This is a genomic window from Rhodobacter sp. P2_H5, from assembly GCF_056403335.1.
Genome location: NZ_JBFUFS010000012.1, coordinates 1 through 113860 on the forward strand (window position 1 = coordinate 1; position 113860 = coordinate 113860).

107 protein-coding genes, 1 tRNA gene, 1 rRNA gene and 2 pseudogenes (1 of these 111 cut by a window edge) are annotated in these 113860 nt (G+C 62.9%); 49 read left to right on the forward strand and 62 right to left on the reverse strand.

Features of this window, described 5'->3' with window-relative positions; all coding sequences use genetic code 11:
- Positions 1-9 precede the first annotated feature (9 nt).
- From rrf to AC1DVR_RS15865, 3 genes are all read left to right on the forward strand, one after another.
- Positions 10-124: ribosomal RNA gene (rrf, locus tag AC1DVR_RS15855) — 5S ribosomal RNA — on the forward strand.
- A 44-nt stretch (positions 125-168) separates the two neighbouring features.
- A tRNA-Met gene (locus AC1DVR_RS15860) sits at positions 169-245 on the forward strand.
- Positions 246-742: 497 nt separating this feature from the next.
- Entirely contained in the window at positions 743-3412 is a 2670-nt protein-coding gene (locus tag AC1DVR_RS15865; protein ID WP_478001571.1) for an NB-ARC domain-containing protein, read from the forward strand.
- A gap of 94 nt (positions 3413-3506) precedes the next feature.
- On the opposite strand, the gene AC1DVR_RS15870 is transcribed toward AC1DVR_RS15865, so the two are convergent.
- The 23 genes and pseudogenes from AC1DVR_RS15870 to AC1DVR_RS15980 all read right to left on the reverse strand — a co-directional run bounded on the left by AC1DVR_RS15870 (position 3507) and on the right by AC1DVR_RS15980 (position 25388).
- Positions 3507-3677, reverse strand: coding sequence for a Pam3-gp28 family putative phage holin (locus AC1DVR_RS15870; protein WP_478001572.1), 171 nt, complete (start codon positions 3675-3677; stop codon positions 3507-3509).
- A gap of 13 nt (positions 3678-3690) precedes the next feature.
- Positions 3691-4344 (reverse strand): TIGR02594 family protein, encoded by a 654-nt coding sequence (locus AC1DVR_RS15875; protein WP_478001573.1) that lies wholly within the window; start codon positions 4342-4344, stop codon positions 3691-3693.
- A gap of 85 nt (positions 4345-4429) precedes the next feature.
- Positions 4430-4684, reverse strand: coding sequence for a hypothetical protein (locus tag AC1DVR_RS15880; protein WP_478001574.1), 255 nt, complete (start codon positions 4682-4684; stop codon positions 4430-4432).
- Positions 4685-4779: 95 nt separating this feature from the next.
- Positions 4780-5526 carry a hypothetical protein gene (locus AC1DVR_RS15885; RefSeq protein WP_478001575.1) on the reverse strand — a complete coding sequence of 249 codons (747 nt, stop codon included), beginning with the start codon at positions 5524-5526 and terminating at the stop codon, positions 4780-4782.
- Positions 5526-6965 (reverse strand): DUF2793 domain-containing protein, encoded by a 1440-nt coding sequence (locus tag AC1DVR_RS15890; RefSeq protein WP_478001576.1) that lies wholly within the window; start codon positions 6963-6965, stop codon positions 5526-5528. The genes AC1DVR_RS15885 and AC1DVR_RS15890 overlap by 1 nt, the downstream gene beginning before the upstream one ends.
- A 12-nt stretch (positions 6966-6977) precedes the next feature.
- Complete coding sequence (locus AC1DVR_RS15895) at positions 6978-10931, reverse strand: baseplate multidomain protein megatron (protein WP_478001578.1); 3954 nt, start codon at positions 10929-10931, stop codon at positions 6978-6980.
- Positions 10931-11368, reverse strand: a complete 438-nt coding sequence (locus AC1DVR_RS15900) for an NlpC/P60 family protein (RefSeq protein ID WP_478001579.1) — start codon at positions 11366-11368, stop codon at positions 10931-10933. Before AC1DVR_RS15900 ends, AC1DVR_RS15895 begins: the two co-directional genes overlap by 1 nt.
- A complete protein-coding gene (locus AC1DVR_RS15905) occupies positions 11365-12249 on the reverse strand; it encodes a DUF2163 domain-containing protein (protein ID WP_478001580.1) in 885 nt (294 codons plus the stop codon). Before AC1DVR_RS15905 ends, AC1DVR_RS15900 begins: the two co-directional genes overlap by 4 nt.
- Positions 12246-12437: pseudogene (locus tag AC1DVR_RS15910) on the reverse strand (DUF2460 domain-containing protein); the annotation flags it as partial. The gene AC1DVR_RS15905 and the pseudogene AC1DVR_RS15910, both read right to left, overlap by 4 nt.
- Positions 12438-12959: 522 nt before the next feature.
- Positions 12960-13358, reverse strand: a pseudogene (locus AC1DVR_RS15915) (phage distal tail protein, Rcc01695 family); the annotation flags it as partial.
- Positions 13358-15268: a phage tail tape measure C-terminal domain-containing protein gene (locus AC1DVR_RS15920; protein WP_478001581.1), complete on the reverse strand. Its 1911-nt coding sequence runs from the start codon at positions 15266-15268 to the stop codon at positions 13358-13360. The pseudogene AC1DVR_RS15915 and the gene AC1DVR_RS15920, both read right to left, overlap by 1 nt.
- Before the next feature lies 1 nt (position 15269).
- Positions 15270-15473 (reverse strand): DUF7697 family protein, encoded by a 204-nt coding sequence (locus AC1DVR_RS15925; protein WP_478001582.1) that lies wholly within the window; start codon positions 15471-15473, stop codon positions 15270-15272.
- Positions 15474-15523: 50 nt separating this feature from the next.
- Entirely contained in the window at positions 15524-15964 is a 441-nt protein-coding gene (locus AC1DVR_RS15930) for a hypothetical protein (protein ID WP_478001583.1), read from the reverse strand.
- A gap of 3 nt (positions 15965-15967) precedes the next feature.
- A complete protein-coding gene (locus tag AC1DVR_RS15935) occupies positions 15968-17236 on the reverse strand; it encodes a phage tail tube protein (RefSeq protein WP_478001584.1) in 1269 nt (422 codons plus the stop codon).
- A 13-nt stretch (positions 17237-17249) separates the two neighbouring features.
- Positions 17250-17669 carry an acyl-CoA transferase gene (locus tag AC1DVR_RS15940; protein WP_478001585.1) on the reverse strand — a complete coding sequence of 140 codons (420 nt, stop codon included), beginning with the start codon at positions 17667-17669 and terminating at the stop codon, positions 17250-17252.
- The gene (locus AC1DVR_RS15945) at positions 17666-18307 is read right to left on the reverse strand and encodes a DUF6441 family protein (RefSeq protein ID WP_478001586.1); all 642 of its coding nucleotides are present in this window, start codon (positions 18305-18307) and stop codon (positions 17666-17668) included. Before AC1DVR_RS15945 ends, AC1DVR_RS15940 begins: the two co-directional genes overlap by 4 nt.
- Positions 18304-18618 carry a head-tail joining protein gene (locus AC1DVR_RS15950; protein ID WP_478001587.1) on the reverse strand — a complete coding sequence of 105 codons (315 nt, stop codon included), beginning with the start codon at positions 18616-18618 and terminating at the stop codon, positions 18304-18306. Before AC1DVR_RS15950 ends, AC1DVR_RS15945 begins: the two co-directional genes overlap by 4 nt.
- Before the next feature lie 2 nt (positions 18619-18620).
- Positions 18621-18956 (reverse strand): DUF2190 family protein, encoded by a 336-nt coding sequence (locus AC1DVR_RS15955; RefSeq protein ID WP_478001588.1) that lies wholly within the window; start codon positions 18954-18956, stop codon positions 18621-18623.
- A gap of 84 nt (positions 18957-19040) precedes the next feature.
- The gene (locus tag AC1DVR_RS15960; RefSeq protein ID WP_478001589.1) at positions 19041-21038 is read right to left on the reverse strand and encodes a prohead protease/major capsid protein fusion protein; all 1998 of its coding nucleotides are present in this window, start codon (positions 21036-21038) and stop codon (positions 19041-19043) included.
- 5 nt (positions 21039-21043) lie between these two features.
- A complete protein-coding gene (locus AC1DVR_RS15965; RefSeq protein WP_478001590.1) occupies positions 21044-22573 on the reverse strand; it encodes a phage portal protein in 1530 nt (509 codons plus the stop codon).
- Positions 22573-22782 (reverse strand): phage head-tail joining protein, encoded by a 210-nt coding sequence (locus AC1DVR_RS15970; protein WP_478001591.1) that lies wholly within the window; start codon positions 22780-22782, stop codon positions 22573-22575. Before AC1DVR_RS15970 ends, AC1DVR_RS15965 begins: the two co-directional genes overlap by 1 nt.
- A 1-nt stretch (position 22783) precedes the next feature.
- Positions 22784-24739: a phage terminase large subunit family protein gene (locus AC1DVR_RS15975; protein WP_478001690.1), complete on the reverse strand. Its 1956-nt coding sequence runs from the start codon at positions 24737-24739 to the stop codon at positions 22784-22786.
- A gap of 37 nt (positions 24740-24776) precedes the next feature.
- Positions 24777-25388, reverse strand: a complete 612-nt coding sequence (locus tag AC1DVR_RS15980) for an elements of external origin (protein WP_478001592.1) — start codon at positions 25386-25388, stop codon at positions 24777-24779.
- Between the two features lie 94 nt (positions 25389-25482).
- On the opposite strand from AC1DVR_RS15980, the gene AC1DVR_RS15985 reads away from it, so the two are divergent.
- From AC1DVR_RS15985 to AC1DVR_RS15995, 3 genes are read left to right on the forward strand one after another with little or no spacing between them, the layout of a single operon-like run.
- Complete coding sequence (locus AC1DVR_RS15985) at positions 25483-25692, forward strand: hypothetical protein (protein ID WP_478001593.1); 210 nt, start codon at positions 25483-25485, stop codon at positions 25690-25692.
- Between the two features lie 12 nt (positions 25693-25704).
- On the forward strand, positions 25705-26253 hold the full coding sequence (locus tag AC1DVR_RS15990; protein ID WP_478001594.1) for a hypothetical protein: 549 nt from the start codon (positions 25705-25707) through the stop codon (positions 26251-26253).
- Positions 26250-26585 carry a hypothetical protein gene (locus AC1DVR_RS15995; RefSeq protein WP_478001595.1) on the forward strand — a complete coding sequence of 112 codons (336 nt, stop codon included), beginning with the start codon at positions 26250-26252 and terminating at the stop codon, positions 26583-26585. Before AC1DVR_RS15990 ends, AC1DVR_RS15995 begins: the two co-directional genes overlap by 4 nt.
- Positions 26586-26620: 35 nt before the next feature.
- On the opposite strand, the gene AC1DVR_RS16000 is transcribed toward AC1DVR_RS15995, so the two are convergent.
- The 8 genes from AC1DVR_RS16000 to AC1DVR_RS16035 all read right to left on the reverse strand — a co-directional run bounded on the left by AC1DVR_RS16000 (position 26621) and on the right by AC1DVR_RS16035 (position 32311).
- The gene (locus AC1DVR_RS16000) at positions 26621-27544 is read right to left on the reverse strand and encodes an HNH endonuclease (RefSeq protein WP_478001596.1); all 924 of its coding nucleotides are present in this window, start codon (positions 27542-27544) and stop codon (positions 26621-26623) included.
- A 164-nt stretch (positions 27545-27708) separates the two neighbouring features.
- The gene (locus tag AC1DVR_RS16005) at positions 27709-28413 is read right to left on the reverse strand and encodes a pyridoxal-phosphate dependent enzyme (protein ID WP_478001597.1); all 705 of its coding nucleotides are present in this window, start codon (positions 28411-28413) and stop codon (positions 27709-27711) included.
- On the reverse strand, positions 28410-29363 hold the full coding sequence (locus AC1DVR_RS16010) for a DNA methyltransferase (RefSeq protein WP_478001598.1): 954 nt from the start codon (positions 29361-29363) through the stop codon (positions 28410-28412). The genes AC1DVR_RS16005 and AC1DVR_RS16010 overlap by 4 nt, the downstream gene beginning before the upstream one ends.
- Positions 29356-30147: a ParB/Srx family N-terminal domain-containing protein gene (locus tag AC1DVR_RS16015; RefSeq protein ID WP_478001599.1), complete on the reverse strand. Its 792-nt coding sequence runs from the start codon at positions 30145-30147 to the stop codon at positions 29356-29358. Before AC1DVR_RS16015 ends, AC1DVR_RS16010 begins: the two co-directional genes overlap by 8 nt.
- Before the next feature lie 406 nt (positions 30148-30553).
- Positions 30554-30964, reverse strand: a complete 411-nt coding sequence (locus AC1DVR_RS16020) for a DUF6362 family protein (RefSeq protein ID WP_478001600.1) — start codon at positions 30962-30964, stop codon at positions 30554-30556.
- 18 nt (positions 30965-30982) lie between these two features.
- A complete protein-coding gene (locus tag AC1DVR_RS16025; protein ID WP_478001601.1) occupies positions 30983-31840 on the reverse strand; it encodes a helix-turn-helix domain-containing protein in 858 nt (285 codons plus the stop codon).
- On the reverse strand, positions 31837-32031 hold the full coding sequence (locus AC1DVR_RS16030) for a hypothetical protein (protein WP_478001602.1): 195 nt from the start codon (positions 32029-32031) through the stop codon (positions 31837-31839). Before AC1DVR_RS16030 ends, AC1DVR_RS16025 begins: the two co-directional genes overlap by 4 nt.
- Before the next feature lie 10 nt (positions 32032-32041).
- On the reverse strand, positions 32042-32311 hold the full coding sequence (locus tag AC1DVR_RS16035) for a helix-turn-helix transcriptional regulator (protein WP_478001603.1): 270 nt from the start codon (positions 32309-32311) through the stop codon (positions 32042-32044).
- Between the two features lie 310 nt (positions 32312-32621).
- Here AC1DVR_RS16035 and AC1DVR_RS16040 point away from each other — a divergent pair, with 310 nt between their 5' ends.
- From AC1DVR_RS16040 to AC1DVR_RS16055, 4 genes are all read left to right on the forward strand, one after another.
- A complete protein-coding gene (locus AC1DVR_RS16040; RefSeq protein ID WP_478001604.1) occupies positions 32622-33215 on the forward strand; it encodes a hypothetical protein in 594 nt (197 codons plus the stop codon).
- Between the two features lie 165 nt (positions 33216-33380).
- Positions 33381-34607 (forward strand): tyrosine-type recombinase/integrase, encoded by a 1227-nt coding sequence (locus tag AC1DVR_RS16045; RefSeq protein WP_478001605.1) that lies wholly within the window; start codon positions 33381-33383, stop codon positions 34605-34607.
- A 172-nt stretch (positions 34608-34779) separates the two neighbouring features.
- A complete protein-coding gene (locus AC1DVR_RS16050) occupies positions 34780-35862 on the forward strand; it encodes an HNH endonuclease (protein WP_478001606.1) in 1083 nt (360 codons plus the stop codon).
- Between the two features lie 137 nt (positions 35863-35999).
- Entirely contained in the window at positions 36000-38207 is a 2208-nt protein-coding gene (locus tag AC1DVR_RS16055; RefSeq protein ID WP_478001607.1) for a CHAT domain-containing protein, read from the forward strand.
- A 386-nt stretch (positions 38208-38593) separates the two neighbouring features.
- Here AC1DVR_RS16055 and AC1DVR_RS16060 read toward each other — a convergent pair whose 3' ends face one another.
- The 4 genes from AC1DVR_RS16060 to dcm form a co-directional block, all read right to left on the reverse strand.
- On the reverse strand, positions 38594-39745 hold the full coding sequence (locus AC1DVR_RS16060) for a hypothetical protein (RefSeq protein ID WP_478001608.1): 1152 nt from the start codon (positions 39743-39745) through the stop codon (positions 38594-38596).
- A 386-nt stretch (positions 39746-40131) separates the two neighbouring features.
- Positions 40132-41454: an MvaI/BcnI family restriction endonuclease gene (locus AC1DVR_RS16065; RefSeq protein ID WP_478001609.1), complete on the reverse strand. Its 1323-nt coding sequence runs from the start codon at positions 41452-41454 to the stop codon at positions 40132-40134.
- On the reverse strand, positions 41369-41908 hold the full coding sequence (locus AC1DVR_RS16070) for a very short patch repair endonuclease (RefSeq protein WP_478001610.1): 540 nt from the start codon (positions 41906-41908) through the stop codon (positions 41369-41371). Before AC1DVR_RS16070 ends, AC1DVR_RS16065 begins: the two co-directional genes overlap by 86 nt.
- On the reverse strand, positions 41901-43133 hold the full coding sequence (gene dcm / locus AC1DVR_RS16075; RefSeq protein ID WP_478001611.1) for a DNA (cytosine-5-)-methyltransferase: 1233 nt from the start codon (positions 43131-43133) through the stop codon (positions 41901-41903). Before dcm ends, AC1DVR_RS16070 begins: the two co-directional genes overlap by 8 nt.
- Positions 43134-43565: 432 nt before the next feature.
- Between dcm and AC1DVR_RS16080 the strand changes: the two genes are divergently transcribed.
- From AC1DVR_RS16080 to AC1DVR_RS16090, 3 genes are all read left to right on the forward strand, one after another.
- A complete protein-coding gene (locus tag AC1DVR_RS16080; RefSeq protein WP_478001612.1) occupies positions 43566-44078 on the forward strand; it encodes a hypothetical protein in 513 nt (170 codons plus the stop codon).
- Positions 44079-44092: 14 nt separating this feature from the next.
- Positions 44093-44860, forward strand: coding sequence for a neutral zinc metallopeptidase (locus AC1DVR_RS16085; RefSeq protein WP_478001613.1), 768 nt, complete (start codon positions 44093-44095; stop codon positions 44858-44860).
- Positions 44861-45745: 885 nt separating this feature from the next.
- Positions 45746-46909, forward strand: coding sequence for an HPP family protein (locus AC1DVR_RS16090; RefSeq protein WP_478001614.1), 1164 nt, complete (start codon positions 45746-45748; stop codon positions 46907-46909).
- Positions 46910-46940: 31 nt separating this feature from the next.
- On the opposite strand, the gene AC1DVR_RS16095 is transcribed toward AC1DVR_RS16090, so the two are convergent.
- The 8 genes from AC1DVR_RS16095 to AC1DVR_RS16130 form a co-directional block, all read right to left on the reverse strand.
- Positions 46941-47417, reverse strand: coding sequence for a universal stress protein (locus AC1DVR_RS16095; protein ID WP_478001615.1), 477 nt, complete (start codon positions 47415-47417; stop codon positions 46941-46943).
- Positions 47418-47632: 215 nt separating this feature from the next.
- Positions 47633-48478 (reverse strand): carbohydrate ABC transporter permease, encoded by an 846-nt coding sequence (locus AC1DVR_RS16100; RefSeq protein WP_478001616.1) that lies wholly within the window; start codon positions 48476-48478, stop codon positions 47633-47635.
- A 6-nt stretch (positions 48479-48484) separates the two neighbouring features.
- Positions 48485-49363, reverse strand: a complete 879-nt coding sequence (locus AC1DVR_RS16105; RefSeq protein WP_478001617.1) for a carbohydrate ABC transporter permease — start codon at positions 49361-49363, stop codon at positions 48485-48487.
- 156 nt (positions 49364-49519) lie between these two features.
- Positions 49520-50770: an ABC transporter substrate-binding protein gene (locus tag AC1DVR_RS16110; protein ID WP_478001618.1), complete on the reverse strand. Its 1251-nt coding sequence runs from the start codon at positions 50768-50770 to the stop codon at positions 49520-49522.
- Between the two features lie 495 nt (positions 50771-51265).
- A complete protein-coding gene (locus tag AC1DVR_RS16115) occupies positions 51266-52411 on the reverse strand; it encodes an ABC transporter ATP-binding protein (protein WP_478001619.1) in 1146 nt (381 codons plus the stop codon).
- A 265-nt stretch (positions 52412-52676) separates the two neighbouring features.
- Positions 52677-53618, reverse strand: a complete 942-nt coding sequence (locus tag AC1DVR_RS16120; RefSeq protein WP_478001620.1) for a PfkB family carbohydrate kinase — start codon at positions 53616-53618, stop codon at positions 52677-52679.
- A gap of 4 nt (positions 53619-53622) precedes the next feature.
- Positions 53623-54423, reverse strand: a complete 801-nt coding sequence (locus AC1DVR_RS16125) for a hypothetical protein (RefSeq protein ID WP_478001621.1) — start codon at positions 54421-54423, stop codon at positions 53623-53625.
- Between the two features lie 68 nt (positions 54424-54491).
- Positions 54492-54653: a hypothetical protein gene (locus AC1DVR_RS16130; RefSeq protein ID WP_478001622.1), complete on the reverse strand. Its 162-nt coding sequence runs from the start codon at positions 54651-54653 to the stop codon at positions 54492-54494.
- Between AC1DVR_RS16130 and AC1DVR_RS16135 the strand changes: the two genes are divergently transcribed.
- On the forward strand, positions 54630-55391 hold the full coding sequence (locus AC1DVR_RS16135) for a DeoR/GlpR family DNA-binding transcription regulator (protein WP_478001623.1): 762 nt from the start codon (positions 54630-54632) through the stop codon (positions 55389-55391). The two genes, AC1DVR_RS16130 and AC1DVR_RS16135, sit on opposite strands and share 24 nt — an antisense overlap.
- Here the strand turns inward: AC1DVR_RS16135 and AC1DVR_RS16140 are convergent.
- From AC1DVR_RS16140 to AC1DVR_RS16165, 6 genes are read right to left on the reverse strand one after another with little or no spacing between them, the layout of a single operon-like run.
- Positions 55382-56350, reverse strand: coding sequence for an ROK family protein (locus tag AC1DVR_RS16140; protein WP_478001624.1), 969 nt, complete (start codon positions 56348-56350; stop codon positions 55382-55384). The genes AC1DVR_RS16135 and AC1DVR_RS16140 overlap by 10 nt on opposite strands.
- Positions 56347-57060, reverse strand: a complete 714-nt coding sequence (locus AC1DVR_RS16145) for a ribulose-phosphate 3-epimerase (protein ID WP_478001625.1) — start codon at positions 57058-57060, stop codon at positions 56347-56349. The genes AC1DVR_RS16140 and AC1DVR_RS16145 overlap by 4 nt, the downstream gene beginning before the upstream one ends.
- On the reverse strand, positions 57057-57806 hold the full coding sequence (locus tag AC1DVR_RS16150) for an alpha/beta fold hydrolase (protein ID WP_478001626.1): 750 nt from the start codon (positions 57804-57806) through the stop codon (positions 57057-57059). Before AC1DVR_RS16150 ends, AC1DVR_RS16145 begins: the two co-directional genes overlap by 4 nt.
- On the reverse strand, positions 57806-58630 hold the full coding sequence (locus AC1DVR_RS16155) for a sugar phosphate isomerase/epimerase family protein (RefSeq protein ID WP_478001627.1): 825 nt from the start codon (positions 58628-58630) through the stop codon (positions 57806-57808). The genes AC1DVR_RS16150 and AC1DVR_RS16155 overlap by 1 nt, the downstream gene beginning before the upstream one ends.
- Entirely contained in the window at positions 58630-59706 is a 1077-nt protein-coding gene (locus AC1DVR_RS16160) for a Gfo/Idh/MocA family protein (RefSeq protein ID WP_478001628.1), read from the reverse strand. The genes AC1DVR_RS16155 and AC1DVR_RS16160 overlap by 1 nt, the downstream gene beginning before the upstream one ends.
- On the reverse strand, positions 59703-60536 hold the full coding sequence (locus tag AC1DVR_RS16165) for a sugar phosphate isomerase/epimerase family protein (RefSeq protein ID WP_478001629.1): 834 nt from the start codon (positions 60534-60536) through the stop codon (positions 59703-59705). Before AC1DVR_RS16165 ends, AC1DVR_RS16160 begins: the two co-directional genes overlap by 4 nt.
- A gap of 333 nt (positions 60537-60869) precedes the next feature.
- Between AC1DVR_RS16165 and AC1DVR_RS16170 the strand changes: the two genes are divergently transcribed.
- Both AC1DVR_RS16170 and AC1DVR_RS16175 read left to right on the forward strand, forming a co-directional pair.
- Positions 60870-62009: a Gfo/Idh/MocA family protein gene (locus tag AC1DVR_RS16170; RefSeq protein WP_478001630.1), complete on the forward strand. Its 1140-nt coding sequence runs from the start codon at positions 60870-60872 to the stop codon at positions 62007-62009.
- A complete protein-coding gene (locus AC1DVR_RS16175; RefSeq protein ID WP_478001631.1) occupies positions 62006-62953 on the forward strand; it encodes an alpha/beta hydrolase in 948 nt (315 codons plus the stop codon). The genes AC1DVR_RS16170 and AC1DVR_RS16175 overlap by 4 nt, the downstream gene beginning before the upstream one ends.
- Here AC1DVR_RS16175 and AC1DVR_RS16180 read toward each other — a convergent pair.
- From AC1DVR_RS16180 to AC1DVR_RS16205, 6 genes are all read right to left on the reverse strand, one after another.
- The gene (locus AC1DVR_RS16180) at positions 62950-63984 is read right to left on the reverse strand and encodes a LacI family DNA-binding transcriptional regulator (RefSeq protein WP_478001632.1); all 1035 of its coding nucleotides are present in this window, start codon (positions 63982-63984) and stop codon (positions 62950-62952) included. The two genes, AC1DVR_RS16175 and AC1DVR_RS16180, sit on opposite strands and share 4 nt — an antisense overlap.
- A 259-nt stretch (positions 63985-64243) precedes the next feature.
- Entirely contained in the window at positions 64244-65278 is a 1035-nt protein-coding gene (locus AC1DVR_RS16185; RefSeq protein ID WP_478001633.1) for an ABC transporter permease, read from the reverse strand.
- 5 nt (positions 65279-65283) lie between these two features.
- The gene (locus tag AC1DVR_RS16190; RefSeq protein ID WP_478001634.1) at positions 65284-67824 is read right to left on the reverse strand and encodes an ATP-binding cassette domain-containing protein; all 2541 of its coding nucleotides are present in this window, start codon (positions 67822-67824) and stop codon (positions 65284-65286) included.
- Between the two features lie 68 nt (positions 67825-67892).
- Positions 67893-69071 (reverse strand): substrate-binding domain-containing protein, encoded by a 1179-nt coding sequence (locus tag AC1DVR_RS16195; protein WP_478001635.1) that lies wholly within the window; start codon positions 69069-69071, stop codon positions 67893-67895.
- A gap of 325 nt (positions 69072-69396) precedes the next feature.
- Positions 69397-70500 (reverse strand): alkene reductase, encoded by a 1104-nt coding sequence (locus AC1DVR_RS16200; protein ID WP_478001636.1) that lies wholly within the window; start codon positions 70498-70500, stop codon positions 69397-69399.
- Between the two features lie 23 nt (positions 70501-70523).
- A complete protein-coding gene (locus AC1DVR_RS16205) occupies positions 70524-71240 on the reverse strand; it encodes an SDR family NAD(P)-dependent oxidoreductase (RefSeq protein ID WP_478001637.1) in 717 nt (238 codons plus the stop codon).
- A gap of 324 nt (positions 71241-71564) precedes the next feature.
- Here AC1DVR_RS16205 and AC1DVR_RS16210 point away from each other — a divergent pair, with 324 nt between their 5' ends.
- The 3 genes from AC1DVR_RS16210 (at position 71565) to AC1DVR_RS16220 (ending at position 74786) form a co-directional block, all read left to right on the forward strand.
- Positions 71565-73178 (forward strand): flavin-containing monooxygenase, encoded by a 1614-nt coding sequence (locus AC1DVR_RS16210; protein ID WP_478001638.1) that lies wholly within the window; start codon positions 71565-71567, stop codon positions 73176-73178.
- A 59-nt stretch (positions 73179-73237) separates the two neighbouring features.
- Entirely contained in the window at positions 73238-73951 is a 714-nt protein-coding gene (locus AC1DVR_RS16215) for an SDR family NAD(P)-dependent oxidoreductase (RefSeq protein ID WP_478001639.1), read from the forward strand.
- Between the two features lie 139 nt (positions 73952-74090).
- Positions 74091-74786 (forward strand): GntR family transcriptional regulator, encoded by a 696-nt coding sequence (locus AC1DVR_RS16220; RefSeq protein ID WP_478001640.1) that lies wholly within the window; start codon positions 74091-74093, stop codon positions 74784-74786.
- A 70-nt stretch (positions 74787-74856) separates the two neighbouring features.
- On the opposite strand, the gene AC1DVR_RS16225 is transcribed toward AC1DVR_RS16220, so the two are convergent.
- The 5 genes from AC1DVR_RS16225 to AC1DVR_RS16245 form a co-directional block, all read right to left on the reverse strand.
- Positions 74857-75759, reverse strand: a complete 903-nt coding sequence (locus AC1DVR_RS16225) for an MBL fold metallo-hydrolase (protein ID WP_478001641.1) — start codon at positions 75757-75759, stop codon at positions 74857-74859.
- Positions 75760-75926: 167 nt separating this feature from the next.
- A complete protein-coding gene (locus AC1DVR_RS16230) occupies positions 75927-77165 on the reverse strand; it encodes an iron-containing alcohol dehydrogenase (RefSeq protein ID WP_478001642.1) in 1239 nt (412 codons plus the stop codon).
- Positions 77162-78655, reverse strand: coding sequence for an NAD-dependent succinate-semialdehyde dehydrogenase (locus AC1DVR_RS16235; RefSeq protein ID WP_478001643.1), 1494 nt, complete (start codon positions 78653-78655; stop codon positions 77162-77164). The genes AC1DVR_RS16230 and AC1DVR_RS16235 overlap by 4 nt, the downstream gene beginning before the upstream one ends.
- Before the next feature lie 467 nt (positions 78656-79122).
- Positions 79123-79962 (reverse strand): glycosyltransferase family 61 protein, encoded by an 840-nt coding sequence (locus AC1DVR_RS16240; protein ID WP_478001644.1) that lies wholly within the window; start codon positions 79960-79962, stop codon positions 79123-79125.
- A gap of 709 nt (positions 79963-80671) precedes the next feature.
- A complete protein-coding gene (locus tag AC1DVR_RS16245) occupies positions 80672-81616 on the reverse strand; it encodes a LysR family transcriptional regulator (protein WP_478001645.1) in 945 nt (314 codons plus the stop codon).
- A 132-nt stretch (positions 81617-81748) separates the two neighbouring features.
- Here AC1DVR_RS16245 and AC1DVR_RS16250 point away from each other — a divergent pair, with 132 nt between their 5' ends.
- The 12 genes from AC1DVR_RS16250 to AC1DVR_RS16305 all read left to right on the forward strand — a co-directional run bounded on the left by AC1DVR_RS16250 (position 81749) and on the right by AC1DVR_RS16305 (position 93568).
- Complete coding sequence (locus AC1DVR_RS16250) at positions 81749-82753, forward strand: class 1 fructose-bisphosphatase (RefSeq protein ID WP_478001691.1); 1005 nt, start codon at positions 81749-81751, stop codon at positions 82751-82753.
- Entirely contained in the window at positions 82750-83622 is an 873-nt protein-coding gene (locus tag AC1DVR_RS16255; protein ID WP_478001646.1) for a phosphoribulokinase, read from the forward strand. The genes AC1DVR_RS16250 and AC1DVR_RS16255 overlap by 4 nt, the downstream gene beginning before the upstream one ends.
- 24 nt (positions 83623-83646) lie before the next feature.
- The gene (tkt, locus tag AC1DVR_RS16260; protein ID WP_478001647.1) at positions 83647-85617 is read left to right on the forward strand and encodes a transketolase; all 1971 of its coding nucleotides are present in this window, start codon (positions 83647-83649) and stop codon (positions 85615-85617) included.
- A 14-nt stretch (positions 85618-85631) separates the two neighbouring features.
- Entirely contained in the window at positions 85632-86633 is a 1002-nt protein-coding gene (gene gap, locus AC1DVR_RS16265; protein WP_478001648.1) for a type I glyceraldehyde-3-phosphate dehydrogenase, read from the forward strand.
- 43 nt (positions 86634-86676) lie between these two features.
- A complete protein-coding gene (gene fba, locus AC1DVR_RS16270; protein WP_478001649.1) occupies positions 86677-87756 on the forward strand; it encodes a class II fructose-bisphosphate aldolase in 1080 nt (359 codons plus the stop codon).
- A 17-nt stretch (positions 87757-87773) separates the two neighbouring features.
- Entirely contained in the window at positions 87774-89240 is a 1467-nt protein-coding gene (locus tag AC1DVR_RS16275) for a form I ribulose bisphosphate carboxylase large subunit (protein WP_478001650.1), read from the forward strand.
- Positions 89241-89249: 9 nt separating this feature from the next.
- Positions 89250-89636, forward strand: coding sequence for a ribulose bisphosphate carboxylase small subunit (locus AC1DVR_RS16280; protein WP_478001651.1), 387 nt, complete (start codon positions 89250-89252; stop codon positions 89634-89636).
- Positions 89633-90538, forward strand: a complete 906-nt coding sequence (gene cbbX, locus AC1DVR_RS16285; protein WP_478001652.1) for a CbbX protein — start codon at positions 89633-89635, stop codon at positions 90536-90538. The genes AC1DVR_RS16280 and cbbX overlap by 4 nt, the downstream gene beginning before the upstream one ends.
- Positions 90535-91227, forward strand: a complete 693-nt coding sequence (rpe, locus tag AC1DVR_RS16290) for a ribulose-phosphate 3-epimerase (protein WP_478001653.1) — start codon at positions 90535-90537, stop codon at positions 91225-91227. Before cbbX ends, rpe begins: the two co-directional genes overlap by 4 nt.
- Positions 91220-91912: an HAD-IA family hydrolase gene (locus AC1DVR_RS16295; RefSeq protein ID WP_478001654.1), complete on the forward strand. Its 693-nt coding sequence runs from the start codon at positions 91220-91222 to the stop codon at positions 91910-91912. Before rpe ends, AC1DVR_RS16295 begins: the two co-directional genes overlap by 8 nt.
- On the forward strand, positions 91909-92565 hold the full coding sequence (gene gph / locus AC1DVR_RS16300; RefSeq protein WP_478001655.1) for a phosphoglycolate phosphatase: 657 nt from the start codon (positions 91909-91911) through the stop codon (positions 92563-92565). Before AC1DVR_RS16295 ends, gph begins: the two co-directional genes overlap by 4 nt.
- Before the next feature lie 100 nt (positions 92566-92665).
- Entirely contained in the window at positions 92666-93568 is a 903-nt protein-coding gene (locus AC1DVR_RS16305) for a GntR family transcriptional regulator (RefSeq protein ID WP_478001656.1), read from the forward strand.
- On the opposite strand, the gene AC1DVR_RS16310 is transcribed toward AC1DVR_RS16305, so the two are convergent.
- Positions 93553-94461: a sugar kinase gene (locus AC1DVR_RS16310; protein WP_478001657.1), complete on the reverse strand. Its 909-nt coding sequence runs from the start codon at positions 94459-94461 to the stop codon at positions 93553-93555. The two genes, AC1DVR_RS16305 and AC1DVR_RS16310, sit on opposite strands and share 16 nt — an antisense overlap.
- Before the next feature lie 58 nt (positions 94462-94519).
- On the opposite strand from AC1DVR_RS16310, the gene AC1DVR_RS16315 reads away from it, so the two are divergent.
- The 11 genes from AC1DVR_RS16315 (at position 94520) to AC1DVR_RS16365 (ending at position 105081) form a co-directional block, all read left to right on the forward strand.
- A complete protein-coding gene (locus AC1DVR_RS16315; protein ID WP_478001658.1) occupies positions 94520-95605 on the forward strand; it encodes a mannitol dehydrogenase family protein in 1086 nt (361 codons plus the stop codon).
- A gap of 92 nt (positions 95606-95697) precedes the next feature.
- Entirely contained in the window at positions 95698-96711 is a 1014-nt protein-coding gene (locus tag AC1DVR_RS16320; protein WP_478001659.1) for a zinc-binding alcohol dehydrogenase family protein, read from the forward strand.
- Positions 96708-98228, forward strand: a complete 1521-nt coding sequence (locus AC1DVR_RS16325) for a sugar ABC transporter ATP-binding protein (protein WP_478001660.1) — start codon at positions 96708-96710, stop codon at positions 98226-98228. The genes AC1DVR_RS16320 and AC1DVR_RS16325 overlap by 4 nt, the downstream gene beginning before the upstream one ends.
- On the forward strand, positions 98225-99220 hold the full coding sequence (locus AC1DVR_RS16330) for an ABC transporter permease (RefSeq protein ID WP_478001661.1): 996 nt from the start codon (positions 98225-98227) through the stop codon (positions 99218-99220). The genes AC1DVR_RS16325 and AC1DVR_RS16330 overlap by 4 nt, the downstream gene beginning before the upstream one ends.
- A gap of 87 nt (positions 99221-99307) precedes the next feature.
- A complete protein-coding gene (locus tag AC1DVR_RS16335; protein WP_478001662.1) occupies positions 99308-100255 on the forward strand; it encodes a substrate-binding domain-containing protein in 948 nt (315 codons plus the stop codon).
- A 66-nt stretch (positions 100256-100321) separates the two neighbouring features.
- Positions 100322-101089 (forward strand): L-fucose dehydrogenase, encoded by a 768-nt coding sequence (locus tag AC1DVR_RS16340; RefSeq protein WP_478001663.1) that lies wholly within the window; start codon positions 100322-100324, stop codon positions 101087-101089.
- A gap of 3 nt (positions 101090-101092) precedes the next feature.
- Positions 101093-102601, forward strand: coding sequence for a UxaA family hydrolase (locus AC1DVR_RS16345; protein ID WP_478001664.1), 1509 nt, complete (start codon positions 101093-101095; stop codon positions 102599-102601).
- Between the two features lie 8 nt (positions 102602-102609).
- Positions 102610-102930, forward strand: coding sequence for an L-rhamnose mutarotase (locus AC1DVR_RS16350; protein WP_478001665.1), 321 nt, complete (start codon positions 102610-102612; stop codon positions 102928-102930).
- A 188-nt stretch (positions 102931-103118) separates the two neighbouring features.
- Complete coding sequence (locus tag AC1DVR_RS16355; protein WP_478001666.1) at positions 103119-103637, forward strand: VOC family protein; 519 nt, start codon at positions 103119-103121, stop codon at positions 103635-103637.
- 8 nt (positions 103638-103645) lie between these two features.
- A complete protein-coding gene (locus AC1DVR_RS16360) occupies positions 103646-104650 on the forward strand; it encodes an MDR/zinc-dependent alcohol dehydrogenase-like family protein (protein ID WP_478001667.1) in 1005 nt (334 codons plus the stop codon).
- 11 nt (positions 104651-104661) lie between these two features.
- Entirely contained in the window at positions 104662-105081 is a 420-nt protein-coding gene (locus AC1DVR_RS16365; RefSeq protein WP_478001668.1) for a GlcG/HbpS family heme-binding protein, read from the forward strand.
- 22 nt (positions 105082-105103) lie between these two features.
- On the opposite strand, the gene AC1DVR_RS16370 is transcribed toward AC1DVR_RS16365, so the two are convergent.
- Positions 105104-105760, reverse strand: a complete 657-nt coding sequence (locus tag AC1DVR_RS16370; RefSeq protein WP_478001669.1) for a TetR/AcrR family transcriptional regulator — start codon at positions 105758-105760, stop codon at positions 105104-105106.
- Between the two features lie 268 nt (positions 105761-106028).
- On the opposite strand from AC1DVR_RS16370, the gene AC1DVR_RS16375 reads away from it, so the two are divergent.
- The 7 genes from AC1DVR_RS16375 to AC1DVR_RS16405 all read left to right on the forward strand — a co-directional run.
- Positions 106029-107138 (forward strand): sugar ABC transporter substrate-binding protein, encoded by a 1110-nt coding sequence (locus AC1DVR_RS16375; protein WP_478001670.1) that lies wholly within the window; start codon positions 106029-106031, stop codon positions 107136-107138.
- 85 nt (positions 107139-107223) lie between these two features.
- The gene (locus tag AC1DVR_RS16380; RefSeq protein ID WP_478001671.1) at positions 107224-108189 is read left to right on the forward strand and encodes an ABC transporter permease; all 966 of its coding nucleotides are present in this window, start codon (positions 107224-107226) and stop codon (positions 108187-108189) included.
- A 10-nt stretch (positions 108190-108199) separates the two neighbouring features.
- Positions 108200-109705, forward strand: coding sequence for a sugar ABC transporter ATP-binding protein (locus tag AC1DVR_RS16385; RefSeq protein WP_478001672.1), 1506 nt, complete (start codon positions 108200-108202; stop codon positions 109703-109705).
- A 9-nt stretch (positions 109706-109714) separates the two neighbouring features.
- A complete protein-coding gene (locus tag AC1DVR_RS16390; RefSeq protein WP_478001673.1) occupies positions 109715-110656 on the forward strand; it encodes an ABC transporter permease in 942 nt (313 codons plus the stop codon).
- 9 nt (positions 110657-110665) lie between these two features.
- Positions 110666-111685 (forward strand): zinc-dependent alcohol dehydrogenase, encoded by a 1020-nt coding sequence (locus tag AC1DVR_RS16395; RefSeq protein WP_478001674.1) that lies wholly within the window; start codon positions 110666-110668, stop codon positions 111683-111685.
- Between the two features lie 16 nt (positions 111686-111701).
- A complete protein-coding gene (locus AC1DVR_RS16400; RefSeq protein WP_478001675.1) occupies positions 111702-113198 on the forward strand; it encodes an aldehyde dehydrogenase family protein in 1497 nt (498 codons plus the stop codon).
- Positions 113198-113860, forward strand: partial view of a GMC family oxidoreductase gene (locus AC1DVR_RS16405; protein WP_478001676.1) — the 5' portion only. The gene runs 936 nt beyond the window's last position; the window shows 663 of its 1599 coding nt (coding positions 1-663); it begins with the start codon at positions 113198-113200; the stop codon falls past the right edge of the window. Before AC1DVR_RS16400 ends, AC1DVR_RS16405 begins: the two co-directional genes overlap by 1 nt.

Genomic DNA, 113860 nt, shown 5'->3' on the forward strand with positions numbered 1-113860 from the left:
CTTCCTCGGATTGGTGGTCATAGCACGAGCAAAACACCCGATCCCATCCCGAACTCGGCCGTTAAGTGCCGTTGCGCCAATGGTACTCCGTCTTAAGACGTGGGAGAGTAGGTCACCGCCAATCCTAGAAAGAAGCGATATCTCTATACGACGACAAACCCTAACCGGCGCGGGGTGGAGCAGCCCGGTAGCTCGTCAGGCTCATAACCTGAAGGCCGCAGGTTCAAATCCTGCCCCCGCAACCAAAAACACAAAACATATCATGACGTTACAGGCCGCCCACAGGGCGGCTTCTTGCGTTGGCCCGAGCCAGGTCAACAATAGGTCAACAAAACCACCCAAACTGAATTGCGCGAAGTTCATAGACACACACTTTGCAAAAGGGCGGCCACCCGGAAATCCCCCCATTTCCAACGGGGTGCCTTCGTAGAACTTACGCGGCCATTTTCAGCCTCTGGGCGGGTGTGATGCCGCCGATGCCCATGTTCGGACGCGACGATTCGTGCCAGTTGCCAAGTTCAAATGGGCACCCCATGTAACCTGCCCATGACTTGGGTCGATCCGAACTGGCTTCGTGTCTCTTCGACCTTTGTAGACGAGGTGGCGCCCAAAAGATCAGTTGGGTTGGAGGGGGAATGCCTGGACAGCCTGAAGAAACCGATGAACCTGAACAGTGCATCCGAAACGCTGTTCAAAAAAATATGCTGCCAGCAGACAGCGCACCACACACCCGATTGACATCATGGTCGGCTTCGACCGAAGCTCAAACCTCCTCAAACGCGAGTATGCCATGACCTTTCGACCGCTTGAATTGATGCTGGACAGAGTGCGACGTCATGGAAACGATTCAGACTCCGTCCTTTTCACGGAATATTTGTACGCCGGAGAGTTGATTTCAAAAATTAACGTTGCTGTCGTCGTAGCCGCAATCCAAAATGACCGTCAGAACCTTCGATACGGAATACTCCACCAGTTAATCCGAGCAGACGGAATTGGGGAATGGTCGCGAGCTTTAGATGAGGCCGTAAGCGGGCCAACCTCTCAGAATTTTCTGTCTTCTCTCTTTGAAATAAGGCGCGAATTCAACGAACGGAATGGGAAGGGATCGTGGCAACACGAGTCGACAAAGCTAATACTGGAGATAATTGCCGATATAAAGGATGAACCCCCACAAATATTAGAGAAGATCGCGTTTAGGAGTTGGTTTTCTGCATTTGCAGAGCTTAGGAACAAAACGAGGGGACACGGAGCAACCACACCGGCAGCAGCATCACGGTATGCGGCTAGTATGGCCGAATCGATACGTCTTATTTGCGAAAATAGCTCAGTTTTTAAACTTCCGTGGGCATATCTGCATAGAAACCTATCGGGGAAATACCGTGTAATCCCGCTCGGAGGAGATTCGGAGAGTTTTTCATCGTTAAAGTCTGCTGCCGCGATCGACGGTGAGAACTATAGAAACGGAATCTATTTTTGGTCAGAGAAACCAATCTTTGTTGATTTGGTGCAGTCGGACGCAGATGCAACAGATTTCTTTGTGCCCAATGGGGGGTTTTCGCCTGGATCAATATCGTATGAACTGCTCTCACTAATAACCGACACGCGCCTTAAGGGCGACGCCAAACCCTACGTCCTCCCACCCGGTGAGAGACCTGCCAGCGAAACTGAAGGGAAGGGTGCGTTCTACATCTTGAACAATACGCTGACCAATGCCCCTTTCAATATTCCGGATTATATTAGCAGGCCAGCCTTAGAGGCAAAGGTCAAGGAAGTCGTTACCAACGATAGGCATCCAATTATTACCTTGGTCGGTCGCGGCGGAGTGGGAAAGACCTCGCTCGCTCTTGCGCTCCTGGGTGATGTCTCAAAATCTGATAGATTTGATGCTGTGATTTGGTTTAGTGCGCGAGACATTGATCTGACGGTGTCCGGCGCTAAACCGGTGCAGCCTCGTGTCTTGACGGAAGCGGATATCTCAAAGCAATACATTAGCTTGATCCGTGAGTTTGTGCCGATTAGCCCAGATCAAGCAAAGAATCCCGTAGCAACCATGGCGACTCACCTTGGAGACAGTCCATTGGGGAAGACGTTGTTTATATTCGACAACTTCGAAACCCTGAGTTCTCCGGTTGATTTGTTCAACTGGATTGACATGAACATACGCATCCCAAATAAGGTCGTTATTACCTCTCGATTTAGGGATTTCAAAGCGGATTACCCGGTAGAAATTCTGGGTATGGAGGAGTCTGAAGCAACCATCTTGATTAGGGGGGTGGCTTCCAAGCTTGGCATATCTGCGTTTATTGGAGAGAGTCAGGTAGCCGAAGTATACGAGGCATCAAATGGCCATCCATACATAATTAGGATCGTACTCGGTGAGCTTGCTGACCTGGGAAAGTATGCCAAACCTGCACATCTGATAGCTCGAAAGGATGACATACTTGATGCGCTCTTTGAGCGAACGTTCGCAAATTTATCCCCAGGAGCTTCAAGGATCTTCCTTACACTTAGTGGCTGGCGATCTCCCGTGCCCAGGCTTGCACTTGAGGCAGTTCTTTTGAGGCATGGTGCGGACATTTCAGATCCGGAAGCGAGTATTGATCAGCTTGTAAGGATGTCACTTGTCGAGTCGACCTTTGACGACCTTAACTATGAAATTCTCGAGGTCCCGTTGTCTGCAGCACTGTTCGGCAAACGGAAACTTCAGGTCAGCCCGATGCGCGGAATAATTGAGGCGGACACTAAATTTCTTCAGGAAATTGGAGCCGTTACATCTCGGAGTTCTAAGGTGAGCATTAGGCCTCAGATTGAGACGTTTTTCAAGAAGGCTGCGAGACGGATAAACGAGGGTTCCTTGCCGTTCGACGAAATTTCTCCGGTTCTTGAGTTCCTTTCTCGCGGTTTCCCAGACGCTTGGATACTATTGTCGGAGCTTGCATCTGAAGCCAATATTCCTGAAGGTAAGTCGCGGTCGGCCGAGTATTTGCGTCGTTACCTCGAACTCAATCCTGATGGTGAACATGCTGCCGCGGCTTGGGAGCAACTTTTGTATCATTACCGATCCGCTGGTGATGGGATCGCAGCCTTGGGTGCATTTATTCAGTTCGCCAGCTTAGTTCAGCCTCCTTTGGCGCAGATGAGTGAAATGGCTAATGCGATAAACAACAGTGTTGAGATGAAGTCAAATTTGGAATTGGTTGAGAGGCATTCTCTCCTACGTCCACTCATTTCAATGCTTGAAGACAATCTAAAATCACTCTCAGCAACTGATATGTCGCGGCTTGCATGGCTTCACCTTCACAGTGGGAATACCAGGCGAGCATCGGAGCTTGCGGAGCAGGGTGCCAAGCTTGATCCAGAAAGCACACACTGTCGGAGGCTGTTAGTTCGGCTTAGGGATGAGGCACAATAAAGCGGTTTCATCCTAAAGCGGACACCGATGCTCGTCGTCCATTCAGCCCTCGACCGTGTGTGTCCCTTAACTGGAGCAAGCGCCTTAAGTCCAGTCACTGACGTCGTCGTTTGTCAGCGACGGACCAGATCACCGAGCCGATTGTCAGCATCGCGCCGATCAGCGGTTCCACCTCGGTTGCCTGGACGTAGCCTTTGGCGACCAGCGCGGTGCCAGCGACGGTCAGAACTTGGCGGATCAGCGCAAGAATTGCAGGTTTCAGCATGATACTTTCCTTTTCAGATTTCATTGGTGGTGGTGAGGAATTCGCCCGGCTTCATGGTCGGCAGGCGTTGCAGTCGGGGTGGGTAGGTGAGGGGCCAGCGCGCGCCGAGCAGGCGCGACTTGGCGACGCGTGCGACGGTGACCGCGTCGGACTGGTTGCCGCCCAGAACGAAGAAATGCGTATCGTCCTGGCCAATGGCGAAGCCAACGTGGCCGCCCGACCCACGCTCAAAGATCAGCACCGCGCCGGTGACTGGCTTGGTATCGCTGCCGAAAAGCAGCCAGTTGCGCGCCCAGTAAGGATTGGTGCCAAGTGCCGCGAGCAAGGGCTCGTCGGGCAGTCCCATTCGGATGCAGGTTTCGACGAAATCTCCGCACCACGGCGTTTTGGAGGGATCGCCAATGGAGCGGCCATCGCGTTTCAGCCAATCCATCAGCCAGGTCCGGTCGCGGGCTTCATTTCGGCCGAGGGCCGTCTTGGCTTCGGTGATCCAGGGCAAGGGCCCGGGCGGTGCCAGTGACGCTGGCCGACCATTGGCGGCGACCAGTTGCTTTAGCGCGCGGACGGTTCGCACGCCACATTGGCCATCGATGGCACCGGGCGTGTGGCCGAGTTTGTCCAATCCGCTCTGGATCAGGCGGATGGCTTCAGTTGGGTCTGTGTTCATGGGGTGGCTCCTTTCGCCCGACTACGGGCATGAAAAAACCCGCCACGGGGCGGGTTACGGGTGGTTCGGTTCAATTTCGGGCAGGTCAGTGGGCTGAGCGCAGGAACTCCTCAATGTCGTCCAGCTTCTTGAGGATGCGGTCCTGCGCGGCCGCAAGCGAAGCATAGGAGGCGGCACTCGCTGCGGTCTGTGCATCCAGACGGGCTTTCATCACTTCGATTGCGGCCCGGTGTTCCATGTGTTTCAGATCCTGACCGTTGATTTTGCGATCCAGATGCCAGATTGCGGCCAGGAGCGGGGCCACTGCCCATTTCAGAGCAAAGTCAATGAAGTCCAGCATCGGGAAGTCCTTTCATGTCGCGGTTCGGTGGTCGGTCTCGTGCGCGGTTAGGCCAGGGCGAACCCTGGTTCGGCCTGGCCACGGGTGCCGCGGTATCAGGGGGCGATGTAGTAGGTGGCGGTCAATCGCCAAATCACACTGGTGACGGCGCCCGCGACGATGGTGGTGGCGGTGTTCTGGGCTGATGCCATCAGGGCACGGGCGGGCTCGAAGATCTTCTCATAGATGCCACCGGCCGCCCCGGCGTCGACCGGAATGGAGAAGGCCAACGCGCCGGGCAGGTTGGTAGTGGTGATCACCGTGGGCGTGGCCCCGGCGGTCAGGGCTGCTGCCGCGTGGCGTTCAAGATGCAGGCCGGTAATATAGTGCCGCAGACCGGCACCGGCAGCCGCAAGGGTCAAGGTCACGGCCGCGCCAGACACGCCGGTATTGGTGACGGTCTGGGACGAGACTTCGCCTAAAAGGCGGTCGTCCAACAAACCAGTCGCCGCCAGGAACACCGCCGTCGCTGCGCCCGACGTGTAGGCTGTCGCGCGGGCGCGAACCTTGGCAAACCCGGCGCAGGTGGCGACCCAGACACCGGCGGCGGTGCCCGCAATCGAGGCGGCATAGGAACCGCCAGTAACCGGGCGGACCGGCAGCAGGGTCCAATTCACCCCGTCAACCGAACCGGCAACTTCGACGGTCAAGCTAAAGGTGCCGCGCATATCGAGCGAGACCGTCGAGGCGCCGTCGGCGTTGATCACGATTTCGGCGTTCAGCGCGCCGAGGGTTCCGGAGCCCACGATGTTTTCGCGGGGATGCAGCGTGCCGGTGGAAAGGTCGCGAGAGAGTTTTGCCATCAGAGGGCACTCCAATTGATGTTGATTGAGCCAGAGGTCGGGGTGTCGAAGGTCGCGCCGACGGTGATTTGATCGGTGCCCGCAGCACCCCAAAGGGTGACAAGATCGAGAAGTTCGGGGGAATTTTCGTCGGAATCCAGCGCCGCGCCCAGAACGACGAGGATCACGCTGCCGGAGGTGACACCGGGTGCCGAAATCACCGTTGACGCCTCAAAGGCGTTGTCGACCACGGCCAGGACGCCGGTGCCAGCCAATTGACCCACTACCCGATCTACGCCGCCCGAGCGCGCCATGGTTCGCAAGGTCGTCGAATTATACCAAAGCCAGCCCTCGGCGCGGCCAGTCGGGTCGGCCGCCAGCGGCCCCAGAATTTCTCCCTGCGGAAAAGTTGGGCGGCCCGTGGTCCGATCACACACCAGCGCCGGAAAGTAAGTGCTGCCGTCGGGGCTGACCTTGATCGTCCAGTCATCCGATCCGGCAAGGCCCATTTCGGCCCGCCCGGAAAAGCCACTTTGAAACAGCAGGCTGGCAGTGTCGCCCGCCGCATTCTTGTTTACCTTGATCTGGTGCCCGGCCCCGGCGTGGTTGAAGAGCGAGGCAGGCGCATTCAGCGACAGCCGGTTGGTGGCATCTGCTGTCGCACCGCCGAGGCCCAGATAGAGCGCCGATACATTAGCCGCAGCCATCGCGATGCTGGAAACGGTGGTGCCAAAGACCACCGAGGGCGAGTTGATCGTCAGGGAGCCCAGCGCGCCAGCCACGGCCGATCCGACGGCGATGTTGGTGGTCGATCCGGACGCCCCGGCCGTGCCGATGTTGACGGCCTTGGTATTGCCGGTTGTCGTGGCCCCGGTGGCGATGTTGGCGGTCGAGGCACCCGTCGATGTGCCGAAGCTGTTCGTCCCGGCGCTGAAGGTCTGGGCAGCAGAGAAGGTCTGCGCCAGGCCCAGCGCCGCCAGCGTCGCATTGGCGTTCGGCAAGGTATAGACTCGTGTGGTGCCGGTCGTGATCGACGCCAGATCAAATTGCGCCTGCTTGGTCACATCGCTGTTGTCTTGCAGAAAGAAGGTCGCGTCGTTGAAGGTCGAACTGCCGCCACCCGCCGACAGGACAACCCAGGCCGATCCATTCCACGAGTAGAACCCGGTGTCGGCCACCGAATAGGCGATCCAGCCCACCCGCGGGATCAGGCGCATCCAGGCGCCGTCGACCCAGAACGCGACGTTCAAATCCCAGCCAACCCAAGCCCCGGTGGCACCGGCGGCGACGATATAACGCGAGCCATCGGTCGGCGATCCGGGCGGCGTGGCAATGGTGCGCGATAGAACGGAAAGCTGCACCATCCCATCTAGGAGGCGGATGGCTTCGTTGTGCGTGACGTGCTTTTGCGCCTGGCTGCCCGCGATATAGGGCAGCACAAGGTTCGGGGTGTCGGTCATGATATGTGTGCCTCAGAAGAAAAGGGTCTTGGTGAAGGCTGGTCCGCGCCCAAGGCGGGCCGACTTTTGATAGATGCGCAGGGTCAGACTGGACCCCAGTGTCAGCAACGCCCCGAGGTCGGCGGTCTGCATGGCGGCAGTGTAAAGGACCGAAGGCGTGGCGGCAGTCAATGTCCGCAGCACCGTGACGCCCGACATGATTTCCACGTCATAGGCTTCCGAGGCCTCAGAGAGGGGCGGCTCGTCGCTGTCCCAGCTGTCAGCGATCAGGGCGCGGTCGCGCCGCACCCATTCGATTAGGAAATCGCCAGCGGCGCGGGCCCTGCGATAGGGGTTTAGGTAGAGATCGGGCGCAAAACATTGCAGCCCCTCGCCCGAAGGCGTGAAGACATTCGCCGAATACGACGGATCGGTGATGGTGCGGATCGCAGGCCCTGTCAGCCAGTTGTAGGCGAGCCCGACATCGGCATCGGCTGTGGGGATCGGGAACACCGCCGCATCCAGCGCCACCACCCGCGCCCCGGCCAGAATCGGATTGCCCATGCGGAATTCCGTGCCGCGCTGCCCGCGCAACAGCCGCGCCAGCTTGTAGCGGCCGGGCGAGAGAAGCGTGATCACCCCGGCCTGAAATATCTCCCAATGCCCGGCCGAGGACTCAATCGCAAAGGCATTGGCTCCGACCCAAAGCTGATCGTCGGTCACGCTGAAGAGCGATCCGCTGGCCAGGTCGATGATCGCCACATTGCCCAGATCGAACCGCCCCGTCGGCCCGGCATAGAAGTCGAAGGCCAGAACCCCGGTGATGGCGCGGCGGTTCAGCGACGACAGCAGGGCATAACCGTTGGTCGTCGGGCTGCGATAGAGCGCCAGATTCCCCGGCCAGGGCGAGGCGTCCGCCGCGATGAAAGGTTGATAGGCCGGTGTGGCGTCGGCCAGTTGCGGAAGGTTCATGAAGAACGTCGCGGGCGGACCAAAGGTGGTGGGCGAAGCCAACGAAGCGGCGCGGCTCGATCCCGGCGGCAGATCGTAGGCAAAACGGTCCTGCCGCACGCCTTCGATCCGTCGCGCCACCTCATCGGCAATCTGGCCCAGCCGGAATTCATAGGTCCGCCCGTCATGGACGAGGCCGATCACATCGGTCGGGTCCAAGCGCAGCAGCGATGGCGGCAGCGTGGCTGCGAAAGCCTCGATCCCGACCCAAGCCTCGAACAGCGCGCGACGGCACCGACGTTCGGCTTCCTCCGGCGGCACCGCCAAGGGGAAGCTTTCCGACGCGGTGCGGGCTGAATCCACCGTGATCCGTCGGGCTTCGACGCCCACGGAATCGTAATCCTCATCCGACCGCACCACCGCCCATTTCAGAGCCTGCGGCAGGTCGGTGGTCTGCGACCGGGTCATCTCAAATGGCTCGGCCTTGGCATCTTTGCCTGCCACCAGCTGGTCCGGCGTCAGGGTGATTGCCGCCGCTCGGCCACGCGCGACAAAACGGATATTGCCGTCCGCCTCGACCGCATCAAAGCCGAAATGCCGCGCCAGGACTGCAATCGAATTGCGCGGCGATTCCAGCGCTGCGATCACATAGCCTTCGACGGCGCCATGCAGCCCGGACACGTCGATGCGGTTTGCTGGAAAGCCCGCCCGGAGGCACAAAGTCCTGACCAGCGCCGCCAGCGACACGGCGCCGAGGCGCCCCGTCAACCAATGGCCCAGCGTCCAGTTCGCGGAATCTGCCCAGATGTCGGTCAGTTCTGGGAAGAACGGATAGGGCCGGGCATCCCAGGTCCATACCGCGCATTCATCCACGGCAACCATCGGCTGGCCATAGACTGAGGAGGTCGGGTTGTTGGCCGCATCGCTCCAGAAGGTCAGCGAGGCCTCGATATAGGCCCGTTGGATCGCGTCGTCGCGGTATCCCCGCGAGAAATAGGGCACGAAGCTTTCCGACGATTTCGGATCATAGAACACGTTCGGCTGGTTGGTGCCGCGGTCAATCGCAGGGCAACCGAGTTCGGTGAAGCGGATCGGCTTCGATTGCGGCACCCAGAGGCTCGCGGCACCGGGCGTCCCACCGGGGCGGTGGCTATGGGTGTTCAGCCACCACGATTTGAAATCCTTGACCCTGAAAACCCAGGGGCTGCCGAAGCCGTCGGAGATGGGCGTGCGCGTCTGGTTCGTCCGGTCCGTGCTGTTGGCGTAGAACCAGTCGTAGCCTTCGCCGCCCAAGATGTTGGATTTGAGATAGGGCAGGTCGTAAATCGAGGGCGCGATCAGGGCGTCGGCATGGGAGAACCCGTCGCGCCAATCCGACAGCGGGACATAATTGTCGATGCCCACGAAATCGACATTCGTGTTCGCCCAGAACTTGTCGAGGTGGAAATAAACGTCCCCGGTGCCGTCGGCAGGCTGGTGGCCGAAATACTCGGTCCAATCCGCGCCGTAGCTGATCTTGGTCCCGGCCCCGAGGATGGCCCGCACATCCGCCGCCAGGGTGATCAGTGCATCGACGGCTGAATAGGCGTTGCCTGCCGCCCGGATCGTCGTCAGCCCACGCAGTTCCGAGCCGATTAGGAACGCATCAACCCCGCCCGCAGCAGCGCAGAGCTTGGCATAATGCAGAACCATCCGCCGGTAGCCCCATTCTGTGCCGGGGCCGGTATAGGTGACCGTGGTGCCGCTGATGCTGAATTGCGCGGCGGTGGCCGAGCCAAAGAACGCGGCCACCTGGGCGGCGGCCGTCGCGGTCTTGTCCACGGTTCCGGTATATCCCGCCGCTGGCGAGCAGGTGATCCGGCCGCGCCACGGATAGACCGGCTGGCCGGTAGTGGCCGCTCCGTTGGAATAGGGGTTGGGCAAGGTGTTGCCCGCCGCGATATCCATCATCACGAAAGGATAGAAGGTGATCCGCTGGCCGCGCGCCCGAAGTTCTTGGATGGCCTCGACGATCGAGCCATCGGACGGCGTTCCGCCAAACGCAGGCTTGCCGCTGATCTGACTGACCAGTTGCGCGGCAGAGCGCACAACGCCGTCCACAGACCACGCGGGCGTCGAATTCAAGGTGGCAATCTCGACCTTGGGCCGAATTTCACAGGAGGCGCAGCGCAGATCCGATCCGAACCATGACACCACCAACGACACGGCTTCGACCCCCGGGGCCAGCGCCTCCATCCGGTCGAGCGACACCAAGAGATCGGCGCGGTCGGCGATGGCATTCACATTCTCGGTCGTCGTCACCGACCCGTTGGTGACCCGCACGACGGAGGTGGCATAGGCGAACTCGCCCGAAGCCGGGATTAGGGTCACGGCCTTGACCAGCCCCTCGGCGGTATCGGCATCGGCCAGCGGTGCGAAAATCTCAAAGGTCAGTTGCGGGAGGCGGTTGCCGAAGGATTCCAGCGCCAGGCCGTCGAAGACCACATAGGCGGTGCCGCGAAAGGCCGGGGCGTTGGCAGCACCGGACAGTGAAAGGATCAAAGGATCGACGCCCTGCGTTTCGCTGCCGAAATACTCCCGCATGGCCACGCCGGTCATGTCCATCGGCTTGCCGTCGGCCCAGATGCGGCCAATCCCTGTGATCGGCCCTTCGCAGAGGGCGACGGCGAACGATGCGGAATAGAGCGCCGTGGTCGTGGTGACGCCACCACCGCCACCCTTGCCGCCGCCCTGGGTTGTGGTGCGGAAGGTCTCAATGAAATCAGTGGCCCAGATGATGTTCCCGGCCAGCTTCATCCGGCCAAAGAGGCGCGGCACATTGGCCCCTTCGCTGGCCGAGGTCACCCGCAGGGATTCCAGCCGAGCCCCTTCAACCCGCTGATTGGGCGTCATCGATCCGACGATCCAGGCGTCGGCGACCGACCCCACCGCCGAACCGATCATGCCGCCGATGGCAGCACCCGACAGGCCAAGGATCGTTCCGCCAAAGCCCGCACCCAGCGCGGACCCGGCGGCACCGAGAACCAGAGCAACCATTATTCAGCCCCCGGAAAATCAAAGGCAAAGGCCAAGCGCCGCCGCCATGCCCGCGTCATTTCCTCCTCAATCACGCCGATCCCCTGAAACGCATGGATGAACGTGGCGGCACCAGTCAGAATGCCGACATGCTTGGCGATGGCACTCGGCATCATCCGAAACAGCACGACCGATCCTGCCCCAGCCTCACCCAGCGGGATCGGTTGCAGCCAGCCCGCGGCACCTTCGGCCAGCACCTCGGTGGCCAGCGTCTCGCCCCAGTCGCGCGAATAGGGCGGCACCGACAGAGGTTCAGGTCCGACCACCTCGCGCCAGATGCCGCGGGCCAGCCCCAGACAATCGACACCTGCGCCCTTGACGCTGGCCTGATCGTGATAGGGCGTCCCAAGCCATGACCGCGCGGCGGCCACGATCAGGGTGGGGTCGGCGTGGGTCATAGGACAGTCCCGTCATTGGCATTGGAATCCGAGGCATAGCGCAGCACGGTGTCCTGCCCCGGAATGGTCGGGTAGCCGCGAAAATTGGGCACGTTGCCGAATTTGACCGAACAGGTCGCAACCGCCTTGTCGCAGCCCGCTCGCGCGAAAAACGTGTCGCCAAAGCCGATGGGTTTCACCGGCAGGTCCATCAACACGAACACCGCCACACCGGCCGACAGGTTATGGACTGCCACCTCGGTGGTGCGCCCTACGTTCGGCCCAGTGGCCCAGGTGGCTTTCCCAAAACTGAACCAGCCAGAGGCAAAGCCGCCAAGACCCGAGGCTTGAAACGTTCGGCCATCGGTCAACGAGGTGACGGTGCCTGTGCCTTTGTAGGTCGAGAATTCCAGATCCACGCCGCAGCGGGTATCGCCCAGCGCAGCATCGCAATTTGACTGGAACGTCCGCCCGACGGTCTGGCCCAGAATATGGGCGAGGCTGCGCACCTCAGCCACGAAGGACACCCGGCCACGCCTGATCTCGCCAAGCGAACCGCGCCGCCGCAGCGACCTTTGAGATGGATCGGCCCAGTTGACCCGGAACACCTCGACGGCGGCATTGTCCCAACGCCCGTCCAGAATATCAGTCTCGGTGATCCGGCCGGATGTCAGCACGCCGTCGGCATCCTGCGCATCCACCGCCATATCGGACGAGGCCCGGATTTCCGACGCGACGAGGCCGGTTTCTGCCTCGAAAGTGGTGCCATCAAAGACCAGAGCCACGTCATGATCGGTGAACCCCATCACGATGCCGTCTGTGCGGGTGATCCGCCACGCCCAGGACATGGTGGTGGTGCCCTCGGTCAGATGGGCCTGGAACGGCGCGGAAAGGATGCTCACTTGCGGACCTCGATCAAAGGGATGGACTGGATTGACCCCAGCCGTTCGAATTTCAGGGCGACGTCGATCATGTCGGTGTCGAACCTTACCGGCACATCGAATTCGAACCCGGCGGTCAGAGTCCCGCCTGCCACTGGCGGTGAGGCAAAAGTCACGAGGCCGTTGGTGGTATCGACGGACCAACCCGACGCCGGGCCGGATACCGCAGGCGTTCGCAGGCTGACGCCGAACATGATCACCGATTGTGCGCTGACCGGGTTGCCCGTGCCCACAAGCGCCCCGGTGAAGCCAGCGCCGATGATCACATCCATCGACCAAGTCCAGTTTCCACCGCCCAGATCGGTCGCCACGACGTTCGACACAGTGCCTGCGGCGGAGTTGGTGATGGCGGGTGCAGCATAGGGGCCGGAAATAACAGAATCGAGGTTGCCTGGCTGGCAGCGCAGGTTCAGCCGTGCTTGTGTCCCGGTTCCGGCCTTGAACCAGCCCTGCACCCGGTATTTCGTACCAGCCACCACCGCGGCCGCCGCCAATTTCTGCCGCAGGCCAGATCCGGTCTGTCCGACCTCATAGGCGCTCAGGAAGCCCGCCAAGGTCGCCCCATTGGCGGCACCGGTCTGGCCTATGTTCGACCAGGTCGTCTGAACCGGATTGTTCCAATCGACCACCAGTTCCGCACCCTGCGGCACCGTTGATGTCACCAGAACTGTGCCGACGACCGGCTTGCCGATCAGCCGCGAATAGAGGCCGACGCCCGAGACATAGGTCTTAACCAGTTGAAAGACCGCCGTGACCCCATCGGTTGTGCCGAGCGGCTGATCCGTCCCGGCAATCACCGACAGCGGCGAGCAGCTTTTGTAGTCCGACCAGTCCTTGAACCGGAATCCGTAAAGCATCCCATTGCGGGCCTCGAAGAACGCCACCACCGCCGCCAGCGCATCAGCATTCCGCACCCCGTAAGCCACGTCATATTCGCGGCGCGAGTTCAGCCAGCTGGCGTTGCGTTCCTCGTCGCCATTGGCCAGTGCCACGATTTGGGTCTTGCGGCGCGGCCCGCCTCTGGCGCCTTGGCTCACGTTGACCGGGAACTGGATCTCGTGAAACGCCATCAGCTTCCCCTCCGGCCCATCGCCAGCACTCGCGCGGCATCGGCCGCCAGTTGCGACCGCGACCGGCGCACCGACTCCGCATCCTTGACGTTGAAGATCACCGTCGGCCCGTTTTGGCCGTAACCACGGGTTTCCTGCTGGTTCAGCACCCGCTCGCCGCGGCGCAGGATCGCCGGGATTTCGTCCGGGGCCAGCCCCGCGATGCCGCCGCCATGCATCCGCCGCGCGCCGTGAAACAGCGCAGCTGGAACGGCCCGACCACGCCCGCCGCCCGCCATGCCGCCCTCATGGTGGATCGCTGCCGCAACCAGCCCGCTGCCGCCTAGCGCGCCCGACAGGACGCCTGCCAATGGCCCGAAGATATATTTCTGCGCCGAGAGCTTGGCGAAATTGGCGATCATATCGACCACCAGCCCGCGGATATCTGTCTTGCCAGTCTTGACGAATTCGCCGACCGCGTCCGATCCGGCCTCAAAGGCCGACACCAGCGCATCACCGATGCCGCCCCCGAGGTCTTTGGTTTTTTTGACGAAGTCCTCCAACTTGGAGGTCATCGCGGACACGGCGGATTCGTTCTGGTGATAGGTGTCCTGAAGCGCCTTCAACTGGCGGATATAGGTGTCGTCGGTGACAAGGCCCGCCTTCTTGACCGCTTCCAGCTTGGCCAGTTCCGACGCGTACTTTTCGGCCTCGGTGCGGGTGGCGTCGAACATCCGCTGCGCTTCTTTCTCCAAATTATTGGTGGCCGAACTGGCGCCAGCCCCGCCGCGCGCCGCCGCCGGAATGGCAGGTGGCGTCCAAGGGATGGAATATTTCGGCGCAACCGACCGACCGCCGGTGCCCGCCATCAGGGTTTCCATTGTCGTGCGCTGGCCGCTTGACGTGGTGATCGGGGTCGAAGCGCCGGGCTTTGCCCCGGCGATCGCTGCCGCTGCTGCGGCGCCTGACCAAAGCTGATCGGTCAAGCCCTTGGCCCAATCGATCGCGAGTTTCAGCCACCCCTGAACCCCGGCCCCTTGAGCATTCAACTGGCGCAGCGCGTCTTCCGCCGCGATGACCGTCCCGGCGAATTCGGTCCCCTTCAGCTTGGACAATTCCAGATATTTCGTGAGGTCAGCGGTCGCGTCGGCCATATCGCCCAGCGAATTGGATGCCTTCGCCCGGTCTAGGGCTGCGATCATGGCGTCGGCCTGATCAACGGTGAGCCCGAACTTGTCCGCCAATTCTTGCGCCGTGTCGCGCAGGTCCAGCGCCGACAAGGCAGCACCTCGAAGGGGTGCCGCAGCTTTGATGTCGGCAATTTTGGTCATGATATCGCGAATACCTTCGAGCCCGCCTTCCAGGCTGGCGGTCGCTGCGCGCGCGTCGTTCATGGCCTTGTCGACAGAAAACTGGCGCTGATGTTCGATCAGGGTCAGGATTTTGGCATCGAGAACGCCATACTTCTCAATCAGTTGCTCGATGCCCTTGGTCGAATAGACCTCATTCAGCCGTTTCAGGTCGGCGACGTCCCTTGCCAGATTTCCGACTGCTGTCGACGCGCCTTCGGCGCTCTCCTTCGTGGACCAAAGATAGCCGATCAGGGGGACGAGGATCGCAGTCGCCGTCCCAAGGAGAACGCCCCATAGACCGAACCCCGAAAGTAACTGCGGCAACTGCTGCGCTAACGCGCGTGTGGCCGAAGTGCCCCCCGCGACCTGCACCGCGAAATCCTGCACCTGATAGCCCACGTTCTGAAACTGGGCGCGCATGGCTCCACTGGATCGGCTGATCTGCGCGCCAGAGCGCTCGGCGGCATCGCCCAGCTTCTTCAGGCCAGCCGCACCCTTGGCGCCAAGGTTTTCGAAGGTGGCCTCGACTTCCTGGCCACCTACAATGCCCAGCCGGACCGACACCCGCTTTTCGGCCATGTCAGGCGTCTCCCTCAATAGAATTGCCGTCGCCGTTCTTGGCGATCTGCTCATTCAGCGTTCGAACGATTGCTGCCTCGGTGCCTGCGAACATTTCGACCAGGGCGAACTTGTTCACGCCGAGGGCGTCGGCCATTTGCAGTGCTGCACCGAGGTCAAGGCCGAAGACCAGCCCTGCGCCCGTCACACGAAGCTGGCCGGTCATCCGTTTCAGCAGATCCCAAACGGCCTCGCCTTCGACCGTTTGCAGGCGGTTTACCTCGTAGGGGCAGTCGGCGCAGGGCTCGTCGCACTCGCCGCAATAACCAGCGCCCCCGCCGAAATGCCATTCCGCAAGGGCGCAGACCCGTTTCCCTCAGCGACCAGGATCAGCGCCGGGCCGCAGTATTTGGCGTTGAAGGCATCGTAGAGGGGCCAGATATCCATCAGCTGGTCGATGCGATCGGGGTTGGGATTGATCGGGTTTCCCTCAGCATCGCCGACTCCATCCCAGTCCTTGATGACGCGACGAGCGACGGCTTTGATCGTCGCCAACGTGGCCTCCTCGGGCCCGGCACCTGCCGTCACTATGGCGATCACAGCTGGATCGTTCCGCGCGGCGGCAAACACTGCCGAGGTCAGGGGCGCGCAGGTCAATTCGACACCGCCGCCCAGGTCGATCACCCGGTCCTGCGCGGTTGGGTTCAATCTGATCATCGCTCAATACCCCGCCACGGAATTGGTGAGCACCGCCGTCGTCATTCGCGCCGGTGATGTCGCCAGCGCCGCCTGCCAGTCGAATGTGGCATCCACCCCGCTCGGCCCCTGAATCTCAGCGCGGGGACGTGGCAGATAGACGGCGTGGGCGGTGAAATCGAACCGCGCACTTGGGCTGATCACATGGCTGAACAGCAAGACGCAGGGTGTTCCGGCGATCGCTTGGTTGAACAGGGTCAGATCGGCGAAGCGCGCCACCAGCTGCCCCTTGCAGGCGGCGATCGACGGATCAGCGCTTTCGATCTTGCCGTCGCCCCGGATGCTGTCGATCTTTTCCAGATTGTTCATATAGGTGACGCGGGCTTGCGTGACGTTTGCCATCTGCACCCCGTCCTTCAGGATCACGCCGTTGAACTGCCCGAACCGGATATAGTTCTGCGCGGCCAGCGTGCCTGCCGCCGTGGTGGCCGCGATGTTCTCGCTTTGCCCGATCAGTTTGATCGTGCCTTGCAGATAGCCCTTCCGCTTCAATTCCCAGGACAATTGATCCACGACAAACCCCGGATACATCGCAAACCGCGGCACCTCTGGCATCTGGGTTTCCAGCGACAGGCTGGGCAGGGTCCAACTGCCACTGACAAAGGTGTGGGTGTTGGCGCCGCCGGTCATCGTGGCCCCCGAAACCACGCCGTTGGAGGCGGGCGCAATGGAGGTGGCAAGGGTGAAAGTGTTGCCCGCCAGGCCCAGCGTTTTGTAGGTCACAGCCAGCGTCGTGGCGGTGCCGACATAGCTGGAAAGCAGCACCCCGGCGATCACACTTGCGTTCAACACCACCGCCAGCGCCGTGAGCGTGGCTGCCAGGCTGGCCCCTATATTGCATTGGTTGCCCGTGGCGCCCGAAGCAACGAAAGTGAAGGCCGTGCCATTGATCGTGACCGTGCTGCTGACGGCAGGCTGCGCCGAAAAGGTGATCAGCCCGGTCGCGGCGACAGCCGGAGCTGTGGTCGGCGCCCCGAAACAGGCTTTTAGCCAAAAGCCGAGGTTTTCGACATCCAGCGGAATCACTACATCGCCATCGGCGTCAAAAGCATCGCGGGCCGGGGTGATCGGATCGCGGCCGAAGCCTAGCACTTCGTTGTCCAACAGCGGCTGTTCGCCGCCCAGCGTCGTGGAAATGAAGGGCATCTTGGTGAAGCCGGACACCGGCGGGGTGCCATAGGTGGATTCGAACGCCAGCGCCAATTGGGCTCTGGCGCCTTGTGCGCGGGCCATGAAGTGTCCTCTCTCAGATCGGGTTTGTGGTCGAATAGGTCAGGGTGATCGTGACGGCGGCGCCCTTCATCGGCTCGCCGCCTTCCGTGATGATCTCTGTCGGATCAGGCGCCGCCCCTTCCAGCCAGTCGCAGAGGCCGCCGAGGGTCCGGTTTGCGGCCAGCCGCACGCCGATGGCCACGCAGATCGCATCAAACTGCGCATCCTGCGTCGCCTCGCCCTGGACGATCACTTCGACCACCGCCTCGTGGTCATAGTGATAAGTAAGCGGCGACAAGCTGACCTCCGGCTCGCCGGGAGTGCCATCGCGCAGGATCACCAGTCCTGCAGTCGGGATACGCGTCGGCAGGGATGCGTTGCGGGCCACGGTCGCCCCGCCAACCCCGGCCAACTGGATGAACAGCGCCGCCAGAACGTCTTCGCGTTTGCTCATTTTGTGCCCCCATCGTCGCGCCATTGGCTCAAGATCAGACCCGCCAGCGCGCCTTGTGCCGCATCGGCCGCTGCCAAGAGCGACAGCTTCTTGGGCAGCTTGACCTGCGGCACCAACACAAAGATTGGGATCGACAGGTTCTTGCGGCCGCGCTTCTTGCGCATCCCAAAGGCCGGGGCGCGACCGCCTGGGATGACGCCTTGGTCAATCAGCAACGGATGGCGACCCTTGCGATAGACGAACACAAGCCGCCGCCCTGTGCGCTGTTCCCAGCCACCGGGCGTGATCCGCTTACCACCGACACCTTTGGCCCCGGCGGCGGGCAGCGGAATAGCCAGATAGAAGCCGGAGGATGACCGGATCAACACCCCGCGCTCGAAGGCATCGATGATCACCGGCGCCTTCGACCAGACCAGTGCGGCCGCATGAAGCGAGGTCGTCTGCGACGGATAGACGCTTTTGCGGACTGTCCGCGCGAGTTTGCCGCCGAGGCCAGCACTGGCAACTTGATTGCGCCAATTGCCTTGCAACTGCGCCCCTGCAATGCCCACCGCGCGCGTCACTGCGGCCTTCCCCTCTTTGATCGACGAGCCATAGATCGCGCGGATATCGCCCTCGACAGAAAAGGTCAGCTTCACAGTTCACGCGCCTCTGCGGTCCAGACAAGCCGGGTTGCGTCGCGAACTGGGGCCCCGAGGATGCGGTAGAGGCTGCCGTCGATTTCCAATGTGTCGCCGGGGGTTAGGCTTGGCGCATCGGCAATCTGAAGCGATATCAGCACGCTGTCCGAAACGATCCGGGTCTCCCCGAAATTGCCCGTGTGGTCCTCGGCCGAGAGGACGACCCGGCAGGGAAAGCCGGAGCCGGTCCCGCCAGGACGGTAAAGCGCATCGGCCGCGAGGTTGCGATCGCGGAAACTCGCGGCGACGGCGGTTGCAAAGGCGGGCATGTTCACGTCACCGAGGCGCCGTTGAGGCGAACCCGGCCGAGGACCTCGCCTGCACCGGCGCCGGTGATTTTCACGGCCGCACCGATGCGCTTCAGCGCACCCGCGACGTTCGTGCAGGCGGTGCCGTTCCAATAGACCGCATCGCCCAGCGCCCAGGCCTGGGTGCCAAGTTTCGGCAGATCGATCACGCCTTCGACGAGAAAGGGGCCATCCTCGCCTGAGGCCAGATCCTTTTGCGCCACGCCGAAGAGGCTGCCGAACAACACGCCCGAGCCGGAGGTGACCGCTGCGGGGGCGGTCAAGGTGCAGATGTCGCCCGCATAGACGAAGTTCTTCATTGGGGGTGCTCCAAATTCAAAAGGGTGGACGTTCGGCGCCGGGTGCCGCGCCGATTGGGTAAGTTGTTGAGCAGTTGGAGGGGGTTAGACGCCGACGTTCTGGAAGAGGCCGCGCCAGTCGATGGCCTTGTAGGCAAAGTCGTGCCGTGCCTTGATTTCGATGCCGTCGACCTCAAAGCCGTTGCGGGTCTCGGAATAGACGCCGTTGTTGCCTTCGAGATAGCCGAATTCCACCGTGTCGATCCGAGACGGATCGGCCGAGAGGAACCATGGTTTGGCACCGGCAGCAGGCAGCAAGCGCGCCTCCTCGATGATCTCAAGCCGGTTGGCAAAGGCATTCACACCGGCGACGGCCGCTGGCGTGGTCTGGGTGATGTTTTTGCGGGCCTCGACTGCCCGGGTGCCCGGCGGGACGATGATGTAGCGCGGTTGGATCGAGATCAGACGGCCCTCAAGGCCCTTCTGCTTGGCATAGAGTTCGTAGGCTTCGGTCAGCGAGGTTTCCGAAATCGCGCCCGCCGTGCCGAGGTTGCCGTGGGTGGCATGGAACAGTGCCAGCGTGTCGTTCATCACCGGGTTGCCGGTGAGGATCGAATAGACCAGATCGGATTCCAAGTCGGCGGCCGCCGCGCCAAAGGCGGTCGGGATGCGTGTGAAGGCGTTCAGATCGTCATTGATCAGGGTCTGGCGCGTGATGCCGATGATCCGGCCATAGGTCGAAAGGGCATAAACCTCCTTGCCTTCACCAACGGTCCCATAGGTGAATTCGCCGGATTCAGGCACCTTGACCAGATCGGGCGCGCCGCCCAGCTGGGTGCGCTGGACCTGTTTGAAGTCGGGCAAGGTCACTTGCCGGGCCCAGGCAATGAAGGTGCGGGGGGTGGATTCGTAACCCTGCCGCAGGGTCTTGCTGGCGATGTTGGCGAGGATCGAGGGGAAATCCGACGTCGAGTGATAACCGACCCCGGCCCGGCTCATCAGCGCCTCGCCGGACAGTTCCATTTTCGACATGCCGCGGGTGTTGATCCCCCTGCGCTCCAGGGCAAAACGGGCCATTTCCATCAGCGTCATGCCGCGGAATTCGCGGCCATTTGGACCGACCGCGTGCTGCGCCGGGGCATGTCGGTGCATCAGGGCCTCGGTGACGGCATCACGAAAACCGAGATCGGTGCTGGACGGACCACCAGCCTGGGCGGGCACAGTCTCGCCGCCGCGGGTGGTCGGGTTCTGAGCGGCCAACCGATCAAGGATGGCTCCCCGGGCGGCATCGAGGGTGACGCCACGGGCGATCAGATCACTGCTGAAATCGGCGGGCAGGCCATGGCGCTGGGAAAGGGTCAGGATATCGGCGGTCCGGCGACGTTCTTCGATGCGGACGGCTTCGATCTGATCACCGCTGGGATTGGCGTGCGGGGGTGCCGTCGGCTCAACGGGGGACGGGGTGGGCAGAGTTTCGGGGTCCATGAAAATTCCTTTCGGGTTTGACGCCGGTGCGGCGGGGGGATTGGTGTCGCGGCGGAGCAGGACGCATGGAGTGACGATGCCGGGGGAGGCAGAACGGATCATCGCCCCGGCATCGGCAGGCATGGCGACGGCGGAAACTTCCATCGGTTCCCAATCGATGGCCCGCCAAAGTTCGCGCTGGCCCTCGATCTTGGTGATCTCATAACGATGGACTCGGTAGCCGACCGAGACGAAGCGGACCGACTTTTCGAGGATGCGTTGCACCAGATCGGCCACGTCGGCCGCCGCGGTCAGCTGAATGGTGGCCGTGCCCTCGCCGCCTTCGATCCGGGCCGAGCCGGGCACGACTGAGCCCAGAACCGATCCCAGTGACCAGCCGTTGTGGCTATCCAGAAAGGGCGCACCGTCATTCATCCGTCCCATGCGAACTGCATTCGGTGAGACGACGAGTTCTTCGTCATATTCGACCACATCGGACCAGCCCTCCCAGCGTTGCCGCTGGACGGTGGCGCCGGTAGTCCAGACGATTTCGATGGTGCGGGTTTGTTGATTGACGCTTTCGGCGCGAACGGAGGCCGCCCGCCCGATCAGGGGCAGGGTAAGGATTTCGGGGTCCATCGGGGTCACTCCTGTTGCGGCGGCGGGGTTGCCTGGCCCGGATCGGCTGGCTGGACGTTGCCGCCCTTGCTGACTTTGCGCGGATCGGAATCGAAAATCAGGCCCAGCGCGTCGGTCTCGGCGGCATGGGCCGCCCAATCGTCGATCACAGCGCGGGGATCATAGCCGCGCTTGGCGATCATTTGCTGCGGCGAGGCGAACCCCGCCCGAGTTTCCAGAAGATCGGCCTGCACGTCCTGCAAGGGGTTGATCATCTCAAAGCGCGGCGGGGCCCATTCGGCGGGAACGAGTGCATCTACGGGGATCTGGCCCGCAAGCTGGCAGGCCTCGATGAACCAGCCCCAGACCGGATCGCAGAACATCGGGATGACTGTCTGCCATTGCAGCTGTTCGACCATCCGGCGGAATTCGTTCAATCCGACCCGGCTGGACGAAAAGTTGTTCTGGCTCAGATCGCCGGTCATCAGGGCATAGGGCACTCGGAATCCGGCCGCGATCATCTGCATCTGCACCCGGTTCCATTCGGCAATCCCGGCGGTGGAGGCGGGCTGGTTGAACTTGATGTCCTTGCCGCCCCGGGCATAGGCGATCAGGCCGGGCTCAAACTGTTCGACCTGATTGCCTGCGCCGTCTTGGACGATTGGCGCCACGGAATTCTGGGTCTCGTCATCGCCAAAGACGATACCGACAAGGCAGGCCTCGGTCTTCTTGCGCACCAGTTCGGCCTGCTGCCAGTCGCCCAGATCGCGCAGCGCGAGCATCGCGGGTGCTGACCATGGCACACCCCGGTTCTGCACCCGCTGGCGTTCGAACATGTGCAGGACTTGGCCCGCTCCGATCCTTTCAGATTGAAACCGCGCCCTAAACACCATCCGATTGCCGCCGGGATGCTCGGGGAACATCCAATATCCAGACCGGCGGCCGGAGGCGTCGTATTCGATGCCCTGGTCGATATAGCCGTTCGCTGCCACGACCTGCACCCGGGCGGCATCCAAATGGTCAATCTCGCGCAGTTGCAGTTTGAGGGGCACTGCTGCCGAACGGTCGGTGATCTTCAGGCCAAGGATATCCCCGGCCTCGATCATCTCGCGGACAGCGAGGTTTTGCAGGCCGTAGAAATCGGTCAGGCCATAGAAATCGCAGGACCGAGAAAACGCACTCCAAAGCTTGTCGATCTTTCGGTTCAGCGTCCGATTGCCCGAGGCGGCGCGGGGCCGAATGCCAGGACCCACGATATTGTTGACCAGCACCTGCACCGCTTGGGCTGCGAGGGCGTTGTTGCGCACGAGATCGCGCGATCGCGACCTGAGCGGGCCGGAGGCAGCGGCGATTTCGGCGTCGGCCGAGGAATTGACCGAGGTCCAGTTGGATGTCGCCCGGCCATTACTGCCGCCTTCATAGCCCCGCCGCAGATTAGCGATCGCCACTCGGGCCGCATAACGGCGGGCGGCGGTCGAGGGCGACACGATTGCCACCGCGCTGTCCATGAAGCCCCATGGCACGCCCGGCGCGGGTTGGCTTGCGCGCTCAACCATCATCCCCTCCGAAACGTCGCAAATCGCCCGACCGGCGTGGGTTGGCCAGCAACCGCCGCCGTCAGATCGGCTTCGACAATTCGGATGCGGCGCAAGAGATCATCGCCGCTCGGATAGCTTACCTCGCGCCCATCGGGCAGGCGCACGCGCAGCGTGCCGGTGGCGTAAGCCTCTTTCAGCGCGTCAAGATCAGCTTGCGTCCATGCCATTCTAGAACCACTTTCCGCGCCTTGGGCCCATCCATCCGGACGGCTTTGGCGCTTGTTGCGTTGTGCGCGGCAGGGGCGCGTTAGGGCGCCCTGCCACTTCCACTTCTTCCCGGCCCGGCTTTGGGGCCGGATCGAGTTGCAATTCCATCTGTTCCCAGCGCGGCTCGTCCCAGCGATCGAGGCCCATCAGCCAGGCGGCGGCCCGGGCATAAACCCGGTTGTCGAGGGCCTCGTTCCGATCCCGGATCTTCTGCCATTCCAGCTTTGGAAAGCCGTGCCGGGTCTTGATCGTCACCAGCTGCTCGGCCGTCAGCTGGCGCACCCATTCCGAAGTGATCCCGCGAGGGATGTGGACGAATCCGGACGGCCAGGCACCGCCTGCTGCCACCTCTTCGTCGGTCGGGGGCGCAAGGCGCAGGTAACGATAGGTTTCGGATTTGAAGACCGACACCGCGACTTTCCAAAGCTGCACGCCGCGACGGATTTTATGGCCGCGCTCGGTCACCTCGACAAAGGTCGGCCCGTCCACCGGGCTGGACCGGTCAAATCCACCGACGCCCTTGACCGCGATCACTTGGCCCCGACCTTGCGCCCGTACCCAAGAATACACCGCGTCGGTTGTGACACCGTCGCCGGTGTCGATGGCAAGACGCGCCAGGCCCATCCGCTGGCCGCCTGCATGTGGCCAAGTTTGGCTCAGGATCGCCGTCACCTGATCCCAGGTTGCAGGATTGGCGATTTCACCTTCGACGACGATATGATCGACGAGCCACGACCGCAGATTGCGACCCCAGCCCCAGACATCGACCTCGATCCGGCCTTCACGTTGGACGTCCGCCCCGGCGGTCAGCACCAGAACGCCGTCCGGGACCTGTCCCAGCTGCCAAGGCTCGCGCCGTTCATACACCCGCTGCCAGTCGGGGGCCTCGCCGCGCTCCTGCCAAGTCTCCCCCAGAACCGTGTTCTTCAGGGTCTTCAGGGCGGCGTCATTGCCCTGGGCGGCTTCCCAGCCCCTCGCGATTTCCTCCCAAGACAACCAGCCCAACGGCGAATAGAGCCCGGATATATGGAAGCCCACGATGCCCGCCGCTTTCGCCGCGGCCACTTGCTCGGGGGACGCTATCGGCATCCAGTCGGCACCATTGGCCTCCGCCATCATCCAAGGCTTGTGGCGTTCCTCGATCGCTTCCTCGCAGGCCTCGCAGACATAGTGGGTGCGATCGGGCAGGCCTTTCGGCCAGTGCAGCCGTTCGAATTTCAGCCATTGCAGGACTCCGCAATGCGGGCAGGGGACGTGATAACGCTGCTGGTCGGACGCCTCATATTCCCGTTCGATCCGACTCACTCCTTTGATCGTGGGGGTGGAGGCGAGGAACAGCTTTGAGCGATGCCCGAAGCTGATAGTCCGTGCTTCGGCCAAGGCAATCGGATCACCCTCGCCGTCGACATCACCCGGATAGGCATCAACCTCGTCCAGAAAGACCCAGCGCGCGGGCATCGACCGCAGGCCGACCGCGGAGTTGGCGCCGGTCAAGATCAACTGGCCGCCCGGAAAGCGCTTGCCCAGAACTGTGTTCCCGGCATCCCGCGACCGCGACGGCAAGACCAGCGCGCGCAGATCCGGGCTTTCCTCGATCAGCGGGTCGATCCGTTGCTGCGACAGACGCTTGGCCAGATCGACCGTGGGCTGCACCGCCAGAAACGGCCCCGGTGCGCGGTGCATGCAGAACCCGATCCAGTTGTTGCCCGCCTCAGTGGCGCCGACCTGCGCCGCCTTCATGAACACGACGCGCTGCGCCGGGTTGCGCGGCGACAGGGCGTCCATCACGGCTTTCATGTAGGGCGTCCGCGCCGTGCGGTAGGGCCCCGCCTCCGACGCCGCTCGCGACGACAAGACGCGGTGGCGGTCGGCCCATTGCGAGACGGTCAGCGAAGGATCGGGGGCGAGCCCTGCCATCCAGGCGCGTCGGACTTCCTCGGCGCCGTCGAAGGTTTCAACGGAGCTCAATCTTGACCTCCGCCATATCCGTCAGGTGTGCACGCAGATACATGTCCAGAACCTGCTCCATCCGATGGGCATCGACGCCCAGTTCCGCCGCCATGTTTGCCGCCACCCGCGGCGGCCAGTTCAGCCAGGCATCGCGCTCGCGCCGGGCCAGATCGAAAACCATCGCCGTCGCCCGGGCCCGATCGATGACCTCGGCCTTCATCTTTTCGAGCCGGACTTTGGCGGTCTGGGCTTTCAGAACTTCGTTGGCCATCCGGGCGCGCAGGAACGATACCTCGCCGCCGGTCGCCTCGCCTGGGGCCGGGTCGGTTCCGGCATCGCGCAAGGTGTCGGCGACCGCTTTCAGCGCCGCTTGCGGCACCGGCCTGGTGGCCGCCGCCGCCCTGGTCGTTCCGGCCGCCGTCTCAAGGGCCATCAGGCGGGCCTGTTGGCCACGTTGTTTTGCCGGATCGGTCTGGGCGCCCCATTCGGAATCCGCCCGGGCGGGGTCAATTGTACCGTCGGGCAGCGTCGTGATGCGCCCTGTGGCAATGGCTTTGCGCACCGCCGCCTCGGAGACGCCGCGCTGCGCGGCATAGCTTCGCCGGGACACTCCCATTCTGACCGAAACCTCATTTATTCAGTGACTTAGGAGTTGCTCTCTTTTGGTCTCGTGCGCTGTCTGCACCCATCGCAACGCAATGGAGACCACCATGAAACCCCTGACGACCCACGAAGAATTCTGCTTGAAGAACGCCGCCCACTTTGTCGCGGCCCGCGGCCGGACGCCCTCAACCCGCACCCGCCAGCAATTCGCCACGCTGCCCGAGGCACAAGCCTTCGGGGCCAGCATCGGCGACGGCCGCACCATGATCTACGCGGTAACCTCCCTCGGCCATTCCGCCCACATCATCAACGCCTAAAGGACAAAGACCATGAAAACCAAATCCCTCACCGCCGCCCAAATCGACACGCTTGCTCAGCACCTTTCCGAAGCGCCGATCGCGCCCAGCGCCAGCGCCAAGAAGGCGGGTGACAATCTGGCGCAACTCTTGGTCGCCGGGATCGGCGAGGAGCGCGCCGCCCTCACCTTCACCTCGATCATGTCGGCCGACACCTTTGAGCAGGCCGAGGCCCGGCTGATCTTGGTTCTGAAATACGGCAACAACGAACCGTCCACCGAGACAACCCCGGCGATCGCCGAAGAACCGGCGGCAGCTATTGCCCCGGTGATCGGCAAGCGCCAAGCCATCCTCGATCAGGCGCAGACCGGCGCCTTGCCGCAGCCGCCGGATTTCTCCAAACCCACCCACGCCCGGTTCCGCACCAAGCTGGCGCAGATCGTGGCTTTGGCCGAAGCGGGCGACATCGCCGGTTTGCAGGCCTTCGAGATCAACCCGGTCTCATCCAGCCCGAAAGCCATGGCGCGCTACCGCGACCTCTGCGTCCTCGCCATCACCGCCCGCGCGCCGGTGGTGGCATGAAGATCACCCGCGAATTCTGCCCCGGCGACCGCTATGCCTACGATTTCGGCCTTTGCAGCTACGAGAACGGCTGGGCGCAGGTCGATACGGCGCAAGATGCGTCATACTTCGGGACTTGGGCCAACCCAACCCGACTGGTGATCTTCAGCTATTGTGAGGGCGACACGACCTTGAAGGAGGCCGCGTCACCCGAGGAGTTCGCCGCCGAACTGCGGGAGATAGATGAGTGGAACCGGGCGCATGGTTACGGCCCGGCCCGGATCGATCCGGGGTTTGCTCCGGAGATGAAAGCGGCGTTTGAGGGTCTTGGGCTGGCGGATGTCCTGCACTAGCGGAACTAAAGAAGGCGAAAGCTCTAGAGTACTCGTCAAGTGCCGTCGACGGCCACGGCTGGGCCACCGCGATTCAGCGCAATTTCTTCGATGGACACTGGCGAAAGCTTGTCTGAGGCCTTTGCATGTGCCCATCGATGGCAAGTTGGACACAGCACTGCGAAGTCGTCAACTCGACTTTGCCTGTCACCGGCTGCAAGTGGCCGAAGATGATGAGCGTCAAACATGCCGTTGGCCGCGTCGGCGAAGCCGCAAGCCTCGCATACGATGACACCGCTATTCCGTGATCGGTTCAAGTCTTTGACTTCACGCGCCAGCTTCGGATCACGCTCGGCCTCCTGCGAAAGTTTCCAAATTCGCTTTCCTTCGGCAGATGAGCTGTCGAGTTTCGGATACATAGTTCCAAACATCATCACTCTTCCCGGGTCTTTGAATCCCGGAGGCAAAGCAATTTCCCAGCGTCGTTCAACTTCCCAATCTTTGAGTGCTTCCCATAGCTCGTCTATTTGTCCTTCGGGCCGGATCACGGAATCGAACGCATTCGTCAAAATCCTGCGGTCTGCGAAACCCAAGTCTTCAACCAGCCTAGGATGGCCCTTGATCGTGTATATTTCCGAGACGATGATAGCGACTGGCCATTGGGCGAGCCGCTTGCGCAGCCCATCGTCTTGAACAAATGCGGTCGTTTCGCCGTAAACACCAGTTCCACGAACTATCTCAAGAACGCGTCCTCGAAGGCCTTCTGGAACCTGATCGCCGCCGCCTATTGTGATGAAGTAAGGTCGCTCAATCGCCTTTTCAGCCGTGATCCGTGCCTGCGAAAAGTGTGCTTTGTCCTTTACCGCGGGATCACCTCTCGAACCAAAGCACATTACAGGTTCACGCGATGTTCCCCAAACTGCCTTTACGCCCATGAGGTCACTGGACGTCGCAACTACGTCTTGGAGAACTATCGGCACTATTGGCTCCGCAAAAGAGAACTCTGTCTGAGTCTGAGTCTATAACCTATTGATGGCAGGAGAAAACCGCCCTCTCTTCGTTCTTCCCGTCGATAGCCATGTTCGCTTCTTGGYCGTTTGAAAATACCTAGCCATTGAAAGCGATGGCACTTTGTTGCCAAATTTCATGCCCTTGGTAGTGGTGCCACGTTCCAAAACAACACCTGTCCTGGCCCACGCATCGCCGCACAGAAATCCCAAGCCTTTGCGTCATAATGCGGGTCCGCCGGGAAGGGCGCGCCCATGATAGCCACCTGCCCGAAGGCCCGGGGATAGACATGGATGCGGGCGCCAGCGACATCCTTTGGCGCAAGTTCCCGCCCGATCTGCACGACGTGGCGCCTTGCATTCGGCCAGGCCAGCGCTAACCCGCGCGCCAAAACGCCCGACCCTGCTGCGCACCATACCTCGTCCGGTTCAAGGCCGGTCTCTTGCGCGGCGGCCGCGATTGTCTCGATGCCACCCGGGATGTCTGCCCCGAATGGGATCAGCGAAGCCCCGCTGTTTCGGCAATATTCGCGGGCCCGGCTTTGAACCACGGTCAGATATCCCGGCAACACGGGCACCACCTTGGCGCCGAGGCGGGCGGCTTCCAACGTCCGGGCGTGTGGCTTGGCGCGCTGAGCCACGAAAATCGTCGCCTTCTTGCCCAAGGCTTTGGCGATATGCGCCAGAGCGGTCTGGGCGCCGCCCTCGGGCGGGCTGGCATAGACGGCCTCTTGCACGCCATCGAACACCTTACCGATGAACCGGGCCTTGGTCCCGCCGGGGTGCAAGTCATCGCGGACCACCCAGATCCCCGAATGGGTTTGTACAATGGGCGCGGTCATTCCTGGGGTGCCTCGTCGGTGGCGCCATCGGCCTCGTCAATCTCGCCAAACTCCACCTGCCCAATCGCCTCCGTGGCCCGCTTGGGGTCTCCCTTGCAGAACACCAGCACATTCTGATGAGTGCGGCCGAGCTTGCGCGAGGCTTCAAACTGGCGCCCAGCACGGATCGGCAGCGACCCGACGGCGGTGACGAGGATCGCATCGTTGTAGAACCGGGCGCCTGCGGCTTCGAATGCCTCGACCGTTTTGCCGGGCAAATTCACGAAGAAACCGCCCGCGTCACGCACATCGCCGATCACCCAAACAGCGAAGCGATCGTTGCGGAGACGCGAGACCGCCCCGGCGATGATCTGGGCGTAAGCGTCGAAGAAAGCATCTTTGCCCAGCGTGGAAAGGTCGGCCGGATCGTCGGAATAGACCTCAAGGTTCCAATAGGGCGGGCAGCTAAAGATCAGGTCGGCATCAACAGATTTCGCCAGAGTGGCGATATCGCGGCTGTCTCCGGTGATCCACTGCGGGGTTGGGCCTGCGCCCAGCGCGGCCTGGGCCCGATTGGCAGCGACCTGTTCGGCGCGGAGTTCGACGCCAACGTAGAACCGGCCCAATTGCGAGGCGACGATGCCGCGAACCGATCCGCCTGCGAAGGGATCGAGGACCATGCCGCCCTGGGGGCAGAACCAGCGATAAGCGATTTCGCACAGGACCGGATCGAAGATCGATGTGCCGGATGCGGTGGCAGCATCGGAGGCTTGGTAATGATCGGCAAGAAAGGCCTCGGTGGTCAACTCGTGGCCCAGTTCGGCCTCCTTGGCGCGCTTCTTGGCATAGAAGCTTGGGTCACCTGACGAATGAGACGGCATCAGGACGCCGCCGTTGGTCTTGTCGCCGCCGACCACATGCTCGCCGCGCATCAGGTCTTGGCCGAAAGTGCGGGCGGGCGACTTAACCATGGGCGGCTTCCTTTTTCTGGCGGCGAGCGGTGGCCGCCTTGGCGACCTGATCGGCGAGCCCACCGCCGCCGAGGATCGCGCCGTCGTTGAAGGCCTTGGCCGCACCCGGCTTGTAATCCTTGCGCGAGCCATTGCCGGGCATCGGACTGCCCCCGGGGCAGGCGCGATCACCTTCGCCGCGGCCGAGTTCAGAGCGGATGCCGATGTCCAGCCAGGCCCGCTTGCGATCCTGCCACCAGCCTTTGCGGGCATCGAGGATCGAGAAAGGCGGGATGCCAAAGCGGGCGGCCAGGCTCCCGGCGGACGAGGTGCCCGTTTGGGCGTCGCCTTCGCCAGCCCCGCCGCCTTGACCTCCACCGCCCAGCGCGCCAGCATCACCAAATTCAAACCCCGCCAGCAATTCCTCCAGTTCAGCTTCGTCAAAGCCGATCATGTCCAGATCGAAGTTCTCTTCGCGCAGCGCCGCCAGTTCCGAGGCCAGCATCGCGTTGTCCCATCCGGCGTTCTCGGCAATCCGGTTGTCGGCCAGGATCAGCGCGCGGCGTTGGGCCTCGGACAGATGATCCAGGACGATCACCGGCACCTTGGTCAGGCCGAGAGATTGCGCGGCCAAGAGCCGCCCGTGCCCGGCGATGATCACGTCGTCCTCGCCGATCAGGATCGGGTTGGTGAAACCAAACTCCGCCATCGAGGCCGCGATCTGCGCCACCTGATCGGCGGAATGGGTGCGAGCGTTGCGGATGTAGGGCACCAGCCGGGCGGTTTGCATCATGTCGATCTGCAAGGGGCGATCTCCTGAAAGGAAAAGGCCCGGTGACGAACACCGGGCCAGTTGAGGCAGCATGGAGGCGGGCGAAAACGACGGTCGGGGGGTGCGTGCGTACCTGCGAACCCAATTGTGCGAACCCAGGGCGCGAACCCAGAAAAAATGTGTGACGCTAGAGGCTTAGCGCGCTCTTGCCCCCCGCATGCGCCTCAAGCCCAGGTGGAACCAAGGCCGGGGGGGAGCATACGGGGGGCGAGGGATTGCGCCCGAGCGGGTGGTGGAGCCAAGCGATCTGTCGCCCATGTGTTCCACCATCCTATCTGCTTTATGCTCCAGAACCGGAAGAAGTGTCGCGCCCGAAGTTCAACGCGTTTTGCGGGTTGTCCTGCGGGTTGGCCACGCTTTCGCACGGTATTGCGCCGGTTTAATCCGGCACCTTCAGCTTGCGCTTTGATTTCGTTTGGGAATTCAGCTTCTTGGAAATGGTCAGAAGGGCTGCGGCCCAACGACGCCAAGCGGTCGATCGAACACACCCGGCGCGGATGCAGACCTGCCGCCAACGCGCGCCCTCGGCCCGAAGCCAGACGATCCGAGCATCCTCGGGATCGACCAGCAACAACCAGTCGAGGCATTCCTCCATCCGGGTGATTGCGGCGGCACTTGGGGTCACCCGCATCGGGGCTTCGGGCGTGTAGCCGTAGGCGTGCTTGGCATCATGCACTACGGCAGGCCAGTACGAGCTATAGCCCCGGGGCCGGTCCCTCTCAGGCAGACGGCGCAGGACATAGGCGGCTTCCTCGAAGCGATCCTCGATGTCGCGGGGGCTTAAGGTCATTCGGTTCTCCATCGGGGTTCAGTAGATTTGGCGATCCCGTAACGTGGCCTCGGTGACCAGCCCAGCTGCCAGAAGCGCTGCGCGCTTGGATGTGGACACGGCGCTGGGCGGGACGTAGCGGCCGGAATTGATCCACTCGGCGGTGCGGACCATGATTTCGTAGGCGGTGAGCGTGGGCACAGATCCCGGTTCCCCATCACTTTTTGCCTTTGCCGCCAGGGCCATCCGCTGCGCATGCCATTTTGCAATGGCCAGCGTGAAATAATCCCACGTCCGGATCGGGTCGGATCGCTTGTGCTTGGTCCGATCGGCCAAGGCGGGCAGGATATCCGCGGTGAGGTCATAGCCCTTCGCCAGCCAGCCCTCGATCACGGCACCAGTCGCCGTGATTGACGCCCGGGCGGGGCCGGTCAGGCCTTCGCCGCAGGCTGCAAGGCAGGCCATCTCGGCAGCGCCGCTCGCGCCTGCGTCACGCGCGGTAGTAGTTACTGGTTCTCTTACAAGGTTAGTGTCCAGAATCTGGACACGGCTTTTGGCAAAATCTGGACACGGCTTTTGCCCATTTCCATGTCCAGATTCTGGACACGGCTCACGGCCGAAATCCTCCTCAAATCCCAGAATGTAGCGGGTGGATTTCTGCTTCCGGGTGTCTTCATCGATCCGCCTCTGCCTGCGGATCAGCCCGGACATTTCCAGCTTTTCGAGGTGGACGTTCAGTGAGGCGCGGGAGATTTCGGCATCGGCCGCCAACTGGTCCTGCGACGGAAAGCACCCGAAATCCGGGTTGTGCCGGTCGCAAAGATGCCAGAGCACCAGCTTGGTCGCGGGGCTAAGCCCGCGCTGCTGGATCGCCCAGTTGGTGGCCTTGTGGCTCATAGCGCCGCAGTGACCGTGAGGCGTTTCACGATCGCGGCCATCAACGCAATGCGCTTGTCAGCCTCGTCCTGGCGCATTTTTCCCGCCCGGACTCGTGACCAGTAGTACTGGCGCCGCATGTCCAACTCGCGTTGTGCCTCGGTGATCAGAGCGGTGATGGAGAACGGGCCGTTTGCGGTGTTGATTGGCATGATTTCCCCCTCAACGCCGACCGGCTACAGCGCGGTTGGCACCGGCCTTGCGGGCCTCTTGGTCGCGCAGCCAGTCCCGCACAGCCTCCATCCGATAGAGCACCTTGCGCCCCACCCGGACGCAGGGCGGGCCGACCCGACGGGTCTCCCAGCGCTGCAATGTGTCGACCGAAAGGGTCAGTTCCCGGGCGAGGTCGGTGCGGTTTAGCCAGCCCTCTAGCAGGCCCGTGTCAACCTCGGGTTCAGCTTCGCCAGTTTCATTCAAGCCAATGTTTTTCATGTCTTTCCTCCGTGTCCGGCGCTCCCCGATCGGAGCAGCAAAATCCGCACGCCGAGACAACCACACGAAGGAGACTGGAGAAGAGGAGGAAACCGGGGGAAACAAACCGGGCAATTAATCCGGACCTTTGCCCACAGAAATCGAAGCAGGGCCCACGGATTCTGGCTTGCGAAAGGGCCAATATCTGACAACTTTGGGGAGAGCAGTTCACACATAGAATCGCCGGATGATCACCCCCACCGCGAGGCCGGGGGCCTGTTTTCGTGTTAGCGGGATCGGGGTCGTTCAGGGGGTCGAAAAGAGGTAGGTTATGGCGTTTCCGGCGCGGTATTTGTTCACCATTCTTGAGGCAGCGGCGCGCTGGACATGCAGCCCGACACAGATCGTGGACTGGGCGATTTCGGATGAAATCGACCTCGTTGCCGCGTTCAGAGAGGTAAAATTTGGCGACGAATCTGCGGCCGGTCTTCTCAGTGTGCCGGGGAGTGACGTCCGCCCGCTCTTCCGCCCATTCGGCGAAGCTGCGAAGAAAGTCTATGTAAAACAAGCTCGTCGTCTCAAGGCAGCGGACTGGCTGACGATCACAGCACCGGCCAAAGGCGCGAGGTTCTCCGCCGCCGACATCATGATCACCGCCGACGAGATCGAACGTTTCGAAGTCGCGCACGACATCAATCGCGCCCGCGGCGCTGGGCCTGGCGCTCCTGGAAAATACGACTGGGAGGGCTTCTACGTGGCCGTGGTGAAGCGCGTTTACGACCATGGTCTTCCTGTCACGCAGGCGGCCCTGATCGTGGAAATGCAGGAATGGTTTCTCGCCAATTCGGCACACGGTTCTGCCCCCGACGAAAGCACCATCCGCCAGCGGGTGAAGATGATTTGGCGTGCGGTAAAGGCGGCGTGACGCTCATCGGCCTCCTAGTACGCGAGGCCGCACTGGGCCGCAAAAGGACCGGAATAATTGCCAGTTTGTTTTCCCCGGTTTCCCCCTGAATTCCGGCGCGGGGCAAAGAGCAGGTTGCTCTTTGCCGATTCTCGATCCTCAGTCGGCCTGAACCGGAGGGCCCGCATGGGAACGCATCTGACCGAACGAGTGGTCAAAGCCGCCGAAGTGGGCGAGCGCAAGTATGTGATTTTCGACGAGGATTGCGCTGGCTTCGGACTTTGCGTGTTCGAGTCCGGCCGCAAGGGCTTCATCCTGATCTACCGCGCTGCGGGGCGGCAGCGTCGGATGACGATTGGCAAATGGCCCAGTTGGTCGGTGGCGGCCGCGAGGGACGAAGCTAAGCGTCTCAAGCGCGACATCGACCGCGGCGAAGATTCGATGGACATCCGCACGACCGCACGCCAGGCCCCGACGGTCAAGGAACTGATCGATCGCTTTATCGACGAGCACCTGCCGAAGCTGGAGGGCACCAATGCTAAGGACCAGATCAGCATGCTGAACGGGCTGGTCCTGCCGGATTGGCGCACCCGCAAGGTGGCGGACATCACCCCGACCGATGTCGATCGCTTGCTGACCAAAATCGCGCTGGGGCGGCCACGGCCGTCCAAGACTGCCCCCAAGACTAGGCGCAGAACCCCGCTAAAACCGCCCAAGCCGACGCCGATCCGGGCCAATCGGGCTGGCGAGGTGCTGCGCAAGATGTTCAGCCTCGCCGTGACGTGGAAAATGCGGACCGACAATCCGGCGACCGCCTTCCGCAAAAGGCCCGAAACCGCCCGCGAGCGATTCCTTTCGTTTGACGAAATCCAGCGGCTGGCCGATGTTCTGGATGACGATCACGAACAGCGCTCTGCGGGGATCATCCGCCTCTGCATGTTGACCGGTGCCCGCGTGGGCGAGGTGCGGACCGCCACTTTCGATCAGTTCAACCTCGATCTGGCAATCTGGACCAAGCAAGCCGCTTACACCAAGCAGCGCCGTGTCCATCGGGTGCCGATCTCCCACGAGGCGGTGGCACTGATCCGCCTGCGTCGCGTCGCCTCGCCGAAGGGCTGCCCTTTCCTGTTTCCGGGCGACATGCCGGGTCAACCGATGGCTGATTTGTCCCGATTTTGGGAGCGGGTCCGGGTCAAGGCCGACATCCCCGACGTTCGCATCCACGATCTGAGGCACACATTCGCATCCCTGCTGGTCTCGGGCGGGGCATCGTTGGAAATGATCGGGCGTTTGCTGGGGCATACCCAGATCGGTACCACCCAGCGCTATGCCCACCTGATCGACTCGCCTCTGCGCGCTGGGGTGAACGCGGTGGGGGAGATGCTGAAGCCGAGGCTGAAGGTAGTGGCATGACTGAAATACTGGCGCGCTGCCCTTATGTATGACGATCGTGAAGCGCATTTGCTGCCGTCATGATTGCCAACACGACGGTCGCCGGTCCCATTTGAATCAAATGATGTCAAGGAACTGGGGGCCGCGCTGAAAGGGGTTTCGGATACAATGTGTTGTCGCCTAGTCTCTGCACATGGAACTTGTGATCGCAGATAGTGATGGCCTCGGCTTGGACGCGACCGTAGAAGTCGAGCCGGGTGTGATCATTCTCCACAGCCGTGGGGGCGCAGTCGGGTCGCCCAATGTAAGAAACCGCGACTACAGTACCGGCCCGCGTATCATCCTCGGGCGACTTCTTGAGAAGCACCTCGAGATCGCCGGAGCTTGGGTCGACAGCAGCCGAGTGCAGACACTGCCGCTCGAAGAGCGAGAAATCCTGACACGTGCTGATTTTCCGGCAACCTCCGACACTCTGTTTACGCTAATGAGTCGCCGGATGCAGGCAATTGGCCGATCGCCAGATGCGGGACCGGGCCGGGGCAACTCTAGCAAGCGCATCAGGTTTTCGCTTGAAGGCCGATCGTCGCAGGAGATCGTTCAAGCAATTGGGGCGATCCCGAAAACGGTCATGTCCCGGCTAGACTCAAGACTTCCGGCGGAACTGTTGAGACAAGTCACTCCTGAACATATCTGGCAGGCGATCGCAGAAATTTCCGAAACCGGTCCGGGGAATGAATTTGGGCCGTCGACCGATTATGATCTGCTGACGGACAGTGGCGTACGATTACCGCCAAAAGCAGTTTTTGGCCTTGCCGCCAGCTTGGCCCTCAATTCTCGCGTCGGACCGGGGGCCTTTTCGTCTGGCCTCGACACGCCCTGTTTCGATTTGCTTCAGAAAGCCGGTTACCGGATTGTTGCAAAGGAGGAGGCAGTCAATCAACCGGAGCCACTCTCCGATGACGATAGGATTTGGGTGGAAGGAAACCCCCGGCTTGTCACCCATTTGCGCCGCGAACGTGGGCAGGGTCTATCTAACGCGAAGAAGGCCGAATTCATTCGGCAGCACGGTCGGTTGTTCTGTGAGAGATGCAAGATGGAGCCCGTGCAAGTTTTCGGCGACCAAGACGGTGACGCATGCATCGAGGTCCATCATCATTCGACAGCTGTCGCTCAAATGGACGAAGTGCATGAAACGCGCCTTAAAGATCTGAAGTGCCTGTGCGCCAACTGTCACCGCTACACTCATCGGGTCATGAAGCGTAGCCCTCCAAAATAACAGATGACATTCCTTCAACATTCATGATGAAGCCAAAGGGTGAGATATCAACTTCAAGTTATCACTGTGGACAAAGGCGATCACTATTGCCTCGAACTACTTGGTTGACGCATAGTGTTGAAAAGGTTGATTATAATATGCATATCGATTCGAAAATTCGTTTTCTCATGAGCGTTCCTGACTGGAAACCTGAAGAGGCTAGTCCATTTCAGGGCTTCTCTCTGTCGCTGTGTGCGAACAGCAGGTTTCTGCGCTTCGTTCATACTTTCCCAACTGACATTTACGAGCTAGCTCCTGCATCAATGCCAAGCCGGATCGCGCGGCGGATCTCAGGACAGCTTCAGATAGAGTGGCATGGCCAATCACCACGTGCACTCAGGTCGATGCTTGCTCCAATCGAGATGCCGTTTACGGTCGTCATTCTTGATGAGTCCGAGACGATTGCTGACTATCAACACTGGCTCGACAAGGGTCCTGGGCCGGTGACAGTCATTGCAAAGGATGGTGGCAATATTCCTTATGATCAACTGTCCTTTGACCGCCTCCGCAAACGGTTTCTCGAGATTTGCGACGAGCTTGAAGTGAACACTAAGCTCGCAGGCGTCCGCGAGGCCAGGGAAGCAATAGAGTCTTGGGTGTTACCAGATGAGCGGAAGCTACCCTATAAGCTTGGCGGGCATGGCACGATAGCTCCCAACCTCGCGGCGTTGGGCGTTTGTGGTTTCGGATCTCTTATTGATGGTCCGTTTAAACAGCATGGCGACGAGTCTCGTCATATTGAGCAGATCGTGCGCACCTCTGACTCTGTTTTGGACGAGCGAGAGGGTAACCCTCCAAGCAAAGCAAATCGCTTGTTTCCGCGCACGCCCGATCTGAATTTGTACCTTCCCGCGACTTACGATCTCAAAAGTTTGCCCTCCGTGCGTTCGGTCATTGATACACAAATGCGAAAGGACATGTTGCTCACACTGAGCATGATCGAAAGGCAGAACAGCTACGGCTTTGATATTAGCTCACCTGCCCAGATCAGGGCGATGATGGGAGGAAGCATCGAAGACCTGAAGGCTGGAGCCAATCCGGTCGGGAATCCGATAATGCGGATTAGGCAGCTGGAACTTCATCTTGGAACTGAAGCAGTCTCCTGCCTTGCGGCATCGGAAATTGGTGCCGTCATTCGGCTTCCCAATCGCATGAACCGTACAAGAGGTATTATTCGTGGCTTCGCACAGCACTACCGTGCTGACCGACCGCAAGTGCTTAAGCGAGCGGAGTTATTTCGAGGGGTTCAAAAGGCAATCGCTGCCGGATTTCCGGAGGAATTCTTCGAGGTTCTAAACCGCTCGTCGGGTGGTGTGCGTGTGATCTCTGATGCCCATGTCGAGTGGCTCGACGTGCGAGGCATCCCTCTAGGCCTGCGATACAATGTTTCGCGAATTCCTGTGACACCGGGCAACCTGTTTATCCAAAGCCTCGGGGCGAAGGAGCCGCTATTCGTCGCCCCCGACGCATTCAGCGAAGTCCTCGTTATCAGCGGTCTTCAAGAGGCGGATATCATCGCAAAGCAGTTCGAAATGGCATTCGACCATTTTGGTAAACTATGGCACGATAAGATCAATCTGAAATTCGTCAGGGTCAGATCGCGTCAAGAGATGGTGGATGCCATCAATGTCTTTCGAGGCATGCTTATGGTTTTCGATGGGCATGGCTCGCACGCGAAAGACGAGCCTGGTGTCCTTTGGCTTGGCGACGAGGCAGTCGATGTCTGGGAGTTGCGCGGCGAAATAACCCGCCCGCCACCAATCGTTTTGCTGAGCGCGTGCGATACCCATGCCGCCGACCGCAATCACGCTACGGTTGCGAATGGTTTCCTCATGCTCGGTACGCGATCCGTGATCGGGTCTGTCTTTCCGCTCCACGCAACCGACGCGGCGATTTTCGCCGCGCGACTTCTTTACAGGGTTTCGAAATTCATACCGGCGGCAGTCAAAAGTCTTGGGCGCTCGATCACTTGGCTTGAGGTCGTGTCGGGGATGCTGCGCCGTCAAGCAATGACCGACATTCTCCGTCACTTTGAGACCAAGAAATTGCTTCCTAACGATTGGTCGATTGAATCGACCACGCATCTGCAGATGCTCGCCGACGTGAGCAGTCCCGATCCATTCGCGAATGTTCAGGCAGAAATGGCGAAGTGGGGGATGACAGTCAATGATTTAGAACGCGAACTTCATAGTGCCTTGGCCAGCTCCAGCACCCTCTCCTATCTACATCTCGGCAGACCGGAGACCATCCTCATCAATTCAGTGGAGAACTTGGAGAAGTTCTTCGCTGAAGAGTCTGAGGGCTAGGGCAAATATAGGCTCAAACAATTGATTTGAAGAGATTAGCGGTCTCACGCCACGAAGACGGAACAGCAGCTTCTGCAATCCGGATACACCGTTCCGGACAGTCGCACGGGCTAGCGGCGGTGTTTGGCGGACAGCGCGCGATTCGAGGATATATGCTAAAGTAGTCCACTGGCGCTCGTCTCCGGCATAAGCAATGTGGCTTTTGGGAAATTGCGAGTGTCAGTCTAACGACCGAATGGGGTGCGAAGCGGACGTTAGTGTCGATATGGTCGAGTGACAGCTTAGCGCCGCATATGAATAGCTGTTAAGTCTCGCGCGTTGCTGCGACCAACGCGCCCACCCCGATTGACGGGATCTCCGGGCTGGGCGGTTGGCTTCAGAACGGGCTATGAAGCCTTCGCATTCTTGTCCGGTGGGACGCCATGCTGCCCATAGGCGTTCAGCATCATTTGCGTATACTCACTTGTGCTTGACGTCACCTCGCCCAAGCCGGGCCAAGCGAAGGGTATCGTGTGCCACATCGTTTCGAATTCAACTTCAAGACCAAGCAGTTCCGCTACGGCGATAGCCTGAGTCGGAACCTTGTCCTCCGGCCAGAGATCTTCCTCAAGGCTGATCCAGACGCCGTTCTCATCGTCGACATTGATCTCAGCCTGTAGGGCACCCAGCCTTTCGCTGATGTTGGCCGCGTCATCGAGCAGAGCGCTACGAATGAGAAGGATGATCTTCTCTTCGTTCAGGTCGAGCTTGGGCCTACCATCAACAATCCGGAAATCAGGTTTGTCTCCATCGTCTGCCTTCACGGGAAGGAAAGATTGGCCCTCATCATCAGACCAGAAGGGGGTGGCGAAGATGTCAAGAGGCGATGACCCGCACTCCGGGCAATGCCAGAGGTTTTGAGCTATCTGGGCGCCTGTGATCTTTCCATCGCAATGCAAACAGAACCACACATCCGAATCATCACCGCTCAGCGGATGGCGAACCGCTCCACTAATATTTGGTTTTGTGGACCGTCGGGGCCAATCGGTAGAGATTTCCGCACGAACCTTAACAGACCGATCCCTGGCCAGCTTGAGCGCTGTCTGAAGGAATTCCTCGTCAAGGACCGGGCATTCTCTTTCCTTATCTACAAATGTCTCGACGATCGGGATCGCACCAGGGTTCTCAGATACCCTGATACTCCATCCCTCTCCGGCGATGATGACGTCGTGGAGAACCACTTGAAGACGATATACATGCTCGCCGATCATGCCATGTTCGGCCCGATCGAGGTATGCAAAGCGCCGGTGCATTGCCTCAGGATCGCCCTCCCGGAAGCTTACCTCCGGAAGCGCACGAATGACGAACGCTTCAACACGCTCCATTTGTTCAGTATTGGCCCGCCAACCTTTCTTGCTGGCTGACATTACCCTGTTCCAGTGAGCAAAGCCCAGCTCTCCGGCAATTAGATCAAGAGCTTGATGCTGTGCGATCCTGTTGGAGCGCGCGTAGCGTTTGGTCAGAGCTTTAAGTTTGCGAAGTTCGTTTGTTACGGTCATTTTCCATGTCCTGGAATGATCCGACCATGTGCCCGCTGATGATCAGACCCTGCCGCTTGGCATGGAGTCACACTTTCTGAACTTTAACGCTGACATAGCTTTGCGTGGCGGACACACCGGCCCGCGCTTAGGGCCGTGTCCTGTATGGCAAACACAAAGTTGGCGGTCAAGTGTATCTATGCTTGTCGGTCGCGACCCGGCGAACCGTGCTTTGTTACATTCATCTTCGTGCGAGTGCTACGGATAGCAAGGGCGCTTGGACGAGCGGACCTTTCGCGTGACAAGCTTGAGTGACTGGTCAGGGGAAGCAGCTCCTCAGCGCCACTGCAAACTCGACAGACAGGAAGAAGCCGAAACTGTCAATTCAGAAACAAAGCTTGACGCGTCTATGATAGGTCGAGGTCGACATGGTTCCGATACAGCGCGCCAATCGATTGATGCGCCACACGAAATTGGCTTCTGCGCTTAACCGCAGGTCGGGCAGTTGCAGCGCCTTCCATCTTGATACCAGGATCGTAATAGACGGCTCCACGTGCAACGGCCAATAGAAACAGAAGAAAATCCGTCTCCTCGCAAAGCTGGACGATTGATCCATACCGGTATCCTGGCGGCGGGTTACGGGACAATGACGGCACATAAGCGGCTTTCGCGTGCTTCCGGTTCCAGTGATCCATCAGCCCACGCAGCCCCCATGACGCGGCGATCCGTTCTCTGACGTCCAGCAGCACGAGTGCGCCATCAAGGTCGATGATCTTGCCCGTTGCCGGATCGAATCCGGTTATCCGCAGCGCGAGCCCCGTATCGGGGTGGTAATCACCGCCTGCCCGATACACGCCGCCGAAATTGATCCTGTCCGGACGTCCCGTCTTGTCCGCATAGCCGAACTCGCGGAGGAAGGCCTCGACGCCGTCACGATAAATGCCCCCGGTGGGCTCTGGTGTCATCAGCGTCACCGGGCTTTTGGGCCGGTAGTTGGTAAAGTCGATGACCCCGTATTGCTTGATCTCCCAGCCGAGGAAATCCGGCTCAGAGTAACCGTTGGGCGATATACCAAGTTCAGCTTCAAGCGTGTAGCCGCCGCCATTCAGCGCGCTGTAAGGTTCGGGCAGGCCGCTGCGCCCGATTTTCTGGGAATGTATCCAGCCTTTCAGGTGGATCGCTCTGAGCGCGGCAATAAGTGCATCGCGGGAATTGCCAACCCCGGCCCGAAGGGGCGTCAAATCGAGAAACACTCCGGCCCGATCGACGACGCCTGCTGCGTCGAGGCCCGTGACAACTGGCGTGTCTGATGCTGCTGCGTAGCCAAGGATGCGGCCGTCACCGCATATTCCCAGAAACAGCACCCGGCCCGGATCGCGGGATCGCATGAGATCGGCGGGCGCGCGCTCAGCGCCGCGCAGAAAGCCCGACATCCGCACTTCGGGGTATTTAGGGTAGAGGATCAGCTGCGCATCCGGCGCAGGCGACAGACCGTTTTCATCGATCCAGAAAAACCGGAGGTCGGCCTTGTCGCGGCGTCGGATGCTGCCAGCGATGACGGTCTCGTCGCTCGTCACCGGCGCGTGCGGCAGAATGTTCAGCGCCCCGAAGCCACCGCCGAGATAAACTTGGTTCTTCGAGTTATCATTCGCTGCAAGCCTTTTGGTGTAGAAGCGCACGGCCCCCCGAGCCTGCATCATGTCCAGCAGTTTGTTCAGTGAATCGATCAACCGGCTGGCCCTGAATGGAAAAGTTCATATCGGAACCCTCGAGAAAAGCAGCAGCCCTGTCAATCACTTCGCCGATCGACAGCCGCCCCGAACCTCTGACCGCGCATTCCCAGATCAGGCCAATCCGCCAGCCTGCTGCGTTGAGCGCTGCCTCATTCCGTAAATCTCGGCGCACATTGCCGCCGATTTTCTCCCGCCAGAATTCCTCCCGCGTCTTAGGCCAATGAAACTGCGGGCAATCATGTCCGTGCCAGAAGCAGCCGTTCACAAAAAGAACTGCACGGAATTTCGGAAACACCAAGTCAGGCTTTCCCGGCAGCTTCCGGTCGTGCAGCCGATACCGGAAACCGCGCCCGTGCAGCAGCTTGCGGATCAGCAGCTCAGGCTTTGTGTCGGAGCCTTTGATCGCCGCCTTATTCCGGCTGCGGGTTTTGGTATCGTGGACGTCAGCCAACCTTCAGCGCCGGAGGCTCAGTAGCCTGCCGCATCACCGTGGCGATGTGGGGTCGCATGATGCGCGCGACCTCGGCAAACACCGGCACCGCGACCGAATTGCCGAACTGTTTGTACGCTTGAGTGTCGGAAACCGGGATGCGGAAATCGTCGCCATATCCCATCAGCCGGGCACATTCCCTTGGGGTCAGGCGCCTTGGGTTGTTTCCCGCGCCGCGGCTGATCAGGATCTCGGAGCCGTCCTTGTAGTAGCGCGCAGAAAGTGTCCGCGAGATGTCGGCGCCATCGACGAGGCCAAAGCCAAATCCGTTGCCTTTTGCTTTGTGCTTGGCCGCATAGTCCTGCAGATACTGCCACAGCCCTGGTGTCAGCGTATATTTGCCGCTGACCTGTCCATTGGGCGCGACGGTGAAATGTCCTTCCGGGCGCTCGCTGCCGTCCTCCGGGTGAAGGATGTCCCGCAACCGCCGGTGTCCATAGGCAGGCAGGTTGAGATCGTCCCAAGAGAATGCGACCTTGTCCCGGAAGCCGACCATGACGATGCGCTCCCGATGCTGCGGCACGAAATGGCCCGCATCGATGACACGAAGGTGGAGGGAGTAGCCAAGTTCCTCAGCCAGCTTGCGCCGGATCACCTCGAAGGTGCGGCCGCGATCATGGCTGGTCAGGTTCTTCACGTTCTCAAGCAGGAACGCCGCTGGCCTGTGAGCTTTCAGAATGCGCAGGACATCAAAGAACAGCGTGCCCTGCGTTTCGTCCTGAAATCCGTGCAGCCTGCCAAGCGCATTCTTCTTCGACACCCCGGCAATCGAAAAAGGCTGGCAGGGAAAGCCTGCCGCTAGAACATCATGATCGGGAATGTCGGTAGCTACCACATCACGGATGTCACCGGCGATCGGCCTGTTGTCGGGGTAGTTCGCCAAGTAGGTCTGCTGGGCAAACCGGTCCCATTCTGAAGTGAACACGCACCGCCCACCGGCGGACTCCATCGCCCGGCGAAGCCCCCCGATACCTGCGAAGAGGTCAACGAAAGTGAACGACGGTGCCATCGGGGTCGCGGCTTGCCGCGCAGCCACTTTCATACGCATCAGTTCCAGGACGCCCTCTCGGGGCTGTTCATCGCCCCGCTTAAAGCGATAGATATGACCCTCAGAGTAATCGAGTACCTTGGCGGCCTCCGGAACAGTAAGGCCCGTCTTCAGAAGCAGTTCCTCGAACTCGGTCATCAGCGTCCATCCCTCTGGGTATTTTTCTAACACAATGTCGGAGTGAGTCCCCTTTTTCAAGAACATTTAGCCAACAAACTGTTGCAAAGTGGTAAACGGCGGGAGGTGTGCCGGCGACGATGCAAGTCGGCGCTTTTCCGCTTTTCGTGTTTCCACGTTTCGGATCTGGAAGCGACTTCAATCGGCCGACACCCTTCGACGATCGAGTTCGCCAACTTTCTTCGAACTTGGCAGGGCGTTTTCGAACGAACCGGCCTCCGAACAGATTGACAAATTGTTGCAAATGTGGGCGGATAATGCTGATCGATTTGCGGGTTGGAACGCCCAATCTTTGTCTGGCACGCAGCCTTGTATAGGCAGCTTGGAGACCGCGATTTGGGGTTAGTATTATTCAGGAGAACATGAGCGGCGTTCGGGAACCGGGGGGAGGACTTGGCAGTAAGGTTTTCACGTTTTACCTTGGTTGGTTACTTCCTAAGTATTTTTCTGGCGGTGTTTTCTTCGCCGGTAAATGCTCAAAATGATCCGCGGCAGTTCTTCGCAACCGTCGTATATCAGTGGCAGAGTGGGCAGGAGAACCCGCAGTGGTATGCTCCTCAGCTTTGGCAATTGATCGGAATGCAGACGGGTAACTCCGGCGTTTACAGTCAGCTTGCTATGGCAGGACCGGTTGTCGATGTTCAAATACAACAGCAGTTACAATTGCCGCAGGGGACACTTTATCAGGTGCTGATTTTGCACCAGGCTGGTACATCCTATTGGTCGTTTGGAATCGGCCGGTTTAATAATTTGATTGAGTATGCTTCCTTTAACATAAACCCTAACCCTAACCCTAACCCTAACCCCAACCCTAACCCCAGTCCCAATCCTGACCCCAATCCCGGTCCTGATCCTATCCCAACCACCACATCGGCCGCTTGCCAGAAATTTCCGAATCTTTGCTAGAAAGGAGAGGATTGATGAATCGGCGTGAGTTTGCAGTCGGGGGGGCGCTGACGGTCATTTTTTGTTCGAATTTTGGGTGTCCCTGTAGCGCTCAGACAGCGCAGATATCCAATAAGCGCGGATGTTATATTTCCGATTCCGATTTTGACATAGCATTGTCGACAGTTGCCAGCGAAGGTGCCTTTTTTGGTGATGACAAGATAATTCCCAAGTCCGGAGACGCCGATTTCGACGCTGCTCTAGCGCTGACCCTGTTTAAGGTGTCAGAGCTATTTGAGGTTTCCCCAGGATTTGCGTATTATGATGACTCTGAAGGTATGAACGCCTACGCATCACCGAAGGTACGAATGAATGGTGCTGACGGCACAGTTCTATTTGGCACTCAACTTTTTAGGATGCTGCGATCACAAAATGATAACCCTGATCTGGCTATAGCTGCCGTTTGCGCCCACGAATTTGGACATATTATCCAATTCAAGCACGATCTCTTTGATAAGGTTCGGGCTGGCCAGCCAACTGTTAAACGCCCTGAGCTCCAAGCAGATTTCTTTGCGGGGTATTTTGCTGGAGCCAGGAAGAGGCAGAAGCCAGACTTTCCCGCGGCCGTTTTTGCAGCTACTCAATACAGGTTTGGTGACGATCATGTAGATGATTCAGGGCACCATGGAACTTCTGATGAGCGAGCGAGTGCAGTGATTGCGGGTTTTGAGGCATCTTTTCACCAAAATAAGAATATTGGCGACGCAATTGTTGAGAGCATGAATTACGTTTCAACATTGTAGGACCCATCGCCCATTTGGATCTTTGCGTTGTATGAGAGAGCCCTCTCTTTCTGACACGCCTCCTGATAGGTTTGAAGGTGGAGGTGACAGACAAGCTCCACATTTGATATTTTCGGTCGAGGTGCAGCCTTGAAAGTAGCTGATTGCAAGCTGGTAACAACTAAGGCGTGGTGGGTCAACAATAGGTCAACCTGCCTAACTACTTTGTTCCCCGTTTATATCCGCCGGTTGCGGCCGGTTGCGGCACGCTGCGGCAAGAAACTGGTCGGAGATCAAAGGGTTACTGCGTAACGCGCTGAAATCAAAGGAGAAGTGATTTCCCGGGAGAGGCGGCTCATAACCTGAAGGCCGCAGGTTCAAATCCTGCCCCCGCAACCAAATTCAATATACAGATCAAGATGTTACGAGCCGCCCTCCGGGCGGCTTTTTGCGTTCAAAATCCCAGGTCAACAATAGGTCAACAAACGGACGAAAACCACGTGCAAGATCAGCGGGATAGGAGCGCCGCAGGATGCGGAACGCGCGAAAACCGCACCGGGCAGCGGTCGATCGGATGGAAGGCTGATCAGGGACGCTATTAGGGGCAAACTAGGACCGGAAATGCACGTTCTCGCGGATGTCCAAGGGGTCACGTCGAGGAGGTACCGGACCACGCCACGCGCTGGCTCTGGACTTGCAACAACGACCGCCCGAACGTGGGCATCGGCGGCACCACACCCGCCCAGAAGATGCTCCCGAAGGGGGCGCGGAGCCACAAAATGGCCGCATGAGTTCTGCGACCGCACCCCCTTAAGAATGGCGGAATTACCCGGTCGCTCCGGCATCGGGTTGAACCTTTCGCAAAATGATGAAAATTTGCGCAGATCGGGCAGGGGGAGCGCGGGTGTGCATGTGTTGAAATCACTGGGTCCCGCGGTGGCCCGCGTTTCGGCCCTCGAGGCGCTGCGGGCGGGGCTGGGGGCGCTCATCGGTCTGGGGGTGACGGGGCTCTTTCTTCTGTCGCCAAAGATCGATCTGGCGTTTGGCCTTTATCTTGTGGCCCCTTTCGGCGCGACCTCGGTTCTGCTCTTCGCCGTGCCGAACAGCCCCCTGGCGCAGCCTTGGTCGGCGATTGTCGGCAACACCGTTGCAGCCCTTGTCGGGGTGGCGGTGTGCCTGGCGGTGTCCGATCCCGTCTTGCGCGTCGGCCTGGCGGTTGGCCTTGCGATCACCGCAACGATCCTGTGCCGCGCGGTCCATCCCCCGGCAGGAGCCGTTGCGATGACCGCCGCCATGTCGCCGGACGCCATCGCGCATCTGGGGTTCTGGTTCGCTCTGGCGCCCATTGCGATCGGCACGACGGTCCTCGTGCTTCTGGCGGCGCTCTACGCCCGGCTCACCGGACGGCACTATCCGTTCCGGCAGTTCGAGGATCCGGGCAAGCACGGTACGGAGGACCGCGATCCGACCAAGCGGCTTGGCCTTTCGGAGAAGGAACTGGCGGGCATCCTCGAACATTACCGGCAGTCCTTCAACCTGGGGGTCGAGGATCTGGCACGGCTGATCGGCGCGGCGGAGCTGCAGGCGGCCAGCCATGCTTCGGGTCTTCTGACCGCCGCCGACATCATGTCGCGCAATCTGGTCACCGTCGGTCCTGACACGGCTCTTGGCAAGATTGCCGACCTGTTCCGGCAGCACCGGTTCACCTCGCTCCCGGTCGTGGGGCCGGATGCCAGGTTCCTTGGCGTCATCTTCCAGCTGCATCTCATCAGCCAGGCCAGAGAGGATGCGCTGCGGCTTGACCGGGGCTATTGGGCCGCCCTGCGGCGTTTGCTGGACCGCGACCTGGGCAAGCGCACGACCGCGGGCGACATCATGAGCGTCGCGGGCCCGCGCGCCACGACCAACACGCCGCTGGGCCTGCTGCTTCCCATGATGGCGGACGGCGACACGGATGCGGTCCCCGTCCTCGAATATGGCAAGATCGTCGGCATCGTCACGCGGACCGATCTTGTGGCCGCGCTGGCGCGGCGTACCGCGCGTGAGGGTCTGGCGCCCGGCGCTGCCTGATCAGGCCGCCTTCCTACCACGCCTCACAGGATCAGCCCGCGGGCGCGTCGCGCTTTGCGAACAGCACCTCGTCGGAAATCTCCTTGCGGGCCACCAGCAGGCTGCAGGGCAGGCTGTTGGTCAGATCGGACGTGACCGATCCGAGCAGCCATCCCGCCACGACACCCTGACGGCGGTGGCCGACCACCACCAGATCGGCGGAAATCTCCCGCGCGACGGCGGCGATCCTTTCGGCCGGCTGGCCGCGTTCCAGGCGCGCCTGATGCGACAGGCCCATGCGGCGCAGTCGCTGCACCCCTTCGTCCAGCACCTTCTCGAACAAGGGGGTCTGATCGGTCGGGAAATAGGTTCCGATCGGATCGACGCCGAGGCCAAGACCGTACCCCGGGTCGACGACCGCCATCAAGGTGACCCTGGCGCCGGAAAACTGGGCAAGCAAGGCACCCTCACGCAGTGCCAATCGCCCCTCCTCCGTGCCATCATAAGCCAGGAGTATATGCTGGTACATGGTGCCCTCCGCCTTTGCAGATCAGATGGATAACCCTAACACGTTTCAGCCTGAAACGGAGCCTGAATCGGGGTGCGGCCTGTCCAGTCGCGCTTTTGCCGGCTGTCTTGAGAAATACCCCGAACATGGAACTCGTGCGGCGGCGTCACTGCCCGAGACTTGGGGCCGGGATTCGGGGCCGGGATTGCGCGCTTTGTGCCCGGTGGCTGGACCTGTCAGCTTTTGACCGACCCCGCCGTCATGCCCGCAAGGAAATACCGCTGGGCCACCAGATAGAGCACGAGAAGCGGCAAGGACCCCAGCACGCTCATCGCCATCATCTGGTTCCACTCGAAGGCGTGCTGGCCCATCAGCAGCTCGATCCCGATCGGCACCGTCCGCATGTCCATGGATTTGGTCAGCGTCAGGGCAAAGAGGAACTCGTTCCAGGCGAGGAGGAAGGTATAGACCGCGGTGGCCACGATGCCGGGCACCGACAGTGGCACCACGACCCGCCAAAGCGCCGTCCAGCTGGAGCCGCCATCGACCAGAACCGCCTCGTCCAGTTCGCGCGGCAGGGTGTTGAGATAGCCGGTCATCAGCAGGATGGCATAGGGCAGCGTGAAGACCATGTAGGTCAGGATCAGCGCGAAATAGGTGTTGAAGATGCCGAACCACACCACCATGCCGAAATAGGGGATCAGCAGGGTGATCGGCGGCACGGTCTGGGTGCTGATGATGAAGATGTTCAGCACATTCTTGCCGCGGAAATTGTAGCGGCTGAAGCCATAGGCGGTCAGGATGGCAATCAGCAGGGTCAGCAGCGTCACGATGCCTGCGACGAGATAGCTGTTGATGAAGAAGCGCACCTTCTCAGGATCGTTGAAGATCGCGTAATAGGCTTCCAGCGTGGTGTGGTCCGGCAGCAGCCGCGGCGGCAGGGCAAAGATTTCCGTGTTGGATTTCAACGAGGTGAAGAACATCCACAGGATCGGGAACCCAGCAAAGACCAGACCCACGAGCAGGCCGAGGTAGGTCAGGGCGGTGGGGAAAGGGGTCTTGCTGAACGAGCGTTTCGCCATGGCCGATCACCGCGCCTTCTGATGTTTGATGTAGAAGTAGGTCACGCTCATCGACATGATCAGGATGACGATGGCACTGGCCGAGGCCTGGCTGAACTCGTAACTCGAAAACGCCAGCTTGTAGGTGTAGGTCGACAGGACCTCGGTGGCATAGATCGGGCCGCCGCCGGTGGTCATCCAGACCAGCGGAAAGACCTGCATCGTCCAGATGAAATCCAGCAGAGCGATGCTGACCATGATCGGTTTCAGCTGCGGGATGGTGATGTAACGGAACTTCTGGAACTCGCCCGCGCCGTCGATGCCGGCCGCCTCATATAGATCGCGCGGGATGCCCTGCAAGCCGGCCAAGAGGCTGACCATGTACAGGGGGTAACCGGCCCAGATATTGGCGAAGGTCAGGGCATGCAGCGCGGTCTTGGTCGAGGAAAACCACTCCACCTTGAAGTTCACGATATGCAGATCCATCAGGATGCTGTTGATCACCCCGTTCGGGTCCAGCAGCAGGCGCCAGATGATCGCGATGATGACGGCGGTGAACAGCCAGGGCAGGATGTACAGCACGCGGAGCAGGCTGCGCACCGTCCGGTTGATCCGGTTGGAGTTCAAGAGCAGGGCGAAGGCGAGGCCGATCAGCAGGTGGAAGATCACGCTCATCACGGTGAAGTAGAGGGTCTGCGCCACCGATTGCCAAAAGACCGGGTCGGCAAAGAGGGTGAGGTAATTCTGCAGCCCGACAAAGACCGCGTTCTTCTTCATGATCGCGCCGTCCATCAGCGAATAGCGCAGGACGGTCAGCATCGGGAACAGCATCAAGAGGGCGAAGAGGAAGACAGCCGGCGCCACATAGAGCAGCGGCACCAGCTTCTTTTGCGTCTTGTAGGACAAGAAGCCGCTCTTGCGCCGTTTCGGGCGGGATCCGGCCAGGCTTTGATTGGCGCTGAGCATGAGGCGAAATTCCAATGAAGGGTCAGTGTGCGGGCGTGAAATGCCGTGGCAGCGCWGGGGAGCATACTGCGCTGCCACGGGACGTAAGGCGCTGGCTTACTTGGCGAAAGCCGCCAGCCAGGCCTTCTGCGCCGCAGCCGCGGCCTCAGCCGAGGTTTGCTGGCCGTCGAACATCTTCTGCACTTCGACGTTCATCGCCCGCATCAGATCTTCCGCCACCGGCAGGCCGACGAATTCATTGGCCAGCTTGCCGTTCTGGTAGATCTTGAAGGCTTCGGCGAACAGCGGGTCGGATTTGGAGAAGTCGGGCTTGGCGTTGACGTTGCCCGGGAAGGCATTGGCGATCGACACCAGCTTGCCGTTCACTTCCGGGCTCATCAGGTAGGACACCAGCTTCCAGGCTTCGGCCTTGTGATCGGAGGAGTTCGAGATGCCGATGCCCCAGGAGGCATAGGGCAGCCCGCGCTTGCCGTCATAACCATCGACCGCCGGCAGCGCCGAAATGCCGAAGTTCAGCTTGGGGTTCCGCTCGCGGATCAGGTTGATGTGGGCCAGCGAGTCGATCATCATGCCGACGCGGCCGTTGACGAATTCTTCGACCTTGTCCTGTTCCTTCTTGGCGAAGATGCCGGGCGAGATGACGCCGGCGTCCTGCAACGACTTGATATAGTCGAGCGTGCCGACGACCGAGGCATTCTCCAGATCCGGCTTGCCGTCCTTCAGCATCGAGGCGCCCGAGGCCCAGACCCAGCTCATCACGTCGTTCTGGATGCCGCCGGGGTTTTGCAGCGACAGGGGCAGGACCCAGCCATATTCGTTCTTGTCGGCATGGGTCATCTTCTTGGCCGCGTCCATGAACTCGGTCCGGGTGGTCGGCATCTTGTCGACGCCATCCGCCTTGGCCATGTCGAGGTTGACAAAGACCGGGTAAACGAAGGAGGCGAGCGGGAACATCACGCTTTTCCCGTCGACCTTGATGATGTCGGCGATCTGGCTTTGATCGTAGTTGGCGTCCTTCATCAGGTCGTCCATCGGGGCGATGGCGCCCTGCTTGGCCAGACCGTTGACCCAGGCGCCGTCGAGGCCCACGACATCGGACAGCGTGCCCGAGGCGGCGCCAACGACGATCTGGTCATGGGTCGCCGAATAGGGGCCGCTGACCAGATTGACCTTGATGCCGGGGTTGGCCTTTTCAAAGTCGTCCATGATGCCGCGCAGCGCGCCGGCGGGCATTTCGGGTTCCCACCACTGGATGAATTCGATGGTGGTGTCAGCCAGCGCGCCCGACGCGTAAAACGCAAGAACGGCAGCGGACGTCATCGTGGCAAGTGTTCTTTTGACGTTCATACTTTCCTCCCAGAAAAGCGGCGGTTCTTTCGATCCTCCCGAAGAACCCGCACAAATTAGGTCCCTTTTGAATCGATGTGTCAACGAAGATTTGGAGTCTTCCGGCGCGGATCGCCCATTTCAATTTGGAATTTATTCGTTCAAATATCTGATTTATAAGTATTTTGTGTGATAAACTTCGCAACAAATTTTTCTACATTTTTACATTACCTGTGGTGACTTATTTTTTTACTTTGCGAAAGAAATGAGGTGATTGCCGCAAGGGCCGCGCGTCGGATTCGCCTGACGCACGCTCATATCTGCGAAAAATGGAAAGGGCTCCGGCGACGGCGCAAAGTGTTGCGGTGCCAGAGATCAGGAATTGGGTCCAGATAGGCGGCGCCGGGCCGCGCACTTCACAAGAAGCCGCTCGCCGCAGCGCAAATCGGGTGGCCCCGGCCGGCCAATTCGCCGGGAAATCGCCTGCGCCGGGGCAGGCGTCCCGGCGCCGCGGTCTCAGATGGCGAGCAGGGTGCTCGGGCTGAAGAAATGCAGCTTGGCCACGTCCAGCGCCAGGTCGATCTTTTGCGCCGGGCGGATGGCGCTGGTGGACTCGAACTTCGCCACTGCGTTGGCCGCGCCGCTGAGGTCCTCCACGGCATCCGGGTCGCCCGAGTCGATGCGGACCGCATCGATGTTGAGGTGGACGATCAGTTCCGACCCCAGCTCTTCAATCGACTTCACCAGCGCCGGAATCGTCGGATGGCGGGCGCCAGAGTCCAGCTTGCTGTCAAACAGATCCTCCGGGCGGATGCCAAAGATTACCTGCTCACCGTCGTAACTCCGCAAGGTCGGGGATTTTTCGAAGGCCTGTTCGGGCACCGGAATGGAGAATCCGGGCAGCACGATGCGGTTTCCCTGCAGGCGGCCTTCGAACAGATTCATCGAGGGTGAGCCGATGAAACCCGCCACGAAGACATTCGCCGGCCGGGTGTACAGCGTCTTGGGCGTATCGACCTGCTGCAACACACCGCCTTTGAGAACGGCAACCCGGTCGCCCATCGTCATGGCCTCGGTCTGGTCGTGGGTCACATAGATCGTGGTGACCCCCAGCTGGCGCTGCAGGCTGGCGATCTCGGCCCGCATCTGCACCCGCAGCTTGGCATCCAGGTTCGACAGGGGCTCGTCCATCAGGAAGGCCGCCGGTTCGCGCACCATGGCGCGCCCCATCGCCACCCGCTGGCGCTGCCCGCCCGACAGGGCCGCAGGCTTGCTGCCCAGCAGCGGTTCCAGTTGCAGGGTCTTGGCAATCTCGTGGACCCGCTTGGTCCGCTCGGCCTTGGGCTTGCCCGCCAGCTTCATCGAAAAGGCGATGTTGTCGAAGACGGTCATGTGCGGGTAAAGCGCGTAGCTTTGAAAGACCATCGCGATGTCGCGATCCTTCGGCGCGAAATCCTCGACGTTTTCCCCGCCGATGCTGAGCGTCCCGCTGGAGATTTCCTCAAGCCCCGCGATCATGCGCAGCGCCGTCGACTTGCCGCACCCGGAGGGGCCGACAAGGATCAGGAACTCGCCGTCGCGGACCGTAAGGCTCAGATCCTTGATCACATGGTATCTGCCCCCGAAGGTCTTGCAGATCTTGTCCAACACCACTTCAGCCATGAAACTTCCTCCGCTTTGCCCAGAGTCGCCCCTTGATCAAGGCGACCTCCCCCTGGTGCGACGCACCCGCACAAAGGGGCGAAATTCAGCATAAAAGTCAACGAAAGATTCCAGGTGTTTTCGGCAGAAAACGAGGGCATCCGCGACGTATATGCTGCAACACTATGTTATATAACGATTTATATCGTATTTCACATTCTACGCATGACATTATATTTTTTTACATGCGTAATGTTATTCGCGACGGCGGCAGCTTGGGCGCAAGTCACCGGTCGGATGGCACGACGGGCACAGGCTGCGGCGCATCCGCGCTGCCAAGGCGCGCAAGGCAGGCGGCAAGGTCCGGCAGGGCCTTGCGCCCGCCGTGGCCCGTGACCGAGATTGCAGCGGCGGTGTTGGCGAAGAGTGCGCTGGCCAGCGGCGACTTCCCCTGCGCCAGCGCAAAGGCATAGGCGCCGTGAAAGCAATCGCCGGCGCCCGTGGTATCGACCGCCCGCACCTTGAGGGCCGGGATGTGCCAGACGGTGTCATCGCCCGCCTGCCGGACATAGATCCCCTGCTCGCCCCGCGTCAGGATCACCGCGGAGCGGTCCTGCGCCCAAAGCTGGCGCAGGATCGCCGCCGGGTCGCTCTCTCCGGTCTGGGTCTGGCCAAAGGCGTAGGGCAGGACCAGATGATCCGCGCAGGCCAGCAGGGCCTCGGTCGGTGCGCCGACGCTCCATTCGATATCCGCCACGATCGCCAGCCCAAGGGCGCGCGCCCGCGCCACGACCGCATGGGAATGGAAGGCATAGCCGTCGATCAGCAGGACCTTCGCCTGGGTCAGCACCGCATCGGGCAGGGTGGCGGAGGTGCCGACCGGCACGTCGTCGTCATAGGCGATGAATCGGTCACCGTCCGAGCCGACCGTGATCGTCGCCCGGATGGGGCTGGCATCGGCCCGGCGCGGCGCAAGGGAGATGTCAACGCCATGCGCGGCAAGTTCGCGCCCCGCCGCGTCGTCCCCGGATGCATCCGCCAGCCAGCCGATGAAGCCCGCACTTCCCCCCAATGTCGCCGCCGCGACCAGCGCGGTGGCGACATTGCCGCCATGATCAGTCAGGCGACCGGTCACCTTGCCCTTTCCAGCCGTCAGCGGGCGATCGACATAGAGAATCACGTCGATCGAGATTGCGCCGAAACCCAGAATCTGCAGGGGACCGGTCATCTTTTCACAGGCCCGCGGCTTTCAGCGCGGCTTCCGGCGGCATCAGGTCATGAATGACCGCCTTGAAGGCCTTGGCGGCCTTGGTCGTATCGCCATGGCCCCAAAGGTTGCGCCCGACGATGGCGCCCTTGGCTCCGGCCCGCAGCGCATCGGCGGTCTGGTGCAGTGCGGCCAGCAGCGTGTCGGTCTTCGGTCCGCCGGCAATGACGATCGGCACCGGGCAGGAGTCGACCGTCTCCTTGAAGGAGTCGAAATCGCCGGTGTAGCCGACCTTGATGACATCCACCCCGGCCTCGAAGCCGATCCGCACCGCATAGGCGATCTCGTCCGGCGTGAAGACGATCTTGCCGCCATCGCTGAAGTCTCGCGGGTAGACATGGGCCACGACGGGCATTTCATAGCGGGCGGCGGCGTTGACGGAATCGGTCAGCCAGCGGATATAGCCGCCCTCGGTATTGCCGCGCACCGGGATGGCGACGGCCAGGGCATCGGCGCCATAGCGCACCGCATCCTCCGGCGTGGCGATCAACTGGCTGATCCGGTCATCGGCGGTAAAGCAGCCCGCTTGAATGACCAAAGCCGCCTTGCCGGCATATTGCGACCAGAGATGCTTGGCAGCCCCAGGCTGGATCGTGACGTAATCCGGCTCTCCCGCCATGACGCGGGCCAGCGCTTCGGGCAGATTCTTCAGCCCGCCTTCACGGACATTGCCGTAGCCGACAAAGTGATCCACCGCGCCGCCGAACAGGCGGCCCGACGGATGCGAAAACAGGCGAGACAGGCGAACTTTGGTTCCAAGGCCCATAGCAGAGCAATCCCTTCATGACATTTGCTGTGATGTTGCGAAAGCCTAACCCAAGATAAACATAACACTCAATCTTCCGAATCCTTTCGTTTAAAGATTGATATCCGGGCAAAATGCCGTAGATTTGCGAGAACTTTTGAAACGCCATCGCCAGGGCTGTCGAATTTCGCAAGATCGCGCCGACCCTTGGCCTGACTGGAGCCGACATGCTTGCCGAACAGCGCCGCCATCAGATCATCCTGGAACTTCAGCGCGCCGGGCAGATTCGCACCGCCCAGCTGGCGGAGGATTTCGGCGTTTCCGAAGTCACCATCCGGTCTGATCTGGAGATTCTGGATGCCAAGAAGCAGCTGATCAAAACCCATGGCGGTGCGATTGCCGTGCCGCTCGATTCGCCCTCCGCCGCCTTTGATGAACGGATGCGCCGCAACTTCGACGCGAAGCGGCGCATCGCCCAGGCGGCGGCGCGGCTCATCACCGACAACCAGTCGCTGGTCTTTGACAGCGGATCGACCCTGATGCAGGTCGCCATGCATATGACGCCGGTGGAAAATGTCGTGGTGGCGACCACGGCGATGAACATCGCCCAGCATCTGATGTACCGGCCGGGGCTCGATGTGCACATGATCGGCGGGCGGGTGTTTCCCGGCACGGTCAGCACCATCGTGGCCGACGCCGACCGCGCTGTGGGCGGCCTTGTGGCGCATCAGGCCTTTGTCAGCGCCCATGCGATTGATCCGGCCTTTGACGTGGTGGATGTCAACGAAGACGTGGCGCGGACCAAGCGCAACCTGGTGCGGATGGCCCGGCGGGTCATCCTCGTCGCCGATTCCAGCAAATGGGACATCGAAGCCACCTCCAAGGCGTTTTCCTGCGCTCAGGTCGATATGATCATCACTGACAGCGACATGCCTCATGCGATCCGCCTCCGGCTGGACAAGCTTGGGGTCGAAGTGCGTTACGTCTGACCAAGCGCGTCGTGTTTGGAAAAGGCCAGGGTTGCGGCCCCGACCAGACCGGCTTTCGCGCCCAGATCGGCCCGCAGGATCGGAACCCCGCGATAGGCTGTCATCGCCCTGACCTCCACCACGCTGCGAATCCCGCCGATCAGCAGGTCGAAGGCATTGGCGAGGCCGCCGCCAATCACCACGACATCGGGCGAGAAGAGGTGCAGCAGATTGGTGATCCCGATGCCAAGCCAGCGCGCCTCCTGTGCGACGAGGGTCTTGGCCACCGCATCGCCGCGCCGCGCCGCCTCGACCACGGCGCGGGCCCCCGGGCGCCCCTCTTCCGCTTGCAGCTCGCCGATCAAGGCACCACCGGGTAGGGCCGCCGCGGCGTGGCCAAACAGCCCGAGCGCCGTGCCGGACGCGAAAGCCTCGAAACAGCCGACCGATCCGCAAAAGCATTTGGGGCCGCTCTCCGAAATGGCCATATGGCCGATTTCTACCGCGAGACCCCGGTGGCCGTGAAAGATCTTGCCCTCCGAGACCAGCCCACCGCCGATGCCGGTGGAGACGGTGATGAACAGCACCGTCGAATGCCCCCGCCCGGCCCCAAAGCGCCATTCGCCCAAAGCGGCCATGTTGGCATCATTGTCGAGCGCCACCGGATGGCCGAGCCGGTCCGACAGAAGCCGCGCAATCGACACATCGCGCCAGCCTGCCAGTGTCGGCGGCGCAATCATCAGCCCCGCCGCAGGGTCCAGCGGGCCGGGAGCGCCAAGGCCGATGCCGGCAATCCCGCCGTCAGCCCCGGTTGCCAGCAACTGACCCGCCAGCCCGGTCATCTGATCCAATATCACCTCGACGCCGCCTGATGCCTTGGTCGGGACCGTCAGCGCCTGGTGCACGACGCCATCGCGCGTGACCAAAGCCGCCCGCAGATCGGTCCCGCCCAGATCAAAGGCCAGCGCCGCCCGTGTCATGTGGCAGGACCTGACAGGTCGCGCAGCCAGGCGATGCGCCCGGCCAGATCCGGGTCGCCAAAGGCCAGCGACCCCAGAACGACGGTTTGCGCCCCGGCCTTGCGCAGCTTCGGCACGGTGTTTTCCCGGATGCCGCCGTCCGCCGCGAGAATGATGTTGGGCCGTCCGGCCTGGTCGATCAGCCGGCGCGCCTCCTGCAGGCGGTCGCAGGCATTCTCGGCCAGGGACTGACCTTTGACGCCGATTTTGGTGCCGAGCAAAGTCACCATCTCGACATGGGGCAGGAAGGGTGTGATCGCCTCGACCGGGGTTTCCTGGCGCAGGACCACGCCGCCCATCACCCCCGCGTCGGCGGCCATCTGCAGGGCCCGCAGGCCTGCCTGCCCATTTTCGGCATGAACCGATATCAGGCTGGAACCGGCTTCGATGAACTGCTGCATCTGCGCCTCGACGCAATCCGCCTCGACCATCAGATGGACATGGATCGGCACGGCGGTCTTCCTGGCGATTTGCGCCACCAGATCGGGGAAGAACAGATAGCCGGGCGCGAACCGGCCATCGGCCACGTCGATGTGGTGCAAGTCGGCAAGGGTCTCGATCCGGTTGAGGTCCCGTTCCAGATTGACCAGATCGGCCGACCAGGTTGAAAACTCGGCCAGGAACCGGTCGCGCGGCAGGGCTGCAATGGCTTGGGCATGGTTGGCGATCACGATGGGCTCCAGTTTTGTTCGGCCAGAAAGGCCGCGATGGCGGCGCGCACTTCGGCTTGATGACGGTTGCGGTCGTCCGCCTTGGGCGTCACGCGGACAAGGCGGGCTTGCGGGATGGTCGCGGCCAGAAGTTCCGCACTTTCCATCGGATGGACGGCATCCCGGGCGCTGCCGATGACCAGACAGGGCAGGCGGAGGGCCGCGACCTGCGCTGGGCTGACCCCCGGCGCAAGGGTCGCGATGTCCTGCAGGACCTCCGCGAAAGCTCGGGCGTTCGGCCGTTCGGCATAGCCCAGGATCGAGGCGAGGTTGTCCGGGCTTTCCTTGGCCAGCCACAGGCCCGTCGCACTGGCGCGAAAGCTGGCGGCGGCGGCTTGCGGGTCGAGGCGCTGCAACAGGGCCGCCATTTCGGCCACCGGCCCCATGTTGGGCGGGGCGGCGGCAAAGGTCCAGGCCGGGCGGATCAGGATCAGCGCCCGCACCCGTTCCGGGTGATGACAGGCCAGATGCAGCGCAATCGCGGCGCCCATGGAGATCCCGGCGGCAACAAAGCTTTCCGGCGCGCCGGCCAGCACATCAGCGGCGAACATCGGGATCGTGAAGGGGCGATCAGGACCAAGCGGCGTGGCATCGTGGCCCCGGCAAGCGAGGGTCAGCCGGCTCAGCCCGGTCCCCTCCGGCCAGTTCTGCGCCACCTGATCGGTGCCGCCACCCAGGCCGTGCTGAAAGACCACGGTCCCGGCCATCACAGCAGCCCCCGCAGGAATTGCGCCACGGCGGGGGCTTCCTCTGCCTCAAGCCCATGGGTGACCAGCGGGCCGTCAAAGCCTGTGGCCCTGACCTGCGCCAGCAGATCGGCGAAATCGACCACGCCTTGCCCTGCCTTGGCAAACCGTCCGTCGGCGTGGCGATCCTTGGCATGGACCATGGCGATGGAGCCTGCTGCCGGCGCGATGGAGCGTGCGATGATCTCGCGCGCCTCCGCACGACTGGCGCGTTCAAAAAGGTTGGCAGGGTCAAACACGATCTTCAGGCGAGAGGAGCCCATCTCGGTGATCAGCCGCCGGGCATCGGCGGTGGAGGTCACGATATTGGCCTGCTCCGGCTCGATCCCCAGATCGACCTTGTGGGCCTCGGCCAGGTCCAGCGCCAGGGCGATTTCCGCAGCCATATCCGCCCAGGCGGTCGGGTCGGCGTTGCCCGGGTCATGCGCCCATTGGTCGGTGGGATGCCGGGTGCCGGTGCAAAGCGTGACAAGGCCGATGCCCGCGCCAGCCGCAACCCGGATCACGGTTTCCAGACCCTTCATGCCCGCGCGGCGCCGGACAGGGTCTGGATGCGCCATGTTGTAGGTACCCGACAGCGCCATAAGCGCCACGCCCTCCTGCCGACCGGCTGCGGCGATCCGGGCAATGACAGTTGCTTCGTCGGCAATCACCTCGGGCAAGGCGGGCAGGCCCGCACAGGCCAGGTTGAACTGCACGCAGTCATAGCCCGCCACTTTGGCCGCCCGCAGCACCAGTGCCGGATCGGTGCCCGCAAAGGTCTTGGCGAAGATCCCAAGCTGCATCACACCGCCCCTGTCACAGACTCCAGGGTCACCCTTTCGCCGGACTCGACCGAGCGCGCGATGGCCACCATCGCCTTGATCGAGGCGATGCCGTCCTCGACCCCCGCACCGCGCATCGGGGCGCCGTTCAGGACGGTGTCGGCCAGACCCTCCAGCTGGCGGCGGAAGAAATGGCCATCCGCGCCCAGCGGCCGGCGCGATGTGCCGTCCTTTTCGTGGAAGATATCAACTTCGGAGGACCGGAAATACCAAGGGTTGAAGGTCTTGGCGGTGACAGACCCATTCTCGCCGTAAAGCTGAAGCCCTTCATGCCAATCCATCCGCACCGCGACCGTCAGGTCAAGGTGACCCAGGGTCCCATTGGCGAACTCGGTCTCGACGAACCAGCAATAGGCGCCGAACCTTTCGGACAGGCGGGCGCGCACGGCGGTGATCTCACCGCAGAAAAAGCGGGCGGTGTCGACCAGATGCGAGCCATGCGCCAGCATGAAATACTGCCGCAGATCCGCCTTGGGGTTCCCCGAAGGCTTGCGGGCGAAAGCGCTGGTGATCGGCAGCGGCTGGATCGCGTCGGTGTTGGTGTAGCGGTGGGTGCTGTCGCAATACCAGGCCTTCAGCGCCAGGATCTGCCCCATCTCCTCCTGCACGAAGGCGCGGGCGTCCTGCAGGGCCGGATCAAAACGCTTCATGTGGCCGACCTGCAGGACCTTGCCCGAGGCCTTGACGGCAGCGGCCAGCGCCTGACCCTCCTCGATCGAGGTGCCGATCGGCTTTTCGCACAGCACATGCTTGCCCGCCTGCAGGGCCTTGATCGACATCGGCACATGATAGGCGTCCGAGGTGGCGACGATGACGGCCTCCAGATCCGGGTCGGCCAGCATCTCGTCATAATCGGCAAAGGTCTTGCGCGGGGCATGGGTCGCGGCCATCCGCGCCAGAAGGTCGGGCGCCGCGTCGCAGATGGCGTAAAGCTCGGCATTGGCGGCTTTGGTGCAGGATTGCAGATGGGCGAATTGCGCGATGGGGCCGCAGCCCAGGACGCCGACGCGCAGCAGGCGGTTTTCTTTGCGGATCATGCCGGCACCTTGGCGATATTCAGCCCACGCAGGGTCTGCAGGTTGGCGCGGACGGCGGCCGCCGGATCGGCGGCGGCGGTGTCGGATTCCTCCTCCACCACGATCCAGCCGTTGAAATCGGGCGCCTGGCGCACAGTGGCGATGACTTGCGCAATGTCGCAGCTGCCGGCCCCGAGCATCGCCCAAGTGCCCGTTGCATCGACATCTTTGAGGTGGACATAGCGGATACGGCCAAGGAACGCGCGCAGCGTGTCTTCCATCACCTGGCCGCCGCGCAGGATATGCCCGGTGTCGGGCACCCAGCCCACCCCTGGATCAAGCCGCGCAAAGATCTGGTCATAATCGGCGCGGGTGAAGAGCAGGGTGTTGTGGTGCGAGGAGGGGTGAACCGCGACCGTGACTCCAGCCTGCCGCCCGATCTCGGCCGCGCGGTTATAGACATCGGCCGCCACGTCAAACTTTGTCGCGCGCGGCCCCTCGGACATCACGGTGGCCGAGCCCATCGAGACCAGCGCCCCCGGGAAATGTGCTGCGAAATCAACCCAGCGGCGCGCGGCTTCAAGGTCCGCGCCGATCTGCGCCGGCTCGGTAAAGCCGCTGTCCGAGCCGAAGGCAAAGGACACCAGCGCCAGGCCGGCATCCGTCAGACGGCGCGCGAAGTCCTGCACCCGACCAGCGTAGGAGCCGATCATCACATCGGTGATCTCGATCCCGCCGTAACCGCCATCCGCGATGGCGCGGACCAGATCATCCGGCCCGCCGGTCCATTTGGCCCCCAACATTTCCCAGGTGAWGGTCTGGCAACCGTATTTCAAGGCGGGGCTGGTCATCTGAATGTCCTGATCTTGCGGGTTTTGGTCACGCCGGAGCCGTTGCAAAAAGTGGATTTGCAATCATGAATGGCAGGAAAGTTTCAGCGCGTGGCGATCGTCAAGCCTGACGTTGCGGGCCAATGCCCGCCGGGTGGAGGGGGCGGCGCAGGGAGTTTGTTTCCCGAAGGAAAGTGGTCCTATTTTCCCATCGATCTCACGGCGGTTCCTCCCTGTGACTTGAATGTACATAAGATAAAATGTTATCGCACGTCAACATTCTTTCTACACTGCGTTAAGCAAGCGCAGATCAGATTCGCAATCGTCGCTCGGGGAAGAGATCGGGTTCGGAACATGACACAGAAAAATCTACGGATCGGCGTTGTCGGATGCGGCAATATCTCGCTGGCCTACATGCGCAACGCCGCCCTGTTCGGCGGGGTCAAGATCACCGCCTGCGCGGACGTGTTCCCCGAGGCGGCGGCGCGGCGGGCGGCTGAGTTCGGGCTGCAAGCGATGGATGTCGACGGGCTGATGGCCGCACCCGACGTGGACCTGATCCTGAACCTGACGGTGCCTGCGGCGCATTTCGACATCTCGATGCAGGCGCTTGCGGCCGGCAAGCACGTCTTTACCGAAAAGCCGCTGGCGGTGACGGCCGAAGCGGGCCGCAAGCTTGTGGCCGAGTCGGCGCGTCGGGGCTTGGCGCTGGGTTCGGCGCCCGACACTTTCCTCGGGGCCGCCGGGCGCTGTGCCCGCCGTCTGATCGAAGGCGGCGCCATCGGCAACCCGGTGACCGGAACCGCATTCATGCTGGGCCGCGGGATGGAGCATTGGCATCCCGACCCCGGCTTTTACTACCAGCCCGGCGCCGGTCCGGTCATGGACATGGGTCCCTATTACCTGACCATGATGGTCAATCTGATGGGCCCGGTGCGCCGGGTTCAGGCGGTGGCCACCAGCGGTCAGGCCGAACGGCTGATCTCGGCCCCCGGTCCGAAGACCGGCACGACCTTCCCGGTGGGCACGCCGACTTCGGTCCTGTCCTTGCTGGAGTTCGCCTGCGGCGCCACCGTGACCTTCGGCGCCTCCTGGGACGTGTTCCGCCATTCCAACCATCCGATTGAATTGCACGGCACCAAAGGCTCGTTGCGCCTGCCCGACCCCGATACTTTCGGCGGGGTGGTGGCCCTGTCCGATCTTGGTGCTGCCTGGGCGGAAACCGATACTTCGACCATGACCTATGGCGCGGTGAACTGGCCGGTGGTGGACCCCGACCGGGCAAATTACCGGATGCTCGGCCTCGCCGATCTGGCGCGCGCCATCACCGAAGGGCGCAGCCCGCGCGCCTCGGGCGATCTTGCCCTGCATGTGCTGGAGATCATGGAGGCGATCCTGCGGGCCGGCGAGACGGGCATGGCTCAGACCATTGCAGGCGCGATTTCGCAGCCGGCGGAGCTGCGCGAGGACGAAGCGAGGAGCCTTCTGGCATGAGCGGCCTCGACGCCTCGGCCGCGGAGGCCCTGCGACAGGCGGCACTGACCGCGGCCGCGCCCGTCGAAACCCTCCCGCCCGAAGCGGCCCGGCAAGATTACCTGACGGGCTTCGCGCAATCGCAATGGCCGCTGGAAGAGGTGGGCGCAAGCTTTGAAACTTGGGCCGGCCCGATCCGGCTGCGGGTTTGGCGCGGAAGGGGCGCCCCGGAAAAGGCCGCGCCGGCGCTTTTGTACCTGCATGGCGGCGGCTGGGTGATCGGGGCGCCCGAAACCCATGAGGACATCTGCCGGACCTTGGCCAATCTTGTGGGCGGGGTCGTCATCTCGCCCGATTACCGGCTGGCGCCGGAGCATCCCTTTCCTGCGGCTCTGACCGATTGTGCTGCGGCCCTGCGCCATATTGTTGCGCGATCTGAAGGCCTTGGCATTGATCCCGCCCGGATTGCCCTGGGCGGCGACAGCGCGGGCGGCAATCTGGCAGCCGTTCTGGCCTTGATGGCGCGCGACGGTGACGTGCCGCCGGTCGCAGCCCAGTTGCTGATCTATCCGGTGACGGATCAGCGCCAGACCTCCGAAAGCTACCGGCGCTGTGCCGAGGGGTTCGGCCTGACGGCAAAGGCCATGCAATGGTTTCGCGGCCATTATATCCCGGACCCGGCCCTGTGGTCGGACTGGCGCGCCTCGCCGCTCTGCGCCGCCGCGCTGGAGGGGGTGGCCCCCGCCTTCGTCGTTCTGGCGGGCCATGACGTGCTTTTTGACGAGGGCGCCGCCTACGCCGCGCGTCTGGCCGCCGAGGCGACGGCTTCGGTGCGGATCTGGCCGGGTCAGATCCATGGCTTCCTCTCGATGGGCCGCGACATCCCGCAAGCCGAGGAGGCCCTGAGTGCCCTGGCCAAAGCCTGGCGCGCGCTCGACCTCGCCGTCCTCCGCCCGGAGGCCTAGGCCGAATCCCGCATCATCAAGGTCGCCTCAAGGGTCAGCTTGCGCGCCGGGGTCACCTTGCCCACATCGACCTCCTCGATGCGTTTCAGCAGGATCTCCACGCTTTTCGCCGCGATCTCCGGCGCGTTCTGCGCCATCGTGGTCAGCGACGGGCAGGTGTAGCGGCTGAGCGGATGGTCATCATGGCCGGCGATCCGGATATCGCAGGTGTCGCCGCGCCCGATCTTCAGGCCGGCCTGACAGGCGGCGGCCATCGCCCCAAAGGCAAAGCGGTCGTTGGCGCAGAGAAGGGTCTTGCCCGGCAGCCCGCCCCGCCCGAGGATCTTCTGCATCTGCTCGTAACCCAGCCGCTCGAACTCCCACGACACCGGGGCGTCGCAGTCGATCACCAGGGGCGAGTGCCCTTCCTTGATCATGGTCGCCCAATAACTGTTCTGCCGCTCGCCCGAGTTTTCGTTGACGCGCGGCACTTCAAGAAACACCGGCGGTTCGCCGGAGCGGCACAGGTATTGCACCATGGCGGCCACGCTTTGGGCATTGTCGTTGCCGACATAGGGCAGATCAATGCTGGCCGGGGTGTCAAAGCAAACGACCGGAATGGCGTCGGTCAAGCGTTGCAGCACCGAAGGCTGTGACCTCTCCCCCAGAGGCGCCACGATCGCCCCCGCGACCTTGAAGGCAAGGAGGGTCCGGATCGCCTCTTCCTCCAGCTCGGGGCGGGAGTGGCAGGAAATCTGGATCGGCCAGTAGCCCTTGGCGCGCAGTTCCAGTTCCAGCAGGGTCACGACCTGCACATAGAACGGGTCGGACATCGTGGGCACCAGAATGCCGATGTTGCGCGTCCGCTTGCGGTTCAGGTGGCGGGCGAACATGTTCGGTTCGAAGTTCGACTTCTTCAGCGCCACCTCGATCCGCTTGCGGGTCACCTCCTTGACCGTCATCGGATCGTTGAAATACTTGGACAAGGTGGGGCGCGAAACGCCGCAGACTGCGGCAAAGTCATTCATCGAATTATAGATCTTCTTCGCCATCGGAGAGCCTTTTCGCCTTTTCAGCCGCGGGGATGGGCCAAGGGATGGCGACCATTTCTTACCTGGAGCTGCAAATTTTGCGAATGTGGAAATATTTGCAAGGGGAAATGGAAACTTCCTGAAAAAATTCTTCCGCGCCCATCACGATTGCGCTTCTTCGTCAGCATTCTCGGCATGAGGCCCGGCGGCGTGAAACGAGTTCTGAAAGGCACAACCGCAAAGGTCACGACGGCCAGCGTGACCCTTGCGGGATTTTGGCTCAGCCGCGGCGGCGGCCTTTCGCGCTCCATTCCGACAGATACATCCCGGCGGCGATGGCGATGCCTTGCAGGATCATCTGGTTCGAGGTGGGCAGGCCGATCATCTTCAGCGACTGGTCCAGCTGGATCAGGAACAGCGCGGCCCCGGCCACCGCCACCATGCTGCCGATGCCACCGCTGATCGCGGTACCGCCCAGCACGGCGGCAGCGATCGGGGCCAGCAGATAGGGGGCGCCCACGTCCTGGGTCGGGTTGCGGATGAAGCCGGCCAGAAGCATCGCCATCAGCGCGTAAAGGAATGAGGCCAGGATATAGGCGCCCGCCTGATAGCGCATGATCTCGACCCCGGTGGCATGGGCGGCGCGGGGATTGGCACCGACCGCCTCGAACCGGCGGCCGGGCAGGGTCTTGCGCAGCAGGAGTGTGATGACGGCCAGAATGACCAGCGCCAGCCAAACCGAGGCGGGAATGCCCAGAACCCGGGCCGAGCCGAGGTCGGCCAGCGCCGGCGGCACTTTGGATTCCGCGGCCAGCCCCTGACGATACCACAGGTTCAGCCCGGTCACGACAGCGCCCATGGCCAGGGTCACGATCAGCGCGTTCAGCTTCAGGACTGCGACCAGAAGCCCGTTCACCGCACCCACGGCCAATGCCACCGCGAAAGCCGCGGCCATCGCCGGAAGCAGCCGCGCATCGCTGCCCTGCGACACGCCGACCAGAACCGAGCAGGAGATCGACACGATGGCCGGCACCGAAAGGTCGATCCCGCGCGCCATGATGACGCTGGCCTGCCCCATAGCTGCGATCGTCAGGAAAGCGGCGAAGGGAATGATCGACATTAGGGTTCCCGGATCGACACTGCGCGGCAGGAAGATCGCGCAAGCGGCCAGCAGGGCGGCCAGTGCGATCCAGATCGCGACAAAGCGCATCTGCAGGCCGAAGCCGGGGTTCTGGCGCTTGGCGGGCAGATCGCCGCTGAAGGTGGAGATATCGCTGGGCATCTTGGTCTCCAGTTTGGGGGATTTGTCGGACATCGGCCTCACTCCGCCGGGATCGCGCGGCGGCCACGGGTGCGGCGGCGCAACAGGCGACGCAGGCCGCGGTCGAACTCCGCGAGGCCGGAGTAAAGAAAGATCGCAAGCAGGGTCATCAGGCCCGAGGTGATCACCCCGACCGAGGCTGAAAGCCCGAGGATCGATATCACGTTGACCATCAGCGTGAAGAAGAAGGCCCCGAACAGCGCCCCGCCGAAAGACCCGCGCCCGCCCGATAGCGCGGCCCCGCCCAGAACCGCCGCGGCGATGCTGTTGAGGGCGAAGTTCTGCCCGACGGTCGGGTGGCCGACGCCGACCTGAGCGCCCAGAAACAGCCCGGCGATCACCGTGGTGACCGAGGCGAGGACATAGGCGCGCAGCTGCACGAAGTTGACCCGCACGCCGTTGCGCCGGGCGGCCTCCTCACGAAAGCCCACGGCCTTGACCTCCAGCCCGGAACGGGTGCGGTGCAGCCACCAGTCGCCGGCCAGAACCAGAAGGATCAGGGCGACGCTGGACAGCGGCAGGAAGCCGATCTTGGCATTCAGCACCGCGTTCAGCCCGGCGTTGATCGCCCCGCCCGGCGTTGGCCGCAGGATCAGGGCGACGCCCTGCAGGACCGACAGCATGGCGATCGTGGTGATCACCGCGTTGATATGGGCAAAGCGCACCAAGGCGCCGTTGACCAGCCCGACCAGCGCGCCCATCGCCAGACAGGCCAGCAGGCCAAGGATCAGCAGACCCGTCGGCGCCCCCGTGGCCAGAAGGACGGATTCCACCACCACCGTCAGGCTCATCAGCGAGCCGACTGAAACATCCAGGCCCCGCACCAGAAGCACGTGCAATTGCGCGATGGCCACCAGCCCCACCGGCGCCGCCGCCTGCAGCAAGTGCTTGATGTTGATGCCCTTGAGGAAGACATCGCTTTCCGCCGCCGCAAACCCGCCGACCAGCAGGGTCAGCACGGCCAGAAAGACCAAAGGCACCCACCAGATCGCACTGCCATTGACCAATGTGGCAAAGCCCCGCGACAGGGTCGAGCCCGCCTCCTCCACCCGCACCGCTTTCGCGTCGCGCACGGTCAGGAAGGAGGAGACGATCTTCTCTTCGGTCACATCCTCCCCCGTCAGCTCCTTCACGATCCGGCCGCGGGAAAAGACCAGAACCCGGTCGCAGATCCCCGCCAGCTCCTGCGCGTCGGAGGAGTTGACGATGCAGGTGCCCTCGGTCCGGATATTCTCGCGCACGGCGCGGTAGATCTCGTGGCGGGCGCTGGCGTCGACGCCCTGGGTCGGCTCGTCGATCAGGATGGCCTTGGCGCCGCTGCGGAAACTGCGCGCCAGCACTGCTTTCTGTTGGTTGCCGCCCGAAAGGCCGATCACCGGCACATCAAGGCTGGCTGCCACGACGCCGAAATCCTGCTTCATCTCTTGCGCCTTGGCGCGCTCAGGCTCGGCGCGCAACAGGCCCGCTGCGGAGAAGCGGTCCAGCAGCGACAGGACCATGTTCTTTTGAACGCCGAGATCGGGGAAGATCGCCTCGCCCTTGCGGTCGGCGCTGAGAAACAGCACCCCGCAGCCCAAAGCCGCGCGGGGGGAGGTGAAATCGACCGGAGCCCCGGCGCAGAGGACCGATCCGCCCGCCTCCTCCAGCCCGACGAGGGCGCGCAGGGCCTCGCGCTGGCCGTTGCCCTCGGCCCCGGCAAAGCCGAGGATCTCGCCGGCATGGGCGGTGAAGCTGACATCGTGGAAGGCATCGCCGCCCAGGCCCTGCACGGTCAGAATCGGCCTGTCCATCCGGCCCGATTTCGGGGGATATTCGCTGGTGATGTCGCGCCCGACCATCAGGCGGACCAGATCCTGTTCGGAGAGGTCGGGGGTGATCGGGAAGGTGCCGCGGTGCACGCCGTCGCGCAGGATCGACACGCGGTCGGCCAGATCCAGAATCTCGGGCAGGCGGTGGGAAACATAAAGGATGCCGGTGCCCTGCGCCGTCAGGCTGCGGATGATCGCGGTCAGCTTGCGCACGCCCTCCATGTCGAGGGTCGAGGTGGGTTCATCCAGCAAAAGGACTTTCGGTTTGGAGATCAAGGCTTTGACGATCTCGACAAACTGCCGGTGCGCCGGGGTCAGGTCCGCGACCAGGGCCCGGGCCGGGATGCCGACGTCATAGGGCCGCAACTGCGCCTCGGCCCAGGGGACCATCTGGCCGAAGGGCACGCTGCCGGGCTTGGCCGCGAAATAGAGGTTCTGCGCCACGGTCATCTCAAGGATCAGGCTGTCGTCCTGATAGACGGTCGCCAGACCCAGATCATGCGCCAGACGTGGATCGGCGGAGGTCAGGGGCTTGCCGTCGATCTCCACCCTTCCGCCATCGGGCGTCACCGTGCCGGAGGCCAGCTTCATCAGCGTGCTTTTGCCCGAGCCGTTCTCGCCCAGGATGGCATGGACTTCGCCTGCCAGGCATTCCAGGCTCACCTCATCCAGTGCGCGCACGCCGGGATAGGTCTTGGATACCGCTTCAACCTTCAGGACGGTCTTGGTCATGATCTTTCTCGCCGGTCAGAGGGAAAGTGAAACCCGGCGGCCCGCGGTCAGGGGCCGCCGGGTCGGGATCACTTGGCGAACATCGCCTTCAGCGTGTCGGTGTCGACGAGGGTGGAGACCGAGGTTTCCATCGGCAGGTCCTTGTTGCACTGACCCTTGACCACCGGCTTCATCTTGAAGGGCACGTTGATATGCGCATCGACCGGGGTGCCGGCGATCGCCATCATCGCCGCGGTCAGGGCAAAGCGGGATTGGAAGTTCTGGCCCGAGGAGTAGTAGATCTTGAACTTGTCATTGGCCGCGGCTTCCCAGTCGCAGAACAGGCCCTGTTCGTCAGTCCGCAGGGCGGCGACAAAGTTCATCGGCTTGTTGGCGGCCTGATAGGCGCGCACTGCACCGCGGAAACCATCGGCATATTCATAGATATAGCCGTCCACCGGGTCGAACTGCGACAGGGCTGCGGTCACAGCGGTCAGCGTGCCTTCCTGGGTCCAGTTGGTGTCGAGTTTCGCCACCACTTTCACGCCGTCATGGGCAGCCGCTTCCTTTTCGGCGCAGGCCTGCCAGGCGGCCGACAGCGGGTTGCCCGGGGTGCCGCCCAGGGCCACGATGTTCTTGGCATCGGCATTGCCATCCAGCACGGCTTTCACAAAGCCCGCGCCGAGGCCGCAGATGTCTTCCGAGATATTGGCGAGGTAATCGGTCCCCGCCGTGCCCGCCTCGGTCCCGTTGTGCAGGACGACCTGGATGCCGGCCTCCTTGGCCTCCTGGATCGCGGGCAGAAGGGCTGCGCCGGCATCGGCAAAGACCACGATCGCGTTCACGCCCTGCGAGGTATAGGCCTGAATGTCCGAAATCGCCTTCGAGGCGTCGCCGCCCGCCGAGGTGTACTGGATCTTGCCGATCTCGGGATAGGTCAGCGCCTGCAAGATGAATTCCATCGCCGTCACCCGGCGCCAGACGTTTTCGCCAAAGCCGTCGGCATAGGCCACGGTCAGCTTGCCGCCGGTGCCGGTCTCGCAGCCGTTGTTCTTCCAGCATTCCAGCGCCTTGGCGCGCAGCTCCGGCGTCACCGGTGCGGCGGCGCGCTTGAAGGCCTCGACCAGGACCGGGTTGGCGTCGGTCGTGCCAAGGCGCGACATCATCATGTCTTCGGCCGTGTCAGACAGGGCCATCGTCGGCGCCATCAGCGGCGTCATCCCTGCAACGGTTGCCGCGGCCAGAGCCAGTTTCCATCCGTAAGTCATTTCGAACTCTCCTCTCCTGTTGATCTTTTCCCGACCGGGGGAGCGCTTCGCAGCGCCGCACCGCGACAGCCTGACCAAGGCCCCAGAGGGCACCTTTTCGCGGCTGTCGGTTGTGGTCTCTCCCGAGGCTGTCTTACGTGCGGCCTCCTCGCCGTCACGCGTTCAGATGGTAATACCGTAATACAGCATTACGATATTTGGCAAGAAGATTCTCCGCCCCGGGCTTTGGGCTGCTTTTGCAGGGGCGAAGACGCCGGCGTTGCCTCAAAGACGGCGCTCCGACCGGATCGGAGCGCCGTTCGGGCGAGGGCGTGCAAGGCAGCGGTCAGGGCCGGGGCGGGGATGCCATCGGCGGGTAGTCGGTGTAGCCCCGCGTGCCGCCGGTGTAGAAGGTCGCGGGATCGGGCGGCGTCAAAGCGGCGCCGGCACGGAAACGCGCGATCAGGTCGGGATTCGAGATGAACAGCCGGCCAATCGCGATGAGGTCGGCGCGCCCGGCATCCAGCGCGGCCTGCGCCGTTGTGGCATCGAAACCGCCGGCCAGAAGCAGGCGGTTGCGGTAGGTCTGGCGGAAGAGATCGACGAATCCATCCGGGATGCCCGGTTGGCCGAGTGTGGTCTGGTCGCTGAGATGGACATAGGCCAACGCGCGGCCGGAAAGTTCCTGCGCCATGGCAAGCCAGGTCTCTGCTTCATCGTCAAAACGCGGCATGTCGCCATAGCTGCCGAAAGGCGCCAGCCGGATTCCGGTGCGCTCGGCCCCGATGGCGGCTGCCACGGCATCAAGGGTTTCCAGGGGAAAGCGCAGGCGCGCGGCGATGCTGCCACCGTAGCGGTCCTCACGGGTGTTCAGGCCGCCATTGATGAACTGCTCGAACAGATAGCCGTTGGCGCCGTGAATCTCGACACCGTCAAAGCCGACCGCGATCGCGTTGCGGGCGGCCTGAACGAAGCTTTCCGTGACCTGGGGGAGCTCCGCCGCACTCAGCGCGCGTGGCGGGCTGCAGGGCACCGGGCCAGCCGTGCCCGAATCGTCAAAGCCCCAGGCGTTGATTCGTGCCGTGACCGCCACCGAACTGACCGGGGCCCCGCGATCCGGCTGCAGCGAGACATGGCTTTGCCGGCCGACGTGCCAGAGCTGGCAGAAGATCTTGCCGCCCTCGTCATGCACGGCGGTCGTCACGCGCTGCCAGCCTGCCAGCTGATCAGGCGCGTAGATGCCTGGCGTGAAGGCATAGCCCCGGCCCTGCACGCTGACCGGGGTGCCCTCGGTTATGATGAGACCGGCCCCGGCGCGTTGCCGGTAATAGAGCACCGTGTCGTCATCCGGAGCGAGGCTGATGGCCCGCGAGCGGGTCATCGGGGCCATCACGACATGATTTTTCAGGGCCACCGGCCCGAGCCGGTAGCTGTCAAACAAGGAAGGCATGAGCGTGACCCTTTGGAAGCGCGCTATTGCGCCAGATATCCGCCGTCGATGACCAGTTCCGCCCCGGTCATGAAGCTGCTTTCGTCGCTGGCCAGGAAAAGGGCGCCATTGGCGATCTCACGCGGGGTGCCGGCCCGTTTCATCGGCGTGACCGAGACGACGAAAGCGTTGATCCCGGGGTCCTGGCTTTGGGTCAGGGGCGTGTCGATGAAGCCCGGCGCCAGCGCGTTGACCCTGATGCCGTCGCCGACATAGGTGATCGCCGCGTTCTTCGACATGATGCCGACGGCGCCCTTGGTGGCGTGATAGACATGCGCGCCGCCCACCGCCGCATTGCCCCAGATCGAGCTGATGTTGACGATCGAGCCCGCCTTTTGCACCTTCATCGGCGCAATCACCTCGCGCATGCCAAGGAAGACGCCGGTCTGGTTGACCCGCACGATCCGCTCCCAATCGGCCAGCGACAGATCCGCCAGCGCCTCATAGGCGATGATGCCGGCGTTGTTGACCAGAATGTCGATGCGGCCATGTTTGGCGAGGATGCCCGAGACGACGGATTTCCAGCTCGCCTCGTCGCCGCAATCCAGGACCACGCCTTCGACCCCCGCCGGATAGACCGCCGGGTTCGAGGTCGAGGCCGCGATGACGATCGCGCCCTCTTCGGCGAATCGCTCTACGATGCCCAGACCGATTCCCCGCGATGCGCCGGTGACCAGTGCCACTTTGCCCTTCAATCTCATGTCATTCTCCTCCCATGTTGCCCGTCGCCCCGATTCGTCCGGCTCTTTTCCTCCGCCCGCCATCGGGAGACTTCCTGAATGACCGTAATACGGTATTATAATCCGGTAAAGTGCGATTCTTGACCCGGGTCGCACATCGGGCCGCAGAAATATGTTGCGGGACGGAGCAAGCGGGTATATCGATTCAGGCAGGCAGTATTACCGTAATACAGTATGCGGGCGCTGCGCCATATCAGATGGAGGGGGCAAGACGTCTTGGCCTGACGCCGCCGCTGGCGGGACCGCAGGGAGAGAACTGTCTGCCCGAAAAGGGGAGGAGACAACATGACTGAAGGGCAATCCAAGGGTCTCGACGGCCTTGAGCTGGACGTTGCGATCATCGGCGCCGGGGTGGGCGGGCTTTACGCCCTCTACTGCCTGCGCGAAAAGCTGGGGCTGAATGTCCAGTCCTTCGACATGGCCAGCGGCGTTGGCGGCACCTGGTTCTGGAACCGTTATCCCGGCTGCCGGGTGGATACGGAATCGACCGTCTATACCTATTCCTTCGACCTCGACATGTTTCAGAACTGGCATTGGTCTGAACGCTATGCCCAGCAATCCGAGGTTCTGGCCTATATGAACGCGGTGGCCGACAAGCACGACCTCAAGCGCTCGATCAATTTCAACACCAAGATCGCCCGCGCCGCCTGGGACGAGGATTCCAAACGCTGGATCCTGACCACCGCCAAGGGCGAGACGGTGCGCGCGCGCTATCTGATCGAGGCGGTGGGGCTTTTGTCGTCGTCCTACGCGCCGAAATTCCCCGATCAGGACAAGTTCAAGGGACAGATCCTCGTCTCCTCGCAATGGCCCGAGGAGAACCCCGATCTGACCGGCAAGCGTGTGGCCGTGATCGGCACCGGATCGACCGGCATCCAGATCATCACCGCGATTGCCGCCAAGGTCGGCCATCTGCATGTTCTGCAACGCACCCCGCAATGGGTGGTGCCGCTGGGCATCGGTCCCTTCCCGCAAGAGGCGCGCGACCGGATCAAGCTGAACCCGACGGGTTTCCGCGACTGGGCGCTGAACACCGGCACCGTCTTTGGCTTCATCGAAAGCTCCACCTCTGCGCTGGCCGTGTCGGACGCCGAACGCGAAGAGCGCTACGAGAAGGCCTGGCAGAAGGGCAACGGCTTCAGCTTCATGCTGGAGACCTTCGCCGATATCACCGTCTCGGCCGAGGCGAACAAGACCGCGACCGATTTCATCAAGGCCAAGCTGGATGCAGCGGTCAAGGACCCCAAGGTTGCGGCAATGCTGACGCCGACCGACTACTACGCGCGGCGGCCCCTGGCGGCGGATGGCTATTACGAGGTCTACAACCGGCCCAACGTCACCCTGCATGACGTGAAGGCCAACAAGATCGAGCGTTATACCGAAAAGGGCCTGATCGTCGGCGGGAAGGAAATCGAGCTCGACGTGGTGATCATGGCGACCGGCTTTGACGCCGTGACCGGCAACTACCTGAAGATCGACACCGTGGGCCGGGGCGGCGTGCGGCTCTCTGACCAATGGACCGGCGGCCCGCGCACCTATGGCGGCATGACGATTGCCGGTTTCCCGAACTTCTTCATGGTCTTCGGCCCCTTCAGCCCCTTCACCAGCCAGCCTTTGGTCCATGAATGGCAGGTCAATTACTTCACCGACCTGATCGAGGCGGCGGAGAAGACCGGCAGCATCGTCGACACCGAAGTGGCAGCCCAGGACGCCTGGGTGCAGATCTGCCAGGACGGTCTGGCGGGCACGCTCTTCCAGGTCACCGACAGCTGGATCAACGGGGCGAACATCCCCGGCAAGCCGCGCACCTCGATGTGGTACATGGGCGGCATGGCCAATTACATGGTCGAGATGAACAAGATCCGCGACGACAATTACCGCGGCTTCAAGGTCGCCTGACCTGAAAAGGGCAATCGGGTCCGCCCGGTTGCCCCTTCTCCGTTCAAAAGGAATATCCCATGACGCAACCCTGTGCCGTCGTCACCGGCGGCGCCCGCAATATTGGCCAGGCGATTGCCCTGCGCCTGCAGCAGGATGGCTACCGGGTCATCGTGCTGGACCGCGAAGTGCCCGAGGTGGAAAGCCTGCGCGCCGATGCGGTGCAGGCTGACCTGTCCGATGCCGCCGTGGCCGCCGAAGCCGCCGCCCAAATTGCGGCGACGCTGCCGGTGACCTGCCTTGTCAACAACGTGGGCATCGTGGCCCCGGCGCTGTTTGACGACATCAACCTTGAGGATTTCGACCGGCTGATGCATCTGAACGTCCGCACCGCGCTGGTCTTTGCCAAGGCCCTGGTGCCCACCATGCGCCAGCAGGGCGGCGGGCGGATCGTGATGAACACCTCACGCGTGACGCTCGGCAAGGAGGCGCGCAGCATCTACTCGGCCACCAAGGGGGCGCTGCAATCCATGGCGCGGACCTGGGCGCTGGAGCTTGGGCGCGACAACATCACCGTCAATTGCGTGGCGCCGGGGCCCATCGCCACCTCGGCCTTCTGGGTCAACAACCCGCCGGACTCCGAGCGTTTCCAGAAGCTGCGCGCCTCGATCCCGCTGGGGCGGATGGGCACGCCGGAGGATGTCGCCAACGCTGTCTCCTTCTTCTGCGACCCGCGCGCCAGCTTCGTCACCGGACAGACGCTGTTCGTTTGCGGCGGTGTCACGGTCGGCTAATCTGCCGTAACGGTATGCGCGAAAGGGCTCTGGTGGCTATTGGTCCTAATGTCGTATTATCGTATTCGTATCAAAAGGCCGCCACCGCTTGCGGGGGCCAAAGGCCCTGACCCAGGACGATGAAAGAAAAGGATTGAGAATGGCAGGCCCGCCCGTGATCGAACGCACCGCTGCCCCGCTACGCCAGCAGGTTGTGAAACATATCCGCGAAGAGATCCTGAACGGCCACCTGATCCCGGGTCAGCGGCTGGTGGAAAACGTGCTCTGCGACACGCTGGGCGTGTCGCGCACCGTGATCCGCGAGGCCCTGCGCCAGCTGGAATCCGAAAGCCTGATCCGGGTTCTGCCCAACACCGGCCCCATCGTCACCGTCCTGACCGAGGCCGAGATCCGCGCCATCTATGTCGTGCGCGCGGCGCTGGAAGGGCTGGCGGGCAAGCTTTTCGCGCTGAACGCCACGCCCGAGCAATGCAAGAGCCTGGTCAAGCTGCGCGACCGGCTGGACCGCGAATACCGCAAGGGCGATGTCGACAGCCGCGAAGAGATCAAGGCTGATTTCTACCGCCAGCTGCTGGCCGGCGCCCATAATGACGTGCTGATGGAAAGCCTGCGCTCGATCCACGCGCGCATCGCGATTTTCCGCCGCTTCGCCTTTGTCGATCCGGCCCGGATCGAGCCTTCGATTTCCGAGCTGGAGGCGATCATCAACGCCGCGGCCATCGACCGTGACCCGGTGGCAGCCCAGGCGGCAAGCGAGCATCACATCCTATTGGCCGGCGATCTGGCGATTGTGGAATATGCCAAGCGTCACAAGGATGTGCCGGCGGCAAGCTGACCTGTCCGAACGGTCGAAAGTGGCGCCGAACTGCTGTTCGGCGCCACTTTCGCGTTTCAGGCGCAGGGTATTACAGGCGCGGGGTGAAGGCCTCGCCGTGGAAACGGTAGGTGCCATCGGCCTCGGCGGTCAGGTCGCCCAGGCCGGGGAAGGGGAAGTGGTAGCCGTGAAAGCGGATCTTCTCTGCCACGACCTTGGCGAAGATCGCCGATTTGGCCGCGGCGCCCTGTTCGGGGCTGGTGTCGTAATCCATATGGAAGAACCACTCGGGGTGGTAGGGGTCGAAGATCTGGTGATGCGCCACATCGCCGGTGAAGACGACCTTTTCGCCCTCGCTTTCAAAGATATAGGCGCACATGCCCGCCGCATGGCCCGCGACGGAAAAGGTCGAGACGCCGGGAAACAGGGTGTCGCCCGCGGCAAAGGTCCGGATCTTGCCGTCGTAGGGCTTGATCGCCTCCAGCACGCCGCCGGTCCAGGGGGCGCGGAAGTTGTTCAGCTTCAGGCTTTCGGGGTTGGTCCATTCGGCCCAGTCCGTGTCCGAGCAATAGACCTCGGCATTGGGAAATGCGGCGCTGCCGTCGGGGTGGATCAGGCCATAGGCGTGATCGGGATGCAGGTGGGTCATCAGGACGACGTCGATATCCTCGGGCGCAATGCCTGCGGCGGCGAGGTTCTCCAGCAGCCGCCCCATCGCCGGCCCGAACCATTGCACGGTCTGGCCCATGCCGGCGTCGATCAGGAACAGCTTCTCGCCGGTGTTCACCACGACGGGGTTGAGGTCCATCGGGATGTGGTCCAGCGGCAGTCGATATTTCTGCTTCAGGGCCAGCATCTCGGCCGGGTCGGCATTGGGAAAAATGCCTTCATAGCTGTGGTGGATATAGCCGTCCCAGACCGAGGTACATTCGAAACCGCCGATGCGGAACCGATACCAACCGGCGTTCTGGGTGTTTTGAAGCTTGGCCGACATTGTTTTCCTCCCTCGATCCGGCCGCGCGGGGGCGGGTCCGGTGTCTGTCGTTGCATGTTGCGCGGCGCCCCGTCTCTCCCGGTGCCGCAGGTCTTCCTGGCGAAAAGGCGGGGGGTGTCGGGCGTCAGACCCCGCCACCCCCCTGCAGTCGACAGGGAGACGTCATTTCAGTCCCACCAGCCCCGATCCCCGGCATGGGCGCGTTGCAGCACCTGCGTCACGCTTTCGGGTGTCATCGGGGCGGGGTTGTTCAGGACGAGCCTTGTGGCCAGCACCGAAGAGGCCGCAATCTGCGCGAAATGCGCCGGCGTGATGCCGATGGCGGCAATATCGGCCGGCACGCCGGCGGCGGCCAGGATCGCGTCGATCCGTTCGATGGCGGCTTTGGCGGCTTGCGTATCAGGGGTGTCGGCCCCGGCCACGCCGAGAATCCGCCCCATTGCGGCGAATTCGGCCGTGGCATGCGGCAGGTTGAAGCGCATGACATAGGGCAGAAGCGCCCCCACGCCGATGCCATGCGGTGTATGGCCGATTGCCGCCATCGGGCTTTGGATCGCGTGGGCGGCGGCGGTGCCGGTGGTGTTGATTGCCATCCCGGCGCAATAGGCGGCAAACATCACGTCCGAGCGCGCTGCGAGGTCCGAAGGGTTGCGCAACACCTGCGCCAAGGCGCCGTTCATCAGGCGCAGACCCTCGGCGCAGAAGACATCGGTGATGCGGTTCTTGCCGACGTAGATCTGGCTCGCGATCTGGTCGGGCGAGGGGTTTTTGGGCCGTGCCGTGAAGGCCTCGACCAGATGCGACAGGGCGTCCGCTGCCGTGGCCGCCGTCAGGCCGGGTGGGCAGGTCAGGGTCAGTTCGGGGTCGATGATCGCGGCGAAGGGTTCGATATTGGCATCGGCAATCGCCATCTTCATCTGCTTTTCGTCGTCAAAGACGATGGCAAGACTGGTGACCTCGGCCCCGGTGCCGCCGGTCGTGGGCACGGTCAGGATAGGCAGGGCGGGTTTCGGCACCTTGAACTCGCCGAAAAAGTCGCGCACGTCGCCGCCATTGGCCAGGACCGCCGCGACCGCCTTGGCAAGGTCAAGGCACGACCCGCCGCCGATGCCGATCACCGCCTCGATGCCCTTGCCGGCAAAAAGCCCCACCGCCTCGACGATGTTCGACCGGGGCAGGTCGGGCAGGGCGCGGTCATAGAGCGAGACCTTGACCCCGGAAGCCTCGACATCGGCCTGCATCGCCTTGAACTCCGGCGTCGTTGCCATGCGTTCGTCGGTGACGATCAGCGCATGTTTGGCGACACCCGCCGCGATCCGGCCCAGCTGCCGCCTCTGGCCCGGGCCGAACAGCACGCTGCGCGGCTGGCGCACAAGGCCAAGACCCAGGCGGTTTTCCATGCTCATACCAAGGCCTCCCTTGCCTCATCTACCGTGATCGCCATGTATTTCTTCTCCAGAAATTCATAGATCCCGTCCTGACCCGCCTCGCGCCCCAGACCCGAGGCCTTGGTGCCACCGAAGGGGGCCGCCGGATCGGCCATGATGCCGCGGTTGATGCCCACCATGCCAAACTCCAGTCGCTCGCCAAAGGCCATGGCCCGTTTCAGATCGCGGGTGAAGACATAAGAGGCCAGACCAAACCGCGTGTCATTGGCAAAGTCCAGTGCCTGTGCCGCGTTCTCCACGGCAAAGACCGCGGCCACCGGGGCGAAAAGCTCGCGGTTGCAGATCGCCGCATTGGGCGCATCGAAGCGGATCACGGTAGGTTCAAAGAAATAACCCGGACGCTGCAGGGCGCGGCCGCCGGTCAGCACCTGACCGCCGGCCTGTTTCAGGTCGTTGATCGTGTCATAAAGCCGGTCGCGCTGCTTGGCCGAGATCATCGGGCCGACGTCCACCGCCTCCATCCCGTTGCCGACGGTCAGCTGAGCGACCTTTTCGACGAATTTCGCGGTGAACTCGCCCTCGACCTTGCGGTCGACGATGATCCGGTTGGCGGCCACGCAGGCCTGACCTGCGTTGCGGAACTTGCAGATGATCGCCTGATCGACGGCAAGATCGACATCGGCATCATCCAGCACGATGAAGGGCCCGTCGCCGCCCAGCTCCATCGAGCTGTTGATGATGTTTTCGGCTGCGAGCTTCAGAAGGATGCTGCCGACCCCGGTGGAACCGGTGAAGCTGACCTTGCGCAGACGCGGATCGGCCATCAGCCGGTCCGACAGGGCGGAGGAGGTCGTGGTGTGCAGAAGGTTCACCACCCCGGCGGGGAAGCCCGCATCCTGCAGCACCTGAACAAAGGCGGCGCAGGTCAAGGGCGTCTCCTGCGCGGTCTTGCAGACCACGGTGCAGCCGGCGGCCAGCGCCGCCCCGGCCTTGCGCACGATCATCAGGAGGGGGAAGTTCCAGGGTGTGATCAGGAAGCTGGGGCCGACGGGCGCATGGCCGACGACGACACGGAAGCCGCCGTTCGAGCTGGAGGCATAGGTGCCGTGCACATGGGCGACCTGCTCGGCGAACCATTGGAAGAAATCGGCGGACAGCTTGAACTCGGCCCGCGACTCGGTCAGCGGCTTGCCGCTTTCCAGTGTCATGGTCCGCACGATCAGCTCTTCGCGCTGCAGCATTAAGGCATGGGCCGCGTGCATCAGGTTCGCCCGCGCGCGCGGGGCCATGGCACGCCAGGCGCCCTGCGCCGCCACCGCCGCGTCCAGCGCCCGGGTGGCGTCATCGGCATTGGCGTTCGAGACCGCGGCAATGACCGTGCCGTCCGCCGGATTGGTCACCTCGAAGCTGGCGGCGGTGGCCTGCCACTGGCCGCCGATGAAAAGGCCGGTCCGGATGGCCGGTGGCGGGTCTGCCTTGACCGATGCGACTTTTGCGGCGTCCGACATGCTGTTCCTCCCTTTTGGCGTAGAGGGGGAGAATCTCCCCGCGCCGGATTACTGTATTACGGTGTTATACTAATACCATCATTTTGAATCGCGCAAGCTGGAACTTCTTGCGTTGTGCAAGGCACAAGAGGCATTCGCATCTTCAGGGAGGGAAGGACCGCGGTGGTTTCCCCACCGCGGCATGGTCGGCTTCAACGCCATGAGGGGCCGCATCGGTCGGGCCCGTGTCGGGGCGAAGTGGGGGCGCTCTCCTTCGGGCTAACGCCGACCTGTCCCAATCCCCGACACGAGCTTGCGTGCCGCAAGCTGACACATTCGTTCCTGCGCTTTGACTGCGGCGTTTTTTGCCGCTGATCCTTTGCCATTCAGGCTGTCAGCCAATGCTATGCTGGGCCTTCGCGGCATTTTTGCCTGCCTGGCGGGCAAATGACGCCAAGGGGAGGCTCTGAAATGCCGAAACCAACCCGTCAGTCAAGGCCCTGCAAAATCAACTCTAGCTGACCGCAGTCCAATTTTAGTTGCATTCCATAGGGATAGGCACCGTGGGCACTATTTGGCACGACCATGGAGTAGCGATGCCTGAGCAGTCGGCAAAGTCCTATGATGCCTGAATTGATATAGTTGGGTGAGAAACATTCAACCACGCGTGACCGGGGCTCCATGAAAAACACATGGAGAAATCCGGCACCATGCGTCCCGCCGATGACAGAAGCACAGGAGGCGGCTGCAATCTGGCCGGTTACAGGCAGATTTGCCATATCCAGAATTTTGAATCCATAACGTTCCAGAAGGGGATAGACTTCGTCCTTGTTGACGAGTTCGCGGCCTCGGTTCACTGTGTTCGTGTCATCGCGATCGATCCACAGACGGTCTCCAATGCCCGTCGCAGAAACTTTGGCCGCGGTAATCAATTTTGCCCTTAGGTCAAGGAATAGATCCGGATATTTCAGGATGTCATCGGCGCATATGGCTGTAGAGAACCACCCGCGTCGGAACATGGTAGGTCGTTCCGGCGCATGCATGATGCGTTCGCGCGGAATGCCAAGCATTTCCATACATTCCATCACGAACGCGCCCCGCACAACGTATTGGCCTGAGAAGCCCGCCCGCTCCATGATCAAAATCCTGATCGCCTCTTCCGTGATCCAGTGGAAGAAATTACCCGAAAAGAGATTTGAAATGATGCAAACTTCGGCGTCTGAATAAGTGTAGTCAAAAGGTTGCCGATAGGCATCGGCAAATCCCATAAAGTTTCTGTCCCGTTCGTAATTAAGATGCCAAGTATTAAGAATGGCCTCGGCCGGCATTATGTTTCCGACAAACTGGGACCGCAGCTCATTGATGTACAGGACGTTATCGACGTGCACGGCGCAGACTGGCAATCCTCCGTCAGGTCTCGCGATAGATACGACTCTTTCGGGTGACGCCGCAATGGACAGCTCGATCAGTGATCTGCACACCAAATCTTCGATCTTAACCGAAATCATTTAGGTTGCCTCGCTAAAGCAGCCCGAACCAGATGTTCGCAGGGCGCAAAATTTCCCATGGTTCCCTCTCAAAAGCAAGTAGGTCGCTATCGAAGGAAGTATGGGCTGCTGAACTTGCGCGCACTTGCGCTATCGTTGGCGTAGCGGGTGCCTTGCCCAGGCGCCCTGATTGCGGAGGGATAGAGAGTCTCGCTCTGCAGGGCGACGATCGGACCACTTGCCTTAATGCGACACTCCATGCCAAATATTGGCGGGCGCGGATGAAGCGGCCAATGCGGGGCACTGGGTCGGGACCTTTGCCGGGCGGCGCAGAACTGGCAGCACCCGGGCCGCGCTTGCAATTTTCACCCGTAGCAGGTCGAATGCACCCGACCCCGGTAAAGGACTGCTGCGCAGCATGGCACGGACGGATGAGCGGTTCCGCAAGGCATTCAACGCCTTGCTTGGTATCTGTGAGGCGATGCCCTGCGGCCGCGTGAAACGCGACAGGAAGGCCAACCGCGCCCGACTGGCGCAGTCAGGTGCCCGGTCAGGTGCCGGGCTTTGTGGTCTGACGGGGCAGGAAGGTGCCGTTCAAGGCCAGGATTTGCTTGGCCAATGCGGCGGCTGCGGCGGACAGCGGGGTCTCGGCGAGATGGACCAGATACCATTGCCGGATCACCGGAAGACCGCGCCCGCGCAGGGTGCGCAACCGGCCGCTGTGCAGCTCTTCATCCACGGTGTGCAGGGACAGCATCGCGATGCCAAGACCGGCGATGACGGCCTGTTTGATGGTCTCGTTCGAGTCCATCTCGATCATCCGGACCTCGCGCCCCTCCGAGAAGCCATCGAGATAGCGCTGCATCAGGGTGCGGGTGCCGGACCCGACCTCGCGCGCGATGAAGGTCTCGCCCAGAAGCAGATCGGGATCGACGTCGCTGGAGCCGACCAGAGGGTGATCGGGCGGCACCACGATGCCATGCGGATGTGGGCCCAGAGGCTCTGCCACCACCTCGGGCGGCCTTGGCGGGCGCCCCATGATGGCCAGACCAAGCGAGCCCCGCACCAACTCGGCGATGATCTTCTCGCGGTTGCCGACCACCAGCGCGATTTCAATATCCGGGCAATGCTGGTTGAGCAGGCGCACGAGGCCGGGGGCGAAATACTTGGCGGTCGAGACGACGCCCAACGTCACCTGGCCCGTCTTGCCCCGCTGCAGCGCCGTCAGTTGCGCCGCCAGATCGGCGATGATCGCCTCGATACGCGCCGCCGCCCCGATCACCAGCTTGCCCTGCGAGGTCGGCACCAGCCCGCTGTGGCTGGGGCTGCGCGTCAGCATCTCGACGCCAAGGGCGGTCTCCAGGTTCTTGATCTGGCTGTGAATTGCCGGCGTCGTCAGGCCAAGCGCGCCGCCAGTCGCGGTCAGCGATCCGGTCTTTCCGACCGAGCTCAGCACGCGAAATTGCTTCAAGGTCAGGGCATCCAGGCGCAGCATTCAAAATTCCTGAATATGGCTTCCAGTTTATTACATTTCATTTAAGCCCGACTTCGGCAAGCATCTTCCCATGGATCGCAGATGGGAGGAGACATCGTGCAGGTCGCAGACCAAGTCATTTCACGGCAGGACATGCCGCCCGACATGGACCCCGAGACCGGGGCCGCGCTGGACGATGTGATTGCCCGCCTGGCCCGGGTTGTGGTGGGCATCGCCGGGCGGATCGCCCGGGGCGGCATCGACGAAGAGCTTGCCGGAGCCGGGGCCACCAATGCCGATGGCGACCGGCAAAGGACGCTGGACGTGATCGCCGATCAGGCCTTTCAGGCGGCGCTGGGCGGGTCCTCCGTCCGGTTCTATGCCTCCGAAGAGCAGGAAACCGTGGGCGAGGTGAACCCGAACGGGACGCTGGCCCTGGCGATGGACCCTTTGGACGGGTCGTCGAATATCGATGTGAATGTCTCGATCGGCACGATCTTCGGCATCTATCCGGCGCAGACGACCGGCGAGGCCAGCTTTCTGCGGCCGGGCAGTGATCTTCTGGCGGCGGGCTATGCGATCTACGGGCCGCAGTGCTGCCTGATGGTGAGCTGTGGCGCGGGGGTGCGGAAATATGTGCTGGACCCGGCCGCGGGGCGGTTCCATCTGGTGGACGCCCAGGTCCGCATTCCGGCGGAGTCGCATGAGTTCTCGATCAATGCCTCGAACTACCGGCACTGGCCGACGCCGATCCGGGCCTTTGTCGATGATTGCCTCGCCGGGGCCGAAGGGCCGCGCGGCAAGGATTTCAACATGCGCTGGGTCGCCTCGCTGGTGGCCGAAGCGCATAGGATCCTGACGCGGGGCGGGGTTTTCCTTTATCCGCGCGATGATCGGGCGGGGTATCAGCAAGGCCGGCTGCGGCTGGTCTACGAATGCGCGCCCATGGCTTTTCTGATCACCCAGGCCGGCGGTCTGGCCACCGATGCCGTCGCTCCGATCCTGGCGGCAGTCCCGGAGCATCTGCACGCGCGGACCCCCTTCGTCTTCGGCACCGCCGCAAAGGTGGCCCGCGTCACCGCCTACCATGACCTTGCCCCGCAAGAGGTCTCGGCCCTCTTCGGCAAGCGCGGCCTGTTCCGGGAGGGCGCGCAATGAGCCGCAAGCATCCGATCATCTCGGTCATCGGCTCCTCCGGCGCCGGCACCTCGACCGTCAAGCACACCTTCGACCAGATCTTCCGCCGCGAGGGCATCAAGGCGGTGTCGATCGAGGGCGACGCCTTCCACCGCTACAACCGCGCCGCGATGAAGGCGGAACTTGCGGCGCGGCTGGCGGCGGGTGACCCGACCTTCTCGCATTTCTCCTATGAAGCCAACGAGTTGGGAGAGCTGCAGCGGGTCTTTCAGGAATATGGCGACACCGGCAAGGGCCGCTCGCGCACCTATGTCCACGATGCCGACGAGGCCGAACGCTATGGCGTGCCGCCGGGCGAGTTCACCGCCTGGGCGCCGTTCGAGGACAAGACCGACCTTCTGTTCTACGAGGGCCTGCATGGTGCCGTGGTCAATGCCGAGGTGAACCTCGCGCAGCTGGCCGACCTCAAGATCGGCGTGGTGCCGGTGATCAACCTTGAATGGATCCAGAAGATCCACCGCGACCGGGCGCAGCGCGGCTACTCGACCGAGGCGGTGACCGATGTCATCCTGCGTCGGATGCATGCCTATGTGCATTGCATCACCCCGCAATTCACCGAGACCGACATCAACTTTCAGCGCGTGCCGGTGGTCGACACCTCGAACCCCTTCATCGCGCGCTGGATCCCGACCGCCGATGAAAGCCTGGTGGTGATCCGCTTCCGCAACCCGCGCGGCTTTGATTTCCCCTACCTGATCTCGATGATCAACGGCTCCTGGATGAGCCGGGCCAATTCGATCGTGATCCCCGGCAACAAGCTGGATCTGGCGATGCAGTTGATCCTCACCCCCCTGATCGAGCGGCTGGTGCGCGACGCCCGCCGCGCCTGACCGAACCACCCGAAAGGACAAGTCATGAATGCCCATAGTCAGGTCACTGACGAAAAACTGATGGCCAACGCGCTGCGCGTCCTGGCGATGGATGCGGTGCAAAAGGCCAATTCCGGCCATCCTGGCATGCCGATGGGCATGGCCGATGTGGCGACGGTTCTGTTCAACCGCTTTCTGACGCTGGACCCCAAGGCGCCCGACTGGCCCGACCGCGACCGCTTTGTTCTGTCGGCGGGGCATGGCTCGATGCTGCTTTATGCGATCCATCACCTCCTCGGCTATGACGACATGGGGATGGACCAGCTCAAGGCCTTCCGCCAGTTGGGCAGCCGCACCGCCGGGCACCCGGAATATGGCCATGCCAAGGGGATCGAAGTGACGACCGGCCCCCTGGGTCAAGGCATCGCCACCGCCGTCGGCATGGCCCTGGCCGAGCGGATGGCGGCGGCACGGTTCCCCGACCTCACCGATCACTACACCTATGTCATCGCGGGCGACGGCTGCCTGATGGAGGGCATCAGCCACGAGGCGATTGATCTGGCCGGACACCTGGGCCTGGGCCGGCTGATCGTGCTGTGGGATGACAACCGCATCACCATCGACGGCGCGACCGACCTTTCAACCTCGACCGATCAACGGGCGCGCTTTGCCGCTTCGGGCTGGCACACCCTAGCGGTGGATGGCCACGACACCACGGCGATTGCCGCGGCCATCGCCGCAGCCAAGGCCGATCCTAGGCCCAGCCTGATCGCTTGCCGCACCGTCATCGGCTTTGGCGCGCCTAACAAGCAGGGCGGCCATGACGTGCATGGCGCGCCCTTGGGCGAGGCCGAGATCGCCGCCGCCCGCCTGTTCCTCGGCTGGAACCATCCGCCCTTCGATATCCCCGAGGGCGTGCGCGCCGCCTGGGGGCAGGTTGCCGACCGGGGGGCCGAAGCCCGGGCGGCATGGCGGGCGCGGTTGGACGCCTCCCCCAACCGCGCCGCCTTTCTGACCCATCTGGCGCGGGATGCCGCACCCCTGGGCCCGGCGATGGCCGCCCACAAGGCGCAGCTTCTGGCCGAGCGACCGAAGATCGCCACCCGCAAGGCCAGCGAACTGGCGCTGGGGATGGTCAATGCGGCGCTGCCCTTCTCGGTCGGGGGCTCGGCCGATTTGACGGGGTCGAACCTGACCCGCTCCAAGGGGCAGGCGGCGGTGCGGCGCGACGATTACGCGGGCAGCTACCTGCATTACGGCATCCGCGAACATGGCATGGCGGCGGCGATGAACGGCATCGCGCTGCACGGAATGTTCCGGCCCTATGGCGGCACCTTCATGGCCTTTGCCGACTACTGCCGTCCGGCGATCCGGCTTTCGGCGCTGATGGCGGTGCCGGTCACCTATGTGATGACGCATGACAGCATCGGTCTGGGCGAAGACGGCCCGACCCACCAGCCGGTGGAACATCTGGCCAGCCTGCGCGCCGTCCCAAACCTGAACGTGATCCGCCCCTGCGACGCAGTGGAGACCGCCGAGGCCTGGGAAATGGCGCTGGCATCGACCACTACCCCGACGCTTCTGGTGCTGAGCCGGCAGAACTTGCCCGTGCTGCGGCAGGATGCGGACGAGAGCCTGACGGCAAGGGGCGCCTATGTCCTGCGAGCGGTCGCGGATCGCCATGTCACCCTGATCGCCACCGGCTCGGAGGTGGAAATCGCCATGGCCGCCGCGGGAAGCCTTGCCGCCGAGGGCATCCGGGCCGCCGTCGTCTCCGCCCCCTGTTTCGAGGCCTTCGCGGCGCAGCCCGAAAGTTACCGAACGAATGTTCTGGGCACCGTCCCGCGCATCGGGATCGAGGCGGCGCTGCGGATGGGCTGGGATCTGATGCTGCGCCCGGAGGATGGCTTTGTCGGGATGACCGGCTTTGGCGCCTCGGCCCCGGCGCCGCAGCTCTACCAGCATTTCGGCATCACGGCAGAGGCCGTCGTCGCCGCGGCCAAACAGAGACTCTGAAGGAACTGACTGAAATGACAGTGAAAGTTGCAATCAACGGCTTTGGCCGCATTGGCAGGAACGTCCTGCGCGCCATCATCGAGACCGGACGGACCGATCTGCAAGTCGTGGCCATCAACGACCTTGGCCCGGTCGAGACCAACGCGCACCTGCTGCGGTTCGACAGTGTCCATGGCCGGTTTCCGGGCATTGTCACCACCGGCCCGGACTGGATCGACGCGGGTCAGGGGCCGATCCGGGTGACCGCCCACCGTGACCCCAAGGAGCTGCCCTGGGGCGATGTCGATGTGGCGCTGGAATGCACCGGCATCTTCACCGCGCGCGACAAGGCTTCGGCCCATCTGGCCAACGGTTCCAAACGCGTGCTGGTTTCGGCCCCCTCGGACAAGGCGGACAAGACCATCGTCTATGGCGTGAACCACGACACGCTGACCTCTACCGACCGGGTGGTGTCGAATGCCTCTTGCACGACGAACTGCCTGTCGCCGGTGGCGCAGGTGCTGAATGATGCCATCGGCATCGCCAAGGGCTTCATGACCACGATCCACAGCTATACCGGCGATCAGCCGACGCTGGACACGATGCACAGCGACCTCTACCGCGCCCGCGCGGCAGCGCTCAGCATGATCCCGACCTCGACCGGGGCGGCCAAGGCGGTGGGGCTGGTGCTGCCGGCGCTGGCAGGAAGGCTGGACGGTGTGGCGATCCGGGTGCCGACGCCGAATGTCTCGGTCGTCGATCTGGTGTTCGAGGCGGCGCGTGACACCTCCGTCGAAGAGATCAACGCCGCGATCCGCAGCGCGGCCGATGGCCGGCTGAAGGGCATCCTCGGCTATACCGATCAGCCGAATGTCAGTTCGGATTTCAACCACGACAGCCATTCCAGCATGTTCCACCTGGACCAGACCAAGGTCATGCAGGGCCGGATGTGCCGGATTCTCAGCTGGTACGACAACGAATGGGGCTTTTCCAACCGGATGGCCGACACCGCCGTGGCGCTGGGGCGTCTGTCGTGACGCGCAACCCCCCGCCCGGCCCAAACTCAAAGGAGGAAAGACAATGGCGCTGATCACCCTGCGACAGCTTTTGGACCACGCCGCCGAATATGGCTATGGCGTGCCGGCCTTCAACATCAACAACATGGAACAGGGGCTGGCGATCCTGCGCGCCGCGGCCAAGGCCGATGCGCCGGTGATCCTGCAGGCCTCAAGGGGCGCGCGGTCCTACGCCGGCGATGTGATGCTGACCGCCATCGTGCGGGCCCTGGCCGAGATGCACCCGACCATTCCGATCTGCCTGCATCAGGACCACGGCAACAACGAGGCGACCTGCCTGTCGGCGATGCGGCACGGCTTCACCTCGGTGATGATGGACGGCTCGCTGCTGGCCGACATGAAGACGGTGGCGAGCTATGACTACAACACCGACATCACCCGCCGCGTCAGCGATGCCGCCCACTGGATCGGTGCCTCTGTCGAGGGGGAGCTGGGCGTGCTGGGCAGTCTGGAAACCGGCGAGGCCGAGGCCGAGGATGGTTCGGGCGCCGAGGGCAAGCTGGACCAGCACCAGCTGTTGACCGATCCCGACCAGGCGGTGGATTTCGTGGCCCGCACCGGGGTCGATGCCCTGGCCATTGCAATGGGCACCAGCCACGGCGCCTACAAGTTCACCCGCAAGCCCGATGGCGATATTCTGGCGATGGGGGTGATCGAGGCGATCCACCAGCGGCTGCCCGATACGCATCTGGTGATGCATGGCTCCTCCTCGGTGCCGCAGGCTTTGCAGGATCTGATCAACCGCTTTGGCGGCAGCATGACCCAGACCTATGGCGTCCCGGTGGAAGAGATCGAACGCGGCATCCGGCACGGGGTGCGCAAGGTCAATATCGACACCGATTGCCGGATGGCGCTGACCGGGCAGTTCCGCAAGGTCGCCGCCGAGAACCCGGCGGAGTTCGATCCGCGCAAGTTCATGATCCCCGCCATGGCCGAGATGGAGGCCCTGGTGCGCGACCGGCTGGAACGCTTCGGCACGGCGGGGAATGCCAGCAAGATCAAGGTCATATCCATGGACGATATGGCGCGGCGCTATGCAAGCGGGTCCTTGGCTCCGGCGGTCGCGACCGCCCGGGCCGCGTGAAATCAGGGAGAGAGATGATGGCTGACGGCAACAAGATCCAGATCACCGACAAGAAGGAACGCTACAAGGCCGGCGTGCTGAAATATGCCCAGATGGGCTATTGGGACGGCGATTACGAACCGAAGGATACCGATATCCTCGCCCTGTTCCGCATCACCCCGCAAGAGGGCGTCGATCCGATCGAGGCGGCAGCGGCGGTGGCCGGCGAAAGCTCCACCGCGACCTGGACCGTGGTCTGGACCGACCGGCTGACCGCCTGCGACCAGTACCGCGGCAAGGCCTACCGGGTCGATCCGGTGCCGGGCACACCGGGGCAGTATTTCGTCTATATCGCCTATGACCTGATCCTGTTCGAACCCGGCTCCATCGCCAACCTGACCGCTTCGATCATCGGCAACGTCTTCAGCTTCAAGCCGCTGAAGGCCGCCCGGCTGGAGGACATGCGGTTTCCGGTGGCCTATGTCAAAACCTTTAAGGGCCCCTCCACCGGCATCATCGTCGAACGCGAAAGGCTCGACAAGTTCGGCAAGCCGCTTCTGGGCGCCACCACCAAGCCCAAGCTGGGCCTCTCGGGCAAGAACTATGGCCGCGTGGTCTATGAGGGGCTCAAAGGCGGGCTCGACTTCATGAAGGACGACGAGAACATCAATTCTCAGGCCTTCATGCATTACCGTGACAGGTTCCTGTATTGCATGGAGGCGGTGAACAAGGCGAGTGCCGAGACCGGCGAGGTCAAGGGCCACTACCTCAACATCACCGCCGGCACGATGGAGGAGATGTACCGCCGGGCGGAGTTCGCCAAGCAGCTCGGCTCGGTCATCGTGATGGTCGATCTGATCGTCGGCTGGACCGCGATCCAGTCGATCAGCGAATGGTGCCGGGCCAACGACATGATCCTGCACATGCACCGCGCAGGGCACGGCACCTATACGCGGCAGAAGAACCACGGCATCTCTTTCCGGGTCATCGCAAAATGGCTCAGGCTCGCCGGGGTGGACCATCTGCATGCGGGCACGGCGGTGGGCAAGCTCGAAGGCGACCCGATGACTGTGCAGGGCTATTACAACGTGCTGCGCGAGCAATATAATGCGCAGGACCTGCCGCGCGGCATCTTCTTCGATCAGGACTGGGGCGACATGCTGAAGGTCATGCCGGTCGCCTCGGGCGGCATCCACGCCGGGCAGATGCACCAGCTTCTGGATCTGTTTGGCGACGATGTGGTCTTGCAGTTCGGCGGCGGCACCATCGGCCATCCGATGGGCATTCAGGCCGGGGCGCAAGCCAACCGCGTGGCGCTTGAGGCCATGGTCTTTGCCCGCAACGAAGGCCGCAACATCGCGGTCGAGGGGCCGGAGATCCTGCGCGCCGCGGCCAAATGGTGCAAGCCGCTGGAGGCGGCGCTCGATGTCTGGGGCTCGATCACCTTCAATTACACCTCAACCGACACATCGGATTTCACCCCGATGCCTGCCGTCAGTTATTAGGAGGCCAAGATGCGCATCACTCAGGGCTGCTTTTCGTTCCTGCCCGATCTGACCGACGACCAGATCGCCACCCAGGTGGAATATTGCCTGCGCAAGGGCAATGCCATCGGCATCGAGTACACCTATGACCCGCATCCCCGGAACATCTATTGGGAGATGTGGGGCAACCCGATGTTCGACCTGCGCGACGCCAAGGGCGTGATGATGGAACTGGCCGATTGCCGCAAGGCGCAGGGCGAGGCCTATATCCGCATCAACGCCTTTGACGCGACGCGGGCGGTGGAAACGGTGGTGATGAGCTTCATCGTCAACCGCCCGGCGGTCGAAAAACCGATCCGGATGACGCGGATCGAAGGTGATGGCCGCGCGATCCGCTACAGCCACGCCGCGACATGACAGCTGCGCAAACCGTGGACCTGCGCGCCGAATACGAAAGCTCCGGCGCGCAGGAGGTTCTGGAGGAGCTGGACCGCGACCTGATCGGCTTGCAGCCGGTCAAGGACCGCATCCGCGAGACGGCGGCGCTGCTGCTGGTCGAACGGGCGCGCAAATCCCTCGGGTTAGCGCATGAAACGCCGACCCTGCACATGAGCTTCACCGGCAATCCCGGCACCGGCAAGACCACCGTGGCCCTGAAGATGGCGGGGCTGCTGCACCGCTTGGGCTATGTGCGCAAGGGGCACCTCGTGTCGGTGACGCGGGATGACCTTGTCGGGCAATATATCGGCCATACCGCGCCCAAGACCAAGGAGGTGCTGAAGAAGGCGATGGGCGGCGTGTTGTTCATCGACGAGGCCTATTACCTTTACCGCCCCGATAACGAACGCGATTACGGGCAGGAGGCGATCGAGATCCTGTTGCAGATCATGGAGAACAACCGCGATGATCTGGTGGTGATCCTGGCGGGCTATGCCGACCGGATGGAGAACTTCTTCACCTCCAACCCCGGATTCCGCAGCCGCATCGCGCATCACATCGCCTTTCCGGATTACTCGGACACCGAGTTGCACCGCATCGCCGGGCATATCCTGGAGGCGCAGAACTATCGCCTGACCGAAGGGGCGCAACAGGCGTTGGGTGACTACATCGCCCTGCGCCGCGACCAGCCGCATTTCGCCAATGCCCGCTCGATGCGCAATGCGCTGGACCGGGCGCGGCTGCGGCAGGCCAACCGGCTGTTCTCGACCGGGGGGCTTCTGGATGCGGCGGCCCTGTCGACCATCGAGGAAAGCGATGTCAGGGCCAGCCGGGTCTTTGTCGGCGGGCTCGAATCCGAACGCAAGGGGAAGGCACCATGAACTTTGACCGCAGCATCAAGATTGCCCCGTCGATCCTGGCGGCGGATTTCGCCAATTTCGGCGCCGAATGCCGCGCCATCGAGGCGCAGGGCGCGGACTGGGTCCATGTCGATGTGATGGATGGGCATTTCGTGCCCAACCTCACCTTCGGCCCGGCGACCTGCGCTGCTCTTCGGCCCCATATCAAGGGGGTGATGGATGTGCACCTGATGATCGCCCCGGTCGATCCCTATATCGAGGCCTTCGCGCAGGCCGGGGCCGACATCATCTCCGCCCATCTGGAGGCGGGGCCCCATATCCACCGCACCCTGCAGGCCATCCGCGGCGCGGGCTGCAAGGCGGGGCTGGCACTCAACCCCGGCACGCCGGTCGAGGCGCTGGGCTATCTCCTGGACATGGTGGATCTGGTCTGCGTGATGACGGTCAACCCCGGCTTCGGCGGGCAGAAGTTCATCGCCTCGCAGGTGGCCAAGGTGGCAGAGCTGCGTGCGATGATCGGCGACCGGCCCGTGCATATCGAGATTGACGGTGGCGTCACGGTCGAAACGGCCCCCCTGGTCGCAGCGGCGGGCGCAGATGTGCTGGTGGCGGGTTCTGCCGTCTTCAAGGGCGGCTCGGTCTTTGATCCCACCCCCTATGGCGCAAACATCCGGGTGATCCGGGCAGCAGCGGAGGCGGCGCGTGATTGAAGCTTTGATCTTTGATGTCGATGGCACCCTGGCGGAAACCGAGGAACTCCACCGCCGCGCCTTCAACGAGACCTTTGCCGAAGCCGGGCTCGACTGGCACTGGGACCGGCGCGAATACCGCCAGTTGCTGAAGACGACCGGCGGCAAGGAGCGGATCGCCCGCTATTCAAGGGCGCGCGGCATGGACCCCGAAGTGCCGGCGGCGGCGCTTCATGCCGCCAAGACTGCGCGCTATGCCGCGCTGGTGGCCAAAGGCGCACTGACCCCGCGCCCCGGCGTCGCAGCCCTGATCGGCGAGGCGCGTGCCGCGGGCCTGCGGCTGGCGATTGCCACCACGACCAACCTGTCCAATGTCGAAACCCTCGCGCCGGTGCTGTTCGGCGCGCCGGCGGTTGAGATTTTCGAAGTGATCGTGGCCGGCGACATGGTGCCTGCCAAGAAACCCGCGCCTGATGTCTATCTGATGGCGCTGGACCGGCTCGGCCTGCCGCCACATCGCGCTCTTGCGCTGGAGGATTCGCGCAATGGCCTCCTCGCCGCCAAATCAGCCCGGCTCGCCTGCTGCATCACGCCGAGCGACTATACTGGCCATGAGGATTTCAGCGAGGCCGATCTGGTTATCCCCGACCTTGCGGGCTTGGGTGGGCTGGCGGGGCTGCTGGCCTTGCAAAGGCAGATGGCATGACGGCGATCCTGTTTGACCTTGACGGCACGTTGATCGACAGCGCGCCCGACATCCACGCCGCCGTGGCCCTGACCCTGGCGGAGGAGGGCGCAGCGCCGCTCAGCCTCGCCCAGGTGCGCAGTTTCATCGGCAACGGCGTGCCGGTCCTGATTGCGCGGGTGATGGCCGCGCGGGGCGAGCGCGCCAATCCGCCGCGGCAGGCCGATCTGGAAGCGCGGTTTCTGCGGCATTACGGGGCGGCGTCCTCTGCCCTGACGACGGTCTATCCCGGCGTTCCAGCGGCGCTTCTGGCCTTGCAGGGGCGCGGTCACCGGCTGGGCCTGTGCACCAACAAACCCGAGGCGGCGGTGCACGACATTCTGGCGGCCTTCGATCTGGCGCGATTCTTTTCCGTCATCATCGGCGGCGACAGCTTGGCCGAACGCAAGCCGCATCCCGCGCCCCTGCGGACGGCTTTGGCACGGCTTGGGGCGCAACATGGTCTTTTCGTGGGCGACAGCGAAGTGGATGCGGCGGCGGCGGCTGCTGCGGAAATGCCGCTTCTCCTCTTCACCGAAGGCTACCGGCGGGCGCCTTTGGCCCATCTGCCTCACCGCCTGGCCTTTTCGGACTATGCCGCCTTGCCGGGCCTCGTGGCCGATGTGTTGACATGACCGCGCGGATCGCCGGGCATCCCTTCTGCCGGCCACGCTTGCAATTTCCGGCCATAGCGGATGGAATGCGCGCGACCCAGGCAAAGGAATGCTGCGCAGCATGGCACGGACAGACGAGAGGTTCCGCGAGGCCTTCAACGCCTTGCTTGACATCTGTCAGGCCATGCAGCCGGGGGATCACCTTCCCGCCGAGCTTGCCCTGTCCGAGCGTCTGGACGTCAGCCGCACCGTGATCCGCGCGGCTTTGGAGCGGCTGGATGCCGAAAGGATCATCCTGTGGGACGGGCGGCAAAAGACCCTGATCCGGCGGCCGGGGCCGGAGGACCACCTCGCCCTGCAAAACGAACAGCCGAGCGCGCCGGAACTGGAGCGTCAGTTCCTCGACTGGATCCTGCGCTTTGACGTGGTGCCGGGCACCGCGCTCAACGTGGCCGAACTGGCGCGCCGTTTCCGGGTGACGCCGCATATGCTGCAGGAATTTCTCGCCTCGCTCAGCCGGTTCGGGCTGGTGCAAAGGCGCAGCAAGGGCGGCTGGGATCTTCTGGGCTTCACCCGCGAGTTTGCGGTGGAACTGTCGGAATTTCGCCTGATGTTGGAACTGAACGCCGTCAGCCATCTGGTGGCCCTGCCGCCCGATCACCCGGTCTGGCCCCGGCTGGACGATCTGGAAACCCGCCATCTGCGTCTGGCCGCCGAGATCGACCAGCGGTTCCACGACTTCTCGCTGCTGGACGAAGCCTTTCACGCCACAATCGGATCAGTGGTGAAAAATCGCTTCGCGGCAGAGTTTCAAAAGATCATCGCCTTGATTTTCCACTATCATTTCCAGTGGGACAAGACGAACGAACGCCTGCGCAACCAGGCCGCGATTGGCGAGCATCTGCGGATCATCGCGGCCCTGAAGGCGCGCGACAAGGCGGCGGCGCTGGCCGCGGCGGAGGATCACCTCAAGACCTCGAAACTGACGCTGCTGCAATCCTTGCGCGATCACGCCATGGGGTGAAAGCCGGTCATGTCCACGATGGCCCCCGGCTGGCCCACGACATGGGCGGCCAGGGCATGACCCTGCGCCATGCAGGCCGTGGCGTCGAGGCCCCGCGCATGGGCCGCAAGCCAACCGGCGTTGAAGCTGTCGCCCGCGGCGGTGGTGTCGACCACGCGGGCGGCGGGGCGCAGACCCTCGGGGCGGGGGGTTGCGGGGTCGATCGGCAAAGGTCCCTCCGCGCCGCATTTCAGCGCGCCCTCCCGGCAGCCCCAGCCGCGCAGGCGCGACAGGACGGCCGCCGCGTCCTTGTCCCCGAACAAAGCCATCTCGTCATCGACCGAGGGCAGGGCGATATCGGCCAGCGCCCAGGCCCGTGCCATGGTTTCGCGGGCGGTGGCGGCGTCCTCCCACAGACGCGGGCGGTAGTTGGAATCGAAGGCAAAACGCAGGCCCTTGGCGCGCAAGAGGGCGATCCGGTCCAGCACGGCGCTGCGGGCCTCGGGCGACAGGATGGCTAGCGAAATCCCTGACAGCAAAAGAACATCCGCCCCGGCGAGCGCCTCCAGATCCTGCGCATCCGAAAACAGCTGCCGCGCCGCGGACTGGTTGCGCCAATAGGCAAAAGAGCGCTCGCCCCGGGCATCGGTCTGCACCGAATAGATCCCCAGATTGCGCAAAGGGTCGCGGCGGATGGAGGAGGTCTCAATGCCCTCGGCTTCGGCCAGATCCAGAAAGCCTTGCGACAGCGGGTCCTGCCCGACTTGGGTCAGATAGGCCACCTGATGGGCCGGCTCCAACAGGCGGCGCAGATAGACCGCCGTGTTGAACGTGTCGCCTGCAAAGCCCACGGCAAAGCCCGCCTCGGCCTTGCGCAGTTCCGCCATCGCCTCGCCCGCACAGATGATCCGCATTCCCGCCCCCTTGACTTACGGTTTATTATGATAAAAAACTGACCACAGGAGGACCGCCATGTCAATCACGCCCATCCTGCAATTCGGCACCAGCCGGTTCCTGCAAGCTCACGCCGATCTATTCGTCTCCGAGGCGCTTGCAAAGGGTCAAGCCCTCGGCCCGATCACCGTGGTGCAGTCGAGCGGCGATGCCGGACGGGCGCATCGGGTGGCGGCTCTGGCGGCGCCGGAGGGGTTTCCCGTGCAGATTCAGGGGCTTGAGAACGGCAAGAAGGTCGAGACCTTGACCCGGGTCACCTCGATCCGCCGGGCTTTGAGCACGGCCACCGATTGGCCGGAGATCTGCCGGATCGCGGGGCAAGAGGCGCGGATCATCCTATCGAACACCTCTGAAAAGGGCTTTGTGCCGCAGCCCGCCGATGCTTCGCCGGTCTTTGATCAGGCGATGTCCTATCCGGCCAAGCTGACCCATCTGCTGGCCGCCCGCTTTGCTGCCGGCGGTGCGCCGGTGCAGGTGATGCCCACCGAACTGGTGGCCCGCAACGGCGAGGTGCTGCGGGCAAGGGTGCTGGAGTTGGCCGCTTCGCCAGCCCTGGCCGAATGGGTCGCGGGGCAGGTGACCTTTGTGAATTCGCTGGTTGACCGCATCGTCTCCTCGCCCATCGAGCCTGCCGGGGCGGTGGCCGAACCCTATGCGCTTTGGGCCATCGAGGATTGCCCCGGGCTGATCGCGCCCTGCACGCATCCTGCCGTGCAGATCGTCGCCTCGCTTGGCCCCATCGAGCGGCGCAAGCTTTACATCCTGAACCTCGGTCACACCTGGATGATCTCGCAATGGTTGGGCCGGGGCGGGGCGGATTACGTCCGCGAGCTTCTGGCCGATGCAGGCTGGCGCGCGGCGTTGGAGAGCCTTTACCGTGACGAGGTGCTGCCCGTCTTTGCCGCGGCGGGCGATGACACCGCGCCCGCCTATGTCGCGGCCACGCTCGACCGCTTCGCCAACCCTTACCTCGACCACCGCCTGTCCGACATCGCGCAGAACCATGCCGAGAAGCTGGAACGCCGGATTGGCGCTTTTCTGGCCTGGGCCAAGGACTTGGGCCTTGGCGGCCAACAACCGAGGTTGCAAGCCGCGCTGCTCTGAGATTGTTTTTTGATTGGAATAATTAAAAACAATTGCCGACGCGCCACTTGGTCTTTAATCATAAAAACCATATCCCGGGGAGGGGAGCGAGAATGCAAGACGCAGCCGAAACCATGCTGTGCGGCGTGAGTGTGGAGCCGGGCCGGTTTGAACTGGTCGCCCGCCCCTTGCCGCAAAGCGCGCCCGAAGGCTGGGTGCTGGTCGATCTGGCGGCGGCGGGCCTCTGCGGCACCGATTACCATATCCACGAGGGCAAGCACCCTTACCTGCAATACCCCCGCGTCATCGGTCACGAGCTTTCGGGCCATGTGACCGAGGCCGCCCATGGCTTTGCCAAGGACCAGCTTGTGGTGATCAACCCCTATATCGCCTGCGGCGAATGCCACGCCTGCAAGCGCGGCAAGCCGAATTGCTGCATGGCCATCGGCGTCTTGGGCGTGCACCGCGACGGCGGCATGTGCGCCCGGATCGCGGTGCCGGCGGGCAACCTCTACGATGCCGAGGGTCTGAACCCCCTGCAAGCCGCGATGGTGGAGTTTCTGGCCATCGGCGCCCATGCCGTGCGCCGCTCTGACATGACGGGGCAGGACCGGGTTCTGGTCACGGGCGCCGGGCCGATCGGTCTGGGTGCGGCGCTTTTCGCCCGGCTGACCGGGGCCGAGGTGCATCTGATGGACCTGTCGCCCGAGCGTCTGGCGGCGGCGGAACGTCTGGGCTTCACCCAGCTGCACCGCCCCGGCGATGCCCTTCCCACCGATGGCTTTGACGTCGTGATGGATGCCACCGGCAACCCCCGCGCGATGGAGGCAGGCTTTGCCCATGTCGCGCATGGCGGGACTTATGTTCTTGTTTCGGTTGTCAAAGACAATCTGACCTTCAATGACGCCGAGTTCCACAAGCGCGAGATGCGCCTGATCGGCAGCCGCAACGCCCTGGCCCAGGATTTCCGCACCGTGATGGACGCGCTGAAATCCGGCGCCGTCCCGGGCGAGGCGCTAATCTCGGCCGTGCTGCCCTTGGCCGACCTGCCGCGCCGGATTGGCGAACTGGCCGCCGACCGCGGCGGGATCATCAAGGCCATCGTGGCCCTGGGGGCGGCGGCATGAGCGACCTCATCCGTCTGGAAGAGATCGACAAGCGGTTTCCGGGCGTCCACGCCCTCAAACGGGTCAGCTTCGATCTGAAGGCGGGCGAGGTCCATGCCCTGATGGGCGAGAATGGCGCCGGCAAATCCACGCTGATGAAGATCATGTCGGGGGTCTATCAGCCCGATGGCGGCGTGATCCGGGTCAATGGAGAAGAGGTCAAGCTGCCAGGGCCCGCCTCGGCGCAAAGGCTCGGCATCGGGATGATCCATCAGGAACTGGCCCTGATGAACGACCTGACCGTGGCGCAGAACATCTTCATCGGGCGCGAGCCGCGCAAAAGCTTTGGCCGTCTGGACGAGGCCGCCCTGAACCGCGCCACAGCCGAGATTTTCACCGCGATGAAGGTCGATATCGACCCCCGCGCCGAAGTGCGCGAATTGTCGGTGGCCAAGCAGCAGATGGTCGAGATCGCCAAGGCGCTCTCCTTCCGCTCGCGCATCCTGATCATGGATGAACCCACCGCCGCCCTGAATGACCGCGAGGTGGGGGAGTTGTTCGCCATCATCGCAAGGCTGAAATCCGAAGGCGTGGGCATCGTCTACATCAGCCACAAGATGGACGAGATCAAGCGCATCGCCGACCGCGTGACGGTGATGCGCGACGGCACCTATGTCAGCACGGTGGGCGCTGCGGAAACGCCGATCAGCACGATCATCTCGATGATGGTCGGGCGCGATCTGGATGGGGCGACGGTGGATATCCCCGACCTCTCCGCCGCGCCAGTGGCCTTGGAGGTACGGGGGCTTTGCCGGGGCCGCGCGGTGCAGGATGTCAGCTTTGATGTCAAGGCTGGCGAAATCCTGGGCTTTGCCGGCTTGATGGGGGCAGGGCGCACCGAGGTTGCCCGCCTGATCTTTGGCGCCGACCGGCGCGAGGCCGGTGAGGTCATGGTGCATGGCAAGCCGGTCAGGATCACCACGCCCCTGGACGCGGTGGAGGCGGGGATTGGCTATTTGTCGGAGGACCGCAAGCACCTCGGCCTCGCCCTCGGCCTCGATGTGCGCGACAATATCGCCCTGCCCAACCTCAAGCGCTTTCGCAAGTTTTTCGGGATTGTCGATGATGGCGCGCTTGGCAAGACGGCGCGGGATTTCGTGGCCTCGCTCTCGATCCGCACGCCGTCTGAACGGCAGGAGGCGCGGCTTCTGTCGGGGGGCAATCAGCAGAAGATCGTGCTGGCCAAGTGGCTTCTGCGCGATTGCGACATCCTGATTTTCGATGAACCCACGCGCGGCATCGATGTGGGCGCGAAGGCCGAGATTTACCGCCTGCTGCAAAGCCTGGCCGAGGAGCGCAAGGCGATCATCGTCATTTCGTCGGAATTGCCCGAGGTGATGCGCTTGTCGCACCGGATTGCCGTGATGTGCGAGGGGCGGCTGACCGGGATCCTGCCGGGCGGGCCGGGCACCACGCAGGAAGAAATCATGCATCTGGCGACCCAACGCCCGGTGTCCAACGGGGGGAAAGCCGCATGACCGCAACAACCGCCACGCCGGGGGCGAAAAAGTCCCGCTCGGGGATGCAGCAAAAGCTTTTGGCCTTCGCCAGCCTGATTGTGCTGCTGGTCTTCTTCTCGCTGGCCTCGGACAAGTTTCTGGCAACCGGGAATGTCATCGGCATCCTGCAGGCGACCTCGGTCAACGGGGTGCTGGCGGTGGCGGCGACGCTGGTCATCATTACTGGCGGGATTGATCTTTCGGTCGGCACGCTGATGACCTTTTCCGCCGTGATCGCCGGGGTGGTGCTGACCTATTGGGGCCTGCCCTTGCCCTTCGGCATTCTTGCCGCGCTGGCCACCGGGGCGGCCTGCGGCTGCATCTCGGGCACGCTGATTGCCAAGATGCGGATTCCGCCCTTCATCGCCACCCTGGGCATGATGCTGATCCTGAAGGGCATGTCGCTGGTGATCTCTGGCACCAAGCCGATCTACTTCAACGACACGCCGTCATTCCCCGAGATTTCCACCGGCTCGCTGATCGGCGACCTGATCCCGGCGCTGCCGGTGCCGAACGGGGTCTTGATCCTCTTCGTGCTGGCGGTCGTAGCGGCCTATGTGCTGAACCGCACGGTTCTGGGGCGCTATACCTTTGCCCTGGGGTCGAACGAGGAAGCGGCACGGCTGTCGGGAGTCAATACCGATTTCTGGAAGATCACGGTCTACAGCCTGTCGGGCGCCATCTGCGGGCTGGCGGGGCTGATCATCGCCTCGCGCCTCAACTCCGCCCAACCGGCGCTGGGGCAGGGCTATGAGCTGGATGCGATTGCGGCTGTGGTGATCGGCGGCACCTCGCTGGCCGGGGGAAGGGGGTCGATCCTCGGCACCATCATCGGGGCGCTGATCATGTCGGTTCTGCTCAACGGCTTGCGCATCCTGTCGGTGGCGCAGGAATGGCAGACCGTCGTCACCGGCCTGATCATCATCGCCGCCGTCTATGCCGACATGATGCGCCGGGCGCAGAGCCGCTGAAGCCACAGATTTCAAAGGAAAGAGGGCGGTCCACGCCCCGGATACCTGCAACAAAAATCCGGCCTTCCGCCGGTCAAGGAGGAAAGAATGCTGACAAGACGCGCAATGCTCGGCTCGATCGGTGCGGCCAGCCTGATGGGCTCGGTCACCATCGCCTGGGGCGACGAAAAGATGTATATCCCGCTGATCTCGAAAGGGTTTCAGCACCAGTTCTGGCAGGCCGTGAAGGCCGGGGCCGACAAGGCCGCCGCGGAATTTGGCGTCGAAGTAACCTTCGAAGGCCCGGACAATGAGACGATGGTCGACAAGCAGATCGACATGCTGTCGGCGGCTTTGGCCAAGAAGCCGAAAGCCATCGGCTTTGCGGCCCTCGACACGCAAGCCGCAACCCCGCTGCTGAAACAGGCGCAAGAGGCTGGCATTCCGGTCGTGGCCTTCGACTCCGGCGTGGACAATGACATCCCGGTGACGACCGTGACCACCAACAACATCGCCGCTGCCGGTCTTGCGGCAGACAAGATGGCCGAACTGATCGGCGGCAAGGGCAAGGTGGCGCTTGTGGTCCATGACCAGACTTCGCGCACCGGCATCGACCGTCGCGATGGCTTCGTCAATCAGGTCAAGGCCAAGTACCCCGATATCGAGATCGTCGACATCCAGTATGGCGGCGGCGACCAGCTCGCCTCGACCGAGATTGCCAAGGCGATCCTGACCGCCAATCCGGACCTCAAGGGCTTCTTCGGGGCAAATGAAGGTTCGGCCATCGGGGTTGTCAATGCGATCAAGGAAACCAAGACCCAAGGCGTCGTCGTCATCGGCTACGACTCCGGCAAGGCGCAGAAACAGGCGGTCATGGATGGCATCATGGCCGGTGCGATCACCCAAAGCCCGGTCGGCATGGGCTACGAAACCGTCAAGGCCGCCATCGCGGCGGTCAAGGGCGAGACGCTGCCCAAGGTCATCGACTCGGGCTTTGCCTGGTGGGACAAATCCAACATGGACGCGCCGGAAATCGCAGCCGTGCTTTACGACTGATCCCGGGCGGTGCAGCAAAAGGTCGGCTCCCGCGAGGGGGCCGACATTCTCATGAAAGGGCGGAAAATGGATCTTGGGCTGACGGGCAAGCTTGTGGTGGTCACGGGCGGAGGCGCTGGCATCGGCGGTGCCATCACGCGCGATCTGGTGAAAGAGGGGGCCCGCGTCGTCGTCCTGGCCCGCCGCCTGCCGGAGGAGCCGTGGTTTGCCGCCTCGGGCGCCGATTTCGTCCAGGCCGAACTCTCGCAGGATGATCAGGTCCGCAAGGGGGTGGAGGAGATCCATGCCCGCCATGGCCGGGTCTATGGCCTCGTCAACAATGCCGGCGTCAATGACGGCATCGACCTTGCGGCGGGACCGGAGGCGTTTCGCGCCTCGCTCAACGTCAACCTGATCCATTATTACACGATGGTGCATCTTCTGGCTGATGATCTGCGGGCCGAGAAGGGGGCCATCGTCAACATCTCCTCCAAGACGGCGGTGACGGGGCAGGGCAATACCTCGGCCTATGTCGCAGCGAAGGCCGCGCAACTGGGGCTGACGCGGGAATGGGCGGCGGCGTTCCTCAAAGACGGCGTGCGGGTCAACGCGATCCTGCCGGCCGAGGTGATGACCCCGCTTTATGCGCGCTGGATCAACACCTTCAAGGACCCCGATGCCAAACTGGCCGAGATCACCCAGCGCATCCCCCTGGGTCAGCGCATGACCGAGGATCACGAGATTGCCGCCATGGCCGTCTTTGCCCTGTCGCAGCGCGCCCTGCATCTGACGGGTCAGTGGCTGTTCGTCGATGGTGGCTATGTCCATCTGGACCGCGCCCTGGCGGGAGTCTGACAGATGCGGCCCGACCATCTCATCCTGACCGAGGGCGACGACGTGGCGATTGCCCTGGCCGATCTGCCCACCGGGCATGTGCTGGCGGGCGTGACCCTCACGACGCCGGTGCCGCGCGGCCACAAGGTGGCGCTGCATGATCTGGCGCAAGGCGCACAGGTGCGCCGCTATGGCCAGATCATCGGTCAGGCCACCCGCGCCATCGCGGCGGGCGAGCATATCCATGTCCAGAACCTCGGCATGTCCGACCACAGCGCCGATTATGCCATCGGCCAAAGCCTGCGCGAGGTCACGCCCCCTGACGCAACCCGCACCTTCATGGGCTACCGTAGGGCCGATGGCAAAGCCGGCACGCGGAACTTTCTGGGGGTTCTCACCTCGGTCAACTGCTCGGGCTCGGTGGCGCGCTTCATTGCCGAGGCGGCGGAGCAGACCGACTGGTTCAAGGCGCTGAAGAATGTTGATGGCATCGTGCCGATCGCCCATGGCTCAGGCTGCGGCATGTCGGGCGACAACGAGGGCTATCTGACCCTGTTCCGCACCCTGCAAGGCTATGCCCGGAACCCCAATTTCGCCGGGATCCTGCTGGTGGGCCTCGGGTGCGAGGTGATGCAGATCCCCGCCCTGGTCGGCAAGGCGCGGCTGCGGGCCGATGGGCAATTCCAGCATATGACCATTCAGGAAAGCGGCGGCACCAAACGCACGGTCGAACGCGGGGTGGAGGCGCTGCGGGAATTGGCCGCCGTGGCCGACACCTGCGTGCGAGAGCCGATCCCCGCCAGCGAGTTGGTCGTGGGCATGCAATGCGGTGGTTCGGATGGCTATTCGGGCATCACGGCGAACCCCGCACTCGGGGTGGCTTCCGATCTTCTGGTGGCGCAGGGGGGGACGACGATCCTGTCGGAAACCTCCGAGATTTACGGCGCCGAACATCTGCTGACCCGCCGTGCGCGCTCGGCCGAGGTGGGGGAGAAGCTGATCGACCGCATCCGCTGGTGGGAGGATTACTGTGCGCGCAACAAGGGCGAGCTGAACAACAACCCCTCGCCCGGCAACAAGAAGGGTGGCCTGACCACGATCCTGGAAAAGTCACTGGGGGCGGTGGCCAAGGGCGGCACGGCGCCCTTGGAGGGGGTCTATCTTTACGCCGAACCGATTGACCGCAAAGGTTTTGTCTTCATGGACAGCCCCGGCTACGACCCCTGTTCGGTGACCGGGCAGGTAGCGTCCGGCGCCAATCTGATCGTCTTTACCACCGGGCGCGGCTCGGTCTCGGGCTACAAGCCCGTGCCCTGCATCAAGATCGCCACCAACACCGAGATGTACCAGCGCCTGCAGGATGATATGGATATCAACACCGGCGACATCCTCGATGGCGTGACGTTGGAGGAAAAGGGGCACGAGATTTTCGAGATGTTCCTCCGCGTCGCCTCGGGCGAGAAAAGCCGGTCCGAGGATCTGGGCTTTGGCGGGGCAGAGTTTGTTCCTTGGCAAATCGGGGCGGTGATGTGATGCAGCGCATGGCGATGATGATCGGGCTGCGGCCCGAGAGTATGGATGAATACAAGGCCTTGCATGCCGCCGTCTGGCCGCAGGTTCTGGCGCGGATCTCGGCCTCGAACATCCGCAATTACTCGATCTTCTTGCGCCAGCCGGAGAACGTGATGTTCGGCTACTGGGAATACCACGGCACCGATTTCGCCGCCGACAGCGCCGCCATCGCCGCCGATCCAGTGACGCAGGAGTGGTGGAAGCTTTGCGGCCCGATGCAGGTGCCGCTGAAAACCCGCGCTGAAGGTGAATGGTGGGCCGGAATGGAAGAGGTCTTCCACCTCGACTGAGCCGGTCAGGCCGGGCACGAAACTTCGGATCAGGACAGACACAACCGCCCGGGCCTCCCCGCGCGATGCCAATTCCTGTTGACAGGAATTGGTCCTCTGTCGCATGAGGATATAACCAACTAGTTACATACTTGTGCGGTGGGTAGGGCGACGCCCCCCAGCCGCTGGCCCATCGGGAGGAGGACAGCATGAAGGTCTACGGGATGCAGCATGTCGGGTTCACGGTGCCGGACATGGATCAGGCCGTCCGGTTCTTTGAGGACCTGTTCGGCGGCGTGACGGTGCTTTCGACCGGTCTCGTCGATGTGGACGACACCTATATGCAGCGCCGGCTTGGCGTTCCGGGCAATTGCCGGATCGAGGACATCAAGGTTCTGCGCGTCGGCAATGGCAGCAATCTGGAGCTTTTCAGCTATTCCGGGGACCCCAACCCGGCCGAGGCACTGAAGCGCAACAGCCAGCCGGGCGGCTTTCATCTGGCCTTTCAGGTCGACAACGCGGAGGAGGCGGCCACGCGGCTGCGCGCGGCCGGCGTCGATGTGCTGGACGGCCCGAATTATGTCGATGCAGGCCCGATGGCCGGCCTGACCTGGTGCTATTTGCGCGCGCCTTGGGGCCAGTATCTGGAAATTGTCAGCATGGACGGCCCCTTGGGCCATGAAAGGGACGGTGGCCTCGCGCAATGGTCCCCCGCCCTGAACGCCTAGGTCGCACCATGCCCCATGAAATCATCATCCCGGCGCGCCAGACCTTCCAGCTTGACCCCTGCCAGGATGCGCCCCTGCAGCCCGGCGAAATTCGCGGCCGAACCGAATTTACGCTGATCAGCCAGGGCACCGAACTCGGCTGGGCCAATGGCGACGCTTTCCCCATCCGCCCCGGTTATGCGGCGGTGTTCACGGTGGACGAGGTGGGCGAGGGGGTGACGGGCATCGAGCCCGGTGCGCGCCGCTTTGCGATGGGCCTGCACCGTTCCACACAGACTCATCAAGCCGCGTTCACCCTGCCGGTGCCCGAGGGTCTTTCTTCGGATGTCGCGGTGATCGCCCGTCTGATGGGGGTCTCGATGACGACCCTGATGACGACGAAAGCGCGCGCCGGGGATGCCGTTCTGGTCTGCGGTGCGGGACCGGTGGGCTTTCTTGCGGCGCATCAGTTTCAGCTGGCGGGCTACCGCGTGACCGTGGTCGACCCCGACCCTTTGCGCCGCAGCCAGATCCTTGCCAGCGGCATCAAAGACTGCCGGGCCGAGATGCCGCTGGAGGATGCCAGCCTCAAGGCCAAGGTCGCGCTTCTGATCGATTGCTCGGGCCACGAGGGGGCGGTTCTTGCCGGCTGCCAGATGTTGCGCCGGGGTGGCGAAGCGGTGCTGGTCGGCGTACCCTGGCGCAAGCTGACCGACCATTCGGCGCATGAGGTGATGCGGGCGGTCTTCTTCAATCTGATCACCCTGCGGTCAGGCTGGGAATGGGAGCTGCCGATCCTGGACCGCGATTTTGTCTGGGAGGAACTGCTGGAGGGTTACAACAACGCGCCCCACAGCGTCTTTGGCGGCTTCGCGCGGGCGCTCGACTGGCTGGCGGAAGGTCGGATCCCGGTGGAAGGCCTGATTCACCGCGCAAGCCCAAGCGATCCCGCGGCGCTCTATGCCGATATCGCGGCGCGGCGGATTGCCGAGCCCTTCATCGTGCTGGACTGGACGCTGCTCGGAAAGGAATGAGGATGATTGTGATGACCCCGGTTCTGGCCTCGGCCACGGCGATGCAACTGGTGCAGGCGGCTGTTGGCCATGCCGCAGGGAATGGCTGGAAGGTGGCTGTCTGCGTGGTGGACCCTGCCGGCGCGCCTTTGGCGTCGTGGCGGATGGATGAAGTCACCCCGCCGATCGCCGAATTTGCCGCCGACAAGGCCTATACCGCCGCCACCATGCGGCGCAGCACGGCGGCTTTCTTCGAGCGGATGGACGGTTCGGCCAGCCTGCGTCTGGGCTTGGCCAACCGCGACCGGCTACTGGTCTGGGGCGGTGGTCTGCCCATCTTCCATGCGGGCAAGGTGATCGGCGGCATCGGCGTGTCGGGCGCGCAGGATTTCGAGGACATCGCCTGCGCCCAGACGGCATTGGAGCAGGCCGGACTGGATTGGCAGGCCTGAGCGGCGCGGTCTGGCCCGGAGGTCAGGCCGCAACCAGCCGCATGATCGTGTCGATGTTGAAGCGCAGACGCTCCTCCAGCGCCTCTTTCGTCATCAGGTCGCGTTCAAAGACGATGGAGCCGGTGTAGCGGTTGGTGATGTAGTAATAGCCGATTGCGGCGACAGTGATGTTCAGCTGCACCGGGTCGATGCCCGCGCGAAAGACCCCGGTCGCGACTCCGCGGTTCAGGATGTTCTCCATCATCGACACGAACTTGCGGCTGTAGACCTTCACCACCTCGGAGCGTTTCAGATGCTTGGCGCGGTGCAGGTTTTCGCTGTTCACCAGCGTGATGAATTCCGGGTTCTTCAGGTAATAGCTCCAGGTGAAGCGCACCAGGCGTTCCAGCGCCTCTTTCGGTTCCAGATGGTCAAGGTTCAGCTTCTGTTCGGCCGAGCGGATATCGACATAGGCGTTTTCCAGGACGGTCTGGAACAGGCCCTCCTTGCTGCCAAAGTAGTGATAAATCATGCGCTTGTTGGCTTTCGCCTTCTCGGCGATCACATCGACGCGCGCGCCGCCCATCCCGCTTTTTGCGAACTCTTTCTTGGCCGCATCGAGGATGCGCGCCTTGGTCGCCTCGGCGTCCCGGACCCGGGGTTTGGCAGCGGAATCTGCGGGGTCAGCCTGTGTCGTCACGGTCATATCCTCCGGCGCCAAAGGGTTGGCCCTTGCAGCAGTCTTACACAGAGCGGGCGTCTGTCGTCAAAGCGGTTCCTGCAGAAAGCTCACAGGAAATGATGCTGAAAACACTTGACTCGCAACGCTGCAAGAAAGTAACCAGTTAGTGCGTTAAGGGGCCGGGGCCAAAACCTGCTCCGGCTGCGACTCAAGCCTGGCTTGATCGCGTCGACCGCCGCGTAACCCGCCACCCAAGGTGGCATGATGTGGAAAAGGGGAGGAACCTATGTCTACTTTCATCAAGGATTTCATCGAAAAAGAGACGATCAACCGCCGCAACTTCCTGCTCGCCTCGGCGACGGGCCTTGGCGCCATGGCGCTGCCGTCGGCCTTTGGCAGCGGTGCGGCCCATGCCGCGACCGACCCGGCGCTGGCCTGGAGCTATCGTGACCGCGCCTCGGCCTACTGGAACGCCATCGTGTCGGGCGGCGAGACCTTCGTCGAAAGCCTGGGCAAGAAGAAAGAGGACATGACCAGCCTGATCAACGAGGGCTCGTCGGAGAAATCCCTGGCCGATATCAAATCCTTCCTGGCCAAGAACAGCGGCAATTGCGCCATCGCCTGCGACCCGAACGACAGCCCGAACGCCCGCCCGGTGGCCGAGGCCGTCAAGGCGGCCGGCGGCTATGTCACCACGATCTGGAACAAGACCGACGACCTGCACCCCTGGGACATTGGCGACAACTATGTGGCCCACCTCAGCTGGTCGGGCGAGAAGCCCTCGGAAGAGGCGGCGCGCGTGCTGTTCAAGGCGATGGGCGGCAAGGGCGGCGTCGTCCACCTCGGCGGCATCCCGGCCAACATCCCGGCGATCGAACGTCTGCAGGGCCTGAAGAACGCGCTGAAGGATTTCCCCGATATCGAACTGCTGGACGTGCAGGCTGCTGACTGGGACACCCAGAAGGCGACCGAGCTGATGGCCTCCTTCATCACGCGCTATGGTGACAAGATCACGGGCGTGCATTGCGCCAATGACAACATGGCTTACGGCGTGGTCGAGGCCTTCAAGGCCGAAGGCATCACCGGCGTGCCGATCGTGGCCTTCGACGGCAACCCGGAAGCCGTGCAGATGGTGATCGACGGCGCCCTTCTGGCCACCGTCTTCACCAACCCCTACTGGGGCGGCGGCATTGCCCTGTCCCTGGCGCATCACGCGGCCATCGGCTCATTCAAACCCTCGGAAGAGCCGAACGAGCATCGCGAGTTCTACGGTCCGTCGATCGTGGTGACCCATGACGACGCCGTGGCCTTCAAGGCCAAGTACATGGATGCGACCCCGGTCTATGACTGGAACGACCTCTGGGGCCTGTCGGCGGGCGGCATCGTCTACAAGTAAGAGCATCGGCAGGGGGCGGGCCTGATGGCGCGCCCCCGCAATATTGCGGCGCAAGAGGCCGCAAGTCAGGCAGGGGGGAGACGGCGTGACGCAGCACAACTCACGAAAGACACTACTGAAATGGGCGCCGCTTCTGGTGCTGCTGGTTCTCGTCATCTTCTTCACGGCGATCAACCCGGCCTTCTTCTCGCTGCGCAACTTCGCCCGCATCGCGATCACCTCCTCGCCCGCGCTGATGGTGGCGATCGGGGTCACCTTCATCATCATCATGGGCTCGATCGACCTGTCGATGGAGGGGGCAATCTCCCTCAGCGCGGTGATCTTCGCCTTCCTGTTCCGCTATTTCGGCGGAACGCTGGACAGCTGGGGCTGGCTGGCCTTGCCGCTGATCGTACTGTTCGGGGCGGCCTTTGGCTGGATCAACGGGATGATCCATGTCCGGCTGCGCATTCCGTCCTTCATGGCCAGTCTGGCCATGGGCTTTGTCGGCACCGGGGCGGCGATCCTTCTGACCGGGGGCAATATCGTCAAGGTCAATGACGAGCTGTTCCGTGGCCTCTTGACCGTGCGCTACTTCGGCTTTCCGATCATGGTCTATGTCGCGGTCTTCTTCCTGCTGGTCGGCGCCTTTATCCAATCCTATACCACGCTGGGCCGCAACTTCTATGCAGTGGGCGGTGGCGAGGAGCTCGCCCATGCCTCTGGCGTGAACGTGCGCCGGGTGCGGGTCATGGCCTATGCTCTGGCCGGCGCCTATTACGCCATCGCGGCGATCCTTGCGGTCGGCAAGATCGGCCAGGCGGAATCGGTCAGCGGGGCCAATTTCATGTTCATCTCGATCACCTCGGTGGTGGTCGGCGGCGTGGCGCTCTGGGGCGGCACGGGGGGCGTCTGGAACGCGCTGGTCGGCGTGCTGATCGTCAGCGTCATCAACAACGGCATGGTCGTGATCGGCCTGCCAGACTTCATTCAGGACGGGATGCTGGGCATTCTGGTCATCGTGGCGGTCGTGCTGTCCACCGACCGGCGCTCCATCCAGGTCGTGAAATAGGGGGCTTGCGATGTACGAGCTGAAGAAAGTCGACAAGAAGTTCCCCGGGGTCCATGCGCTGAAAGCGGTGGATTTCCATGTGAACCGGGGCGAGATCGTGGGTCTCGTCGGCGAGAACGGCGCCGGGAAATCGACCCTGATGAAGGTGATCTACGGCGCCTATCAGCCCGATGGCGGCCAGGTGGTGATCGACGGCAAGGCGGTGCGCTTTGCCAACCCGCGCGCCGCGATGGAGCAGGGCATCGGCATGGTGTTCCAGGAACAATCCCTGATCGCAAACCTGACCGTGATGGAGAATATCTTCCTCGGCTACGAGGCGCAGTTCGTCCGTTTCGGCGTGATCAACTGGAAGGCCATGGCCGAAGCCGCCAAGGCGCAGCTGGCCAAGGTCAAGCTGGACATCGACCCCGCCACCACCACCGCCGACCTTTCCTTTGCACAGCGCCAGCTGGTCGAACTGGCCAAGGTGCTGACGCTGGAAGAGCGGGTGAAAGGCAACCTCGTGATCCTGTTGGACGAGCCGACCTCAGTTCTGGCCAAGGAGGAGGTGCAGCTTCTGTTCAAGCTGGTCCGCGAGCTGACCTCGCGCGCCTCGTTCATCTTCGTCAGCCACCGGATGGACGAGGTGATGGAGCTGTCCGACCGCATCTATGTGATGAAGGATGGCGCCGTGGTCGATGTGGTGGAACGCGGCCAGAAGACGGTCGAGCAGATCCAGCACAAGATGGTCGGCCGCAATGTCGACAAGGAATATTACCGCGAGCAGCGCCAGAAGCCCTATGACGCGGGCAAGGAGCTGGTCCGGCTCGACAATGTCGACCTGCCGGGCCGGGTCCGCAACATCAACCTGACCCTCCATGCAGGCGAGGTCCTGTGTCTTGTGGGCACCGAAGGCTCGGGCCGCGAAGCGATCCTGAGGACCATCTACGGCATGCTGACCCCGGTGCGCGGCAAGGTGATCATCAAGGGCCAGCCCACTGCCCCCCTCTCGCCGCAAGGCGCCGTGGCGCGCGGGGTGGGCTATGTGCCGCGCGAGCGCAAGATCGAGGGCATCGTCGCGGGCATGAATGTGTTTGAAAACATGACCCTTTCGCAGATGGGCAAACATTCCAGCGCCGGCGTGCTGCGCATCGCGGGCGAGCGGGCCCTGGCCAAGGAATGGATCGCCAAGCTGTCGATCAAGGCAAGCTCCGAGCTTGCCGATTGCGGCAACCTCTCGGGCGGCAACCAGCAGAAGGTGGTTCTGGCCAAATGGCGCTCGGGCGGGTCCGACATCATGCTATTGGACCATCCGACGCGCGGCCTCGATATCGGGGCCAAGGAAGATGTCTATGACATGATCCGCGACATGTCGGATGCCGGGGTCGGCATCGTTTTGGTGGCCGACACGCTGGAAGAGGCGATTGGCCTGTCGCACACCATCATCGTCGTCAAGGACGGTGCGATCCAGAAGCAGTTCAACAGCAGCGATGGAGCGAAACCCTCGCTCTTCGACCTTATCCATTACATGATCTGAGGCACGAGAATGGATTTCCAGCGTTTCAAACCGCATCTGCCCTGGATCACACTTCTGGTTCTGGTGGCCGCCGTCGGCCTTGTCGACGATACCTTCCTGCGCCCCGCCAACCTGTTGTCGCTGGCGGGCGATATCGTGCCCCTGTTCATCATGGCGCTGGGCCTGACCTTCGCCATCTACATCGGCGGCATCGACCTTTCGGCCCAGTCGATGGCGAACCTGATCACCGTGGTGGCCTCGCTTTACCTGGCCCAGTTCGGCGGTTGGGTCGCGCTGCTCTGCCTTGTGGTCGGCTTCGGGATGGGGACGATTTCGGGCTATGTGACGACCAGGCTTCTGGTGCCGTCCTTCATCTCGACCCTGGCGGTGGGCGGCGTGGCCTTTTCGCTGGCGCAGTACCTGTCGGGCCAAAGAGCCCTGAACATGGACGCGGTGCAGCGCGATGCGGTCTTCGGCTGGATGATCGGCAAATCCGGCCCGGTCCCGCACGAGCTGTTCATCGCGGCGGGGCTTCTTGCCATCACCCTTTTCATCGAGCGTCGCACGACTCTGGGCCGCGCCTTGAAGGCCGTGGGAGCGGGCGAGCCTGCGGCGGCGGCCTCGGGGATCAACGTGGCGCGTTACAAGATCCTGGCCTTTGCCATCTCTGGCACCTTGGCGGCGGCGGCGGGCCTTTTGTTCGCGGTCAAGCTTTCAGGCGGGGCGCCGACCATTGCCAATGGCTTTCTTCTGCCGGCCATCGTGGCGGTGCTGGTGGGGGGCACGCCCCTGACGGGCGGCGTCGGCGGGGTGCTCAACACCGCCATCGGCACGCTGATCGTGGCGGTGATCCGCGCCTCGATGCTCTATTTCGACATCCAGGCGACCCAGCAGCAGATGGTCTTCGGTCTGGTGCTGATCGCGGCCATCGCCCTGACCATCGACCGCGCCAAGCTGCGCACCGTGAAATAGGGGAAGGCGATGAAAGCCGCCGTCCTGATCGCCCCCGGCCGGTTCGAGGTCCGGGATGTCCCCCTGCCGCAGTTCGGTGCCGAAGATGCCTTGATCCGCGTCAGCCGCACCGGAATTTGCGGCACCGATCTGCACATCTTCCACGGCCATTACGCCGCCGACCGTCTGCCGCTGATCCCGGGGCATGAGTTCTGCGGCTCTGTGGACGAGGTCGGGGCCAATGTCCGCCATCTGACCCCGGGTCAGCGCGTGGTGGCCGATATCAACATCGGTTGCGGCACCTGCTACTGGTGCCGCCGGAACGAGGTGCTGAACTGCCCCACCATGACCCAGGTCGGCATTGGGCGCGACGGGGCCTTTGCCGAATATGTCTCGCTTCCCGCGCGGCTGGTCATTCCCGCCCCCGACGCGGTGCCCGATGCGGTGCTGGCCCTGACAGAGCCGGTCGCCTGTGTGGTGCGTGCCGCCCGCAAGGCCGATGCCCGCTTCGGCCAGTCGGTCGTCATCCTTGGCGCCGGGCCGATGGGCAACCTGCATGTCCAGATGATGCGGCTGGTGGGCGCAGCCCCGATCATCGTGGCCGACCTGTCGGAGGCGCGCTGCCAGATGGCGCTTGCCGTCGGCGCCGATGCCGCGATCAGCGACCCCACGGCGCTGCGCGATCAGGTTCTGGCCCTGACCCAGGGCCGCGGCGCCGACCTCGTGATCGAAAGCGTGGGCTCGCCCAAGCTTTACGCCACCGCCCAGTCCCTGATCCGCAAGGGCGGACATATCGCGCTTTTCGGCCTGACCGGGCCGGAGGAGGCGCTGCCGGTCAATATCCTGCGGACCATTCTCGAAGAAAACAGCCTGAAAGGCTCGGTCGCGGGCATGGGCGAGGATATGCACGACGCCCTGACCCTGCTGGCGCATGGCCGTTTCCGGACCGACGCCTTCACGCAGGCCAGCTATGCGCTGGACGAGATCCAGACCGCCTTCGACACCTTTTCGGCCCGCCCGGCCGACCTCAAAACCCAGATCACATTCTGACGCATTGGAGCCCCTGATGGACCACGCAAGCCACATCCTGTCGCCGCCCACCACCGCGCGCGAGTTCGGCTTCTATGTGGACGGCGCCTGGCACGGCGGCCGCCCGCTGTTTGAACGCGCCTCGCCCGGGCATGGCGTGCCGGTCACCCTGATCCCGAAATGCACGGTCGAGGATCTGAACGCCGCTGTCGCCGCCGCCCGCCGCGCTTTCGAGGATAGGCGCTGGGCTGGCCTTTCGGGTGCCGCCCGCGCCGCTGTCCTTTTGCGGGCGGCAGAAATCCTGCGCCGCAGACGGGATGAGATCGCCTATTGGGAGGTGCTGGAAAACGGCAAGCCCATCACCCAGGCCAAGGGCGAGATCGACCATTGCATCGCCTGTTTCGAGGTCGGCGCCGGGGCCGCGCGCCTGCTGCATGGCGACAGCTACAACAGCCTCGGCGACAGCCTGTTCGGCATGGTCCTGCGCGAGCCGATCGGGGTGGTGGGACTGATCACGCCGTGGAACTTCCCCTTCCTGATCCTCTGCGAAAGGGTGCCCTTCATCCTCGCTTCGGGCTGCACGATGGTGGTCAAGCCGTCCGAGGTCACCTCAGCCACCACGCTGATCCTCGCCGAGGTGCTGGAGGAGGCGGGCCTGCCCAAGGGCGTCTACAACGTCATCACCGGGTCAGGGCGCACGATTGGTCAGGCGCTGACCGAACATCCCGATGTCGACATGCTGTCCTTCACCGGTTCGACGGCGGTGGGGCGGTCTTGTGTGCATGCCGCGGCCGACAGCAATTTCAAGAAACTGGGGCTGGAGCTTGGCGGCAAGAACCCGATCATCGTCTTTGCCGATAGCGATCTTGACGATGCCGCCGATGCCGCGGCCTTCGGGATCAGCTTCAACACCGGGCAATGCTGCGTCTCTTCCAGCCGGCTGATCGTTGAACGCAGCGTCGCCAAGGCCTTCGAGGCGAAGCTGGCCGCCAAGATGGCCAAGATCCGCGTCGGCGACCCCTTGGACGCAAATACGCAGGTGGGGGCCATCACCACGGGCGCGCAAAATGATGTGATCCTGTCCTATATCGCCAAGGGCCAGGCCGAGGGGGCCAGGCTCGTGACCGGCGGCACCGTGCTCGATTTCGGCCACGGGCAATATATCGCGCCGACGCTCTTTACCGATGTCACGCCGCAGATGGCGATTGCGTCGGATGAGATTTTCGGGCCAGTTCTGTGCTCGATGCCTTTCGACACGCTGGAGGAGGCGATCGCCTTGGCCAATGACACGGTTTACGGCCTCGCCGCCTCGGTCTGGACCCAGGACATCACCAAGGCGCTGACCGTGACGCGCAGGGTGCGGGCCGGGCGGTTCTGGGTGAATTGCATCATGGCGGGCGGGCCGGAAATGCCGCTGGGCGGCTTCAAGCAATCCGGCTGGGGGCGCGAGGCGGGCAGTTACGGGGTCGAGGAATATACCCAGGTCAAATCCGTTCATGTGGAACTGACCAAGCGGACACATTGGATCGGATGATGGCAGAGCAGGGCTTTGACTATGTGATCGTGGGGGGCGGCTCGGCTGGCTGCGTGCTGGCGGCCCGCCTGTCGGAGAACGCCGCCGTGCGGGTCTGCCTGATCGAGGCGGGCGGCAAGGACAACCACCCCCTGATCCACATGCCGGTGGGCTTTGCCAAGATGACCACCGGCCCCCTGACCTGGGGCCTGACCACCACACCGCAGCGCCACGCCAACAACCGCGAGATTGCCTATGCCCAGGCCAAGGTTCTGGGCGGCGGTTCCTCTATCAATGCCGAGATCTTCACTCGTGGCCACGCCTCGGACTACGACCGCTGGGCCGCCGAAGGTGCCGAGGGCTGGAGCGCCAGGGAGGTGCAGAAATACTTCCTGCGCTCCGAAGGCAACACGACGCTTTCGGGAGAGTTGCATGGCACCGACGGGCCCTTGGGCGTCTCGAACCTGCCAGATCCCAACCCGATGTCGCGCGCCTTCGTGCAAAGCTGTCAGGAGCGCGGCATCCCCTATAACCCCGATTTCAACGGCGCCCTGCAGGCGGGGTCGGGCTTCTACCAGACCACCACCAAGAACAAGCGGCGCTGTTCGGCGGCGGTGGGCTATCTGCGCCCGGCCATGAGCCGCCCGAACCTGACTCTGGTCACCAGCGCCCTGGTACGGCGC

Coding starts and splice junctions, on each gene's coding strand:
- AC1DVR_RS16305 (WP_478001656.1), top strand. CDS start 92,666: ATGGCACGGACAGACGAGAGGTTCCGCGAGGCCTTCAACGCCTTGCTT.
- AC1DVR_RS16050 (WP_478001606.1), top strand. CDS start 34,780: ATGGAACTTGTGATCGCAGATAGTGATGGCCTCGGCTTGGACGCGACC.
- AC1DVR_RS15980 (WP_478001592.1), bottom strand. CDS start 25,388: ATGGGAGTGTCCCGGCGAAGCTATGCCGCGCAGCGCGGCGTCTCCGAG.
- AC1DVR_RS16110 (WP_478001618.1), bottom strand. CDS start 50,770: ATGAACGTCAAAAGAACACTTGCCACGATGACGTCCGCTGCCGTTCTT.
- AC1DVR_RS16005 (WP_478001597.1), bottom strand. CDS start 28,413: ATGACCGCGCCCATTGTACAAACCCATTCGGGGATCTGGGTGGTCCGC.
- AC1DVR_RS16125 (WP_478001621.1), bottom strand. CDS start 54,423: ATGGGCCTTGGAACCAAAGTTCGCCTGTCTCGCCTGTTTTCGCATCCG.
- AC1DVR_RS16040 (WP_478001604.1), top strand. CDS start 32,622: ATGGCGTTTCCGGCGCGGTATTTGTTCACCATTCTTGAGGCAGCGGCG.
- AC1DVR_RS15975 (WP_478001690.1), bottom strand. CDS start 24,739: ATGGCAGGGCTCGCCCCCGATCCTTCGCTGACCGTCTCGCAATGGGCC.
- AC1DVR_RS16340 (WP_478001663.1), top strand. CDS start 100,322: ATGGATCTTGGGCTGACGGGCAAGCTTGTGGTGGTCACGGGCGGAGGC.
- AC1DVR_RS15960 (WP_478001589.1), bottom strand. CDS start 21,038: ATGGACCCCGAAATCCTTACCCTGCCCCTGATCGGGCGGGCGGCCTCC.
- AC1DVR_RS15955 (WP_478001588.1), bottom strand. CDS start 18,956: ATGAAGAACTTCGTCTATGCGGGCGACATCTGCACCTTGACCGCCCCC.
- AC1DVR_RS16135 (WP_478001623.1), top strand. CDS start 54,630: ATGCTTGCCGAACAGCGCCGCCATCAGATCATCCTGGAACTTCAGCGC.
- AC1DVR_RS16215 (WP_478001639.1), top strand. CDS start 73,238: ATGACGCAACCCTGTGCCGTCGTCACCGGCGGCGCCCGCAATATTGGC.
- AC1DVR_RS16115 (WP_478001619.1), bottom strand. CDS start 52,411: ATGGCTGAAGTGGTGTTGGACAAGATCTGCAAGACCTTCGGGGGCAGA.
- AC1DVR_RS16020 (WP_478001600.1), bottom strand. CDS start 30,964: ATGACCTTAAGCCCCCGCGACATCGAGGATCGCTTCGAGGAAGCCGCC.
- AC1DVR_RS16210 (WP_478001638.1), top strand. CDS start 71,565: ATGACTGAAGGGCAATCCAAGGGTCTCGACGGCCTTGAGCTGGACGTT.
- AC1DVR_RS15890 (WP_478001576.1), bottom strand. CDS start 6,965: ATGACCGACACCCCGAACCTTGTGCTGCCCTATATCGCGGGCAGCCAG.
- AC1DVR_RS15935 (WP_478001584.1), bottom strand. CDS start 17,236: ATGGCCCGCGCACAAGGCGCCAGAGCCCAATTGGCGCTGGCGTTCGAA.
- AC1DVR_RS16310 (WP_478001657.1), bottom strand. CDS start 94,461: ATGCGGATCATCTGTGCGGGCGAGGCGATGGCGGAACTGCGCAAGGCC.
- AC1DVR_RS16320 (WP_478001659.1), top strand. CDS start 95,698: ATGCAAGACGCAGCCGAAACCATGCTGTGCGGCGTGAGTGTGGAGCCG.
- AC1DVR_RS16375 (WP_478001670.1), top strand. CDS start 106,029: ATGTCTACTTTCATCAAGGATTTCATCGAAAAAGAGACGATCAACCGC.
- AC1DVR_RS16160 (WP_478001628.1), bottom strand. CDS start 59,706: ATGATCCGCAAAGAAAACCGCCTGCTGCGCGTCGGCGTCCTGGGCTGC.
- AC1DVR_RS15865 (WP_478001571.1), top strand. CDS start 743: ATGGTCGGCTTCGACCGAAGCTCAAACCTCCTCAAACGCGAGTATGCC.
- AC1DVR_RS15870 (WP_478001572.1), bottom strand. CDS start 3,677: ATGCTGAAACCTGCAATTCTTGCGCTGATCCGCCAAGTTCTGACCGTC.
- AC1DVR_RS16395 (WP_478001674.1), top strand. CDS start 110,666: ATGAAAGCCGCCGTCCTGATCGCCCCCGGCCGGTTCGAGGTCCGGGAT.
- AC1DVR_RS16025 (WP_478001601.1), bottom strand. CDS start 31,840: ATGAGCCACAAGGCCACCAACTGGGCGATCCAGCAGCGCGGGCTTAGC.
- AC1DVR_RS15900 (WP_478001579.1), bottom strand. CDS start 11,368: ATGACCCACGCCGACCCCACCCTGATCGTGGCCGCCGCGCGGTCATGG.
- AC1DVR_RS16235 (WP_478001643.1), bottom strand. CDS start 78,655: ATGTCGGACGCCGCAAAAGTCGCATCGGTCAAGGCAGACCCGCCACCG.
- AC1DVR_RS15990 (WP_478001594.1), top strand. CDS start 25,705: ATGAAAACCAAATCCCTCACCGCCGCCCAAATCGACACGCTTGCTCAG.
- AC1DVR_RS16120 (WP_478001620.1), bottom strand. CDS start 53,618: ATGACCGGTCCCCTGCAGATTCTGGGTTTCGGCGCAATCTCGATCGAC.
- AC1DVR_RS16190 (WP_478001634.1), bottom strand. CDS start 67,824: ATGACCAAGACCGTCCTGAAGGTTGAAGCGGTATCCAAGACCTATCCC.
- AC1DVR_RS16360 (WP_478001667.1), top strand. CDS start 103,646: ATGCCCCATGAAATCATCATCCCGGCGCGCCAGACCTTCCAGCTTGAC.
- AC1DVR_RS15895 (WP_478001578.1), bottom strand. CDS start 10,931: ATGGTTGCTCTGGTTCTCGGTGCCGCCGGGTCCGCGCTGGGTGCGGGC.
- AC1DVR_RS16335 (WP_478001662.1), top strand. CDS start 99,308: ATGCTGACAAGACGCGCAATGCTCGGCTCGATCGGTGCGGCCAGCCTG.
- AC1DVR_RS16140 (WP_478001624.1), bottom strand. CDS start 56,350: ATGACACGGGCGGCGCTGGCCTTTGATCTGGGCGGGACCGATCTGCGG.
- AC1DVR_RS16315 (WP_478001658.1), top strand. CDS start 94,520: ATGTCAATCACGCCCATCCTGCAATTCGGCACCAGCCGGTTCCTGCAA.
- AC1DVR_RS16400 (WP_478001675.1), top strand. CDS start 111,702: ATGGACCACGCAAGCCACATCCTGTCGCCGCCCACCACCGCGCGCGAG.
- AC1DVR_RS16175 (WP_478001631.1), top strand. CDS start 62,006: ATGAGCGGCCTCGACGCCTCGGCCGCGGAGGCCCTGCGACAGGCGGCA.
- AC1DVR_RS16330 (WP_478001661.1), top strand. CDS start 98,225: ATGACCGCAACAACCGCCACGCCGGGGGCGAAAAAGTCCCGCTCGGGG.
- AC1DVR_RS16325 (WP_478001660.1), top strand. CDS start 96,708: ATGAGCGACCTCATCCGTCTGGAAGAGATCGACAAGCGGTTTCCGGGC.
- AC1DVR_RS15965 (WP_478001590.1), bottom strand. CDS start 22,573: ATGGTTGAGCGCGCAAGCCAACCCGCGCCGGGCGTGCCATGGGGCTTC.
- AC1DVR_RS16180 (WP_478001632.1), bottom strand. CDS start 63,984: ATGGCGAAGAAGATCTATAATTCGATGAATGACTTTGCCGCAGTCTGC.
- AC1DVR_RS16220 (WP_478001640.1), top strand. CDS start 74,091: ATGGCAGGCCCGCCCGTGATCGAACGCACCGCTGCCCCGCTACGCCAG.
- AC1DVR_RS16240 (WP_478001644.1), bottom strand. CDS start 79,962: ATGCCGGCCGAGGCCATTCTTAATACTTGGCATCTTAATTACGAACGG.
- AC1DVR_RS16195 (WP_478001635.1), bottom strand. CDS start 69,071: ATGACTTACGGATGGAAACTGGCTCTGGCCGCGGCAACCGTTGCAGGG.
- AC1DVR_RS16030 (WP_478001602.1), bottom strand. CDS start 32,031: ATGCCAATCAACACCGCAAACGGCCCGTTCTCCATCACCGCTCTGATC.
- AC1DVR_RS15920 (WP_478001581.1), bottom strand. CDS start 15,268: ATGGCCGAAAAGCGGGTGTCGGTCCGGCTGGGCATTGTAGGTGGCCAG.
- AC1DVR_RS16390 (WP_478001673.1), top strand. CDS start 109,715: ATGGATTTCCAGCGTTTCAAACCGCATCTGCCCTGGATCACACTTCTG.
- AC1DVR_RS15880 (WP_478001574.1), bottom strand. CDS start 4,684: ATGCTGGACTTCATTGACTTTGCTCTGAAATGGGCAGTGGCCCCGCTC.
- AC1DVR_RS16255 (WP_478001646.1), top strand. CDS start 82,750: ATGAGCCGCAAGCATCCGATCATCTCGGTCATCGGCTCCTCCGGCGCC.
- tkt (WP_478001647.1), top strand. CDS start 83,647: ATGAATGCCCATAGTCAGGTCACTGACGAAAAACTGATGGCCAACGCG.
- AC1DVR_RS16205 (WP_478001637.1), bottom strand. CDS start 71,240: ATGAGATTGAAGGGCAAAGTGGCACTGGTCACCGGCGCATCGCGGGGA.
- AC1DVR_RS16250 (WP_478001691.1), top strand. CDS start 81,749: ATGCCGCCCGACATGGACCCCGAGACCGGGGCCGCGCTGGACGATGTG.
- AC1DVR_RS16060 (WP_478001608.1), bottom strand. CDS start 39,745: ATGACCGTAACAAACGAACTTCGCAAACTTAAAGCTCTGACCAAACGC.
- AC1DVR_RS15885 (WP_478001575.1), bottom strand. CDS start 5,526: ATGGCAAAACTCTCTCGCGACCTTTCCACCGGCACGCTGCATCCCCGC.
- AC1DVR_RS16085 (WP_478001613.1), top strand. CDS start 44,093: ATGAATCGGCGTGAGTTTGCAGTCGGGGGGGCGCTGACGGTCATTTTT.
- gph (WP_478001655.1), top strand. CDS start 91,909: ATGACGGCGATCCTGTTTGACCTTGACGGCACGTTGATCGACAGCGCG.
- AC1DVR_RS16045 (WP_478001605.1), top strand. CDS start 33,381: ATGGGAACGCATCTGACCGAACGAGTGGTCAAAGCCGCCGAAGTGGGC.
- AC1DVR_RS16055 (WP_478001607.1), top strand. CDS start 36,000: ATGCATATCGATTCGAAAATTCGTTTTCTCATGAGCGTTCCTGACTGG.
- AC1DVR_RS15930 (WP_478001583.1), bottom strand. CDS start 15,964: ATGATCAGATTGAACCCAACCGCGCAGGACCGGGTGATCGACCTGGGC.
- AC1DVR_RS16230 (WP_478001642.1), bottom strand. CDS start 77,165: ATGAGCATGGAAAACCGCCTGGGTCTTGGCCTTGTGCGCCAGCCGCGC.
- AC1DVR_RS16010 (WP_478001598.1), bottom strand. CDS start 29,363: ATGGTTAAGTCGCCCGCCCGCACTTTCGGCCAAGACCTGATGCGCGGC.
- AC1DVR_RS15995 (WP_478001595.1), top strand. CDS start 26,250: ATGAAGATCACCCGCGAATTCTGCCCCGGCGACCGCTATGCCTACGAT.
- AC1DVR_RS16275 (WP_478001650.1), top strand. CDS start 87,774: ATGGCTGACGGCAACAAGATCCAGATCACCGACAAGAAGGAACGCTAC.
- AC1DVR_RS16150 (WP_478001626.1), bottom strand. CDS start 57,806: ATGGCCGGGACCGTGGTCTTTCAGCACGGCCTGGGTGGCGGCACCGAT.
- AC1DVR_RS15875 (WP_478001573.1), bottom strand. CDS start 4,344: ATGAACACAGACCCAACTGAAGCCATCCGCCTGATCCAGAGCGGATTG.
- AC1DVR_RS16130 (WP_478001622.1), bottom strand. CDS start 54,653: ATGGCGGCGCTGTTCGGCAAGCATGTCGGCTCCAGTCAGGCCAAGGGT.
- AC1DVR_RS16170 (WP_478001630.1), top strand. CDS start 60,870: ATGACACAGAAAAATCTACGGATCGGCGTTGTCGGATGCGGCAATATC.
- AC1DVR_RS16355 (WP_478001666.1), top strand. CDS start 103,119: ATGAAGGTCTACGGGATGCAGCATGTCGGGTTCACGGTGCCGGACATG.
- cbbX (WP_478001652.1), top strand. CDS start 89,633: ATGACAGCTGCGCAAACCGTGGACCTGCGCGCCGAATACGAAAGCTCC.
- dcm (WP_478001611.1), bottom strand. CDS start 43,133: ATGACCGAGTTCGAGGAACTGCTTCTGAAGACGGGCCTTACTGTTCCG.
- AC1DVR_RS16035 (WP_478001603.1), bottom strand. CDS start 32,311: ATGAAAAACATTGGCTTGAATGAAACTGGCGAAGCTGAACCCGAGGTT.
- AC1DVR_RS16280 (WP_478001651.1), top strand. CDS start 89,250: ATGCGCATCACTCAGGGCTGCTTTTCGTTCCTGCCCGATCTGACCGAC.
- AC1DVR_RS15925 (WP_478001582.1), bottom strand. CDS start 15,473: ATGACCGGCCAGCTTCGTGTGACGGGCGCAGGGCTGGTCTTCGGCCTT.
- AC1DVR_RS16100 (WP_478001616.1), bottom strand. CDS start 48,478: ATGGCGAAACGCTCGTTCAGCAAGACCCCTTTCCCCACCGCCCTGACC.
- AC1DVR_RS16185 (WP_478001633.1), bottom strand. CDS start 65,278: ATGTCCGACAAATCCCCCAAACTGGAGACCAAGATGCCCAGCGATATC.
- AC1DVR_RS15985 (WP_478001593.1), top strand. CDS start 25,483: ATGAAACCCCTGACGACCCACGAAGAATTCTGCTTGAAGAACGCCGCC.
- AC1DVR_RS15970 (WP_478001591.1), bottom strand. CDS start 22,782: ATGGCATGGACGCAAGCTGATCTTGACGCGCTGAAAGAGGCTTACGCC.
- rpe (WP_478001653.1), top strand. CDS start 90,535: ATGAACTTTGACCGCAGCATCAAGATTGCCCCGTCGATCCTGGCGGCG.
- AC1DVR_RS16385 (WP_478001672.1), top strand. CDS start 108,200: ATGTACGAGCTGAAGAAAGTCGACAAGAAGTTCCCCGGGGTCCATGCG.
- AC1DVR_RS16095 (WP_478001615.1), bottom strand. CDS start 47,417: ATGTACCAGCATATACTCCTGGCTTATGATGGCACGGAGGAGGGGCGA.
- AC1DVR_RS16365 (WP_478001668.1), top strand. CDS start 104,662: ATGACCCCGGTTCTGGCCTCGGCCACGGCGATGCAACTGGTGCAGGCG.
- AC1DVR_RS15940 (WP_478001585.1), bottom strand. CDS start 17,669: ATGAGCAAACGCGAAGACGTTCTGGCGGCGCTGTTCATCCAGTTGGCC.
- AC1DVR_RS16200 (WP_478001636.1), bottom strand. CDS start 70,500: ATGCCTTCCTTGTTTGACAGCTACCGGCTCGGGCCGGTGGCCCTGAAA.
- gap (WP_478001648.1), top strand. CDS start 85,632: ATGACAGTGAAAGTTGCAATCAACGGCTTTGGCCGCATTGGCAGGAAC.
- AC1DVR_RS16245 (WP_478001645.1), bottom strand. CDS start 81,616: ATGCTGCGCCTGGATGCCCTGACCTTGAAGCAATTTCGCGTGCTGAGC.
- AC1DVR_RS15950 (WP_478001587.1), bottom strand. CDS start 18,618: ATGCCCGCCTTTGCAACCGCCGTCGCCGCGAGTTTCCGCGATCGCAAC.
- AC1DVR_RS16345 (WP_478001664.1), top strand. CDS start 101,093: ATGCGGCCCGACCATCTCATCCTGACCGAGGGCGACGACGTGGCGATT.
- fba (WP_478001649.1), top strand. CDS start 86,677: ATGGCGCTGATCACCCTGCGACAGCTTTTGGACCACGCCGCCGAATAT.
- AC1DVR_RS16155 (WP_478001627.1), bottom strand. CDS start 58,630: ATGCAGCTTGGGATCTTCGCCAAGACCTTTGCGGGCACCGATCCGGCA.
- AC1DVR_RS16225 (WP_478001641.1), bottom strand. CDS start 75,759: ATGTCGGCCAAGCTTCAAAACACCCAGAACGCCGGTTGGTATCGGTTC.
- AC1DVR_RS16350 (WP_478001665.1), top strand. CDS start 102,610: ATGGCGATGATGATCGGGCTGCGGCCCGAGAGTATGGATGAATACAAG.